Here is a 115,343-nt window from a genome sequence, read left to right as displayed (position 1 = left end):
AACTCCTACGGAAAGACAATCGCGGACCGGGACGAATTAGTGTGTATCAGTTGATGACACCAATCACAATTGCAATATTGCTTGTGATTGCTTTCCAGCCTTCGAGTACCCCGAGTGTGCCACGACAGATCGGCAGCGGTCTGGAAGTCCTCTGGCAGCCAGAAGTGATTCTAGGGTTGCAAGTGTTGTGGATTGGGATCTTTGTTTTTACCGGGCGAAGTCAGATGACGGGTTCCAAACTCGCATTACATGTTCATCATGAGCATGTCTAAGATGGAATGGTTTCATTGAGTATCGTTTGCGACAACTCGACTTCTCAAGAAACGCTAGTCGTCGGTTTGACAATGTTGCCTGGGCCATTGCTATCAAGTTTTTGGGCAATGCCCTGACTAATCGCGATGGCAGCGTGTCGATTTCCGATCAAGAATCGTTGGGCGGGACCATGACTTCCTTCGGCGAGTGCACCGGCGATGTAGATCCCGGGAGCACTCGACTCGAAATCTTTTGACAACCGTGGCATCCCGTTTTCACAGATCAAACGATCTCGCAATTTCTGCTCAAGGAACGGCAGTCTCTTGGCATCCAATCGGTACCCTGTGCAGCAAACAACAGCGTCGAAACACCGATCAAGTTTGGCACTATAGATGTCCGATTGTCGATCGATCCAATCTAGCGAATTGACATCTGCTTTGAATCGGTCCACGTCATCCGCGTATACACTTGGTTTTAGATCAGGTGTCATAGTAGATCCGACAAACACCTTCTTGGCGGCCCGGCGAAGGATTCGCGGAAAGTAGCAAGCCTTGTTAGAGGCTCGAAGCACAAACTGAAAGATTGGTCGTGGCAGATTGAGTGGGTCGAGATGGAAGATCGGCTCCGATCGATAGATCCACGTTGTCTCATTGTGCTTGCGGAGTTGCTCAACTGCTTCACCGGCCGATTGACCACTCCCCACGACACACACACGGGAGCTGTTTAGATCGGCGTATTTCTCGACTGACCAGGCATGAATCACTCGTGGCGAATTCAAGCGTCCTAACGCGGTTGGCAGCGTTGCAAAGGCTCCGATTCCTGTTGCGATCACAATGTTTCTTGCGGCGAATTCCTCATCAAGATTGGTTTTGATACGGAAATAATGCCCATCCGCCACGACATTGACCACTTGTGTGCGTTCAATGTTGAATGTCAACTGAGACTGAACCCAAGTCAGATAATCCCGGAACGCACTTACCGGAATTCGTCCTTGGTGCGATGCAATCGTAGCCAAGTCGGATGGCCGATCGGCGAGAAAACCTTGCAACGAGAATCGACCGTCGTGCGTGTAGATCTCGCTTGCTTGAAGGTCAGATCGTAAGAAAACATCCGACAGCGTTCGTTCTTGCCAGAGATGAAAAGGTTGGCCAAAGACTCGGAATGGAATGCCACGGCGTTGCAACTCGTTGGCAATCGCGAGACCGTAAGGCCCCGCACCGAGAACTGCGACTGGGACAATCTCATGTGGCAATATTGGTGCAGTCACGTCACTCGATCAATCAAATGGAGTATCGACCAATGATCGCAACTCGATATATCACCCTTCGAGTTGGCATCGCGAAAGAATTCTGAGTTCCTGCGACATGGTCATCTTAAAAAGAAATCCTTGCATCCAAGGTTTATGGGCACCATTTGAAGAATCCGTGAGCGAAGTATTCAATTTCGAAGATCTTGTCGTTTTTGTGACTCGCACTATGTTCTCACTTGAGGATCTAAAAAGCGACGCGTTGTGAAAGTTTGCTTAGTTACTATCAATCTCTCTCAAGTGGTGCTTTGCAAAGCCGGCACTACTCGTCATTCCTTTGCCGCCAATGCCAGTCACAATATGGATCCGCTCGTCAATGGTTTCTGTGTAGATCCCTTGTGGATGAGAAGTTTGGCTGTACACGCCATACCAAGCGTGATCAATTTCCCAGTTCGGCAGATCAAAAATCTTCTTACCGGCTGCGATGAAGTAAATATTGATATCGCCGCGAAGATCAAAGTCGATCTTCTCAGGTTCGTTTGCGGGTGCATACTCGTGGGAATCTCCGAGGATGATTCCGCCGTCCTCTTCCTGTTTGAATAGGATATGAACGCCCCACCTCTGATGAAATGTGTCTGGCTCCTCACGTGATTTGATTGCGGTCCACGACGGGCATTGGGAAAAACTTTCGTATCGACGAATCGACAGCCCCGTGAGGATATTCCCTGGCAACGTGACACCCGACTGCGGTTTCAGCTTGAGCATTTGCAGTTTGACTAGCTTGAGATCGCTCTGTTGAAATCGCTGTGGGTAGAGAAGTTGGAATTCGCTACCGCAACATAGAACAACATTTTCGGCTGTTAACACACGGTCATCGGTCGTTGTGACTTCGACCAAACCGTTGCGACTGGAATTCAGTTCTTTCACGCAAGTTTGGAAGTGAGCGGTGAAATTCGATTGCTCCGCAAGGTATTCATGCAATCGGTGAATCATTGCCCGAGGATTCACTGAGACTTCGTTCGAAAAGAACAACCCACCGCGACAATAGTCACTTCGAAGCCCAGGATAATGGGCAAGACACTGTTGAGGTGTCCAGAGTTCTGACGGATAGTTTGTGGATTGATTGATGTCTCTGAGTTCTTCGAGCAGCGTGAGTTCATCGTCATCGGAAGCAATATAGATGCTGCCTTGCTGCCGGACGGAGATGTCGAATTGAGATTGGATGGCCTGATAGATCTGCAAACTCTCACGACCATACTGTTGCCAATGCTGATCAAGACCGGATGGCACGACCTGCCCGAAATTTCGGACGGTCGCACCTTGTGGCCGCTGGTGCCGTTCCAGCAGGACAACTCGCTTTCCCCGCTCTAAACCATGATAGGCAAAAAACGTCCCGAGAACTCCTCCCCCAATGACGAGGAGTTCAGCATGATGACTCGTAGTAGACACCGGCGGCGGCCTTTCTGAACGATCGCAAAAACTCGATGTTCACGAACTGTAAGAAAGACCGCGAGTCATTGCGACCGAGACCGCCCGATGGTTTAGGCGAATCCGATGCGGTTGAGCCCGGCGGCATCATCCCAGAAGAACAGTTCGTCCGCGAAACCGGATCCGAACAGTTCATTGCGGAGTCGCACCACACGATCAAAATCCCCGTTGACCGCGCCCGGAGTGATGAAGTTGGAAACTACACTTGGCGAGTTTGTTGAGTTCAAGTCGGAGACGGCAATCCGATTCCGACCGGTCCGCGAGTTCCAGGCGAATACGTCATCCAGACCGTCGCCGTTGATGTCCGCTACAACAACCTGTTCAAAGTCGTTTCCGTTGAACGTCGTGTCGGTCACGAAGTTGGTGCGGAACGCTCCAAAGTTCGTCAAGCCGCCCGGAGTATCGATAGCGAAGGTAACAAGCCGATTCCCGCCAGTGGTCAAATTGAGGAACAACAATTGGTCCGGTTCGGCACCTGTGAACTGGCCGACTTGCACGTTTTGATAACTATTCCCATTCACTAACGTTGTATCGACCAGATTCGTTTGGAAAACGGAGCCATCGGTCTCGATCCCCGGTTGAATGGCGGCGAGGTGAACCAGACGGTTGCGTCCATTTGTGGGATTCCAGAAGAACAAATCGTCCGGCCCACCCCCGTCGAAATTCCCGCTGACGATGCTTGTAAAATCATTTCCGTTGATTGCATTCGCTGGGATGAAATTGGTTTCGATGGTCGTTGAGATCCCCTGGGCACCAGCCGTGTTGTGGATTAGTCGGTTGCGTCCGCTGCGTGGGTTCCAGAAGAAGAAATCGTCGCCACCGCCATCGTCGAAGTTGCCGACCAGGATTTCCGTGAAATCGTTCCCGTTGAGGAAACCGGGAGCAATCGGGTTGTTCTGCAATCGGCCGTCACCAAAGATAATCCGGTTGGCACCGGAGATCGGGTCCCAAAAGAACAGATCGTCAGCGTCGTCCGTTCTTCCCGGTACCCCGTCGAAGTTGCCACTGACCACCTCTTGATAGGTCCCGTTGATGGACCCGTTCGGAATGGATTCGCTCACGATTTCGGCTTGGCTGGCCCGAAGATCGTCATTGAGAATCGTGCCGGTTCCGTTGGTGCTGGTCACGTCTCGCCCACCAGCGGCGATATTCGAGAGAGCGAACTGGAAGTTTTCGTCGGCTTCGAATTCGAGGTCACCGTTGACTTCCACAATCACGGTTTGCGTTTGGCCGGAACTGCCGAGGAACGTCAGTTGCCCGCTTTGTGATACGAAATCGTCGGTGGTGGCAGTGCCAGCCACGGTTGCGAAATCGACCGTTAATTCGGAATCCACATCGCCATCGAGCGTTACGGTGAAGACCAGCAGACGGGTTCCTTGACTGCCTTCGAACGTCTCCACACTGTTGACCGAAATCGTCGCGGAATCGTCGTCGAGAATGGTGCCCCTCGCCTGACCATCATCCAACAGCACGCCAGCGGAACCCGGTTGAATGTTCGATAAATTGATGAAGAACTGTTCGTCGAGTTCGGCGACCGCATCGCTAGTGAGATTGATGGACAACACGACGGACGTTTCCCCGGCGGGAATCGTGACGGTGCCCGTTTGGCTTGTGAAATCACTGTTGTCGGCAGTATCGGCGATGGTTTCAAAGTCGACCGTCACATCTTGATCGACGGCATTGTCGAGCGAAACGGTGAAGGTGATCGGTCCGTTGCTCTCGGTTTGACTGGCGTCGTCGATGGACAACAACGCCGCTGGTCCGGCATCGATATCGCCGAGAATGGTGCCAGTCGCTCGGGAATCGTTGAGTGTGACGCCGCGTCCGCTGCTATTCACATTGCTGAGGTCCACGAAGAACTGCTCGTCGAATTCCCCGTTGTTGCCGTCCATCGTGAGGGTAACATCGACCATTGCGGACGTCGTGCCGGCGGGAATAATGAGCGTGCCGGTCCGCGATGAGTAATCCGTCAACCCGGCGGAGTCGACCACGGTGGCGAAGTCGACCGAGACATCCACATTCAACGGCCGATTAAGCGTTACCGGGAACGACAGCATGCCTGCGTCTTCCGAACCCGTTGCGTCGCCGATCGAGAGACTCGCAAAATCGTCGTTCCGAATCACGCCGGAAACTTGAGCCACTCCCAAGCCGACATTGCGACTACCCGCATTGAGATTGCCGAGATTGATCAAGAACTCTTCATCAAGTTCGACCACTTCATCGCCTAGCACATTGATGTTGAATGTGGCAGTCAAACTCCCTGATGGAATCACGACTTGACGATCAATCGCGGTGAAGTCGCTGGCGTCTGCTGAATCGGTAGCGGTAGCGACCGAGACAGACACGGCTTGGTCCACGGGATTATCAAGCGAGACGGTGAACGTCATCGGTCCGGAATTCTCGTCCTGCGAGACACCACTGATCGACAGCGTAGCCGCATCATCGTCGCGGATCGTGGCGAGTCCCTGCATGCCGTCGAGGTTCACTTGACGACCGGCGGTTTGCAGATTGCTCAGGTTGATGAAGAACTGCTCATCCAATTCCACGATGTTGTCTTCGGTGATCGGAACCACCAAGACGACGCTGGTGCTTCCCGCCGGAATGACCAAAGTTCCCGGTGCCAATGTGAAATCATTCGCCCCCGCCGAATCGGTTTGCGTGGCGTAGTCGACCGAAAGATCGACGTCCACCGGGGCATTCAGGGAAACGGTGAACACCAACTCGGCGGCATTCTCATCGACGGCTACATCGTTGATCGTCAGCGAACCGACATCGACGTTCGTCACGGTTCCAATTGCTTCGTCGTCGATAACAAACCCATTGCGATTCCCGGTGTCAATATCCCCCAATTTGATTTTGAAACTCTTCTGCAGGGTCACGACGTTGTCGCGTGGGACATCGACTTCGACCGTTGCCGAGGTGAATCCGGCGGGAATCGTGACCGTGCCCGCGACCATTCCATTCACCAGTTGCAATTGCGAGAACGCATTGAGTTCCGACAGCGAACCGCCAAATCCGGCACCCCCGCCGGAACCGCTTGTTTCGTCGGTTACCACAAAGTCCACCATCACATTCACATCGAATGGCTGCGTGAGGGAAACGGTGAACACCAACGGCTGATCACCTTCTGGTTGTGTCACGTCGCCAACCGACACCTCGCTGCTATCGTCGTTGATGATCAGCCCTGTGCCCCGGTTGCTCGTGATCGGCACTGCTTGACCGCCGGTCTGAGCGTTCGAGATTTGAACAAAGAACTGTTCGTCGAGTTCCACAACTGCGTCACTCGTGATCGGGACGTTGATGGTGGCCGTGGTAGCGCCGGCCGGAATCGTGACCGTTCCCGAGGAGGGCGTGAAGTCCGCGGCCCCGGCGGTATCGAATTCGGTATTGAAGTCGACAGCCACTTCCTGAGCCGAGGGTTGGTTGAGGGAGACAGTGAATGTCATCGAACCATTGTCTTCGGCACGGGCGGTGTTGCCGATCGAAACGGAAACGGTACCGTCGTCGTTGAAGATCGTGCCCACGCCTTGACCATCAGCAATCGTGACATCACGACCACTCGCTTGCACATTGGAGAGCTGCACGAAGAATTGTTCATTAGCTTCGATGATGACATCAGCGGTGATATCGACAGAAATCGTGGTCGATATTTGACCCGCAGGAATGGTGACGGTGTCGGTTGCGGCGGTGTAGTCGAGCGAGTCTGCGGTATCGGCTAAAGTGCTAAAGTCAATGTTGACGTCGACATCGACCGCTTGGTCCAACGAAACTGTGAAGACCGCTGGGCCGTTGTCTTCCGAACGAGTGACGTCGTTAATCGAAACCGTCGCACTGATGACTTGATCGTCATTTTCGATCGTCCCGGTGGCTACGCTCGGAGATCCCAACGAATACCCTGTCCCGGATTGCAACAGTAGCTGCACGGTTTCATCGGGCTCGAAAGAAATGTCCGTCGTGGGTGTGATGACCACGGTCGCGATCGAACTTCCCGCACCGAAGTTCACACTCCCACTGCCTGCATTGAAACTCGCGCCGCCAACTTGTGTGTAGTCGGTATTGAAGACCGCATTCCCACTGACGGCGAAATCCACCGTCAACGCAGAGTTCAACGCACCGATGCGGGTGAACGTGTAGATCAGATCCTGCGAACCGTCCTCGAGAACCGATGCTGGTGAAACCGATACACTGATTTCGGAGTCGTCGTTTGTGATTGTCCCGACGACCATCGCGGGAGTGCCGACCGTGTACCCGGCTCCATTGAGAACGGAAATTTGCAAAGTTTCATCGGGCTCGAGAAGGTTGTCGTCAATCGGTGTGACTGTGAGAACGGCAGTGCTACTACCGCCGGCAAATGTGATTTGCCCACTGCCACCGTTGAAGACATCCGCGCCGCTCGGTGCAAAATCAACACCTGCCGTTGCGGTGCCGGTGTAGTTGAAATCGACCGTCAACGGAGCATCAACAACGCCGACGCGGGTGAAGGTGTAGACCAGATTCGTTCCGCCGTTCTCGGCAACAGCGGTGGGCGAAACATTGACAGTGACTCGTGTATCGTCATCGAGAATCGTCGCGGTCGCCGTGGAAGGCGTGCCAATGTCGTATCCGGGAGCAGACGTGATGCTCAACTGAACGGTTTCGTCCGCTTCGATAGAGGTATCGGCAATGGGATTAATCGTCACGGTGACGGACGAATCGCCATCGGGAATGGTCACCGTACCAGAGTTGGTGTTGAAGGTGTCGGCTCCGGTTTGTGTGTAGTCGCTATTGAAGACCGCATCACCCAGCACACTGAATGCGATCGTCAACGCGCCGGTGGTGTCGCCCGCACGGGTGAAGGTGTAGGTCAGGTTGCCAGGTCCGTCTTCCGCAACTTCCGATGGCGAAACCGCGACACTCACCGTTGGCTCAACGTTCGTGATGGTCCCGGTTGCGGTGTTCGGTGAACCAATGACGTAGCCGGCTCCGGCGAGTAACGTGAATGCGACGGTTTCATCGGGCTCACTCTCGGAGTCGGCCAACGGATCGACAAGCACCGTGGCCTGACTGACCCCAACACCGAACGTCACGGTTCCCATCGAACCGTTGAAACTCGTTGCGTTCAACAAAGAATAATCCGCCCCGGAACTCGCCGTCGATCCGTTCGTACTGAAACCGACGGTCAACGCGGAATCCGTGGAACCGCTGCGTGTGAACGTGTAGACCAAATTGCCGGGCGCATCCTCCGCAATGCTGTTCGGCGAAACCGAAATCGTCACCTGATTTTCGTCTTCGAGAATCGTTCCCGTCGCTTGGTCATTGAAACCGACTTTATATTCATCGGCAGCGAACACAACGATCCGCACCGTTCGGCTGCCTTCGAAAAGACCATCGTCAATTGGATCGGCCGTCAGAACCGCGGTGTCGCTTCCAGCTGCAAATGTGACGGTACCGCTCGTGTTGCCATCGAAGGTGGTCGCACCGTTCAAAATGTAATCGACACCCGGAACGGCGGTACCCAGGGCATCGAAATCCACGTCCAGAGCTTGGTCGATCGACCCGCTGCGAGTAAATGTGAACACCAGATTCGTAGAACCGTCTTCGTCCACAACCGCTGGCGACACACCCACCGAAATGCTTTGCGGCGTGGCGTTCAAAAAGGGTTCATACACCACAACCGGCCGGTTACTCGCATCGGCGTTATGAAAAATCTGATCTTCAATTTGGGACGCGATCGTCGTGCCCCACCAGTTGTCTGTGAAGTCGAGCGGACCGCTACCCGTATTCGCAACGGCTTCCACAGTGGCAGTCCCGGCGGAGAAATCGTTGCAATGGATGGACGCAGTCGTGGTGCCATGAATCGAAATCGGACGAACAAACCGATTGAACGACAACGAACCCGCCGCACCGCCATTGAAAAAGATTCCCACGGCGAACGTCACCCCATTGGCATTCAAACCGGCTCCGGAACTGTCGTTCGAGACAATAAAGTTTCGACTTGTGTCCCGTTGATTCACCTGGTTGCCCGAGGCAATCGTCAGCGTCGCCGAGTTGCTCACAAACACGCTATTAAACAATTGATAGGACACAACATTCGGAATCACCGGCCACATGGTGTCGACATCGACCGTTGCGCCTTGCACGATTAACGTTGTGCCATTGGCAAACGTGTTCCCTGATAGATTCGGGATGAACTCGGGATGCGCCGACGGAGCCGTCTGGAAGTCATTCCCACTGACCGTTAGCTCGGATGTGCTATCACCTTCGAAGGAGTAGACGCCCAAAATGTTGTTGTTCGTCAGCGAACCCGTTGCCGACGCTCGCAGCAAAGCCCCTGCACCCAGCATGACACCGTCTGCAACGAGACCCGCTCCGGAGCCATCGTTCGAGACAATGAAATTCCGGTTTGTGTCTCGTTGATTCACCTGGTTGCCCGAGGCAATCGTCAGCGTCGACGAGTTGCTCACGAACACGCTATCGAACAAGCTGTAAGCCACGACATTGGGAATCACCGGCCAAGTGGTGTCGACATCGACCGTCGCACCTTGCACGGATAGCGTTGTGCCGTTGGCAAACGTATTCCCCGGCATGTTTGGGATGAACTCGGGATGAACCGACGGGGCCGTCTGGAAATCATTCCCACTAACCGTGAGCAGTGAAGAATTGTCGCCCTCGAAAGAGTAAAACCCCACGATTGTGTTGTTCGTCAGCGAACCCGTTGCCGACAATCGCAGCAAAGCCCCCGCTCCCAACGTCACACCATCCGCAACAAGACCCGCACCGGAACTATCGTTTGAAACAATGAAATTCCGGTTTGAGTCCCGTTGAGTCACCTGGTTGCCGGACGCAATCGTCAGCGTTGCCGAATTACTCACGAACACGCTATCGAACAAGTGGTAAGCCACAACATTCGGAATCACGGGCCAAGTGATATCCGTATCGACCGTCCCACCTTGCACCGTCAACGTCGTCCCGCTGGCGAATGTATTCCCCGTAATCAAGGGGATGAATTCCGGATGAACCGACGGAGCCGTCTGGAAGTCGTTTCCACTGACTGTGAGCCCGGATGTGCTACCATCTTCAAAGGAGTAGACCGCCACGATCGTGTTGTTCGTCAGCGAACCCGTTGCCGACGCTCTCAGTAAAGCCCCCGCTCCTAACGTTACATTGTCCGCAACAAGACCCGCACCGGAACTATCGTTTGAAACAATGAAATTCCGGTTTGAGTCCCGTTGAGTCACCTGGTTGCCGGATGCAATCGTCAGCGTCGACGAGTTGCTCACGAACACGCTATCGAACAAGTGATAAGCCACAACGTTCGGAATCACCGGCCAGGTGGTGTCCGTATCGACCGTTCCGCCTTGCACCGTCAACGTCGTCCCACTGGCGAATGTATTCCCCGCAATCAAGGGAACGAACTCCGGATGAACCGACACGACGCCTTGGAAATCATTGTTACTAACATTCAACCCGGTGGTGCTATCACCTTCGAATTGAAAGTCACCAATGATGGTGTTCGAAGTCAAAACTCCCGTCGCGGACGGTTCAAAGAACGCATCGGCGGTGAACGTGACGCCATTGGCGTTCAACCCGGCTCCGGAACCATCGTTCGAGATGAAGAATTCTTGCGAGGTATTCGCCTGATCGACTCGATTCCCCGTCGCAACTGTCAACTCCGCTCCCCCGCTCACCAAGACATCGCCCGCAAGCGAATACGCCACCACATTCGTGAGAAGCGGCCAAGTGGTGTCGACATTGACGGTTCCACCGCTGACGTTGACGGTCGTTCCCGCGTCAAAGGTATTGCCAGCCAAGACCGGAATCGCTTCCGGATGCACAGTCGGATCCGCTTGAAATGTATTTCCGGTGAGATTCGTGGTGCTCGGGTTATCGTCTTGGACGATCAGATCCGCTTGAAACGTGTTGTTGGCGAGCGCATTCGGCTGAATCAAACCGGCATCGCTCCTTAAGACCACATCGGCCGTGAAAGTCACACCATCGGCATCGATACGCCCCCCGGCGCTACCACTGCCGATAAACAACTCGTTGCTCGCTGAGCTTGCGGAAACGGTGACGCCATTGGCAATCGTTAGCGTCGCGCCATCTTGAACAATGACATCACCCGTCAGTCGATACCCCATCGGATCATTCCAAACGGTATCCACATCGATGATGCCAGACACGTCGACGGTCAACAGTGTGCGGTCTTCCAACGCCTCCACTAACCGGATGTCGGCCTTCTCGTTCGCATGAAACACGCTCTCCCGACGACGGCGATGCCGTGAGTTAACGAGTTTCCGTCCATGTGATCGCCAACGCAGTGGATTCAACCAATTCTGAATGACCATTGACTCTCCACCTTTGAATCATCGAAAGATTAAGACCGTCCAGCCAGCATCTGAGCAATACTCCGAAAAGATCCCCGTGTGGATAGACGCCTATCGCCACGGATATCCAAGTCGAGCGCAACTCGGAGAATGGGCTAGGAAAGAAAAGGGAACCCGTTCAAACTAAGCAGCCTGCGAAGCCCTTGCAAGGTGTCAAAATGCATGCTCAAGAAATCTTCAAACACCAGACACCGTGGGATCAAGCAGTATAAGCCACCACACAGTATCTCTACCTACCTAACCGCGTATTGATTACTAGAAACCCTGCTCAGCCTGCTTGCAGTATCAGTATTCTCACTAACAGAGAAATGATTCAGGAGCAAAAACCAAGGAGAGGTGCGTTGCAGACCTGTTCTTCTGCAAGAACTCCACACCAGATTGGATCTAGTTTTTCGATCGAGGTTCTTCGGGAAGCTTCCATTCGCGTGGCGGCCATTGTTTTGGCAACGGCAATGATGTTTCCGTCTTCGGGCCGACGAAATCAGTGAACCTTGCCAGTTCGGTTCGAAGAAGCCTAGACACCGCAAGCGGTGGATCAGTCACCGGGGAGATCTCCGTCGGATCATTGAGCAGATCATAGAACTGACCAGCTTTCAGTTTCCATCGATTTGAGACGGCCGTATCATCTCCCAGCAGAATCACACGCTCCGCCACGCTTCTGTCATCCGTCAGCATTGGCAAGAGATTGATACCATCAAGATTCGTTGGCAACTCTTGACCTGCAGCCGCGAGAAGTGTGGGTAACAAGTCCACATAACTTGCAACAGTTTTGACTGTCCGTCCGCCTGCAATTTTCCGTGGCCAACGGATCATGGCAACCACGCGAACACCGCCTTCCCAAGTGGTAAACTTGTTCCCTCGTAACGGTTGATTATCCCCACCATGCTTGGGGTCGGCACCGTTATCACTATGAAAGATAACGATTGTATTCTGTGCGAACTCTTTCCGATTCAACGCTTCAAGGATGTCACCAACATTCCGATCAAGAGCAGATACCATCGCAGAGAACGTTTGTCGGATGGTGTTTCCTCGGCCTCGCATGCCATAGCTCGGTGCGTTCTCCCGACGAGCCAAACGACGCACGGTATTCGGTGCCAAGTCAGCCGTCGGCACGAAACCATAGTCATTCAAATCCGCTCGTTTCGCTTGAAGTGGCGAGTGCGGAGCATTAAAGGCTACAAACATATAGAACGGTGAACTCTTAGATTGGTTATCAATAAACTCCACGGCAGCTCGGCCAATCAAGTCGGTTAAATATCCTTTTTCCATACGACTTTCATAGTTCGTATGCCAATCGAGTTCTCCATGCCGATGTCGACTAAAGTAGTCAATTGCACCGTTATAGTGCCCAACAAAATGCGTGAATCCATGTTTGAGCGGATGGAATCGAGTTGAGCTGAGACCAAGATGCCATTTGCCGAACAGTCCACGATTTTGATATCCGCCTTGTTGAAGTAACTCCGGCGTGGTTTGCTCGGCTGGTGGTAAACCGTGACGTTTGTCAGGGGAAACAACGCCGCCCCAAATCCCGAAACGAAATGGATATCGACCAGTCAACACCCCCGCCCGTGTCGGAGAGCAAATCGGTGTCACATAGAATCGTTCCAGCACAACCGATTCTTTGGCCAACTCATCGATCACAGGCGTACTGATTTTGCGATTATGAAAACCAACATCGTTCCACCCCAAATCGTCGACGATGATATGCACAATATTAGGTGGTTCAGATGCCAGCAATGCGACTCCATTGAGCAGAACAAAATATAGAGGAAGTAGCCGGCAACAATTCATTGTTAGTCACCTTCATATGGGAGACGTTGATTGGCTTTCAATAACTAGCGCTGAAACTTAGTTGTCTGACTTCCCACCCGGCGTGATTTTCAGGTAACTAACTTTCCCCTCGAATGTATTCGGCGACTCATAGTTTCCAGCGGCAGATAAATCATCGCGGCCAATACTCACGCCATCTTTCGGTTGAACCGGAATTAGCCCTGGTGAATCCATTTCTTGAAGATGGTTACCATCGATTGAAAGCGACATTCGATCGGCCGTTAGCCTCGCCTCAAAGTTGAAACTCTTGGGCACTGGCTCTTTGAACTTGAGTCGAGTGACGGCCCCATTGACCCGAACATCAAAGATAAGTCGCCGATTCAACAGATGGACGGCATATCCCTGTTCACGTCCTCCTTGCGCCACAATAACGCCATCCTTATGAGCACCCTGAACTTTCGCGGAGATCGTGACAGGACGATTCGCGATCTTAGGCGGTTCCTGATCTGCACGACTTACGTTTCGATTGACCGGTTTAGCGTATGTTGCGAGGATCTTCGCTAGCTTTTGAACGACCTCTGGCTCTTCGCTAGCGTGATTGCGAGTTTCATGCGGGTCGGTTTGGTAGTCGTAGAGTTCATACTCAACAGACTCGTCAGCACCGTCCCAGTCCCGCCATTCGACGAGACGGTAGCGTTTTGTTCGGATCGCGCGTCCGAGTTTTTGTTTTGGATAGGCATGGTAGGCATGGGTGCGAACTCTCTTCATGGGATCATTCAAGACCGGAACTAGGCTCACACCGTCAATTGATTGCGGCACCCTTTTTGGTTTCGGGAGACCGGCTAGTTCTGCAAGTGTCGGAAAGATATCTACACTTTCCGCTAACTGACCAGTCGTAGTCCCTCGTTTCGTAACACCAGGAGCAGCAATGAGAATCGGAATCCGATTGGCTTGTTCATAGTTCGTATGCTTTGTCCAAATACCGAGGTCACCCAAGTGAAAACCATGATCACCCCAAAGGACAATAATTGTATCTTCAGTGAGTTCTAAACGTTGCAGTTCATCCAATACCTTGCCAATCTGCGTATCGACAAAACTCGTGCTAGCATAGTATCCATGAATGAGTGTTCGTTTGAGTTCCTCACTGAAGACCGCATTGCGATCGGTTGGGACCGGTTTATAGTTCGTGATCTCACCGCCCCGCTTCCCGGCAACTTTCGGTGCATCCTGTGGAAGTTCCTCATGTTGAGGTAACGGCAACATGGCCGGATCATAGAGGTCCCAATATTTCTTGGGCACACTAAACGGGAGGTGTGGCCGAGCGAAGCCTGCGGCGATGAAGAACGGAGTATCGTCGTTGTCGCGTCGTCGCTTTGCAGATTGAAGTCGCTTGATCGTCTCCATTGCGACTCGACCATCGGCATATTCGATATCCGAAACATCCGGTGACTCGTAGGCTGCCCCGCGTGGCAGAGATCGAATCTGTCCGAGTTTCTGATTGGTAAAATAGGCCTCTTCACGAGTTAGTTTTCCGCCTTCCGTACTAGCCGGATCGACGTACTCAATCACCTTTTCTTTGAAGTGCGGGGCATGAAAGGACTCTGGGTCACCATTGTTCCCATGTCCAATGTGAAAAACTTTGCCGAGCGACTCAGTTCGATACCCGCCATGCTTGGCAAAGAACTGTGGCATCGTGACGGCGTTCGGAATCGTCTCTCGCAGTTGACTTCCCAAACCGTACAAGCCGGTTGATGTCGAATGCGAACCCAACATCAAGGTAAAACGCGACGGTGCACAGACGGCTTGATTGCAGTATGCGTTTTCAAAACGCATCCCCCACGATGCTAGTCGATCGATGTTCGGGGTTTTTGCGATCGGATCGCCATAGCATCCGAGTGTCGGCTTCAAGTCATCGACAAGAATAAGAAGAACATTTGGATGTTCCGCCTGTACGATGCCTGTGGCAACTTGTATTGACCAAACCGAGAGAATGAAGAATTGTTTCATGAGCGACGACTCTAGATATGATCGGTGTGTCGAACGACAGTTCTCACCAACCGATCATACCCAGACGGCTCAGGGATTTCATCAAGCCCCAAGTGGGCTCTTGAGCGTCTGCTGCTTAGGGATCAAATTTGAGAAATTGTAATCACTCTGCAAGTTGGGAACGTTCGAGGATAAACCGGGCGAAGTCTTCTTGTTTTTGCTTGTCCCGTCCGAAGGTCCCATGTGTTCCAGGGTACTCTTTGTAGATGATGTCACTTGCCGGTTGCTTGGCGTATTTGATCATCATCGCGACAAAGAGTCGGTTTTCTTCCTGCCGTCCGGGGTAGTCGTCATCACCGCATTGAATAAAGATAGGGAACGGCGTTTTTCGGACATGGTAGAGCGGGGCGAATTCGTCCGATAGCCCCGTGCTTGCGGAGACGCCTCGCTCCTTTCGCACGGTGAAGTGGGTAATCATGTGACCGCTAATTGGTAGTAGTCCAGCAATCCGATCGATGTCGATTCCCCGCTTATCGAGCCAACTCTTATCCATGGTGATCATCGCCGCCAGGTAACTCCCGGCCGACATTCCCCCGATAAAAATGCGGTCCGGATCGCCGCCGTACTTCTCGATATTTTTGAACGTCCAGGCGACGGCGTCCGCAGCGTCGTTTAGATAGTCCGGACATTGCGCTTTTGGGCTTAGTCGGTAAGACGGTGCGACGAGACACACCCCTTGGGACGTCAAATCCGGACCGCCACGACTGCCACCGACGATGCCACCACCGTGAAAGTAGATCAGCACTGGAAACTTCTGCTGATTCGTTGGCACATGGATGTCGAGTTGGCAGCGTTCCTTTTGATATTCCGTGCCGTTTTCAGGACCATAATAGATCCCTTCATGAACGGTCTTGTCCTCCGCGGACACAGGAATGGAACACAGCGTGACAATCACAATCGCCATGCAACCAAGTGCAGAAGAATGCATCGGTACTCCTGTTTGAAGCGTAATGCGGGATCGATGCGGTTGGCGATCCCCGGCGGGGCTACACGTCGAGGTCTTTGACTTCCAAGGCGTGTTTCTCGATGAATTCGCGTCGCGGTTCGACATGGTCGCCCATCAGCACGCGGAAAATTTCATCGGCCGCAGCGGCGTCTTCCATTGTAACTTGCAACAGGAGTCGGCTTTCAACATCCATACTGGTTTCCCACAATTCTTCGGGGTCCATTTCACCGAGCCCCTTAAACCGTGTAAGAGAAAGCCCTTTTTCCCCCAGCTTGCGGATTTCCGTGATGAGTTCCCGCAAGCTCGTTAGCAGGACTTCGCCATTCTCGCCGTGCTGAATAATCCATGGAAACACGGATTCGCCGGCACGGTTCACGCCGGACAGGAAGTTCTCCGCTTTAATCCCATACTCTTTGAGTTTCTTCAGCGTCTGATTGATCTGCCGAACTTCGTGCATGTCGACGACTTGCAATGCCAACTCGACTTCGACTTCCGCATCCTCGGGTTTGGCTTCGGCCGATTCGTCTGCGTCGGTTGGAGCTTGATCTTCGTCGTCCGCAACACGCAATTCCTTGCCCCGCTCTTTCTCTTGGTACTCAAGGAACTCTTCCAATTGTTCCTTGTGAAAGAAGTACCGCTGCTCACCGGCGAAGAACAGGCGATACCTTGGCAACAGACCTTCGGGAGACAGATGATTTTGCACGATGAATCGCAGTTCGATTCCGCGACGCTCCAGCAATTCGAACGGCTCTTCCAAGTCGTTGACCAAGCCAACAACTTTCTCGAAATGGTCACCTTCAAAGATCGTGCCGTCGGATTCGTATTTTAGCCGACTATCACGAGTTCCCAACTCGATGAGTTCGCTCATCATCTGCTCGTGCGTTTGCACATAGCGAGGATGTTCGCCCTTCTTCGGGTTTTTGCGTTGCACGCGGTACAACGGCGGTTGGGCAATGTAAATGCAACCATTGCGAACAAGTTCTCGCATGTGCCGGAACATGAACGTCAATAGCAGCGTGCGGATGTGGCTGCCGTCCACGTCGGCGTCGGTCATCAGAATGATTTTGCCGTACCGACGTTTTTCGACGTCTTCCAACTCCGCACCGGGAGGCACACCAATCGCCTTGAACATGGCCGCAACTTCGGCATTGCCGAGAATTTTGACGATCTGGGCTTTTTCGACGTTCAAGATCTTCCCGCGTAACGGAAGAATCGCCTGCGTGGTGGAATCGCGACCGGTATCCGCCGAACCACCGGCCGACTGACCTTCCACCAGGTACAGTTCAGACACATCGAGATCATGATTGCGACAGTCGCGGAGTTTTTCGGGAAGCCCACCGGTCGTCGTGCCCTTCTCCGCCCGGACCATCTCGCGGGCTTTTTTGGCGGCTTCGCGGGCTTCGGCGGCACGTTCGCCTTTGGTGCAAATCGACTTCGCGACTTGCGGGTGTTCTTCAAAGTATTTTGACAGCTTCTCGCCCACAAGCGAGGCCACAATCCCTTCGACATCGCTATTAGCGAGCTTCACTTTCGTTTGCGATTCGAAACTCGGCTCCGGCACACGCACGGTTACAACAGCCGTCAATCCCTCGCGGAAATCCTCACCGCTGGGGGAGACATCTTTGAACAAGTTGTTCTGTTTGGCGTAGTTGTTGATGGTCCGTGTGATCGCCGCCCGGAACCCGGAGAGGTGCGTACCACCTTCGCGGTTGTAGATGTTGTTCGCGAACGCCCGCACGTTTTCGGTAAAGGTATCGTTATGCTGGATCGCAACATGCACAAAGACTTTGCCGTTCGTGCCCTCGCCTTCGCCTTGGATATCAATCACATCGTTGTAATCGGGAGTGGACGCGCGGTTGAGGTACTTCACGAACTCAACGAGACCATTTTCGTAATGGAACTCGTCGGATTGTTCCGTACGTTCATCGCGGATGTGGATTCGCACGCCCGGCGAAAGAAACGCCAGTTCCTGCAATCGTCGATGCAACGTTTCATAGCTGAAAACGGTGTCGCTGAAGATGTCGGCATCGGGTTTGAAGGTAAGTTTCGTTCCTGTTTGATCGGTCTTGCCGAGTTTCTTGAGTGGATCGGTCAGCACCCCGCAAGCAAAGGACATCGTCCAGACTTGCCCTTCGCGACGCACTTCGGCTTCGAGCCATTCACTCACCGCGTTGACGGCCGTAATCCCGACACCGTGCAGACCGCCGGTGCCCATTTTGTAGCCGCTTTCCCGGCCGAACTTACCACCGGCGTGGATTTCGGTCAGCACGACTTCCAACGCCGATCGTCCGCCCATTCCCGCCATTGGTCCCACGGGAATTCCACGACCGTCGTCGGACACACTCACACTGTTGTCGCTGTGAATCACAACATTGATCGTCGTCGCATAGCCGTTGACGGCTTCGTCGATACTGTTATCGACGACCTCAAAAACCAAGTGATGCAACCCGTTCGTGCCGGCATCGCCAATGTACATCGCCGGCCGCGTGCGGATCCCCTCAATCCCTTTCAGAGCTTTGATTTGCTCGGCACCATAGTCGTCGAGGGACTTATCCTCCGGCAACATCTTCTTGATGTCCTCCGGATTCACATCCTCGTTGTCGTCTTCCAAAGCATCCGAATCCATTGGTTCACTCACGGCATATTCCTATGAACTTCGTCGAGTGCGTCGTCACGCACCTTCGAAAATGGTATTGGGCTCACGATGCGTGCCAACGCATCCAGCGATTCTTTTACGATGTCTTTGTGCTCAGCTTGAACTTCAAACTCTTGATTTTCAGGTCCGCGTGTTTGCTCGTGAGTTCGGCTAACAGATTCATCTGATGGAACGACACGAGTTCGCCGAGCATTGCGGAGTTGCTAACGGAAACGTGAAGCACACCGCGTTTGACTTCGATTGGTTTCGTGAATTCGGCGATGTGCTCCCCGGCGACTTCCCGCCAAATTTCATTAAGTTGAGTCTTCCCACGAACACGGGCAAACCCTCGGGCAGCGATCAATTCCGAAAGTGCTTTGGCAAGCGGTTGCGGTTCACGACGTGGACTCGACATCTACCCCTCCCGGGTCTTCGTTCAGTCTCGTGACAACGGCATAATGACGTAGGTGTATTCGTCGTCGGTCCGCAAGACAGCGGGGCTTTCAGGGTCGATCAGGTCCCACTTCACTTGTTTTTCCTGCTCCAACACACGCAGGAACTCGGCGACGAATCGCGGATCGAACTTGATGGTCAGTTCGTCTTCCTCGTACGAGATGGGAAGTTCGATCGTCGAGGTTCCGATCTCCGCGGCGGAACTGTTAAGCGTTAGCGTGCCGTCTTTAAAAGTGAAATCAACACCGCGACTGTCTTCATTCGTCACGATTTGAGCTTGCCGAACCGCCGAGTAGAACGGGCCGGTCACGAGTTCCACTGAGTGCTCGGGACTGCTGGGAATGACGTCGGCGTATTTCGGAAAACGTCCATCCACCAGACGGCTGTAGATCGTCGAGTTGCCGCACTTGATCAGCACATCGTTGGCATGAACGGCCAACTGAACTTCGGTTCCTTCCTCGATGCTCTTTTCGATCAAGCTCATCGCGGCCCGAGGAACCACCGGGGCGTTGTTTTCGGGATCGTCGGCCCCGTTCGATTTGCACGGAACTTTCACCAACGCCAATCGCCGACTGTCAGTCGCAACAAGAGCCATGCTGTCGGTGCCCAACTCGAGCAACACGCCCCCCAGGGCATACCGAGTGCTCTCGACATCGGTGGCGAAGATCGTTCGGCGAATCGCTTCCTTGAAGACATTCCCATCGACCACATGGAACTTCTCTTCCGCAAACTCAGCCACCGTGGGAAACTCGGCGGGGTCTTCGGCGGACAGACGAAATTCACTGTGCCCGGAACGAATCCAAACCTTGTCGTCTTCGATTTCGAAGTCCACGCTCTCGTCGTGCAACTCCCGCAGGATCGACAACACCCGAGCCGTCGGCAACAGTGTCTCCCCGGCGGATTGCGTCTCAACGCCAGAAATCTGATACCGAATTCCCACTTCCTGGTCGGTTCCAATCAACGTCGCCACACCGTCGGCAACATGGAGTTTGACATTCTTGAGAATCTCACGAGGCGTCCGCGAAGGAACAACCGTGTTGACGATCGTAAATGCCGTCATCAAGGACGGACGATGGAAGTGCAGTTTCATGGATTCGGAGCCGGTCTGGCTTGGTTGCCGACAAGTGGGGCCAAGTGATTCAAATCGGAAATTTTCGAATGGGAATTATACCGCATTTCACTGAAAAAACATAGAATGCACTACCATTCTCCCAGGAGATTCGGGTTCATGCCCCGGTCAACAAGCACAATCAACATTCTTCTCCTCTCTTCAAAAAGTATTTCATAGAAGTCTTATTATTAGGGACGTCATTTTTTGTGGATTCACGAAGGAATTATTTCCGTTACTGCCGAAATGACAAGATGTTACGATGATGGTTTCGTGAGATTTTCGTGCGGATAAGTTGTTGGTTTGGCGTTGGTGCGTGGTGGAGGAGGTGTCGACAGTTTCCACGTTTCCCACAACGCGGGCAGTCGCTCGTTAATTCTCAAACACACTCATCCACGAATGAACCGGTTTTCAACAAGTTAGACACACTCCTCGTCGGTGAAATTTCGCGATGAAACTCTGGTTGTTCAGTGATTGGCACAGTGATCGTGACGCCGCCGAACGGCTGGCCGCATGTGCTGATAACTTCGATGTGATCATCGGGGCGGGCGATTTCTGCAATGCTCATCGTGGGTTGGAACGGTGTTTGGCTCCGCTGAAATCGACCGCCACGCCGTTGGTTCTTGTGGCGGGGAATAACGAGACGACAGAGGAACTTCAAACCGTCTGCGAAGGTTGGCCGCAGACGTTCGTACTGCACGGATCAAGCGTTACCATTGCCAAACAGACGTTCTTCGGGTTGGGCGGCGGTGTGCCGGTGACTCCGTTCGGGAGTTGGAGTTACGACTTGACCGAAGATCAAGCCCATGAATACCTTGCGTCGTGTCCTGAAGGTGCGGTCTTGATCAGTCATTCCCCGCCGTTCGGGGTGCTCGATGTGTCTTCCCGACGCCAACACTTGGGAAGTCAAGCGGTGCGGGAGTGCATTGAACGGACCGTGCCGCGATTGGTTGTCTGTGGCCACATTCACGCCAGCGGCGGCCAAACCGAGGTTCTGGGCTCCACTCCCGTCGTCAACGCCGGATCCGCGGGGATGGAGTGGACGTTATAGATTCCGGTTCTTTCGGCTTTGACGATACGTATCACGAACGCTGCGAACTCAGCCGATCACCGGGTTGGATTTGGTGACCGTTCAGGAACGCCGCCGCTGGCATCGCTCGTTTGCCTTCCGGTTTGACTTCCAAGATGTCCAGCACACCGTCACCAGTTTGCACTAAAAAACGTCCTCGATCGCATTTCAGCACCGTTCCGGGGGCTTCATGGGACCGTTCCACATTCATCGCCTGCCGCGCTTGCATGACGATTAGCCGCAATGGCTTCTTGTTCGGCTGATTGAGGAACGTGAACGGATTCGGCCACGGCTGCATCGCTCGGAGATGGTTTGCGACCGCTGCCGCCGGTTTCTCCCACGGAATCGCCGCATGTTCCTTACGGAGTTTCGGGGCCTTCGTGACGCCGGTGGAATCCTGGGGCTGCCCAATGACTTCCTCACGGGCAAACATGCCCAACACCCGTGATGTCAACGGCACCGCCAGTGCTGCCAACCGTTCTTGCACCGCTCCATACTTCTCTCGGGAACCAATCTTGATGGCGTCGACCCCCAGAATTGGACCGGCATCAAGTTTCGGTTCGATCTGGAAAATCGTCACGCCGGTCGATGTCTCACCATTCAATATCGCATACTGAATCGGAGCCGCTCCGCGATACTTCGGCAGTAACGATGCGTGGAGATTGATTGCCCCAAACTTCGGCGTCTGAAGGAGTTCCGCTGAAAGAATCTGCCCGTACGCCGCCACAACGCACAGATCAGCGTTCAGATTTCGCAGATCCGCGAGTGATTCCGGCGTGTTCACGTTATCCGGCTGAAACACCGGTGTGCCATGGGCTTCGGCGGCTTCCCGCATGGGGTGCGGATGGTTATGGTGCCCACGTCCCTTGCGATCCGGTTGCGTGAACAACCCCACCACTTCGTGCGGCGAATCGTACAAACTCAAAAACGTCGGCAGAGCAAACGTGCCCGTGCCCATCATCACAAGACGAAGTGGATTGTAGAAAGCGGTGTCTCCTGGCATTCGATTAGAAATTCAACTTTGAATTTGGAACTACGGAACAATCTCGGTTCATTCTTCACGCCACTCATGGCCAATGAACTCGCAATCACATCCCATTTGTTGTGTGTTACATTTCGGGCATTGTTCGTAGTCGCAGGCGTGAAAGTGCAACTTGCCTTTGATAGTTCGACAATGCCGACACGGCCCAGCTTCCGCGATTCGCGGATTGAGAAAGTTTTCTTCGCCAAACGGAATCCGCCGATATTGTCCTTCCGCGTCTCGATAATGTGTCTCCAGCTGGGTTTCCGTCAAGGCATCTGCCCAGTCCCGACGGATCATTTGCCCAAACAGCGGAACCAATTCCATATCGGACACTCAGACTCCAATGACGGTTAAGCTGTTTGTGCCATCCCTTTTAGCTCGGCTTCGAGTTCCTCGTCCGACTTGAGTTCCCCGTCTGCTTGCCGACGTCGAAAGACGGTTTCGAATTCGGTCAGGAACTGCTCTGCTTCGGCTAAACTCTGCTCAGGAATGCGATCGATGAACAGCACACCGTCAAGGTGATCGTTTTCGTGTTGGATCACGCGGGCGGTCAAATCGTCGACTTCCCACTCGAATTCCTGGCCGGTCAAATCGTAGGCAACCACTTTGATCTTCGCGGCTCGTTTCACGGGTCCGTAGACATCCGGCAAGCTGAGGCAGCCTTCTTCACCCTCTTCGCTGCCTTTTTTGCTGATGATCTCCGGGTTGATGAAAACTTGCTCAAACTCTTTCTGCTTGGGATCGCCGGACGGGTTGATCACAAAGAACCGAAACGGCAACCCGACCTGATTAGCAGCCAGACCAATCCCCTTGGCGGCATACATCAGTTCGAACATTTCCGCGATCTTGGCCTTCAAGTCGGCATCGATTCGTGTAATCGGTAGCGACTTGAACCGCAAAACGGGGTGGGGATAGTGAACAATTTCCATGATCGCGTTTCAGCTTGGCGGAACCTAATAATTGAAGCACCTCAGTATAGGAATGTCCGCTAGAGGCGTCGAGTGCTTCGCCACCGCTCCAAACCAGAAAACGTTAAGAATCGGTCCGCATTCCGCCCGAGTTGACCCGCTGAGAGGATCAATTCTTGACTCTTTCCAATCAAGAGCGGACAATCAAAGGTGTTCAGTTATGTTTATTGGACAAAGTTGACGTCAAAACACCGTGATGCCGTATCCGAGAGTTATATGGAAGCCAAGCTGATTCCAGTTCTTGGTGGCAAGCCCATCAGTATCAATAGCGATCTGGTTCTCGTCGGTCGTAAACACGGCCTCTGCGACCTCATTCTGGAGAAAGCCAGCGTTTCTAAGCTGCACTGCTTAATCGTGAAAACCGACGGGTTACTGTTCGTCCGTGATCTTGGCAGCACCAATGGAACGAAAGTTAACGGGCAACGAGTCACCCGAGGGGCGTTGTTACCAGGGGACGAACTCGCCTTCGCGAGTGTGAAGTATCGTGTGCACTTGGGTCCGGGCCAACCGCCGTCTGAGGATGATTCGGTCGAGCGATTCCACACCGAACCGATCGTCGACATCGGAGACTCCGACAATGATAGTGTTGCCGGTGAAGCGGAATTCCCCTCAGCGGTCGTGCGAGGCTGGAATGACTCCGACGACGTTCCCCCGGCACTCTCCAATTCCGATAGCCAAAGCGACGTACGGTTACTCTCCGATGACGGCATCGACTGATTCAGCACACATCAATTCGTTGGCCCTCGAACGCTCCTTGATTCGTCCAGGAGCGTTTTTCGTTGCGCTGGCTGAAATGCCTCGTACTCAGAATCCATAATATTGGATAATTGTTCTTGTAAAATGGAGATTGGTGGTCTAGTATCTTGGAAATTGAATCCACAATGAAGGAATCGAGTCATGAAGGCGTTGGTCAAGAAGGAGTCTCGCGAAGGTTTGTGGCTGGACGACGTGCCCGAGCCCACCGTTGGGATCAACGATGTGAAAATTCGCGTCGACCGCACCGGGATTTGTGGCACGGATTTGCACATCTACAATTGGGATGCGTGGGCGGCCAAAACGATTCCAGTGCCGATGGTGGTCGGGCATGAGTTCGTCGGCGAGGTTGTGGAAGTTGGCTCGAACGTGACCGACTTTCATCCGGGTGAAATTGTCAGCGGTGAAGGTCATATCGTTTGTGGTCGCTGTCGGAACTGTCTAGCCGGGCGTCGGCATCTCTGCAAAGACACGCAAGGTCTCGGAGTGAATCGGCCGGGCGCGTTCGCGGAATATGTCGTGTTACCAATGTCGAACGTTTGGCATCATCGTCCAAGCGTGAACAAGGATATCGCCTCGATCTTCGACCCGTTCGGCAATGCGGTTCACACGGCTCTGCAATTTGATGTCCTCGGCGAAGATGTGTTGATCACCGGAGCCGGCCCAATCGGTTGCATGGCCGCCGCGGTTGCCAAGCACGCGGGTGCTCGATTTGTGGTTGTCACGGACATTAATCCCTGGCGGTTGGAGTTGGCGCAGAAACTCGGTGCGACTCGGGTCGTCAATGTGAAAGAGGAAAAACTAGCCGACGTGCAAAAAGAACTCGATATGCACGAAGGTTTTGATGTCGGTCTCGAAATGAGTGGCAACCCAAGTGCGTTTCGTGACATGCTGCACAATATGTGTCATGGCGGCAAAATCGCGATGCTCGGCATCCCGGAGAAAGAGATCGCGATCGACTGGAACCTAGTCGTCTTCAATATGCTTAACATCCAAGGTATCTACGGTCGTGAGATGTATGAAACGTGGTATAAGATGACCGTGATGCTTGAAAGCGGTCTAGATATTAGCCCCGTCATCACCCACCGCTTCCATTACACCGAATTCGAAAAAGGTTTCGAAGCCATGAAAAGCGGTGAAAGCGGCAAAGTCTTACTACACTGGAAGGACTAGTATTCATAACTCGTAGATTTGTAGGCTGGGTTAGCGTAGCGTAACCCAGCATCCTCTAAAATGTTGAGAGTTTAGAGATGCTGGGGCTAGCCCCAGCCTACTTGGACTAGCAATGAGTACGCCAAATGCGAAAGAGATTTTACATTTCGATAGGCGTCGTCTTGCTAGTCGCATTATCTAGTGTTGGAGAACGCTGGGAGTTCTCGCCAGAAGTGTTAGAACTGCGTACGCGAACTGAAACGAGAATATTCAACATTCCGGTATACTATTCCGCATGGACAACACAACCTCTGCCAATAGCGCAATTTCTCAAGGACGACGACTTTTGGCAAGTTGAAGAAACAGAAAACCCGAAATGGATTCCGGCTCTACATCGACGACATTGGTGGGCCGGCGACGGGACCGAAGAGTGGTTTAAGGCTCTGATCAGTCATCACGATGATTGGATTGCTTGGACCGAAGCGAATCCAGAACTAGCGAAGACGTTTTGGGTCTGGTTGCAGCAGGTATTGAAACATCGCCCGATCGACGGTCAGCTTGGAATAATTTTGTATGATGTCGTCAACGGTCGGGTTGACGAATCGAGAATCAATGAATTAATCATGGTGCCTGCAAACGCCTGGGCCGAATTCATTTCAGATTGGAAATGAGCAAGACTTGTAGGCTGGGTAAGCACAGCGTAACCCAGCAATTTCTACGATGTTGAGTCTCTAGAAGATGCTGGGACTTGTCCCAGCTTACATTATGAGTTGAGGTATTCGATGTACGGGCAATTTCAAGAGCATCTAGCGAGTCAACTTCAAGACATTGAATCGGCCGGGTTGTGGAAAGGTGAACGAATTATTACGTCACCGCAGGATGCCCATATTCAGACGACGAATCGGGCTGATGTCCTCAATCTTTGTGCGAATAACTATCTTGGTTTAGCTGAGCATCCCGAAGTGATTCAAGCGGCTCGGGAGGCGTTGGATCAATACGGTTATGGGATGGCGAGCGTGCGGTTTATCTGTGGTACGCAGTCGATTCACAAAGACTTCGAAGCCAAGCTAACACAGTTTCTGAGTACCGAAGATACCATTCTCTATCCTAGTTGTTTTGATGCCAACGGTGGGCTATTCGAAACACTGCTAGGACCGGAAGATGCGATTCTTTCAGACGCATTGAATCATGCGAGTATTATTGATGGAATTCGACTATGTAAAGCTCAACGCTATCGCTATGCCAATAGTGATATGCAAGACTTAGAAACAAAACTCAAAGAATCGCAAGATGCAAGGTTTCGTCTGATTGCAACTGATGGCGTGTTTAGTATGGATGGCTACATTGCCAATCTGCCTGCCATCTGTGAACTAGCGGACAAATACAATGCGCTGGTGATGATCGATGATTGTCATTCCGCTGGTTTCCTCGGTTCGACTGGGCGTGGCACGCATGAGTATCACGATTGCATTGGTCGGATTGATATAATCACTGGAACACTCGGTAAAGCGCTCGGTGGTGCGAGCGGGGGTTATACATCCGGGCGGAAAGAGATTGTTGAACTTCTCCGACAACGATCACGACCTTACCTCTTTAGTAACACGGTGGCTCCACCGATTGTCGGAGGGGCGATCAAGGCGCTCGATCTGCTGATGAGTTCCACCGAACTTCGCGACAAGCTCGAAGACAACACTCGCTACTTTCGGGAAGCAATTCAACAAGCCGGTTTAGATGTGCTGCCCGGTGAACACCCGATTGTGCCGGTGATGCTTGGTGATGCTGCTCTCGCAAGTCGGATGGCGGATCGGTTACTCGAACGCGGTGTCTATGTCATTGGGTTTAGTTACCCCGTTGTTCCGCAAGGTCAGGCTCGTATCCGCACGCAAGTCTCCGCGGCGCATTCTCGCGACGATTTACAGTTCGCCGTCGAACAGTTCCGAGCGGTGAAAGAAGAACTCGGGGTGTAATTTCCGCGGTGTGATTCTGCTTGGCATTCGGTGCATTGAAGGTGATGTTTACAGCTCGCGGTTTCGTGATTTTAACTTCTGACGAGCCAACCGAGTGATGTAAACCGTGACCGCAATGGTTGCGATCAAACCCACGCCGAGCAGAATCCATTGACCGACCGGTTTCTCCTCTCCGGCGACAGCGGAGTCGGCGATGTGGCCAATGTAGACGTATAAGAATGTCCCCGGCAGCATGGCGATCCAACTGGTCAGCACGCAGGGCCAGAATTTGATGTTGGTGAGTCCGTACAGATAGTTCTGCACATTGAACGGGATGGCCGGTGAGAGCCGGAGCATCGCCACGACTTTCCATCCGGCCTCGGAGATGGCTTCGTCGACGGCTTGGAATGTGGGATACGTTTCTGCCAGTTGTTCGACTTTCGCGCGAGCCAAGTAACGGGCGATCAGCAACGCACAGGCGGCTCCGATCGTCGAACCGATCGAAACCACAGCCAAACCCAGACCCAAACCGAAAATCGCACCGGCGACGAGCGTCAAAATGGAACCGGGTAGGAAACAGATTGTCGCGACAATATACAGACCGACGAACACCACCGGCCCCCAGAATCCCAGGTCGTCCAGCCAGGTTTGCAGAGTGTTTCGGAGTTCATCGGTGGGAAGCAGTCGAAGAAGTAACAATCCACCAACAATCAACACCGCGATCGCAACTCTTTTGACAGTCACAACTTCTGAACGAAACCAATTCATGGGAACTTTCGGGAGCCAGGGAGAATGATTCCAAGGATTCTCGCATAATTTCGCCGGCGTGTCTGTGGGGTATCGGACATAACTACCCCCTGGTCGCGTCTTGCCACGATCGAAGGAATCTGGGAAACTTCCATCGGACTGGTTTTAAATAGAAGAACATTTTTCTCGATTTTGTTGGGACGTTGAATGGATTCGATGTCGAATTCACGGTTCATCCGTATCTTCGTAATCGCACTTGTGGGTTTGGGTTCCGGCTTGCTATCGGCTCCGGTGGCGGTGGCCCAAATTCGGTCGGTGGACGAACTTTTTCCGCAGTCTCCGCCTCCGTTGAACTGGGGATTATTCCAGATTCAGCCGCCGGATCCGGAATCGATTAAACCGTCGCAGATTACGCCACGGGTGATTGATCAAACTCCGATGGCACCGCCAAAGACGGCGGAAAACCCGGCTCCAGTGGATGCACAGCCACAGCCGCAACCGTCTCCGCAACCGGTGGTGACGCCAGCGAATCCGAATCCACCTGAAGCGAACACCACGGAGTCGGCCCAACCAATGCCGGCAACTCCTGCGGGTGAAACCACGGAGACAAAACCGCAGGGAGCGACGCTGACCAACGACAAACCGACCATCGCATCCGTGGAAGCCGCGATCGCAAAGGTCAAAGGAGACAAGCTCGATGAAGCGGTTCAAAAGGAGATTGTCAGTCTGTATGAGCAAGCCCTCGCAGATTTGAAAGAAGCCGAGGGACAAATTGCCAAAGGGGAAAACTTTACCAAGAGCATTGAGGAAACTCCGGCTTTGGTGAAGGATCTGAAGCAGCAGAAAGAAGCGGTGGCGAACGAACAAATCGTCATCGAGACTGCCGGGAAAGGTCTCACAGAACTCCGGCAGGAGCTGCTTGAACGCGAACAGAAGTTGGTCGACCAAAAAGCCAAGCTGGAAGAGTTGATCTCGGCGCTCAAGAAGGCGGCGGCCCAGGAACAGTTGGCGAAAGAACGCAAAGACACCCAAGAACGACTAACGCAACTCGAAGAGCAACTGAAAAAAATACCGAACGGAGCCGACGCCACCCCTAGCAACACCGCAGAGCGTGTTCGCTTGCAAGCCAAGAAACAATTGCTGCAAGCGACGTTGGGTCGTATCGACAAGGAAGGTCCTTGGTTGCAGTCGCAAACGGAAGTGTTGCCGTTGAAACGCGACATCGCTGCGCGTCGGCTCATGCAGCTTGAGGAGGAGATCAAGCGACGCCGAGCCGAAGTGGAACAGGCGTTAGCCAAGGAAGTGAAAACCCAGTCCAAGCAAGCCGAAAGTCTTACGAAGGCTGCGGTTGCGTACGCCGAATACCCGACAATCACACGACTAAGCGAACGCATCGAAACGCTTGCAAGTTTACGGTCGCAAGCAGCCGAACGTGTTCCGGAGATCGTCGCGGAATTGGAGAAAACGGAAATTCTGCTCGAAGACGTCCGTCGTGATCACGACGCAAGTCGAGAACGAGTCAAGATTTCCGGTCGTAATAACAACGTTGGTCAACTGCTGCGGTTGCGGCGGAATAGTCTGCCGGACGTTCGGAAACTCTACATCCAGATCTTTGAGCGACAAGATGAGATTCAAGAAGTGCAGGTCGAACAGAGCATCAATATCGACCGAGCCAACGAACTTGCCGTCATTGATAAAGCTTGCACTCTGTTTTACGAGAATCCGGAATGTAGTATCCCTTTAGACAAGCGTGATGATCTGCGACCGCTGCTCGAAAAACTCCTCAACACAGAGAAGCAGAACCTTGAAGATCTGAATGTTGAGTATGGGATTTATCAAGATAAGTTGTTGGATCTGGATGACTCTCAGAAACGCCTCGTCGAAGAGACTCAGGATTATCTGCGGTTCATCTCGGAAAACATTCTGTGGATTCGCAGTACCAACGAACTGTGGAATCAGGAACCGGCCAACTACGAAAGCGCTATCCGATATCTCACGAATCCCAGCCGCTGGGAGAACGTGCTGATCTACTGGAAAGACGATATCGTCCAAAACCCATTCTTGTGGGGCGTGGCGTTAATTGCGTTCGTCCTGTTACTGATGCGTGGACGACGCATGCGGAGACAAGTTCACGCATTAGGCGATGCGGCACAGAAGAAGTCGTGCAACAAGTTCCGCCCGACAGCGGAAACGCTTGGCTTGACGATTCTCATTGCAGGCATGTGGCCGGCCACTTGGTACTTCATCGGTTGGCGATTGTCGGGTCACTTGGAATCGCCGCTGTTCGTAACGTCGGTTGCATCTGGCTTCATGGCGATGGGCCTAACGTTTTTCCCATTGGAATTGTTTCGCCAGATCTGCCGAAACCGAGGACTGGCCCAAGCTCATTTCGATTGGCCAAAGGATGTGCTGGGGTGTCTTCGGGGCGGTTTGAAATGGATGATCTTCATCGGCTTGCCGTTCACGTTTATCTCGGCAACGCTGGCGGCGGCCTCATTCGTTCGCAGCGACGAACATGAGTCGTTGGGGCGGTTGTGTCTCGTGGCGGCATTGATCATCTCGAGTGTGTTTGTGTTTCGGGTGTTGCGACCCGGTTCGCCGACGATGCGAGACTTCCTCAAGAATCACAGCGGAACGTGGATTGAACGCACCAAATACGTGTGGTCCTACGGTGCGTTAGCGGTGTGCATCACGTTCGCTGTCTTGGCGGTGATGGGATACCAATACACGTCGACGCAGTTGGTTTCCCGTTTGTATGGCACGCTGTGGATTGTGTTTGCCTTCGTGACGGCGAACGCAATCGCCGAACGCTGGTTGCTGGTGACACGTCGCCGCGTGGCGATGGAGCAATACCGTCGTCGTCGTGAAGCTGCTCAGTCGGATTCGCTTCCGATTGGCCAACCCGATGTCATCATTGACGATCCACAGATGGCGTTGTCCGAGATGAACTTGCAAACTCGGCAACTGCTCCGAAGTTTCATCACGATGGGTGTTGCTTTGGGAATGTGGTTCACTTGGGCGGATGTTCTGCCGGCACTCTCGGTGCTGAAGAAAGTTGAAGTCCCATTTCTGACGATTGATCGCGTTGTGTCCCCTACGGAAGACAGCAACGGCGCGTCGCCAGGACCAACCACACCCGTCGACACGGCGACCGCCTCGGACACTGAGACCGCAGTCGCCGCGAAAACCGTGGCGGTTCCCATTACATTGGCCGACCTGACCCTCGCATTGTTGATTGTGATCGTCTCAATCGCGGCGGTTCGGAACTTACCCGGTTTGCTCGAATTAATGGTGCTTCAACGCCTGCCGATCGACAACGCCGCCCGCTACGCCATCACCACGCTCAGTCGCTACGCACTGACCTTCATAGGAATCTCAGCCGCGTTCTACGCCATCGGGTTTCGATGGGAACATGTGCAATGGTTGGCCGCTGCCTTGATGCTTGGGCTCGGCTTTGGATTGCAGGAAATCTTTGCGAACTTCTTCTCCGGTTTGATCGTGCTGCTCGAACGTCCGGTGCGTGTGGGTGACATTGTGACTGTCAACGGCACCGATGGGATCGTCAGCCGGATTCGGATGCGAGCGACGACAATTACTAACTGGGAACGCAAAGAGATGATCATTCCTAATAAGGATTTGATCACCGGAACCGTGCTTAACTGGACTCTGTCCGATCAAGTGCAACGGGTCTTCATTTCCGTCGGCATCGCCTATGGTTCCGACACGAAAAAAGCGACTCAGTTATTGTACGAAGTGATGCAGAATCATCCCGCGGTGATGAATGATCCGGCTCCTAACGTGACCTTCAACGGTTTCGGTGATAGCGCACTGACGTTTGAAGTGCGATGCTACCTTCCACGTGCCGACCTCAAATTGCCGACGACTCACGAACTGCATACACAGATCGATGAAGCCTTCCGTGCCGCGAACATTGAAATCTCGTTCCCGCAACGCGACTTGCACATTCGCAGCGTCGACGCACACGCATTGTTCAACCCCATGCCAACACAGCACGCCGCCGAAGAAAGCACTGACCAGGACGAGCACCAAATACGAAGCGCCTAATCGGCTTTAGACTGCATTGTGGTTTAGACGTGCTCTAAAGGACCGATGGCAGCAACGCTAGACTCTTTTAGCGGGTAGGCGTCTAGCAAGTTGCGCATATCTGTTGTTGTTAGGTCTTGCACGGTTCTAAGATCATCTTCGACGGAATGATAAGTCTGACGGTAAAGCCAATTCTCACCGAGTGCCGCCCGACGACCGCGAGGGCGTTCGCTTCCAAGAACCACTCTTGAGGCGACTTTGTTCTTTGCCTGTTGCAGCTCGGTCTCTGTGACGCCGTTCGTGTTGATGTCATCATAGATCTTCGCAATACGATCGCGGTTGGCTTTGACTTCACTTGGATCGCAACTGAGATACGTCATCCAAGCTCCACTGCCATCGTAATCATAGTAGCCAAGTTGACACGTCTCCGCGTGTCCTGGGTCGACAATGTCCCAGAACATTCGGCTGCTCACACCATCACCAACCACAACCGACAATAACTGGGCTGCAAAACATAGTTGATGCGCTGCGGCCGGTGCGGGAGCCATCGAGAGTACATACTCGGTAAGGCTATTCTCACGAGTGAGCACTAACTCCCCGCCGCTCGGCTGTGCTTCAACCGTGTTGCGATTCAGTGAACCACTCGGCCAACTTGCACAGTTTTGTTCGGCAAGTTTCAGAACCTCATCCCAACTCGTGTTCCCGGCAACGGCTAGTGTGATGTTGCCGGCTTGATAGTGATCGGCAAAGTACTGACGCATCTGTTCGACAGTCAGTGCGGTAATGCTCTCCGCCGTGCCAAGAATACTTTGTGAGAGCGGATGTCCTTTGAAGTGGTACTCCATTAGGTTGTCATAAACCACCCAACTTGGCTGGTCTTGATACATGAAGATTTCTTCCAGGATGACTTGCTTCTCGATATCGAAATCCTCTTTTCGGAGAGAAGGCGTCATGACGGCGGATAGGAGTTCAAAAGTTTGCGGCAAGTACTCAGGCAGTACAGCGGCGTGGAATGTCGTGACTTCCTCGCTCGTCGAAGCATTGTAGTCGGCTCCGATTTCATCAAACATTCGATTGATATCATCCGCGGTAAACTGTTCGTTTCCTTTGAATGCCATATGTTCAAGGAAATGACTCACACCGGATACTTCGGGCGTTTCGTCTCGTGCTCCGGTCCGCACATAGAACCCGAGCGAAACGCTATAGACGTTCGGGTTCAGTTCCGCGATCACCGTCAATCCGTTTGGTAGCGTCGCCTGATGAAATTGCATTGTATTTCCTTATGGATATTTCAATCGCAAACTTAAACGAGTAGTCGCGATTGACTATTAGTGAACCATATAGTCCCCGAGCGTTCCAAGCAGGAAGCCGGCAACGGCTCCTAGTGGTGGCGCCCAGTGATTCGTGAGCTTGGCTTCTGGTGCGATATCTTGAAAGATGAGGTATAGAATCCCACCAGCCGCAAATGACATCACGTAGGCGACAATATCTGGATAATCGACTAGCACAAGATAACCCACTCCCGCTGAGAGTGGTCCCAACCAAACAAGCGCGAATAGGATTAGCAACGCTTTCCTAGCACGCATCACCGATTCTAATTCCCGATAGGCATTAAACCCTTCAGGGACGTTCTGAAGTGCGATCAACATTGCTAACAGCGGTCCTGAAGAATCACCTCGTGCGAACGCTGCACCCAAGGCGATGGCTTCCGGGAGAAAGTCTGAGAGCATGGCAACGACTTGCGCTCCCGTTCCGCCTTGGTTTTGCAATCGACGATCGAGTTCCATAAACGCGGCCGCACCACCACCAAAAGCCAGCCCAAATTGCCAGGCTGCAAGTTGTTCCGTTGCCTCGGGAACGAGGACCAATGCAATGGCTGCTAGCAATGCTCCACCGCCAAAGGCTGTGACCGCGTGGAGAATGACACCGTCGAATCGTTTTGATGGCAACGACGAATACCGAGCCAACACTCCGCCCACGAGCATCGAAAGACCGGCGACAAAACTATAGATGAGAACAAGCGTCATCAGTAAGGAGTATCCGCGTTGCCGTGAAACAAGTGGAAGACTAGGAGGATAAAGTGTCCGGAACTTCGAGAGCAGTCGGTCCAAGTGTGAGGATGGTAAAACTTTTGGCGGGGTGGCGTTCGAGGTAGTCTTGGATCGAGTCGATCGTCAGGGCGTCGATCGCATCTTTGATTTCTTGCAACGGTACCACGCGACCTCGGATATGCCAGTTACTTGCAATCGACCAACTCCGTTGACGTGTCGATTCTTGTTGCATCACCAGCGAACTTTTCGACATGGCTTTACACCGATCGAGTTCGTTTTGTGTGACGCCGTCGGCTAGGCGTTGAATTTCCGCGAGTGTGACATCAAGTGTTTCCTGAGCCCGTTCGCTTGATGTCCCTGCGTAACAGGTCACGCGACCGGCATGTTTCAAACCGCCATAACTGGCAGAGATTGAATAACACAATCCCCGTTTCTCACGGACTTCCGTGAACAGTCGAGAACTCATCCCCTGCCCTAACACTGCCGCCGCGGCCCAGGCGGTGTAGTAATCAGGATCAGGCAGTGAAACGGCGTCATATGCCAATGCGATATGTGTTTGTTCCGACTCGTGAGTGATGTGGTCGATCGCCGGTCCGCTAGGACGTGTGGCCAATTCGGGGTCGGACTGTATGCCCCAACTGCCGAAGAGTTCCCCGATGCAATTTTTGATCGGCTCAAATTCCACGTTACCGGCGATTCCCAGGATCGCACCGTTCGGACGCATGAACCGTTTATAGAACTCGCGGACACCGTCGGCGGTCACGCTCGGCAATTCTTCGAGTGTTCCATCGGAGGGACGGCCCCAAGGGTGTTCGTAACATCGCCGTCGCAATTCGGGGATGATTTTCTGACGCGGATCGTCTTCGTTGGCACGCAACGATTGTTCAATTCCGGCTTTTGCGGGAAGAAACTCTTCGTCGGGCAGATGCGGTCGCAGGAGGATGTCGGCATAGAGTTTCAACGCTTCCGGCAAGTTCGCTGCCAGGGTCGCACCGGAGCACGTCAGGAAACTCACTCCCGGACTTTCACTCCCTTGTACACCGAGATTATCGAGAGCCGCCAACAATTCCCGACTGTTCAAATCCCCCGCACCACGTGAAATCCAATCGGACAACACGGCGACAGTTCCATTTTGGCCATCCGGTTCGTATACACACCCAGCGGGCACAAGGAACGAAAACGCCGCCGATTGCACGCTTCGCATCGGTTCGACGAGTAGCGTCAAACCGTTCTCGAAGGTGTGGGTATGAATCGTCTGCTCCTGCATGCCGTTGCTCCTGCGGGTCCGTCGTACCGTTTGCCGAACAGGCGATTTTAGGCGACGAATGGCGTGCGGTCTATGCAGCGGGGGCGCGGATTCATTTCGGCTTGATTTCCCAGGCGGCTTCGGTCACGGTGAGACACACGTTCCGTAGTTCAACCTTGGGAAACAATCGTGTCCAAGCCCTTTGTTACACTGAAGCCCAGCGAACAAGCCATCCTGAATGCGGCCGCGACAATTTATGCAGGGTATGTCGCTGGTGGGAAAGTGCCCGATGGTGCGGAGAAGGATTGGCTTCGTCGATCACTCAAAGAGGCCATCGCGTTGGCACAGTTGACTGATGAATCAGTCATGGCCGACGGAGAATTTGACTAACGCAGTCGTCGCTTGATCATCGTGGGTCAGTCACGTGGCGGCCAAGCACAACGGTTTTTCGCACTCTCAGCGGACACCGAAGACGGTAGTTCGGACTACGAAAAGGCCTCGCTTGTGGATCAGGCGGCTTGTCGGTGCGTGGATTCCGTCGCGTCGGTCGATGGTAGCACGCTTTCGACCGATTCCCCAGCGAGAATGCGATCGGCATAGCCTTGCAAGGTTTCCATCCGAGTTTCGACGGTCTTGACGTATTCGTCGATCTCGGCTCGAGAGAGATTCGCCGGTACCGAAACAGCCGGGCCACCGAGTGCCAAAATTGTTGTAAACGGTTTGGGCAGAAGCATATCGGTCCAATTCCCTTGGATTCGCCAACCGCGTTTGCAGGCGTAACAGCAGGGAATGATCTTTCGTCCCGAATGCGATGCGAGAAACACGATCCCCGGTTTCAACTTCTGTCGCGGACCACGTGGACCGTCTGGAGTGATGGCGACATGACGGTCTTGAGCAATTTCGAGCATCTGCCGCATCGCCGCCGCGCCGCCACGGCGGGTCGAACCACGAACCGGCAGAATGTGTTGGAGCTTCATCGTCTCCGCGACAAACGAGCCGTCTTGGTGTTTGCTGACCAAACCCGACATCCGTTGCGGTTTGCCCGTGAACAGCGTCATCACGATTTGATCGTGCCAAATGCTGTAGAGGTAAAGACTTCCGTCAGAATTGCCGTAAGCACTGATGTCTTGATCATCACCGACCACCACCAATTGTTTGCGACACGTCCAAAACAACGTTCGGCCGACGATCGCAATCGCGAGGGCAATGAGTTTCGTGAGAAAACGACTGCGAATTTTCATCGCGGCAGCTCCGGCAAGGAATTCATACGGAAGACGTTGGGACTCTAAATCATCCAGCGATTTCCGCAAATGCCAGTTTTCTTCGGTTCCGTATGGGTGAAACCTGCGGGGATTACTCTCGCCAGCCGTCGAGATCGATCAATTCCCGCATCTGCTGATGAAACGTTGGTCGATCATCCAGGGATCGAATGAGCATCGATGGGGCCAAATGACGTTCGATGACCCACCATTGACGACGTTTTCGGAGCCGATCGGCATTGTGCTGGGCAAGAAAAAACGCACCGGGATTGCTCATCAGCAATTCCGGCAGTTCACGGGTGGATTCGGGGTTGTCGGTCGCGAGATGTCGTGGTTTCAAGACCGGCACGCGGACGAGTTGTGTGTCTGGGGACCGCATTCGCAGGATCGGCAACAGCACCGCCAACGGTGACCAGAAGACGCTGCCGATCATCCAGAAAATCGAATTGGAAGTATCGGCGGGGACGGTGCGGTCGATGAACTCCACCGCATGGGGTGCGAAGAAAAGACCATTCTCGGTGAGATAGAGTGTTCCCAAGTCCGGCAAGATTGGCCGTCGCACCCGCACTTCACCCAATGGTCGACGAATTCCCCCGATGACGCTTTGCAACTCCTCGGGGGTGGGATCTTCGGTGAGCGTATCCAACCCGGATCGGCATTCCGGGCAGCGTTCGAGTTGCGGTCGCACCCAAGTGTAACAATGATGACAGAGGAAAAACGACATCAGCCGTAAACTGCTCCATCCGTGACAAGAACGATCGAAAACGCTTCGCGATCATTGGCCCCATTGAAAACGATGACCAACTTTGACCCCACCATTATAGTCGTTCACCCCAAGGAACGCCCGAGTAAATGCACCGTCGCTCCGCTGCGGAACCAGGATGGCTTCATCTTTTGGAAGTATCCCAGACGCCCGGATACTTCGCTCGAAAACTACGTGCGACTGGGAATCGGCGGACCGGAACTGAGTACCGACGACGCCGACCGGGGATTGCTCGTGCTCGATGCAACCTGGCGATACGCCGCTCAAATGGAGCAACAATACGAAGATTTGCCCGTGCGAAGTTTGCCACCATGGAAAACGGCTTACCCACGGACCTCGAAAGTCTTCGACGATCCCGACACCGGCTTGGCGACGATCGAAGCCATTTTCGCCGCCTACATCGCGTTGGGACGTGACACCACCGGACTGCTCGATTCCTATTATTGGGCGGACCAATTTCTTTCTCTGAACGCGGACCGACTTAATGACTGACGACCCGACCCGCGAACCGTCTTTCGGCGAAATTCGTCCCGACGACGAGCACAATCGCCGTCTCAAATCCCATGTGCATCCACCGGATTGGACGAACCCTACGCCGAACGGCCGCTACAATTTGGTCGTCATTGGTGCCGGGACCGCCGGGCTCGTGACGGCAATGGCATCCGCCGGGTTGGGGGCGAAAGTCGCGCTCGTGGAGCGTCATCTCATGGGCGGCGATTGTCTGAACGTGGGGTGCGTACCATCGAAAGCGGTTCTCGCGGCGGCTCGGGTCGCTGCTACGGTCCGTGACGGAAACCGGTTTGGCATGCAGGGCATCGACGACGTTCAAATCGACTTTCCCGCAGTCATGGAACGTCTGCGTCGGCTGCGAGCGGACATCGCCCATGTGGACTCGGCCAAACGATTTCAAGATGCTGGTGTCGATGTGTACCTTGGCGACGGCCAGTTCCAAGGCGACGGGAAACTCGAAGTGGCTGGTACGACACTTTCATTCAAGAAGGCCGTAATCGCGACCGGAGCACGCGCCGTCATTCCGGAGATTCCCGGATTACAAGACGCGGGTTGTCTGACAAACGAAACGGTGTTCAGTCTGACTGAACTGCCACGGCGATTGGCAATCATCGGTGGCGGTCCGATCGGTTGCGAAATGGCCCAGGCGTTTGCCCGACTCGGTAGCGACGTCACACTTCTAGAGAAGTCGTCCCGCATACTTCGCAAAGACGAAGCCGACGCCGCCCAAATTATCCAAGACGCCCTCAAAAAAGACGGAGTCAGCATTCGATTCGAAACCGAGGTTTCTCGTATTGAGACAGTGTCCGACGGCAAACAACTAGAGCTCAAAACCGCAACCAGTTCCGATTCAATCGTCGTTGACGAGATTCTCATCGGAGCCGGTCGGCAACCTAATGTCGAGGAGCTGAACTTGGAATCGGTGGGAGTCGAATACGATGACCGTCATGGGGTGAAAGTGGATGACCGTCTGCAAACATCGAACCGCAACGTCTTTGCCGCCGGAGATGTGTGTTCAAAGTTCAAGTTCACGCACGCCGCCGACTTTATGGCTCGAACGGTGGTGCGGAATGCTTTGTTTTGGGGCCGTTCAAAAGTGAGCGATCTGACGATTCCGTGGTGTACCTACACGAGCCCCGAACTCGCCCATGTCGGTCTCACACCCGAAGACGCGGAATCTCAAAACATCGAAATTGATACGTACACTCAAGAACTCGCCGAAGTTGACCGTGCGATTCTGGACGGCGAGACGAATGGCTTCGTTCGCGTGCATACCAAAGCTGGTAGCGACCGAATTCTTGGAGCGACAATCGTTGCCGAACACGCGGGAGACTTCATTGGCGAAATCGTGACAGCGATGCAAGGCGGGATCGGACTTGGCAAACTTGCGAATGCAATTCACCCCTACCCTACGCAAGCGGAAGCGATCCGCAAACTTGGCGATCAATACAATCGCAGCCGACTCACGCCGTTCGTGAAATCAATCTTTCGACGATTACTCGCGTGGCAACGCTAGATCGTTTCGATTCTGATTGGTGTTTAGACTTGATCTTGTTCTGTCGACGGGTTTGGAACTGGCCCATTAGTCTTGAGAAACCAACGTGTGATCAAGTAGGTCGCTAGGCCACAGCCGGATCCGAGAATCAGTGAGCCTGCTAGCATCGGACGGCCAATTTCGACAAACAATGTCACCAGTGCTTGCCACCATTGTTCAAAGCCTTCGTACTTCAAGACATTGGCTAGCATCTCACGGGTGAGGTTGCCTTTGAAGAATAGGGTTCCGATTTTGTAGTCGGTCCAATAGATCGGTAGGATGGTCAATGGATTGGAAACATAGACCATCAGCAAGGCGGCTGGTTTGTTGAAGTAAAAGAGCCGCCCGGTAAGCAGTGCTAGTGTTAGGACAATAACGATCTGCAAGCCGACGGTTGGCGTCATTGCGATGAACACGCCAATGGCCATTCCCAATGCTTTCGCATGTGGGGTGTCGTTCAACGAGAGGACACGCAGGACCCACTTGCGGGGATGACGCCAGATCGCAATGGGTTTTGCGGACAATTCGTCCATAACGCTCCGTTATTGAGTTAGGACTGAAGTGTCGGCGAAGTAAAGGTAGATCGCTAGTACAACAAGGATTAATCCTGCCGCAGCAGGTTTCGCGAATTTCCATGGAGTGAGATCAACATCACCGCTCGCTTGTTGTTCCCAAGGCGTGTCTCGTGGTGCTAGTGCTTGAATCAATAGCATCAAACCGATCAAACCGACGAACACGATGCCGAGGAAATGAAAGTTATTCAATCCTTGCATTGCTTCGGCGACGGGCGGAACAAAGTATTTTGCAGAGATAATACCCACACCAAGAATGAGTGCGATATTGGCGGCCAGAGCTGGTGTGCGTTTCGTAAAAAATCCGACGACAACCACCGCGAAGATCGGAATGAAGTACAAGGCATTCATGTCTTGCAAGTATCCGAAGATGCTTTTCTGATTCGCTAGTAGCGGCGCCACACACATTGAAGTGATGGCAATGATCCAGCCAAATCGTTTCCCCGAACGGATGACTTGTTCATCGGTTGCATCTTTATGGATTAGGTCTCGATAGACGCCTAAGCTAAACAACGTCGCGGTGCTGTTGAGAGCTGAGTTGAATGAACTCAAAATTGCCCCCATCAACGCGGCGGCGAAGAAACCCACAAGTCCGTTTGGCAGGACCCGCTGCACCATCTTTCCATAGGCTTGGTCTTTGTGCCGAGGACTGACGTATTGTGTTGTGTCGAGATTTTCGAGGTATTGATAGCCAGCTTCACCGTCGGAGACAATCACGACTTCTGGCGGGATAACCTTCGAAACTTGGAAGGTTTGATCATTGTGGGTGAATGTCTCACCAACTTGCTGATCGACTTCATCCCAACTTTCCAGGTTCAAAGCGTTAAGGGCATCGCCATCATGGATCAGAACGGGGTTTGATGGGGCGTCTTCAGACGCAAGACTAGCGACGATCGTGCCTTGATTTCCAGAGATATCTACGACAGGTCGATAGTCGTCGTCGACAGGCGCACGTCCGTAAATGTGGAACGCGATGATGCCAGGAAGGACTAAGATTAACGGGGCTAGCACTTTGAATAGTCCGGCTAGCAAGACGCCTTTTTGACCTTCACCGAGGTTTGTAGCTCCGAAGGTTCGTTGAATGATTTGTTGGTTAGTGCACCAGTAGAACAAGTTGATGATCAACACACCGGTGAACAAAGTCGAAAACGGTACCGACTGATCCGGGCTGCCAAGTGAATTGAACTTCTTTGGGTTCGCTTCGCGAAGTTCTGTAATCGCCGCTCCGATGCCATCGGAGTTAACGGCTTGCAAACTCAGATACGCGATGAGAAATCCACCGATCAACAACCCAAAACCGTTGAGTGTATCCGAGACGGCCACAGTCCGCAGACCACCAAAAATCGCATAGAGAGAACCAATAATACCAATCATCCAAACGACGATCCAAAGCAACGTCGTACGCGATTCCATACCTAGTAGATTGGGTAGATCGAGAATATCAATCAAACCAGTCGCGCCGGTATAGAGTATGATTGGCAGCAGAATCACTGCATAGGCGACAATAAAGATGAGAGTCGTGATTGTTCGTGTGGTGTCGTTGTAGCGTTCCTCAAGAAACTGAGGCACAGTGGCGATGCCGCTTTTGAGGTAGCGTGGCAGGAATATCAAAGCCATTACGACTAGCGAGCAAGCCGCGATCACTTCCCAAGCCATCACGCTGAGACCATCCGCGTAGGCGGCACCGTTGAGGCCGACCAGTTGTTCCGTCGAGAGGTTCGTCAATAAGAGCGAACCGGCGATGAATCCTCCGGTGAGTGATCGTCCACCGAGGAAATAACCAGCGGATGTGGTATGCACGTCGTTCCGCGTCAGCCACCAAGTGCCGATTGCGACGAGTACAGTGAAGAGTAGAAAGGATGCGAGCGTGAAAAACATAGTCGATCCGGCGCAAGATAGGATAGCATTGGAACGGAATCGTCAGAGTGTAACGACTCTTGGCCGGAATTGTCGACTGTTTCAAGCAGCAACGCCGGCCTCGCATTACGCCAGGCCGGCGATGTTTTTGCTCGATCGTAGGGTGTCAGATTGTTAGCGGCCGGCTGGGATCACTTGACCGGACTCTCCTTCGCCGTTGGCCCATTGAACGTCATCGGGACCGGGGGGCACGTTGACGGGGCTGTCAAATGCGACATAGTTGGGAACCGGTTGGTGAGCCGGTCGTGTGTTCAAACCGTCTTTGACTTCGTTCAAGACCGAACCTGACTGATAGGGCCCAACCCCCAAGAAATACCAGTTGCTGTCGTTCGACTGAGCGAGCGATGTTCCGCCGCCGCCAAGAGCCTGTCGAGTTTTCGCGTCGTAGGCGACCAAACCAATTTTAGCGAGGCCGGTCTGCTCTTGTTTGCTCATCAGCTTGATTTCGGGAATGCTGATCGGCAGTGGACCGGGGACTGCAAGTTCGGGAGTTCCGAAGAATGTTTCCGAGGTGTTCGTGCCCACGCCACCGCTTCGGGCTTCCACGATGATATCGGCATCATCGGCACTGCCGACCAACCGGCCGCCGCCACGCAAAATGCGATGCCGAACGGAGCCGACGACGTAACTTTTGTCGACGCAATCGAGGTACTTGTCATCAAAGAACACTGCGCTGCCAGTGAACGCTGTGAAGTCGACTTTATCGAGCGATTGATCGATCGAGTTCGAAATCAGCAGTTGTTCTTTGGCAGTCCGGGCAGTGTTGGTGGTTTTCGCAGTTGCACATCCGACCGCGAGGCTGGCGAGACATGCGAGCGATAGTAATCGTATCGGCATTGTTCCCCTCCTTGAGAACAGTTTCGGGATGAATGAAATGATGAATTTGCGTCGAACCGTCAAGGTGAGTTCGGTGAAGTTGGGTAGATTACAAGATGTGTTTCGATATTTCGGACTACGCAATCTTTCAGCTCATCGGCCGAAATTCGCTCGAACTGAAATCAAAATTGAATGGTCTTGTGAGATTTTTGGAATTCGTCTAAAGTCCCGCCCCCTTGATGAGTCTGTCGACTCAAAACACTGTCTGTGTGTCATCTCTGTTCTGTCGAAACGGTTCTCCCCTTTTCCTTAACCGTGGACACTCCAACTCTCGAGGTTCCCATGAAACGTTTCTTCGCAACTTTCGCTGCTGTGGCCCTTTTGACGATGGGCACGGGGTGCTGTCACCATTTGACGCGGCCGTGCGGACCGTGTGCCTCCGCTCCGTATGGTGCGGCACCTGGTTATGCCACTGCGATGGCTCAGCCGGTTTCGGTCGCTTCGGCGGCGCCGATGAGTTATGCCGCAGCTCCAGCAACCGGCTGTGATTGCAACGTCCCGGCTGTTGCTCCGTATTGATCCCTAATCGATCGACAATTTGAAATTCGATCGCGACAGCTGGTCGGCCAGGACGGTCGTTTCCGGTTGTTGTTCGAGCAGGATGATGTTTTCTCCGGGTTACCAACGCTTGCGTTCGCAAGAGCGGGCCGTCAGAGTAACGCCTTACCGGTCGTCACGTGATGACATTGGGCCGAGTTGCTCTGGTTAGCAATTTCGGTCGGCAAGTTTGCCGTCATGCGGACGATTCGTGAACGGAACTCTCACCCGAGGAAAACGGAATGCCATCCCGAATCTCGCCGCTCGTGCTTGCGATTTTGCTCGTATTCACCGTTGCAGGCTGCGCGAAGAAAACCGAAGAACAGACGACCGACACGACCTCTTCGTCGTCGGACACCGACTCATTGACCTCGTCGGAGGACGAACAGTCCGAACTCACCGACGAGCAAAAAGCCATTCAGAAGTTGTTCTTACAGGCCCAGAAAGATACCAAAGAGGGCCGGTACGAAGACGCATTGGCTCAGATTGAAAAAGCTCGGGAATCTGCTCCCGATGATGAAGACGTGAAATTGGCGGCTGCGGTTTCCATTCATCACATTGCTCAGAATCTCAGCGAAGCCAAGAGTGAGTTGGCCAACAAACTCGTGTTGCAGGCCTACGACATTGCGAAAACGCTGGACCGAGAGAACGGCCCGAACCGTCAGATCAAGCAGGAATTGCTGGTCCGGTTGATGTTTGAGAAGGCCATCATCACCGCCGAAAATGGGAAGGCGGACGAATCATTCGATTTGTTGATGGAATTGCAGGACATGGGTTTTCAGCAATTCGCGATGGTCGAACAGATTGATTCTTTTGCACCGGTCCGGGAATTGCCAGAGTACGCGGAGTTCGCGAAATCGCTTGGCCTTCGTGGGTTTCCGTTCGATTTCGCGTTGCCATCGGCAATGGATGACAGCACGATTTCACTGAAGCAGTTCCGCGGCAAAGTCGTGATTGTCGATATCTGGGGCACTTGGTGCGGGCCGTGCAAAATGGAAGTTCCCCACTTCGTGAAACTTCAAGAAGAATACGGCGACCAAGGTCTGCAAATTGTCGGCATCAACTACGAAGATCTCCAAGATCAAATTCCCGACGCCAAAGAGCGGGAAATTATTCAGCGATTTGCCGACGACTATTTGATCAATTATCCGCTCGTGTTAGGTGACGAGGAAACCCAGGCGAAGGTTCCGGACTTCAACGGCTTCCCAACTACGTTGTTCATTGACCGTGAGGGCGAAGTGGAGTTGAAACTCGTCGGTGCGGCACCGTATTCGGCGTTGGAGTCGATCGTCAAGAAAATGCTTGACGATGGCAAATCCACCACCGAGCCGAAAACCTCGAAACCCGCGACCAAATCCGACGGTCCCGCAGTCGCGGAAGACGCCAAGTCCTAGACGGTTGAACGGTGACAATATTCTGGTCTTTGGTGACTGGTTAAGTCGTCAAGCGTTCTTGATAGAGTCGCTCGATGTCTTCAACCGTCACCGTGATTTCTCGGATGAAACCCGTGTGTGAACGTTCGTAGAGAATGTTCGATGCATCTTGCGGATTGCGATGAACAGCCTCGGTGAGCCACCGCCGATCTTCCGGGGCCAACTCGCCGATGTCGTCCGCCCATCTCGTGCGGGTTTCCATCACCAGGGATTCCAACCGGGGATCGTATTTCTTCAAGTTCGCCATGATCGTGTGTGCTTCCAGGGATTAAGGTCCGCCATCGACATCATGAGCGGTTCATGATATCGGACCGCTCCAAAATTCCCAGCGTAACCGAATGGCAAGACACTGATGCGGCGTGTTGTCTCCTGGCGTCCAGCGGCATACACTCACTGCGAGTGATGGGCTTTTTATACGGAAAAGGATCACGTGTCATGATTTGTCGCGGTTTGTTGTTGCTGGCGGTTTGTGGTTTGGGATTCGGTTGTGCGGACGGCGTGCCAGCGGAAATCTCCGAACCGGAGACGCAATCCTTCACCGAACCGGAAGCCGCTCCGCTCGAAACGCCGATGGGCGATTGGTCGTGGTGGCGCGGACCGAACCGCAACGGGAAAGCGGCGGATGGGCAAACCCTTCCCACGAGTTGGAGCACATCCAAAAATGTGGTGTGGAAAACGAACGTGCCGGGACGCGGCCACTCTTCCCCTACAGTGACTGGTTCGCTCGTCGTATTGGCGACCGCGGACGAATCTGCTCAAACGCAATCGGTGATTGCCTTCGATCGGAAAACCGGCAAGCAAAAATGGATCACGGAAGTCAGCCAAGGCGGATTTCCCAAAACCCACCGCAAAAACACACATGCTTCAACCACCGTCGCCAGCGATGGGGAGCGTTTGTTCGCGACGTTCCACCATCACGACCAACTCACGCTGTATGCGTTGGATTTCGAGGGAAACAAAGTGTGGAAGCGTGACGTTGGGCCGTACGCTCCGCGACGTTACGAGTATGGTTACGCTCCGTCACCATTGTTGTTCGGTTCGTTGATCGTCGTTTCCGCCGACTACGAAAAAGGCGGCTACATCACGGCGTTCGATCGGAAAACCGGCGAACCGGTTTGGAAGACCGAACGACCAGAAATGCTCAGTTTCTCTTCGCCGGTGATCGCAGATGTAGGCGGCAAAGAACAGATTTTCCTCAGCGGTTGTGAGATGGTTGCGTCGTACGATCCAAAAACCGGCCAGCAGAATTGGGCGGTTCCCGGCACGACGATGGCCACCTGCGGCACCGTGGTGTGGGACGGAGACGCCATCATCGCCAGCGGCGGCTACCCTAAATCAGAGACGATCTGCGTCAAAGCCGACGGCTCGAAAAAAGTTCTTTGGACGAATCGCCAGAAGTGCTATGAACAATCCCTGATGGCCCACGAAGGCCACGTCTACGCACTCACGGACAAAGGCATTGCGTATTGTTGGCGGGTGTCGGATGGTGAGGAACTTTGGCGCGAACGTCTCTCGGGGCCCGTTTCCGCGTCTCCGGTTTTGGTTGGCGATACGATTTACCAAGCCAACGAAAAGGGCGAGATGTTCATCTTCAAAGCGAACCCCGAACGGTACGAGGAAGTAGCCCGCGTGAGGCTCGGCGACGAATCTTTCGCCTCCCCCGCCGTCTGCGACAACCGGATGTACCTCCGCGTCGCTCACGACCAAGGCGGTCGCCGCCAGGAAGTTCTTTACTGCATCGGACAGTAACACCCCAATCAGCCTGCCGATGACAATGGCTTTACCGGAACTCGCCGTACAGGATCCTCGTTCGGGATCTCCGGATGCGGTGCGGACATCTTCGATCCGTTGACAACCAGAAGACTCGCCAGTCGGCCAACATGACGGCCATTCGTTGTGTTGTCCGCTCCGCTGGTTTTGCGTTTCTCTTTCTGTGGTCTATCGCAGAGAAAGAGGAACGCCATGCCGGACGAATTGCGGTTTACGGAGTGGTTCAATGCCTTTGAAGCGGTGTTGTGGATGGGGATTGCCGGAGTGATTCTTTGGCGGGGGGCGGAATTGACGTCACTGCCCCGCCGAACTCGGTGGGTGGGGGCGTCGTCGTTTTTCTGTTCGGGGTTTCGGACGTCATCGAGTTCTTCACCGGTGCCTGGTGGAAACCGCCTGCGCTCATCGTGTTCAAAGCCGTGTGCGTCACTGGCATCGTGTTCTGTGGGATGCAGTTACGAGGGCCGAAGTCCGCTGGCGAGTCGGATGACATGGAAAGTGGACATGCCGCGGAAGAAAGCTAGATTCACACTTCTGGATGGCTTCCAAGTTCTCCACTGGGCATGCGTGCTGATGTATCTGTTCGTAGTCGTCGTGGGGGTCATCGAAATGTGGACCGGTTGTGTCGAGTGCAGTCCCGCCTTGGTTAAACACGGTTTCAAGTTGGCGATGTCACCTCTGCTCGTCGCATTGGGATTCGGTTCATTTGTGGCGATCGGACTGTTATGCAACTTTTTGGATCGAATGGTACGGTCAATTCGACAGTGGTTCCAAAATCGTTGACACCTTCCGCTTTCCAGCGGGGTATACTCCGGGACGGCTGAGGAACTTTCTTTTTGGGCGTCGGAAAGACAACAAGCTCCGCGGCTTGGGGTTCATTGTGAGTGTGGACGATACCGTTCTGGTCGAGCGTTGCCTTCAAGGAAACGAGGAGGGATTGCGCTCATTGGTTCAGCGGTATCAGGGGGCCGTCTTTGGATTGTGTTTTCGGATGCTCGGACATCGCGAAGATGCGGAAGATGTCGCACAGGATGTGTTTGTGCGGATGTATCGAAGTTTACACCGCTGGGATGCGGCCAGGCCGTTTCGTCCGTGGCTGTTGACCATTGCGGCGAACCGTTGCCGAACGGCTTTGGAGAAACGTTCTCGCAGGCCAAGACCAACGGAAATTGTGGATCACATCCCGGAAGAATCGTCACCGCAGATGGAACTCGCCGAGGAACTACAACAGGCACTCAGCTTGTTACGTGAGGAATACCGGGAATGCGTGATTCTGTTTCATCACCAAGAACTGAGTTTGACCGAAGTGGCGGAGATCATGGGAAGTCCGCCGGGGACTGTGAAAACGTGGTTGCATCGGGCTCGCAAGGAGTTAGCCGACCATTTGCAACGACGGGGAGTGGCACCGCATGCCTGTCATGAATTGCCCTGAATTTCATTCCGCGTTGGATTGTCTCGTCGAGCAGCACACGCCGCTCGATCAGTTGACTGATGCGTTGTGTCAACACGCCGACGAATGTGCCGACTGCCGGAAATACTGGCAGATGCAAGTCATGCTGAACGGTGCGATTCACGAATGGCAAGCCGACACGCCCGAGGTCGATCTGACGGACTTGGTGCTTTCCAAAGTGGCGGAGGAAGCTGACTGGCAATCGCAATCGGCCGCCGTTGCAGCACCAGCGAGACCGCAGCGGAACGCTCGTCTGTTGTGGCCGATGGTAGCGTGTTTGTGCGTGGTGTGTGTGGGGATCGGTTGGATGCTCGCGAATTCGCACGAAACCGATTCGCTCCAAACGCCTCGGATCGTCGAGGAAACCGTGCCCTCGCCGACGGAAACCGAATCACCCGCAACGCAGCTCAAACCCCAACAGACAGAAACATCTCGACAAGAACTGGTCGCGGTGGTGGATGATGCGGGTTCGGCGTATCAGGCGTTGGTCAACGATACGACAGAAACGCTGGGCGACTTTAAACTGCTCGTCACCGCCTGGGTGCCCTCTTCATCGGCCGGTTCGGAAGCGACGGCGGTCGAGTTACCACCAGACGCGGCGGAGTCATCGTGGCTGGACGAGTTGCAAGATTTCGAGGGCGTGAAACAGGGGTTGGTGCCGGTCGGTCGGGATATCCGGAGACCGTGGGAATTCCTGCGAGATGCGTTGCCCTCCACGTCGAATCTCCTTTGATGACGTTCCTCTTTCGAGGCTGAAACCGATGATCCGTTCTTTGCACAATCGCATCGCTTCGTTCGCTCTGGGATTTGGTCTAATCGCTTCCGCGTTGGTCCACACCGCGTGGGCAGCGGAAGCGGACTTGCTGCGGTTGGTGCGTCCTGATGTCGGGTTGTGCATGACGGCTTCCGGTTGGCAGCCCAGCGTGAAGAAACCGAGTGTCTGGTTGGAACGGGTGAAGCAGTCGCCTTTGTATCAGGGTTGGCGATCGAGTCGGGACTATCAAAAGTTCCGCCGTTCGATCACGGCATTGGAAGGACGACTCGGACAACCGGCGTGGGGGTTCTTCAAAGATATGACTGCCGGTGGCGTTGCGGTGGCGGTGTATCCGCGACCGGAATCCGAACCGGTCAGTATTCTGCTTTTGCAAGCGAGCGATTCAGAGACGTTGAAAACCGCCGTCGATCTGTGGAACGAAATGGAACACGCGGTTCTCGAAACCGATCAGGTCGGCGATCTATCTTACGTTCAGCGAACAACATCGAAATCCGCGGATCAACAGGTCGTTCAGTATTACGCGCATCACGGGCGATTGTTCGTGCTAACGGACGACGAAACCACGTTGCGAACCACACTGCAAGCTAGTGCGAACGAGGGAGACGACAATCTCACTACGGCTGCTTGGTTCCAAACCGCGCAGGCGGCGTTGCCGGAAGATTGCCGAGTCAAAGCGTATTTTAATCCGCGTGCTTGGGATTCCGCCGTCCAATTGCCGGAGCATCCCAAGTTCGGTGAACGGCAGATTTTCAAACTCTGGCAACAGTGTGAATCCATCGCCCTTGGTCTGCGAGTTCAACGGGGTTTGTCGCTGGAAGGTGTGGCGTCGTTCTCGTCCGCATTGGCCGCGAAGTCGACCGACAACAACGAATCCGCATTCCGAGAACATCTGCCGGCGGACGCCTGGTTTGTTTACACGGGCAAAGTTGATCTGGCCGGTGGTGCTCGTTTTCTGCGATTGGAATTGCCCGAGAAAGATCGGCGGGAGTTCGATAATCTTCGGCAGATCGGTCGGGGATTTTTCTTAGGACACGATGTGCTCGACAACGTGCTACCGGCGTTGGGACCGCATTTCGGATGCTACATCACGCCGCGAGCCGATATGGAGGACGATGTTCCCCCGATCCACGGTGTTTTCGCGTTGGAATTTGAGCCGCAGGCGGATGCGAACGACAATGCCGTGCCCGTGCGAATGGCGATCGACCGAGGACTGCAAACCGGTTGGGGAGTCTTGGCGGCTCTCGTCGATACATCGGCCCGGCTGCGAATCGAAGATGAAATCAGTTGGATTGATTCCCTCGGTCCCTGGCAACCCGCGTTTTCCGTCACCGAGGATTTTCTCATCTTCGCGACCGATCCCGAATCTATTCAAAAATTCATCGCCGCGAAATCGCAAACCGATCCGCCGCAAGCTGTCGTCAAACTGCCTACGGGTCCATTGCCGGATCAGCACGTGCTCGTGAACCTGCACGGTGTGCGGTCGTTCTTGGCGGACCATGAAAACGTCTTCGTGCGACGCATCGCCGCGAATTCCCCATTGTCGGTCGAAGAAGTTGAACGCCGATTGCGTCGTGCAATCATGGCGTCCGAAGTTTTTGACTCGCTCTTCCTGACCATCGACCTCAAATCGGATCACGTCCGCATGACGGTCGGCGGCGCGGTGGATACCAAGTAAACGTGTTTCCCGACATTCTCAATTTCAACGCATGCCCGCGTCACGACCGGATTTTTTGTCGTGTTTGCGGCTGGCGAGAAGTGCGAAGCGTTCGTTGACTTCGAATTGGTTGGCGAAGACGGGATCGCTGAGGTAATCCGGTCGGCGACACCGTTGACAGCCGTGACTTTGCATGAAGACGAAGCCGTCTTTCGGATCGAGTTTCTGCAATTCTTCCGGATCGCGATTGAGGACCTCGCTCCATTCACGAGCCATCAAGTGGTTTGCCACACCGAAGGTCTGCAACACCGCAGAGTTGTTGATCACGGTTTGCCAATCGTCCGGGTACAAACTGCGAAGTTGACTGAGGTCTTGCCAGAACGACCAAATCTGCAACCCGTAGCCCCGCAGCAGTGTGATTGCCTGCTTCAACGCGGGGAGCGAACCAAGTTGGGCACACTCGTCGAGTAGGAACAACGTGCGTTGCTGTGGAATTTGCCGCCGACTGATGACAGCAGTGAGCAGTGTGCTCACCCACAACCGCAACAACGCCCGGTGACTATCGAGTTTTTCCGGCGGAATCACAATGTAAATGCTGATCGGTTTGCCATCGACGACATCTTGCAGATCGAAACTACTCGTGCCCAGCGTTTCGGACACTTCGTTGCTACCGAGAACCTTCACGTAAGTCGAAGCCGTCGATCGGACCGATGGCCGAGTCCGTTCCGACGGATGAGCCAAATACGCGACCATTTCGTCGCGGGCCATTTTGTTGGTGACTTCTTCTTTGTCGAGCATCACGGCGATGGCGTAGTCCATGTCGTCGTGATAGATGTAACTGCGGAGCTTGTTGAGCGTGCGTTCTTCCTTGGGAACGGCGGTGGCGATGTGGGCGATCAAACCGGCCATCAGTGCCGACGCGGAATCGCTCCAAAACGGATCGTCACGGAAGTGGTGCCCGACGCTCAGCAGACTGGCGAGCATTTCGGCATCGCAATCGAGGATGGACTTATCCAGATCGAAAATGTCCATCGGATTGAGCTGGTCACTTTTTTCCGTCACGATGTGAAACGGATCGAGCACCACCACACGTTGGCCAAGTTCGCGTCGTCGTCGGGCGGTGACTTGGTAGTTCTCGCCTTTGGGATCGACGGTAATCGTGGGGCCTTTGTAGTTCAGCAAGTTCGGAATGATCACCCCGCGACCCTTGCCCGCACCGGTGGGCGCAACGGTCATCAGGTGACTGTCGCCATCATAGAGAAAAGGGCGACTGGCGGACCGACGCATTCGTTTGGCCTGAGGAGCAAATCCGAAAGGCGACTGAACAGCATCTTCGGCATCCCAGCCGAGCAATAGTTCCGACTCATGCCCTTGGAGAGCGTGACTCTCCGTAGGCGTTCTGTCCGTCGTCATGCCATGATCTCCGAGGGAACCGTAGTTCGATCCCGAAAAAGTAGGGGGGCGTTCCATCCGCACCTTAATCGTACAAACCCAACAAGCGGGGGAAAGTCTCAAAAGGGGGCGATTCCGGATTCTGTGCAAGTTCATCCGATTCGCAAATCTGTAACGATCGAGCCGAATGAACCGGCAGAAACCGGTTTGAACCGCCACCAGTCGGTCTCCGGGTGTTCTCTCGGTGTCGTTTTGAACATTTTTGGAGAAGTTGGTGAACCGGGCTCGGTCGGTTTGCGTATCTGTGGATGCGAAGGAAGCGAGAGAAACATCTCCCAATTCTTTCCACACCGCGAGCCTTTGAAGAGATTTTTGTGTCGGATTGGAACAACGGATTTTCCATAACCTTATTGGTTGTCCATTGTTCGATCAGACATCGGTGACGCCAGACGCGACACCTCCCACACCACGGACGGCTATTTCATCGCAGGAGAAAGTCAAAAACCATGTTTTTCGACCAAGAAATGTGGGCCATTCTCGCAGTTTCCGCATTCATCGGAGCCGTCTTCTACGTGGGAGCCGCCATCCAAGTCGGCCTGATGCGTTCCCAAGAATCCGATTCCCCATGCGATACGCTGTCGTAGGCTGAGTTGGATCGGTGGACGTCTGCCGAAAACAAATACGGCATGCTGACCTCAATGTGCGAACATCGAATGCCACTGGCAATGAGTTGCCAGTGGCATTCGTGCACTGATTAACCGATCAATATCGATACGCGTGGTTGTCAAGTGGACGAATCCAAACGTTACGAAAGCGAACGGAATTGCCATGGTCTTGAAGAAACAACGGCCCTGTTGTCGTCGCTTTTTGCTTTTTCCAAATGGCTTTCAAATAGTCCGTGGTGCCCGAACGGTAAGGATGATAGACGCTGCGTGGCTCGCCAAAGCGAACCGCGTCTTGAACCTTCTGTCCGTTCAGCCAAGCAGTAATGGTTCCCTTTTCTGTGATTCTTCCATCTGAATCACGGCGAGGCGCGCGGTATCGGATATCGTAGACTTGCCAGACTCCGCGACCTCGTGCGGCATTGACCAACGGTTTGCTGAATCCATAGAGCGCTCCCAAGTCAGCGTCACCAAGGTTTTTCTTGTCCGCCGAATGGATGATCTGCATTTCGTAGTTGCCGTGGATGTACAGACCGCTGTTTCCAGTTCCTGTTGCCGGAAGCAAGAATTCGGCGTGAATATCCGCATCCCGAAAGTGCCACTTTGATACGATATGATTTGCTTTCTGGCCTCCAGAGCTTTCAAGTGTTCCGTCAACCAACGGCCAATTAATCGGCTTGCCAAGTTTACTGACAAACTCGACGGTATTTCCGCCATCAAATAACACTATCGCACCGGCGGGTGGCTTGACCGGCAACTGAGTCTGATCTGGTTTGAATTCCATTTCCTTTGATGGCTCGTCAGCAGTTGCTGTTTCGATGGCAAGGAATCCAATCGACGCAAAAGTAATCAACGACAGTGGTAGAATCGATTTCATGGGTGGCCAGCTTGTGAGGTTGGGTTTCCAACAGAAATGAACAGGCTCAGTAAGAGCGAGTTGATGTCGGTAGTCCTGCACGTTTCTTAATTGCTCATGACACGTCCTGGGGCAGTAGTAGCCACCAAGGAATTATGTTTCGATTCCGTGCGTTGACAATTACGTCGAAGGGTTGGTCAAGCAGGTCGTCTTCGACGACGGTCACGTTCATCGGAGATTGGCTGAAAGTGTATGTGGATGCGTTGACCGGTATGGGTGCCGCTCAGTCAATTTCGATTGCAGTGAGGCAGGATCCCGCTTTGTTGACGGATAACGACCAAGCTAACCTGAATTGGCCCGACAGGAAAGCGTGAAATTTGGAAAACGGCTCAACGGGCCAATTTCAGGTTGAGGGTACTGTATACACCCGGCATGGGCGTGATTTTATGGACCGGCTGGGTGGCACTGGCGAAAGTTGTTTCTCGGGGTGCCACTGGCTTTGCCAGTGCTATTGGGGGTCACGTGAGGCTTGTTGAAGAACCGATGCGGCGATGTCGATTCGGACAAACGCCGCCACGGTTGAGCGGTTTACTTCCGTATTGGGATGCATCGGATGGAAACCACCGAAAACCCCGTTTTCAGCTTCCAAACCCACCAGTTGCCAACTTGCCGACTCTTTCCTCACCGAAAAATCACGGCAAATGCATTTGATTCGACCAACTACAATCCGCCGACAGCAACGGCGATTGGTCATCATGATGCCCGGCTCAACTCGTTGCATCGACAACATCAATCGCGATTGACACGCTGACGAGGGCACATTCTTACGAGACCACCAGCGACCATCTCAGACTTTTCCACCGGAATCCGACCGTTTGCCCGTCCCGCGAACATTTGACCGCGAGACTAAGCCACAGACTCTCGAAATGCGTTGTCCGCAGGCTTCTGGACCGAGACCAGTCGACCATCCGCACCCGGCACTTTGCGGGATCTGTGATCGGGGCATAACGCCTTATGCAAGGTGGCAAACTGCCTGTGATTGATTTGGAACCACTACTTTCGAGTTTCATTCGGAGAACGGTTAGAATCACCGGGCCGAATGTTGGCCGGAACAACCGATAGCCTAATAGAAGAACAGGACAGCGTACACGGCTCCGGTGCATTCATTTGTTATCCCGCCTTTCGTAAGTTGAGCCGACTATACCAAATCCGGATTTGGATACGTCCGTCGGTCTGGCCAGTTGGGGAAGTCGGGTTTGCGCGGGAACAGATCAATGATGTCGGGTACTAGTCGGATTCCGTCATCGGTGAGTCTGCAAGCAGTGTACGTTGGATAAGCGGGCGTCTCGAGATTGCCGCCGCCTTCGATGAGATGCGGTTGTACGCGGAGCAAATCAATCAAGTTTTGGTATCGGGAATCGATTTGTGGGTGTAACTCACCATCGTCGTCGTAGAGGCCGCCGACATACCCTCGATTTGAGAAGCGGTATTGGCATTCATCCGACGTGATGTCACCGGTATAGAATAGGGACAAAGTGAGAACTTGATCCGAGCTTGATGTCCAGCGGTCTTGGTCGCGAGTGTTGCCGCGAAAGAATGCAGCCAGAAGCAGAGATTTGTCAATGCACGACAGATTCATTTTGGCGACGCATCATGGGAGTCGAGCGGGATAACGTCCCGCATCACCGGGCGGCCGCCAGCGACGAGGATTTCAGAGTACGCACCCGACGGCCGCTCCGGTGCATGTGATTGTGTACGCCCGGCATGGGCGTGATTTTATGGGGTGCAAGTCCCCTGTACGAGACTGGGAGTCTTAAGGCGGTCAGTATACCAAATGATCGCTCCGATCGACAAAGTACGAGGTGAGGGCAACTGCGGAAGGGCGACCGACCGTGGGGAGGAAGCCTGCGAATGCGTGCGTAAGGACCGGTCTGATTTCGCCGCCGATCCCATTCTCACCAAAGCTGCGAGGCTACGAACAGAAACGTCATACAAGGCCGGTGCGGGTACGGGCGACGGTCAATGTCGCGGCGAAGTCCCTCCACAAGTTCAAGCAACGTATCCGCGCGATCACCGGCCGCAGCCGGGGCATCTCCATGGAACGCCGCCTGAGCGAACTGCGAAGTTACGTTCGTGGTTGGATGGGCTACTTCGGTCTGGCGTCGCAGTTGAAGCTGTTCGACAAGCTCGATCAGTGGATACGACGTCGAATCCGGATGTGCTACTGGAAGCAGTGGCGTCGGCCCAAGCGTCGACGCGAAATGCTCATTCGGCTCGGCGTTCCCAGGCGTCAGGCGATCCGCCATGCACGCAGCCGCCGGAGCTACTGGCACATGTCCAAGACAATTGCCAGCGGCGTCGGGCTGACCAATGCGTGGCTGGCCGAACAAGGACTGCTCAGCCTGAAGACCCTGTGGGCCAAGCTTGCTCAACTTCGTTGAACCACCGGATGCGGACCCGCACGTCCGGTGGTGTGGGGAGGGTCACCGGCAACGGTGGCCCTTACCCGATTATACCACTTTGCTACATTGCGTCTTCATCAACCCACTGATCGTAGTCGAGGAATTCATTGAGGAAAGATTCGAAGTCATCTGAGAGTTTGCGCACGGATGGTGGCCGTGATTCATGCGCGTAATACATGACAGGGTAATCGCCGGTTTGCAATCGGCTGGCGACATCGAAAAGCACTTGATCGCCATCCGCTTCCATGAAGAACTCAGCGAAGCACAGCATTCCGTTGCTTGGCGGTGGCCATACTCCACCGCTTTTCATTTGGACCATTTGTTGCTGTTGTGGATTCAGTTCATCGTATGGCTGGAAGTCGTGAATGAACGGATGTTGGAATCCGAACTGGATTGCGCCGCCGAATAGCCAGAATTCGCGGGCGCATTTCAGCAATGCTTTGTAGCTTTCGGGCAGTTCCAGTCCGAGTGACGATTCGAGTTCGACAAGGTCTGAGTCGCTTGCGCCAGGTTCAACGTTTTCTATGTCGGCATCCGGGCAAGTTCGCAGGTTCTCTGCGAACGTTGGAAAGCGGTCTTGTAGTGCGTTGAGGAATTCTTCGGACATCGCTGTTCCGAGTTGTGGCATAACGTAAAAGGCTCAGTTGTCGGCCGCCCGCGGAAGTGGGCTACCAACCGACCACAGCATTCTACTCGCGGGCGTCGCCGGTCAACTGCAGCCGGTGGTTAGATGCCCTCCCACTTGCTTGGGACAGTGTTCTTGGCGTAGCAAGACCTGAGGTAATCCAAGAAGGGACTACTAATTCCGCGATGTTCCGCGCGGAATAGCAAGTCGATGTCATCGGCAATGTAGGAGACAATGTCATGCTGACGCGTCGAGTTGGAGAATTGGATGAAGATCGCCTTGGCTTCGGGGTGGCGCTCATTGCCGCCGACGAGTTCGTTGACTCGACACCATTCACTGTCGAAAGATCCCGCGTCTCGTGTATCCAAAATCGCGTTCAAGTCTTCCTCTGACTGGGAAGACAAAGCGACAGCGAGTTCTTCGGTGTTCAGTTGCATCTAACGTCAACAATCACCGGGTTGCCGCCAGCGACTTTGATTTCAGGTTCGGCCCGGACGGCAACTCTGGTGCATTGTATTGTGATCCCACACTTTGGGACGTAGGAGTGAAATCAGTCGGGAACGACGACATTTCCGCACCCTTTACAACGACATTCTTCTTTCCCCCGCCACACACGATTTGTACCACATCGATCACAACGTATGTCAGGATCGAATTGTCCGGTGCACGCCGAGCATTTGCGTACGTAGCGTGTCATTCGTTTGTTGCGCTCAAGCCAGGACAAACAGATTGGGCAGTAGCCGGATCGCTTGCGCTTTGTGAGTTTGTTGGATCTGTTTCCAGTCCGAGAGTCGTCCGAATCGTCGATGCTGGCCGTCCGACGGATTCGTCGATTCGACTGTTGCTTCTGAAACTTGGTTGGACGTTCACCGTGTTCTTGGTTCTTGTGCTTGTTTGTGATGAGGTTGGCCATCGCAATTCAAGTCGAGCACGTTTGTGGGATAACTTCTTTTTCTCTCAACAATCCATCTTGAGAATACTCGCGACCGTCATGACAGTCAAACTCCGGTGTGGAAAGGCGATGCATCGAATCCGTTGCGTGAATTGACCGAGCAATTCTTACGCGGCAAAATGCTCGGATGAAACTCCTCGAACGGTATCGGGCGGCTTGTGAAGTCCGCCGCTTGGCCAAACGAACGATTCAGACCGACTGCCGCTGGGTCGAGGAGTATCTGCGGTTCCATCACGATCGCACGGGGCACTGGATCCATCCCCAAGAGATGGAGGAGAAGGAGGTTGAGGCGTTTCTCACGCATCTGGCAGTCAATCGACGGCTGGCAGAAAGTACGCAGAACCAGGCTCTAGGCGCCATTCTGTTCATGTACCGGAATGTGTTGAAGCAACCGCTGGGTCCGCTTGACGCCGTTCGGGCCAACCGACTTCGAGTGTTCCCAAAGACTGTTTTCGATACCTGCAATTTTCTCCGCTGGTATCCTGCTCGGGTCGCACGTGATGACCAACGGGAAGGGCGCGGGCTTCGCGATCGCCGTGCCCATGGCTTTGCTCTGGGACGTACGACCGAAAACGTACTGAAAATACTATACAAAATTATGCTCATCTTATTTCGAGCTGTCGATGAGATGAGCGATGCCGTGTCAATGGGAATAACTAATTCAATTGCAAGAATCGCAACAACCGCTACAGATTGCCAATTCGGTTGACCGATATAACCGGCAGGGTCTTGTGCCCTATTTGTGGCGCGGGATGTATCGGGTAGTGGATGCGGGCGGTTTTTGGGCCGTCGGGTTCTGCTGCCAAGTTGCGCGAACTCTGTCGATGTGCGCGAGCAAAGCAAGGATGGACTCATGCGGAGACAGCGCTGGACGGCTCTTCTGCTTTTTGCGGGACTGACAATCGGGGTCGGTCGCGTCGGTTGGGGACAGGGTTTCGCTCCCGGAGCCATTGCTTCCGGGGAACAACGGAGCCTAAACCCTTTGGTACCGGCCGATTCGGAGATGCAATCGTTTTACAATCCGGATATGACCGGACCTCAAGGTGCGGGGCCAACTTTCCAGATGGCTCCCGGATCAATGCCGCATCCCGGTGGGTATTGCCCACCACCCGGACCATACGGTGCCGGTGGACCAGGCCCGATGGGACCGATTCCCTCCAACAGCCCGATTATGGCGGGTCAGGGAGGCGGACCGGGACCCGGACCAGACAGTAACCCTTGGCCGAAGAACTCCTTCTTCGATTTTGATTTTCAACAACACATCAACAAAGATGGGTTGTGGTTCTTCGAACAGAAGGGTTGGGGTCGGGACTACTTCGGCAACGCCGAGGTGTTCTTCGCCCGTGTTCGGCAGCCGAGCGATGCGATCGTCGGGAGTATTCCCGTCGCGTTGCAACAGCCATTCTTCGACCAAGGTGGTGCCCGGTTCCCGGTCATCTCGTCGAACGCAATGTTCAATTACGTTCAACAAACGGTGACAGCGAACGATACCAACCCTGGTGAGGAAATTCGGGCCGACACGATCTTGGTCAACGAACGTCGTGCCGGTCATGTGCCGATCGATCAGACAGACGAAGAATGTCCGGATGAATACCCTTACGAACTTGGCGGCAAATTCCGCTGGGGTTGGGTGGAGCCGGCCGGTCATGGGTTCGATGTCGGTGGTTACTTCATCTCGCAGTCGAACTGGTCGTTCTCGCGGGGGTTTGATCCGAATCCGCCGTTCAATGGCGAGGATTTGGTGATTACAGCCGCCCTTGCACTCAACGACGGAACCGATGACGGCGTGCTGGTGCCTTATGACCGCTTCTTCGGAATTCAATTTGAATCCCAGTCGGCGAGTATCAACACGGCGTTCCGTATGACGCCGCTGTACAAGAACGATTGGATGAACATTAAACCGCTGGTCGGGCTACGGTATCTCTGGATTGGTGAAGCCTTCCAGATCGAAGGTCGTGACAGTGGTGGATCGGCTACGTTCGACGGTAGTGGTCCGGTTCAGGTTGACACTTATACGCAAGTGGTCAACCCCTACGAAACGCAATTGCGATCGGAAATCACCAGCCATCTGTTCGCTCCGGAAGCTGGTGTGAGTTTCGACATCGGTGGTGATAACTTCAAGATTCTCGGTCGCACAACACTTGGTTTGGCGGCGAACTTCGAGGAACTGAAGCTGTCCGGTTTCGGTGTGGGTGACGGGTTCAACGATCCCAATTTCATCCAGAACCGAGTGGTCAGCGAAGAACGTGATCACGTTCGACTCTCGCCAACCGCAAGTGCCGAAGTGATTCTCGAAATGAACATTGTGCCCTTTATTCCGCTGCTCAACCGAGTCTCGATTCTCCGCGAGGCGAAGATTCAAGGCGGCTACAATGTGCTCGCAGCTTACCAAATCCACCGGCCACAGAAGTCGATCGAGTACAACGGTCAACCACTCACTCCGACGATTCGTGAGAACGACCGCGATCGCTGGTACCTTAGCGGTTACACCTTGGGGATTCACTGGGACTTCTAAACCGAACAACAGTCCTACGTGATCCGGTGAAAGCAGACGGGACGCCCCAAGACTCGAAGCCCAAAGCATGAGACTGAATGAAAACCCGTCAGATTACCTGACGGGTTTTTTTGTTAGACAGGTCAAACTCGGTGAGCGGTCTTTTCGGAACCCCATTTACTCAGTATAGTTCCCGACCGCAAACGATTTCGACAAGGAGGTCGAACCATGCGAATCGCATTTTATGAAGACGAGCGAGTCAAGGATTTGGCTCCACTGACGCTCACAAGACCCGCGTACGAATTGTTGTGTGGGCGGTTCAGTGTTCGCGAACGTTGGCAAGACCATCTGTCGACCAGTTCGGAAAAGCCGGAGTGGTTAGGGTTTGTTCGACCCGAGTTAGCGGCCGTTTGCCGGGAACGAAACCCGGAGGTCGTCGTCAATGATTTTGTGGGCCTGCAATACGAATCGACGTTGCTGATCAACGGGCGATGGATCGATTCCCCCGCCGACGCATTGCAGTTGACCAACAACGAAGTCGGCATGGTCAACGGGACCATCGTGGCTCTGCGGATTGATCCGGAAGAGGCAATTCTCCTCACCGAGGAAAACTTCCTCGATGCGATCACCGATCTCGCCGAAACCCGTCAGCCGCGGGAACTCACTGGATGCGTCGCCGGTCGCCCTTGGGATTTGGTCAGCCATAACAGCGATCAACTGAATGCCGACTTCACCGGTATTGATTTCGATAGCGGACGCGGCACGTTGGGGCAACAAGTCGCGATTATGGGATCACGCGAGATGGTGTTCGTCCATCGCACGGCTGAGGTGCATCCGTTTGTGGTGCTCGATGCCCGCAGCGGACCGATTTCGATCGATGCCGACGCCGTCGTGCAACCGTTCACACGCATTGAAGGTCCCTGCCACATCGGCCGTGGTTCGCAAATCTTCCGCGCTCATATCAAAGAAGGTAGCAGCATCGGCCCGGTCTGCCGTGTTGGTGGGGAAGTCGAAGCCAGCATTCTTCACAGCTATGTCAACAAGTACCACGATGGGTTCTTGGGGCACAGCTATGTTTGCCCTTGGGTGAACTTGGGAGCGTTATCGACCAACAGCGACTTGAAGAACGACTATTCCAACGTCAACGTTCCGATGCCGGACGGGCTGATCGATACCGAAGATTACAAGGTGGGTTGTTACATCGGCGACCATACGAAAGCGGCGATCGGGAGTTTGTTCAACACGGGATCGTGCATCGGTGTGATGTGCATGATTCTTCCCGGTGGCGAACTGTTGCCGAAGCATGTGCCCTCGTTCGCGCGAATTTGGCATGGGGATCTGTGCGCGGGTTGGGAGATCAACCGTTCGCTTGAGACGGCTCGGATTGCAATGCAACGACGGGGTCAGGAATTGACCGCCGCGGAAGAACAGTTGCTCCGCCGGATCGAACGCCAAACCTTTGCCGAGCGGGAACACGCTTTACATCGTTGGGAAGCCAAACAGGCGGGTATTCCTGCCTAGTTCCAATGGCTTCGTTTATTCGACTTTCCGAATCCGTTTCTCTATGATGTCCGAGACACTCACCACGAAGCGTCTTGCCAGATCGAGGCCTGCGGCAAGCCGATTTCACCGTGTGGCCGACTCCGATAAAGTCGGCGTCGCGACCAACAATCGAGAAGACGACACGGTGAGACTTCGACGCGAGACCAACCACTCGCTGGGGTGTAAGTCCCGATAACGGAGCGGGTTATGTCGATCAATATTCACAATCAACGCCTTGACAAGGCAACTAGGGAGATTGCTGTGAACCATGTTCTTTTCGGAGCGCCCCGAATCATCATTGGCAGCAGCCTGGCGCTTTGGATGTGCCTCGGATCAATCGCTTTCGGCCAATGGAGCACCGGTCCTGCTCCCGAGGTCTACTTGATTCATCAGGGAGCGGCGGAAGTGCTCAGCGATTTGAAGGTCGTGATGGACCTCACCGCACCCGAAGAGCAAAAGCAGTACAAGAAACTGCTCGATCACTTGGAACTCACGCTGCCCGGCGTCGATCGTGACCGACCGCTGCGGACGGACCTACTGCTCAATCCAAAGCCGTACCGCATGCGAACTTGGATTCCGGTCTCCAACGAGCGAACCTTTTGGCGTAACAACCTCATGCCCAACGGCATCGGGCAACAAGCGCAGGTGATTCCGGGTCTCATCTACAAACTGAGCGGCAACGTTTATCCCTATTTTCTTTGGCTCGAACATGGGTATGGACAATTCGTTGAAGTCCATCAGGAAGATGGGGATCAAGTCGTCACCGATTTCGTTGCGATCAAACCCGCCGGCCAAGGTGGTCCTGGCGATCCGATGAACGCGTTGGCCGCAAAAGGGTATGAGTTCGGTCTCGAAGGAACCAACAAACCTGGCCACATCGAAGACCGTGAGAAACTCTTCTTCGGACCCGATGGTCATAAAGAATCGATTCTGGCGACCCACCGCAAGCTTAAGACCGAAGAGCAGGATCTCTACGATCTCAATCACTTGGCGTTTTCGGTGCAACTCGACGAAGTTGGCCGAATCTTCACCCAAGGCCAGCATCTGGTCGTGAACGGACTTCTCGACGAGGACCGCAAACAAGGGATCATGGATGCCAAGTTGGTCGCCCTGCCCGGCACACCATTGCAAGCCTCCATGGAGAGCATGGGGAGCAAGACAACTCGGTTCGCAACCATTCCCCGGTCTGCCGAGCCTGTGCTCAGTTTGCGGATGAATCTGTTTCTCGACGAAATGCGACAACGTGGCTACTTGGCGATTCTCGATCAACTCCGCAAGGTCGCCATTAACGGAATCAATACCAAGTCGCAGCGAACTGCCGCCCAGAAAACGGCATTGGTCACAGCAGCCAACCAAATGTACGGACTCGCGCAGAAAACACTCTCCGCCGGTTCCGCGATTGGCATGATCGAAATGCAACCCGATGGCCAATACCACACCGCCGTCGCCGCCATGCAAGTGGCTAACGGCCAAGATGCCATGGAAATCTTGAAAACCCTGCAAGGAGCCGGCAGCGATCTGGAAGTGAAATTCGATGTCGCCAAGTTTGGAGACGTATCGGTTCATTCCTATGACCTCGATTCCTCAGTCCGGGAAACTTACAAAGCTCTGGTTGGCACCAACACGATTTATGTCGGCATCGAAGCCAACGCCGTTTGGCTCGCCGGTGGACCGAACGCGTTGAAAGCACTCGAAACCGCCATCGGCCAAGCACAACCGACTCAGGGAACCGAAGAGTTCTTGTCCATTGCCGGTCGATTCGGGCCCTGGTTCGCGGCTCGTCAGAAAGTGCAAGGTGACAAACTCGTCGAGCCGTTCCGAACGCAACATCGTTTGGCTGTCGAAGCCGCTCAACCGGGCGACGATCGGTTTAATCTGTCTCTGAAGCGAGATGGTCAGGACCTTCTCGCCAAGGTGAATCTGGATTCCGGCGTACTTCGCTGGCTAGGCAAATCGCTCGCACACATGGCGAAAGAACAGATTCCTGAAAAGTAAGCAGCGACTCATCGCCAATCAATCACCGGTTGATTCCACATCGACCGCCTGGTGATTCCCTGACAGTTCTTAGACCACCGTGATTGTTGCGAAGTCAACAATCACGGTTTCTTTTTAGAGTGACTCGATCAAGCTTTGTACGATAGACGACACTCTATAGAATCAAACAATCGGATTTCCATTCGATCCTTAGGAGATCAGGATATGGTGTTGATTCGCAAGTTGTTCATCAAAAACGACTTGTGATATATGTCGAGCGGTCGATTCCACCTTTAACCGCAAACTTGAAGAAAAATTTTTGGCTGTCAAAACTCCTGGCACCGGGATTGCGACACGTTCTGTTGTTCGGAACAAGTCCCTCTAACCAGGAGTATCACTATGCTGAAACTGATTTCAAGTTTGACCTTGGCTGCTCTCGTCGCAGCCCCAATGAGTACACAGGCCGAAGAAACAAAAGAAACCAAAAGAGCAAAACGAAGCGCGTCTCGAATTAGCTCGAACACGGTTATTGGCTCGAACGTCAACGACGCCAGCGGCGAAGCAATCGCTGATGTCAACACGATCATCCTCGACCGAGAAGGCAATGTGCATTACCTCGTCGTCGGTGTCGGTGGTCTTGCCGGTGTCGGTGAAACCGAGGTTGCTGTTCCTTGCAAAGCTGTCAAAGCTCGATGCATGATGGAAGACGACGAAAAGGTCTGCAAACTGACCTTGCCGATGTCTGCTGAGCAATTGGAACGAGCACCGGAACTCGAAGGCGACCAATACGCCGAACTGACAGACAAGAATTGGCGTGAACGAAACGCAAAGTTCTTCAACTCCGACGCCACTGAACTGACCAAAAACAACATGTTGTTGGTTAGCCAACTGACGAACCTCGACGTGACCGGATCGAACAACGAAGAGATCGGCGTCTTGGATGCTCTGATTCTGAACCAAGAATCCCGCAAAGCTGAGTTCGCCATCATCGGATATGGTGGAACTTTGGGTGTTGCGAAAAGCTACACCGCTGTGCCTTTCAAAGCATTGAAGATCGTGCGAACCACCGAAGGTGAGTTGCAAGCTTCGCTCAATGCAACTGAGAAGACATTGCAAGCAGCTCCAAAAGTCACGCCATCGAACTACGCCGAATTGGATCGCGAAGTCAATCGCAATTCAATCCATGAAGCTTTTGGCGACGCTGACGAATAATCCTGTCGCTGCACGCGATTGATAATCTGAACGAAGAAAACGGCTCATGGGACAACCATGGGCTGTTTTTTTATGCGCACTCCTCAAGAGTGAATCGCGTCATGATCTCACAACCGCCCTGACATTCCCCTGAACCGTTTCTTTTTGGGAAGTGTCTCGCCAGAATGGACAGATGTTTTCATGCAGTCGTGTTGAGTTTATGGGGCGAGTTCGAAAACCGATCTTCACTCTGTGAGAACCCAACGCCAATCGCGACAGAAAAACAAGACGGGATCTCGCTGTAAAGAGGGGGCGGTCATGGGGTTTGCGTCCATTGTGGACACGATGCTGGAAGAAGGTCGCGTGGGCGTGACCGGTCCCGATCTTCCCGATGATGTCACCGATGCCGCCGCGGTTATCGAGAACTTTGAGGCCCGGTATCGGCTCAACTTGCCCGGCGAACCGCCGCAGTTGTCGATGGCCGTCGCGTTGTGGGCGGTGACACGATTCTATCAAGCCTGTCAGTACCTGATGTTTCGCGAGATTGATGCCAACACGGTCACGCAAGGTCTTGCTATCCCCTGCCCGACCGCGGAGACGGCTTCGGTTCACTATTCCGTCGATCTGTTTTTCCGTTTTCTACCCGATCTCGACACCCGGGTGCGTGCTGCCAATGCGGCGGATGTCCTCGCGGAATCGCTTCAAAACTTGGCGAACCGTTGGCCGCTTTCGTCGGTCGGAATGAAGAAGGTTTCGCCGACGCATCTCGACGAAGTTTTCACGCATCCCAGTTTGCGGCTGATGTATCGGGATCGTGTGTTGTCCCAACAGGATTGGTCACGACTCGATCATGAACCAACTCGCGTGCTTGTGAACGAAGCCATCGGCGGACACCCAGAATTGGCTCCCGAGGCCGTCTCTGCAATTGCCGACCGATTCAAGGAATCTCCCCCCGAATGACGACCGAACTCACCGACGAGAACCGCGAACAAATTCGCCGGTTCAACGAAGATGTTTTGCAATCGCTGAAGCAATCGTTCGTTGGCAAAGACGAAGTGATCGACTTGCTCGGTCTCTGTCTGATCGGCGGCGAAAATCTTTTCATTCTCGGCCCACCAGGGACCGCGAAAAGTGCGTTGGTGCAAGCTCTCGCCCGTCGGATTGATGGCCGTGTTTTCGATTACTTGCTCACGCGGTTTACCGAGCCAAACGAATTGTTCGGGCCGTTCGATATCCGCAAACTTCGTGATGGCGAACTCGTCACCAACACCGAAGGTATGCTGCCCGAAGCGGCCTTCGTCTTTCTCGATGAACTGCTCAACGCCAACAGCGCGATCTTGAACAGTTTGTTGATGGTCCTCAACGAACGGGTCTTCCGTCGTGGTCGGGAAACCCGAAAACTTCCAACGCTGATGGTCGTCGGTGCGAGCAACGGACTGCCGGAAGACGATGCCCTCGGTGCGTTGTTCGACCGGTTTCTGCTTCGCGTTCACTGTGACAACGTCTCGCAAGAGCAACTCAACGACGTACTTTCCGCCGGTTGGCAGTTAGATGCCAAAGCCCCCGCCAATACGTCGGCCGCGATGACGGTTGATGAAATTCTCGGTTTGCAATCGCTGATTCATCATGTGGATTTTTCGGAGGTTCGGCCGGCGTATTTGGAGTTGGTGCATCGGTTGCGTCATGCGGGGATTGCGATTTCGGATCGGCGTGCGGTCAAGCTCCAACGTTTGCAGGCGGCGAGTGCCCTGCTCTGCGGTCGGTTGACGGTTTCGCCATCCGACCTGTGGATCCTTCGGCACATTTGGGACACGGAGGAACAGCAAGACGTCATCAGCACGATCGTGCAGGAAACACTCGACCGCACCGATTTCGATGAGCAAACGCACGCCCGTGCTCAGCAATCCGACACGCCCAATGTCGAATCCTTGGCGACGGATCTCGATCGGCTGGAGAGTCGCATTCAGGGGAACGGGCTCGACGACACCAGCCGCGTGTATGTGCAGGACCAACTCGGTGTGCTTCGCGGGCGGATTCAATGGATTCCCGATGAGCAACCGCGAACATTTCTCGAACAGCGATTGGAGCAACTTTGGAAACGACTGGAACTGTCGGAGTGACGAAACCCAATCGGTTTGCCATTCGTTTGCCGCTTGAGGATCGAGGGCAATTGGGACCGGTGCGGACGTTATCGGGATTGACGGTTTGTGTCGTCGATGAGTGGTTGTGGCTGCGTTTGGACTCGACAGAAATGCCGGTGTCGCTGCGAAGTTTGCGACGTGGTGAAGTCTTCTCCGTACTCGATGACGGCGGACTCGTGCCATGGGGGCGGCAAGTGCCGGATGGTTATCTTCCAGACGGACCTTGGCAGCCGCTCGCGACACATTGGGACATCGAATGGCCGATCGCCGCCATACCAGCCGCGATTCCGAACCGAGTTGTTCCGCAGTTGGTTCGCAGTGAAACCGTTCGCGAACCTAACGTCCTGCAAACGCATCTGACCGCTTGGATGGCGTACGCCCTCACCGCACCGCAAATCCGTCTGGACCGTTGGCACTTCGTGGTGTCTCGGGAGGATACCGATGAAAATGGTCCCCTCGTGCTCGTTCGCGGAACACCGTTGCCACCGATTCCCGGCACGCAGTTCGTCGAAGAAGATGGCATTGCGGTTCCTTGTGGGTGGCATTGGTCGCCGGCGGTCGATACCGATGTGCTCATGCAAGCCTTCGGAGTTGCACCACCGGATTTCATTCTGTGGACTCCAGACGGACGCTTTGAACACATTGCCGCCGAGGACTTCGTGCGAGCCACGCGGTCGGCGGTGCGTCGCTCCGTTTCCGAGTCACCGACAATTCCCAAAGACGAACGCCCAGCATGAACACCGACGTGGAAGCGATCCGCAATTACCTTCGTCCGGCTTCCGATTCGTTCTGGAAGTGGACCGAAGACGGCGAGGCGATCGTCTGGAAAGATGACCGCACGATCGCGTTTCGTCAGGAAGTCGTAGCCGTGTTATCGCGATTGCGGTCGAACGAGTTGCCACCATTCGCCTCGATTGTGATGTTGCTCGCCGCATGTCGGAATTCGTGGCCGAAGACGGAGGAACAACTTGCAGTGTTGCAGGGCACCACATGGGATTGGCTTCATGAGTACCCCGACAAACTTGGCAGTATCCACGACCTACCGCCTTCACTTCGTAACCACACATCGGTCAAAGCCGAACTGGCCGCGATGCTCTTTGAATCCATCCCGGCGGCGGCATTGGCATCCTTTCAGAACGCGACATCGGTGGCGCAGACCCTGAAGAACGGATTCGCGGCTGATCTGTTGACGGATGAAGATCGGGCGCCCGGACCGAACCACAAGTCCATCACGGGATTGGAAGCGTTGGTTCACGGGCTCGAGACTGTTCACGTTGATGCGGATGCTCTCCGTCTGCGGATGGAAACGAGTTTGGAACAGGACGTACTCCCCGTGGAGTCCGGTTCACCGCCCGCCAAGTCCATTCGGGAGTTGTTGGAGGAACTTCGCAATGACGAGGAACTGGCTGGGATGGTGCGGTTGGCTCGGAATTTATTGGCCGTCGTGTCGTTGCCGCGACCGCTGGCCGACCGCGATGAAATGCCGATTGGGGGTGTGTCGGACATCAGCAATCGCGGCACACTCGATCGGTTGCTGATCAGCGAGCTGGCGCAAGATGACGACACGCTCATGATGCGGGTCGCCATGCGGGAGGCGTTGTATCTGCGTCGGGAAACACCACCGCGAAACCCGCCGCGAAGTCGTCGGATCATCGTGGATGCCGGGATTCGGTTGTGGGGTGTGCCGCGAGTGTTTGCGACGTCGGTGGCGTTGTCACTTTTGGCGATGAGCGATCCCGAAGGTCATGTGAACGTGTTCCGTCCCGACGGTGACAAACTTCGTCCCGTGGACTTCACTACCCGTGACGGATTGATGGAACATCTCCACGCCCTGTGCCCGGAAATCCATCCCGGATCGGCGTTACGTTCCCTGTCCGAACCCGATGAACCGGACACCGATACCATTCTGATTACCGCCGAGGATGTCGCCAGCGATCCGGAATTTCAACAAGCGCTGTCATCGCTGCCGGTTCCGATTCCGTTTCTGATGACGATTTCCCGCGACGGGCGATTCCAAATCTTCGAACGCACGCCGTTTGGTACCAAACGGATTCGGGAAGCAACGCTTTCTCTCGACGAACTCCTTGCCCCAACCGAAAAGCCACGGTTGCCGTTGGTGGACGAGAAACTCAAACGCTCCGAGGACCTACCCGCGATTTGGAAGGTCACACCGTTTCCGTTGCGATTGTCGCATCACATTCGACCGGAAAACACTTGGCGGGTGCGGAATTATGGAGTGTTGTCGATCACCAATGATCGGCGGCTCGTGCGCTGGGATCGACCGTTGTTGGGCGGTCGGCAACTCGCCGACAATCTGCCATCACGCCGATTGCACTGGTGCCGCCTCTTCGCCGAAAACGGTGTCACGCAATGCGTGATTGGTGACCCCGGCCAATCAAAACTTTGGCTTGTGACCATTGACCTCGATACCGATCTCGTCGCCGTCACAGTGTTGCTGACCACTCAAACCGCGGTTCGCGGCGTCTGCGAGTACACCGGCGTGTTGTTCGTCATCTACGGGAACTCGGTGAGCGCGCATTCATTGGTCGATGCCCGGTCGCTCACCAAGGTGGAGTTACCAAGTCCGCTTCGTTGGCTCAATGGGCGATATTTCATCGGGCGAAAATCGTATTTCGCCGTGTTCTATGACGGCGACCAAATTTGGTTTGAAACAATACTCGACTTCAAGGATTTGCCACCAACTCCCGAGGCGCACCTTGTCAGGATCTTCGATGTGGAAGGGGAATCCGGACCCTTCGGCTTGATGTTGAAACCGGCAATTTTTCGAATCGCGGACCGACACCGGTTTCCACTTTCAAAGCCATTGAAACCCGTACGTGAGGTCAAACGAATTTCGCACGATGGTCGACGGCTCCTTGTGAACACGGGAACCTCGCGGCATCGCGGTGATGCAAAACTGTGGATTGTCAACACGCGAAATCAGGAAGTCTCACGGTGCGGGTCCGATCCGGGTTTTTCGCTAGATCCGGACATCCGCCAAGTCGTTCGGCAACGCGATGTTCGCAAGAAGTTTCACGCGATCGGCTTACTGACGGAACAAAGGAAATCGGAAAACGGACTGTTCATGCTATTCGGATCGAGCGGGCCGATGGTACTTGGATTCTTGAGGAAGGAAACGACGAAGTTGATCATCCGCAAGTATCACGGACTCACTGTACCCGACGGACGAGATGCGTTCTTCAGGCCGCATGACACACCGCAAGATGTTCGCATTCGGCTGAAATTCGCAAGTTTTTCGGATGGAAGCCAAGTCTTTTTGGATTCGCGGGGGTTGCTGCACCTGCGGAGTAGCGACCGAAGCATTCCGGAAGCGACCATCGTGCTGACCGATTTCGAACTCGCCGGTTGGTCGAGCGATGGCCGCATGTGGGGGCCACGGTATTACCTGGGCCACCATTCGGCGACCGATCCGGAAATCATCGTCAAAGAAATTCTTCGTCCTTTCGTGAAACGGATTGTTGGATGAACGAAACATTGCAACTTCGCTTCACACCGCAATCACAGCGTGAGGCGTCTGCCTGGTTTGTACCGGGGGCTGATGCGTCGGCTTGGCTGGCGGAGATGGTTGCTTGGGGTGTGCCCTCATCGGCGATCCGGGTCCGCATCGTGCCCCGCTCACGAACGGATCGCACACCGATTGGGGTGTTAGCGAGTGTGCTGTCTTCGACTTTGCCCCGAGTTTCGTTTCGGTGTCATGCGTATGGTGAGATCGCGGGGAAGTTGTATGTGCCGGTCGAAGCGGAACTCCTTCCTCAAATGACGGATGCGGAGTTGCAAGGTCATTGGCCAAGTGACACGGAATTCGTGTGGCATCCGCAAGCCGGTTTGGTCGCGTTCGATCCGGGCGATCGTCTCACGCTAGCCGACCTGTTGCAACCACCATCGGAAACGAATGCCGATTGGTCGGGAGCCGATCCAGGCGTGTCGTACAGTTCCCGATTGAACACCGTTGAAGTCGTGCGGCCGCTCGATGTGGGATCCTTCATGCAGGAGTCGCGGGGTGACATTGGGACGCAATCGAAATCGCTCGATCAACTTCCACCGAGCGACAATGAACGATCGGCGGGTATGGTGCAGCGGACCTCGAATTATCTGATGCGACCGCTGGCATCGTTCGCCAAATGGATTGCCGACCAAATTCCCGCGACCGCCGGTCAGGCGACGATGTGGAATTGGTTGGAAGCATGGGCGTCTCACGTGCTTTCACCGGAATGGCAAGACAAACGCCAGAAGGAACTTTCCCGGTTGATGCAGATGTTGCAGTCCGATCCGGATCAGGGGTTACGGTACGCGTTGCCGATCGGTGGAGATGCACCGCGGGGTGTCGCTCCACCGTCCCGACGATTAGGGGAACGGAATGTGGACTTTCGGCTGTCCGGTGGCGGCGGACCTGGGGATGTGTGGGATGTGTCCGCCACGATGCAGCAGCAGTTGATGGCTCGTTATCGGGAGTTGGCCGACCGAGAAATCCGACAGGGACGGCATCGGCGGGCGGCATACATTTACGCGGAACTTCTCGGCAATTGGGCGTTGGCGGCCGCCACACTTCGGTCTGGCGGATACTTTCGCGAAGCCGCCGTGGTGTACGAAGAACGCCTCGGAAACTCCGTCGACGCCGCCGCGTGTTACGAAGAAGGCGGACATTGGAACGAGGCCATCGCAATCTACAAACGCCTCGGAAACATGGAAGCCGTCGGCAGGATTTACCGCCGACTCGAACAACACGATGCCGCGGACCATGCATACATAGAAGCGGCTTCGTTCTATCATCAAAACCACGATTATCTCCGGAGTGCGAAACTTTTTGAGACCGAACTCGGTGATCCGGACATGGCCCTCTATGTCCTTCAGGATGGTTGGCTATCGTCGGTTCAGGCTCGCGAATGTTTGAAAGAAACGTTTTGTTTGCTGGGACGAACCGGGAACCATGCGAATGCGGCCAAGTGGATCAAGGAACTTCAAGAGCAAGTCATGCCGACGGAACCAACGGTGTGGCTAGCAACCGTTCTGTCGGACGCCGCCAATAACTATCCTCAGGAAACAATTCGGGAACTAGCAGCGAATGCGACGAGGTCGGTGGTTTCTCGCAAGTTGATGGGTTCTCGATCTAACCATTTCTTGCCGGATCGACGGCTGTTGCAAGCGATTGAAAAGTTGGTTCCGTCGGATCGGTTGCTCAGTCGCGATTGCCATCGGTATTTGCAGATTCAAGAAACTCAGCAATCGACGAAACGGCGTATCACCAAGCCGAATAGCCGAGTTGTGCGAACTCGCTGGAAGGAATTCTTGCCAGGGGTTGATTGGATCGATGCCCAAGCCACCAACCACGGGTTCTACGCACTCGGTCGGCAAGCGGGCCGCATCGGCACGTCGTACACGGGTTGGGAGGTTCTCGATTCGCGACCGTATCGGCAAAATTGGAATCGACAACATTGGAATCGACAAAATTGGAATCGACAAAATTGGAATCGACAAAATTGGAATCGACAAAATTGGAATCGACAAAATTGGAATCGACAAAATTGGACCGACATCGCGAAAGACCCCAATCGGCCGATTTTGTTGGCCGTCGCGCGGAATGAAAAATCGAATGTCTGGTTGCACGTGATCGGCTTTGATGGTGGACGGCCACTGGGATCTCGGGTCTACGATCGAGCGGTTCCGAGTGCTCCCCCTTGGGCCACCGCGACGACGATTGCCATCGCCCAGACCGCACATGGGGAATCGGTGAGTCTGTCGGAGACGGATTTCGGGTACGAGTTGGTCCGGTTTTCACCGGATGGCACGCCCATCAAATCGCATTCGATTCCTGTCGTCGAAATGACACCGGTGCCCGACTTGGACGATTGGGAGGATTTGCATCCAGCCGGCATTCCCCGGCATGCGCGGAAAGAGGCGGCATTTTTTGGGATGGGTGATTTCGTTTTGCAAACCTCGCCCAACGGCGGAATCATTTGGCATCGATTTGAGGAAATGGTGACTTCGCTCAGCGGATCGACACCCAATTCCCGTTTGCGTTTGGCGGTGAGTCTGGCCAACGGCGGCATGGTGATGTGGCCAGACATCACACGCAGACAAGTTTTCGGCGAAACACTGAGAGCGCCGCAGACGACGTTCACGTTGTCGGGTCATTTGGTGGCGGCTGATGAATCTCGAATCGAGGTCTACACCACCAACCGAAGCCAACTCAAACGGATCGCCATCCTGGACAGCCTCGCCCATCCCGTTGCGGTGATGCCGGTCAGAACGAACGAATTCGCGATTCTCGACCGCCAATCGAATCTGTCGCTGTACGAAATCAATCAGTGATGACGAAAAGAAACCAGCCGACCGGCAAGACTGTCGATCGGCTGGCTGTTCTCTGACTTCGATGCCGTGCGGTTTCGATCACTCGGTGGCGAGTCGTTCTTTCAGAACCTTGAACAAGTCCGCCGCCGATCGTGGTTGGAAGTCTCCGATTCGCGGCAGACTCTTGTCGAGATCGACTTCGACGACCGGCCGGTCTTCGTTTTCCCCCGGAACCATGACACCTGCATCGCGTCCCTTGCGGAGATCGAGCAAGAAGACCTTGTCGAACTGGGCAAGCAGTTCCTGGGTTTTGTCGAGATCGGTGACGGTTTTGTACCAACCGGGGACCGCGTCGATTTTATAACGGTTGTTCTTGGCTTCTTCGGTGAGCGGCAGCGGATTGAGCTCGTTGTAGATAATGCCAGCCGCCCAGACGAGTTGGCGGGTCGCATCGTAATCGAGTTGCTCGTCGGCTCCCTTCTCGGCGATTTCCTTCAAAGCCATTTTGGCATCGGCCGGTGTCGGCGGATTCTTTTCCATCGCTTTGGCTTGCTGGAACAACCAATTGGAAAGGTTTCTCGCCGCCACATCAATTTGGCTGGCTTCACCGAATGGCTGTCGATCGACCGCTTCATCGACGGCTTTCCGCAATCGTTCGTACTCGTCGAGATCGGCCCCAGAGAGTTTCAACGCGATATCGGAGAGAGCGGTCGGCCATTCATGGAGTCGCGGACGTCCCGGCGTGCGGACCGGTGGGCGTGTCAACCGCCAACCACGTTCCTGTAAATCGTGATGGCAAGCGTAGCAAGCGAAGTTCGCAAGTTCCGGCCATTCCGGTTTCGGCACGGCACACTCGGCCTCTTTGTTGGCCAAGTCCGCATTGAGTTTCATGTACTCCGCCAAGCTCGCGACCGAACCAATCAACACATCCTGGGTTTGGTTGAGTTCGGGCGAGATGAATTCGCCTTTGTCACCAGCCTTTTCTTCAAACTCCGTTCGAATCATTTCTGATTTTTCTTCGAACTCACGCCAGTGCCGCGGCTCTTGGTGGATGAATGTTGATGTTTCAAAACCCGGAAGTGGTGGATGACCAGCGGCGTACATCTCGTGAGTGACGACTTTGCCTTCGGCAACATTCCCAAGATGACAAGACAGGCAAATCCGGGTCTTGGAAACCGGCGATCGGACATCCCAATAGCTATAATCTTTCTCTTTCTCGGCGGCGGGTTTAAATCGCCACTCTTCGGCATCGACGTGGATACCGGCCCAACCCTCGTGGGTTCCACCGATGACGGTCCCAGCCGGCCCGTGGCAGCTTTCGCAGTTGACGCCGAATGTGACGCGATCGTCGTCCATCATACTGTCAGCAACAAGCCATTCGTGACCCAGAATTTTCTGATCGGCAGCTTGTCGTTCGTCCGATTTTTTCGCGGCCAGCATCTGCTCGGCTGGCATCCCGACGTGACACGTTAGGCAACGGACGTCGCGGTGAATTTGTGAATTGCCATCGGAATCCACGACGCCCAAGATCTTCGCCATCTGTTTGGAGCGTTCGTTAAGCAGCACGGTGTAGGCTTGCGTATGCTTGTCGTTGGCCCCCCAGATGATTAACTCGTCTCCTCGAATCCAGCCGTCATTTCGTAGTCCCCGAAGTCGCGTTTGCAAGAATGATGGCAAATTCGCTGAGGTTGTCGGACGAACATCCCCTTGTTCGCTGTTATGACACTGAGCGCATCGTCCGCGGATGATGCCGATGAACTCATGCGGATTCTCGGTACGCCAATCACTGACAACCGCTGCCGATTCTGTGGTCGCTGGTCCACTCAGTGTGGGTTGAGCGCTGACGGGGGACGTCCAACTGACCGCAAGGCAGACCGCTGCGGAGGCAGCGACTAGATAATTTCGGAATCGTTTCTGAAGCATAGTCTTCTCACTTGATGCGGAACCAAATGCGGCGTTAGTCGGCGATTGCTTGCGATAGCTCTTTGAGTTGCTGGAGGATCACATCGACGCGATCCTGTGTTCGTTGTTCAAAGGTTCGAGGGCTGTCGTACGGATTGGGAAATTTCAGTTGTTCTCGGATGGTGCGGAATCGCTTGAAGTTGTCGTGGTCGGCGGGAATCGGTCGGGCGATGCGACCGTTGGCGTCCATCATGCCTTGGTAAGCCGCCACCGCAGCCAAATACACTTGTGAAGCCGCGTCCCAACTGTTGTCAGCGATGGTCTGGCCTTCATTGGTGGAGGCTTTCAACAGCTGATCGATCATCTCGGTGGACATCGGCTGGGAATTGATTTGATGACCGAGTTCCGCAAGGGAACGCCGAATCGGAGCGGATAGTTTCAACACGTCTTCCCGATTCGGTGACGGTTTCCCCATTTCCGCCCGCAGTTGTTCAAACGCGCCAGATTCCGCGAACAAGTCGCTGGCGTTCGTGCCATGGGTGACGAGTGGCAACGCGGCGAATTGCCAAGTTCCGTATGGGAAATGTCCTGGTTTGAGATCGTAACCGCGATCCTTTTGCCGCCATGCGGACGGTTGCAAGTCGTGATGGCAGGCGTAGCAACCGTACTCCGTGAATTCCGGCCAAACACCATTTTTGTCGGCAGCTCGGGTTTCCAAAAGCTCCAGCGATTTTTCCGCTGCCGCGACTTGGCCGAGTGCCCACAACTTCGCGAAGTACGCTGAGTGAACGTTTTCCGCCGAGGTATTCGGATTGCTGACCGCGTGCCGACGACGATCGTCATTCGGATTCCAGTGCGGAGGCAACACCGAACTGAACGCCGCCATTTCGAAGTTCAAACGTGGATGTCCGCCCGCCATGATATCGTGATTGACTTCCCGATCCGCCGCACCGACGTGGCATTCGGCACACATTTTCGAGCGGGTGTAAAGGTCGTCGGTATTCACGAAACCGAGCGACGATTTTTGCTCGGGTGAGAGAAACTTCCAGTCCCACCGTTTGTGAGGATCGAGCCATTTCTCGGCGGCACCGTGACAACCTTCGCAGCTCACACCATCACGCAGCGAAAACTTGTGTCCCGCCGCGAGTTGCGAGCGATCGGACGCGGCTGCATGGCAATCGAGGCAAATCTTCGCTTCCCAAGCCGGCACACCTTCGAGGTCGGCGTACCGTTTGGATCGAGCAAGATACTCCATGATGCGGGCCGAAGTTTCATTCCGCAGCACCGCGTAGGCATTGGCGTGCGGATCTTTCTGCACCCAAATGCTGTGTTCGCTGCCGACCGTTTCCTTCAGGGCATCGCCACCGTGACAGTTCGCCGCCGAACAGCCGGACGCCCCGATGTACTTGAACTCCGTCTTGTGGGCATCGGCATGCCAATCGGGAAGCACATCAGGTTGGGGGGCTTGGACGGGAGCGTCGGCCACGAGCGTGGCTAGTTGAATCGGAGCATCGGGTTCAACCCCATATCCGCGACTGACTGCCAAAGCCAGACCGACTGCCGCCAGCGGTAACAAGGCAAGTTGCCATCTGATTATCAATCGGTTCATGGGGAGTCTCCGTCGGTCCTTATGCGCAGCGATGCACCAATCTTTAATCTTATTTCGTGTCCGTTTGCATCGTTGCGTTGGTCTTCTTTGCGGGATCGGCGGTCAAATCGAAAGTTAGCTGGCCGTTGAAGTCCTCTTTTCCGTGATCGTGATAAGTATGGCATTCGACACAATTGGAGCGGGCACCCACAAGTCGTTTCCCTGAATCGATTTGGACGGAGGTGTTCCGTCCGACGTGGCACTTCGCACACGAAGCTTTCGCGGGCATCAGAACATCGCCGGTGCTGTGGCTCTTCCACACGGGCTCGCCACTGATCAGATCCGCATGACACTCCGTGCAACTCAGCATTCGATGGTTGTTGTGTTGGAAGCGACTGTGGGCATACCAACGCTCCGGAATGTTCGGCGAAACGATTTCGGGCGTGGTTTCACCTTGGTCGGACGTGGTTTTGACATCGTGACAGAACGCACACGCTCCGTTTTCTTTAAAGAGCACCTTCTGGCCCTTCATGCGGGCAATTTCGTTCTCGACAAAATCTTGCGGATAGAATTCGCGTTCATCCAGACGGATTTGCTCCCGAACCGCCTCCGCGAGTTTCGTGTTGAGCGTGACCGGAAAATCTTCCCCGGGAAAACCCTGCCGAAGATCGGCCAGCGGATCGAACTTCGTGTCTTTGGGCTCGGCTCCGCGATTCGACACCCGCAGCGAATACAGGTCCGCCAAGAACCCTCGCACGATCTCCGGCGACTCGTGCGGCACTGTGACTGCAAATTCTTCTTCGATTTCGTCGTCGGACGACTTCTTGATGACCTTCTCCGCGTCGAACGTGAGCGGATGACACTGGGCACAATGCTGTTCGTAAACGATCGGCTTCATGTAACGGCCGGCTTCGTCCGCTTGATGGCAGTCTGCACAAGACTGCGGATACGCCAGCAGTTCTCCGGCGTTCTCACCCTTGCGGCGTTTGATGGCCTCGCCTTCGTCTCCGGTCAGGGGTTCGCCGTTCTCGTTGAACATACCCTTGAGATGGGCTTGGTGATTGAAGCGAATGCGGGCGGTGTCCTGCCAACGGGCTGGTTCACCATCTCGGCTGAAAAAGTCGACGACCCGATGGGCATGGTGGATCGGTTCTCCATCGGCGTCACGGGCCGGTTCGACGGCCTTGTCCATCGCGATCAGTTGTTCGATCCGAAACGCGGGGTGTCCGTCGGGCTTGCTGAAGTCGGTGATCATTTCCGAGAAATGCGGTGGGCCGTCGGTCGTGTGCACCACCAGATCGGTGTGACAGCGGGTGCAGTGGCTATCTGCAATCGAGGCCAACGAGATGTCCCCTTCGTGCTCCCGATGACACGTGGCACAGGACAGTTCGTTTGTCCCGTCACCGTGCATTGGATGCTGGTTGGAATGGTGGACCGTACCGGTATGACAAATTTCACAGTTAGCGTTGCTGACGGAGTGAATTTCGTCGTTCAGTCCCAACAAACGTCGCAGTGGTGCCCACGTGCCTTCCGTATGATTGGCGGAAACCAAATTCGATCCGGTCAGCAGATCGTTCGACAAGCTATGGCATTTCGCGCAGTCGTTCTCGAACATGGCGTGAGCCGTCGAAACGTCACCGCCTTGGTAGATGGCTGTTTCGCCTTTGGCGGTGGTGTAGCCGAGCCAAGCCAGCGAAACCAACACCGCTGCCAACGCAGACCACCAGGCCGCTCGTTTGATTGGGTTAGGGCGTTTGTGGAACTCAATCTCGACCCGTCCGGAGAGTTCGCGGCTCGATCGATGGGCACTCATTGCTGGGAGTCAATTCCTAAAAGTCGGACTGTCGGAGCGGCATGGAAACCGTGGAAAACCGTTAGAACGGCGGCACAACTCGCAACGCCACGATGATGTGAACAATGACCAGGACAAACAACGCCATCGAAATGGGGATGTGCAAAATCAGCCAAGTGTGCATCGACTTGTGGATTCGCGACAGCGTGCGAAACTGACGCCGTTCGGTCGCGAAGCCTTCCAACTCACCCAGCACACCGTGCAATTCGCCGGGAAGTTCCGCCCGCAGTTGATTGAACATGCGAGACGTGCTTTGCTCGGTTTGAAACTCCGGAAACCGTCGGGAACGCATCCGGAAATCCAAGAACGGCCGCAACCGAGACAAGTAGAATTTCTTGAGATGCTCGGAACGGACGATCGGACCTTTTTGTTTGGGTGGGGCGACGAATCCGCGAATCTGAATCGACTGTCCGGCCGCTGCATTCGCAGTTGCGGCGGCGGGTTTCTTGGCTGTCGGCTTTGGTTTGGCGGCGGCTCCGCCTTTGGCTTTGACGGCCGCTCGCATTTGCTCGATCTTCGACATCGCCTTTTTCACTGGCGGCGGTGCGTTTTCCCCGGTGGCTTTGGCAGCTTGCTGCCGGACGATCTCAAGAGGGGACAACCGTTTCTTCGACTTCGTCGGTGCCGGTTTTTCCGGTTCGTCATTGGTAGGAATCGGTGATTCGTCCAAATCCCAAGACAGCGATTCGCGTCGCTTGCTGGCGGCGGATCGGCGTTCCTCTTCGATTCTGGCAATCTCAGTGGTTTGGTTTGACTCGAAGACTCCGACCACGCCCGCGGTCATCAAGACTTCTTCTTCCTCGGGTTCTTTTTCGACAGGCTCTTTGAGGATGAATTTCTTCTGACACATCGGGCAGCGGGCTTTTCGCCCCAACAGGGACCGATTCGGGATCAGAAGTTGATAATCGCATTCCGGGTTTCGGCAAGGAACATGCAGCGATTCGTCAGCAGCTTCTTCCTCTTCGGCGTCAAACGACTCACCCTGCGCCGCCAGACGGGCAAGATTTCCCATCTCCTCGGCGGTGAAGTTGAGCGTCGCCATCTGCCCAGGGTCCGCCGTGGACATTCTTGGAGCCGGTGTCGAATCGTTGTCTCTGTTCTTCGCAGCTGCCTGTTCGCGTGCCAGCTCGAGCGGTGATTTCTTTTTGGCGGGAGCTTCGTCCGCTTCGGTCTTCTTCTTGATCTGTTCTCGGGCGAGTTCAAGCGGTGACTTTTTCTTCGTCGGGGCGTCTCCGCCTTCAGCTTTCTTTTGAGCCTGTTCTCGCGCAAGTTCCAGTGGCGACTTTTTCTTCGCCGGTGCTTCTTCGCCTTCGGTTTTCTTCTTGGCTTGCTCACGTGCGAGTTCGAGCGGTGATTTCTTTTTGGCCGGTGCGTCTCCGCCTTCGGCTTTCTTTTGGGCTTGTTCTCGGGCAAGTTCGAGTGGCGATTTTTTCTTGGCCGGGGCATCGCCTCCGGCTTTCGCGGCTGCTTGTTCTCGTGCTAATTCGAGCGGTGATTTTTTCTTGGCGGGCTTGTCTGTATCGCCAGACTTCTTGGCCGCTTGCTGCCGAGCCGCTTCCAGGGGTGAGACTTTCTTCTTCGGACTCGCATCTGCCCCGCCACCAGCGGCGGCCTTTTTCGCTTTCATTTGTTCCAGCGGACTCGGGCCTTTTTTTCCGGCTGGTTTGGCTTTGGCGGGTGGTTTGAAGTCGAGACCCTCGTAGATCTCCGCCATCATTTTGGGGAAGTTATCTTCCTTGTTGATCCATCCATTCTGTTTCGATGTCTTCCCAAGATCGACGAACAACCCTCGCCAATTCTGATCGACTTGATCCGGCCAATTCGGAAGTTCGTCTTTGGAGGCTTCCGCTCCGAATTTGGCGAGTTTTTCGAACTCTGGGTAGAAGTCGTCTTCACGGACATCGAGTTTGCCGCACAACTTCGCAACCGCTTGGTCGGCCAGGAACTGCATCCGTCGACACTGATACGGAAGCTGTGCGGTGAATGTTTCGTAGGGCACGCGACTGGTGAGCAAACGCGGGAGGAAGTGTTGCAAGGCGACGCCGACAAAGCCGCTGACGACCACGATGCCGAAGGTGATCCACAGAATGTTTTCGAGCAGTCCGCCCCAACCGAAACCGGCGTGAAACAGAATGAGCGGGAAACTCAGCGTACCGAGCCACAAATGCCCTTTGAGCCAGAACTTCGCACTGCCCAACCGCCAATGCGGAACGCGTTTTCGACCGGCAAGCAAACCGGCGAAGACCATCATCAATGTACCGATGATGCCGTAAATCAGACCGGCGACACTCCCGCCGTGGGCACCGTTGGGACTGGACGACGCATAGATGACGTACGTCACCGTGGCGACGAGAAGAATTCCCGCCGAAATGTACGCCCAACCGCGATGGTCCTTCCACTGAATCAACATTCAATTGTCCTCAAGATCATGCCCGGCTATCGGTGGCCGGCTTCATGAAGAACGTTTGCGCATGGACTCGAATTGCGGCATCGTGCGGACACGCATACACGCACGACGGTTTCTGACCGGGTACGTTGCTGCACAGATCACACACAACCGCCTGTTCGCCGACGGATTTAAACGTTGTTTCCTCGCCCAGAATGGCCTTCTGTTCCGCCGAAAGTTGGATCGGATTGCGGAGTTCGTTCATTTGAATCGAACCATAGGGGCATTGCTCGGCACACATTCGGCAACCAATGCACCAATCCCGAATCACAATCTCGCCGTTTGAGCCTCGGTTAATCGAACCAACGGGGCAACCGATCATGCACACCGGATCGAGACACTTCCGACAGGTGATCGGCACCAAGTAGTTTTCGTATCGTGGGCCGTCCAAATACAGCCGCGTGCGACCGTCGTCATGAGCCGACACGCATGCTTCCACACAGGCATTACAGCGGGTGCATTTTTCCAGGTCGATCAGCATGAGCTTTTGACCCTGCACCAAACCGAGTTGGTCAAACTCACGACTTTGCGGGATGGTTCCCGCTTCGTCGAAATCACCAACGGTTGCTTGAGCGCTCTGTTCCCGGCGGATGATCTCTTCTTGAATCCGCTCGTGCATCACGGGAGATTCATTGCGGATTTGTTCGATCAGGTCCCGGCGAATGCGAATGAGTTCCACCCGTGACGGAATCGCTCCCATTCGACCATCGGGAATGCGTTGTTGATAACCGCTGTCGGGGTGGTCATACGCAATGCACGTGGCTCCGCAAGGTTGATTCCGGAAGACCGCCATCTCGCCGAAGAAATCGCCCCGCCCGAGGTAGGCCAATGTTCGTCGCGGACCGGCGGATTCCAACCGCATCGGCACGCCTTTGGGGAAGATGTGTTCCAAGAACGCCCGGTGAAAGGTGCGATATTCCAACTCCGACCACTTCTTTGTGTCGCGAGGATACTCAGCGATCGTGGTTTCGAGTGCCGGCCCGTGAACAACTTCGAGAACTTCCTTCCGCGTTTTTCCGAGCTTCGTGTAGATCTTCGAGTTGCGGACAAGATCGTTGAGTGTTTTGCGGGCTTCCGCTTGTTGTTCGGTTGTCAGCGATTTCGCTTGAATCGCCTTTTGAATCTCTGGCGAAAACTTCTTGAATACCGCTTCACGCAAATCGACGACATCGCTGGATTTCTCCGCCAATTCGTCGGCGAGGCTTTTCCAATGATCGGAGGTAAACTCATCTGGTTGGAACGCGTACCAGGCGTTCTTGATGACCTTCACCAAACCGCTACGGATGATGTAAAACGAATCGGAATCGGCCCGCTCTTCGAGGATGGTAGCTCCGGATTCGTATTCGACCAGTTCGATGCCTTCTTTGAGCCGAGCGAATTGCTCGTCGGTCATTTCATCGAAAATGGACAACCGCCGCACGTGGGTTTCCAGCACGCGTTTGCGATAGCTGTCATCCATGCGTTTCTTGTAGGCTGGGTCTTTGTGGAGCATGTCCAGCACATTGCGGAGCATCTCCAGCATGTAGCAGTCGCGGTCGGCGACCACCGTTGCGGACCGGGGAGCCCGGTTCATGCAACTCATTTCGCCCATCAACTCGCCTTCGTGGAGCGGCCCCCGAAGGGTTTGCGAGTTGATGTCTGTTGGTGCGTCGATCGGAATGAACTTCGGAATCGACTGCCGCAACCGACTCCCGCCACCTTTCAAAGCCGCCTTGAGTCGATGAAGCAAACCGCGTTTGGGTTGGTCTGGCTCGAAGTTGACCAACAGGTGAGCCGTTGCGGTCTGACGCTGTGGACCATCCTCGTTCTCGACCGGTGGCAGTTCTTCCAGGCGACTTTTGAGCAATGTGATCTCGTCGACGATTTCCTGTCGTCGGCGTTCCAACTCGCGTGGGGTCATCCGGAGAAAATACGGATGCAATTCGAGTTCCGTGCCCTGCTCCGCCTGGGCGCGGATGGTGGTGTCGATCGACTCCAGTTGTTTCTCACGCAGCGCGATGACGTCTTCGGTGGTCAGAATGTAGTATGCAGTCGCCCCAGCTTGCCCTTGTTCACAGATGATGCGTCCCTGCGGGCAGAACCGAAGCGCGGTTGTGCTGGGGAAGCGACGAAAATCGGGGCCGCCCTTTTTCATCGCCGTGAATAGCGAGAGTGTATTGAGTTCGTCCGCCGTCAGCAGTTCGTCGCCGTCTTGCAGCGGCTCGGTTACTTCCTGCAACGCCGCCGGTAACATGCTCTGCTGAGCCACGATAGAAACTCCGTTCTAGGGCGTTCGTTTGAATGTCAAATTGGGCCGATTGAGTTGCATCGACGGCTCACAGATCGTGTCCGTCTTTGATGTTAAGAGCGACCGTCAGTGTACCCGACCCATCAAAAGTCGCAAGAGTCAAACCAACTTTGTCCACTGTTTCCGCAAGGTCTCAATTCGTTTGCGGTTGGCGCCGAGATCGGAATGCCCCAGTCGTGAGGCGGAGCGAACTTGAATGACGCCCGCCGCTTCGTCGATCAAAAATTCCACATCGTCCACGAAACGGAGCAGTCGGGTTGTGAATTCGACCCGGATGTAGCGATCGGTGCGTTCGATGATTTCGGCATCGCTGCGGTCTTCCAGCACACGTACGAGCTGGGCAAGCGATTCGTCCACCGAACCCAACAGCGGCAGCGGGTCGATGTGGTGTTGCTTGTCCTCCGGCGTGGCGTAAGAACACACACAGTTCGGCGAAGACGGACACGGTTTGAGGCGTCCGTCGTGCACGCCGAGTTCAGGACGTTTCCCGGTGAATAAGCCCATCGTCGAATATACTCCCTGCGAGAACGAAACCGCAGGAAGTTGTAGCATTCGTCGTGTGCCATTGGCAACAAGCTGTCGCTCAGCACAGCTCACAGAGCCGTGGCACACTTTCGACGGTATTTTGACGCGGCGGCGGTTACTCGGTGGCGGTGATTTGTTCGGGGTTGTCGAGCAATTCTTGCGGGAACTCCTCGGGCCAATCTCCTTGAAGAATTGCATTCCGCATGCGGACGGAAGATTTCGTGCGGTTTCGGTAGATGCCGAATTGCAGGTCGCCGGTGAAATCCAAACCGCGTTGATAGATGGTTTCGTTGTTCAGCGAGAGCGTGATGCGATCGTTCTTTCGTTCAAGGCGGACCGTGTTCCAGTCATCTTCTTTCAATGGCAGCGGACGCGGGCCTCGACGGTTGAACGGTTCGAGCAAGGCGTTGTCTTCGGCGAGGCCGGTCCATTCGTACGGTCCGGCGGTTAACCAGTGAACGCGAACACCACGCGGTTCCAAAAGAAACGCCATCCGACCCAACACAGGGTGAGCTTCGAACTGGTCGGCTTGATAGAAGAATTCGTACGTCACGGATTCGCCATCCAACAACGGACGGTGGTAACGAATCACGCTTTGCGATCCGAGTGAGCCCGCGTCTTCGGTTTGAGTCGCTTCGAGAACGCCGCCGGTCATCCGCCAATCGGCTGGTGGTTCTTCAACGTCTTCCGACGGAGCAAAGTGCGGTTGCGATTCCTCATAGAATGACGTTTGCCAACCGCGAAGCGTGTCCCCTTGCAGCATCTCCACCTGACGTGGGATCTCGGGTTTTCCCCGAAAACGGAAGTTGCGAAAGACCGGTCGTTTGTTCGCGAAACTTCTCAGCCCTAACCACGGACTCGCCTCAGTCGCGACGGAGTCCGTCCATACGGGATGCAAGTTCGCGAGGAATTGCGGACCGGATTGCGATCGCCGAATTGTCACGCGGTTGAATGTCGGTGTGGATTCATGTCGGGTGAAATGGTTGGGCTGTCGCGTTAGTTGCCACTGGTCGGCATTCCAGACGTTCAAAATGTTCTCTCGTCCAATCGCCTCGAATTGCAAACCGCCATACACCAGACCGCCATCGGTGCCAATATCGCCGCCCTCTTGCGTTTCACAGGTGAACTCAAATCGACCGGTCAGCGGATACTTGAAGAACAGCACATCGCTACCGGTTCCGGCGAGGTGCATGATGTGTTCCTCATGGGTCAACCAAACGCTCGGTGCACCACCGAACGCGTTTGTGACTGCCGTTGCCCCGGAAACCGGCACCCAGTATTTGAGCCGATTCTGAAAGAGAACTTCCGGTTCGGACACACCACGGTGATGCTGCACCGCGACCGCATGTGCCAACCGATGAAATGGTCGGGAATCTGTTGCGTTCGGTGAAAACGCGAGCGGTTTGAGTGAACGCTCGGCGAACTCATGAAGCTCGTCGTGCTGAAGTGCCGCGAGTGCGATGGCCACCTGCGTCGATACGGTTTCGGACTGAAGAAGTTGCTCCCATTGCGTTTTCAATGGCTCGGCATTTACCCGATTGTCCGCGAGCTTCGCCAGCAACGCCATCGGTTTCGCACCGGGAATGTTTTCGTCGGCGAGTTCATCGAGCGTTAATTGCAGACGGCTGAGTTGCCCAAGTTCGTCCGCCGTTCTCGCGAGCATCCACCCTGTGCAAAACAGACCTGGTAGACCATTCATCTGTGGGACGGCGAATGTTTCGTCGCGGGCCCGTTCGCCGATCTCACGGGCAAAATCTTTCGGCGGTGCCGATTGCGGAACGGTAAGCGTGACTAATCGCACGCTGTTCCGTGATTCGGTCGGCAACGTCCATTTCAGGAGGACATCGTAACGCTCTTGCTCGTCGAGTTGCGCAAGTTCGCGGGCTAATCCCCCCAACACCGCGGGCAAGACCGAGACACCATCGAGAGTGGCAACATCCGACGAATCGACCAGTTCACCAAACGCGTCCAACGCCGGTTCGATGTCGTCTTGTCGAAGCTGCGTGAGAATAGCCTGCGATTGCGTCCGCACGACGGCTTGAGCATCGTCGGATTCCTGTGCGGGCAACCGTTGAGAATTCACAAAACCGACGGCAAAGACCAGACCGGTCAGCAGCAAAAATACGGGTGACTTCATCGACTCGGCTTTCCAATTCTACGGGGATTCAATTCGCGTTCACCGTGGACACAAAAGACTGCCAGAGGGTCTAGCGGAAAAGATCACGCAACGTGTCGAACAGGGATTTCCTCGGCGGCGGTTTGATCGGCTGTGGTCTGATGGGCATGTTTGGTTGCGGTGGCAACGGACGCGGAGTTTCATCGAGGGCCACAATTTTCTCCGCCCGAAAATCAATCGACTTCAACAGCACGACCGTTTCCAATCCTTCCCCACGCGTATGGACCATATAACGAATGTGGAACGGTGGAATCGGGCCGTCGGTGACCTTTCTCTCACCAACATACACATCGGTGTCGAAGCGTTTGGACTTCGCGAGCACCACGAGTCGCGTACCGTACCGGCAAATTCGCAGACCGGTGATATCCTTCAGCGGGATGAGACCGTGCAACGAATAATTTCGCTTGGCGTTGACGTCCTCGCCTAATTCGCCAAGTTGGAATCGAACCGATTCCCCTCCTTGAGCGTTCTCGAAGAGGGCGTTGATTTGGTCGGAGTTATCCGTGGGCAGTTCGATTTGGAGATAAACAGCGCTGAGGTCCGTGTTTTTGTGTTTCGGGATTTTGCGGACCTCGAAATTCGCGGACAGATCGAAGTCACCTTCGATTTGCGTGTCTGTTTGGAACCCGGTCGCCAACCAACTTCGTCCACCAACCGCGGAAATGCGCCAACCGTTGTCCTGCGGATTCCATGTCGGCGTTTGCGACCGCACCGCGAAGTTGGTCGTTGGTGGGGATTTCGTAAAGTCATGCGAGAACTCGTCCGGCAATTTCTCACGTTGTTTGTCGAGTTGAGTGACGTCTGTCGAAATCGTTTCGAGGGCATCGCCGGTGATGTTCTCCGCCTGGATCGACAACGACTTCCAAACCACATGCACGTGTCCCTTGTCAAGAATCTGGGCGACCAAGCGGATCTCTCTCACATCAGCCCGATCGTTCAGGGCTTCGATCTTGCCTCGGAAATCGAAAAACGGGGAATCGCCCTCGGCGGTGAAGTAAGTCAATGTGTTGCCTGTGCGGGTCAATCGAAGTTTCCCGGCGTGTTCCTCCATGGGCGTATTCGAAAAATGATTCCGTCGCTTCGCCTTCGGGGAATTTTGCACGACGATGCATTGGCATTGATGACGAGTGTTCCCATCCGCGTCGTGGATCTGCCGACGGGTGACGGAATGTTCGTCGTTCTCGGGGGTGTCGAAATACACGATCAAATAGAGCGTGGAATTTCCGCCGGGGGTTGTGGTGGCTTGGAAGTCTTCGAACTCCGCGACGATGTTAAAATCTCCCTTGAGCTTCAGTTTCGGACTGATTGACGTTCCGCGATATCCTTTCTCAGACGATTGCACCGCCACCAAACCGCGATCGGTCACCTCCGTATCGCGGATGCCATGCCCGCGGTAGGTTTGGAACTTCGAGTACCACCAGGGGTTGTTGGCGAAGTTGATTTGAAACGTATCCGTGAGGTGTTCGGTTTTGCCATCGAATGGGTCGTATTCCTCGATCGCCATTTCCTGCTCGGAAAGTTCAGGCAGTTTTCGAGGCCAGTCGCCACGATGCACCGCATTGCGGACGATCACTTGGGAACGATCGATAAACTGAAAGTAGCCGAACGTGCGGGAGTTCGTCGCGGCTAATTGATGACGATAGATTGGTTCGTCGTTCAAAGTGAGGGTGAGCGTGTCGCCTTGAAGTTCGACCCGCATTCGATTCCACTCCGCCGGTTTTAACGGCAAGTTCCCACCGATTTGGTTGGCGGGTTCGACCGACACATTCGCGGGATCAAGTTCGGTCCGCTCGTATCGTCCATTTGTCACGCGATGGAGTTTCACGCCCTCCGGTTCCAACAGAAACGCCAGTTGGCCGATCGCCGGGTGCGTCTGATATTGACCGGGCGTGTAATAGAACTCGTAGTCGATCACGCCATCCTCACACATCGGACGTTGATACTGAAGCAGGCGTTCGACGTGATGATCGGGCAAGGCGGTCATGTCGGATTTCAACATGCCATCTTGTTGAATCCAACCACCTGATTCCTGACCAACCGGCACATCGAAGTACGACGACCAACTACTCAGGTCCGAACCGGTCAGAAGGGGAATTCGGTCCGGGATCGTGGGGTTGCCGATGATTCGCAAGTTCCGAATACAGCCGTCTCGTCGGTTGTCGCTACGAATCGCGATCCAAGGCGAGATCTCGTAGTTGGTGACTTCGCGATGAACTTCCAGACCGTTCACATACGTCGTGACCGTGTTGCCCTCGACTGCAACTCGCATCCGGAACCAATTGCGGGCCTTGGTGAGCTTTCGTGAGAGCTTCCGATTGCTGAACCGCACGCGGTAATTTCCGATTTCATATTCATCCATCTTATAGGACGGAAACACCCAACGTCTGCCGACCAGAAGATGCGTATCTTGCCAGTCGAAAACTTGGGCCTCCCAATGGATTTCAAACGTCCCTTGCAGCGGAATTGCGTAGTACAGGAAGTCGTGTTGATAACTCACCAGGTTCTCGGCATGACCGTGATGCACGTCCCACACCGCCGGTGGTCGGCCTTCCGCATTGACGCGGGCGGACATTCGGCTGGCCGGTATCCAATGACCCAGGGAGTGAACTTTCGGCTGCTCGTCTTCGGGCAAAGTTTCCACGATGGTTCGGCGTGTCATTCCAATCAGCCGATTCCACTGTTGCTGCTTGACCGACAATGCGTAGTTCGTGCGTGTCCAGGAAAAATACCGATAGACGGCATGAGCAACATCGTTCCGATGAAGACCGTGACGCACACAATGCTCGTAGACCAACCATTCCGCATCGCTCGGGCCGTCATTCAGATTGACGGGAGTGACCTTGATGAATTGATTCAGAGAATCCGCGAAAGCGGTGGTGTTGCCACGATACCACTCCGCAAGCATCACGACCGCCAGTTGGGAAATACGATGTTCGGAACCGTCATCAATCGGGATGGCACGAACTTGCTTGATGACTGCATCAAGTTTTCCGAGTTCGCGGGCCGTCTCCAGCCAATCGAACACCGGCGACACCAATTGCCCGCCCGTGACAACCCGCTTGCCCGATACCTCCGACGATTCGAGGTCGGAAGGATTTGGCGGCGGATTGGTCGGTGTGAACCCGATTTGCAATCGCCACGTGTCGTGGGTGTCGCCGGGAAGAATCCAATTCGTGAGAAACTCGAACCGCTCCTCTGCCGTCAACTTTGCAACTCGCTGGTGCACCGTCCACGCGGATTCCGGTGTGTGTTGATCCGCGAAAATCTCGCTGATGGCCGATGCGTCACTGGCCGTCAACGAATCGAGAACGATTGCCTGACCCAACACGCCCGCACACAGAAAAAAAATCCATCGCCGTTTAGGGTTCATCACGGACCTCTAGCGTGGGTTCGTTGTCGTTTGTCGCGATTGTCAACGTCTTCCAAGTGACGTCGGTCGCCCATTTCGATGTGTTTGCGTAGGCATAGGCGGCGGCAGTTCCCGAGGAGAAATCGTCTCGGCGAATTTTCAATGCCGCCTGCACATGCCAATCTTCGGAATCCGCTTCAGAGTACAGGAAGTACAACGTTCCACGGTCGATGACGAATCGCAAGTGATCAGGCGACTCGACGGGCACCGATCGAATCGGCAAATAAACCGGCTTCCCAACGAGATTTCGAGACACAGCCCGCGAAATCAACCAAACCCGGCCGTTCCCCTTCGTGCGGAACATCCAGGTGATTTTGTACGGATGGCCTTGGATCTCATCGAACGGGCCTACGTCATCCGGCGAAAAGTTTGCGACAGGTAGATAGAGTTCCAAACCGACTTCGGTTCGATTTTCGGGTTGGGGGCCGGTTTCGATGTCGTGAATATCCAAAGCCAAATCCACATCGACCGTTCCCCGTGGCAGGGCAATCGTTTTGTATGGGAGGTCACCAGGTCGGAATCCGGTGGCTTCGACTTGCCAACGGTCTCCGTCCGCGGTGGTCGTGGTCATCACGGATAGTCCTGGAATGGTGACCTGATTACTGGCTTGGGCCAATGACGTGAAATCGATGACTCGAACCGTGGCGTCGTTCCGTTGCTGGTTGAGTCGATCCGCGATGGCACGTTGGTTCTCGATCGGTCCGCCGTAAATTCGGTCGGCTCGGATGGTCAGTTCATTCCAAGTTGCGTCTGTTTTCACCTGCGGCTTGTCCGCTTGCAGCAGGAACTTCAGCCCCCGCACACGAACGGGAGCGGTCGGGAACTCGACTTGATCGATGATGCGAAAGTTCGGCGAATCACCCTCGGCATACAGCGAGTACAGTTGGTCTCCGCGTCGGGCGAGTCGCAATTGACCGGATGAGCAAAACTCGTCGGCCCGATCGGTCTGATAGTGCAGTCGTCCGTCGGCTTTTCTTTCGATTCGGGCACATGCGACTTTGTGGCCGTCCCAATCGAGACGTCGGTAAACTGTGGCGGATGTCTCGCTGGCCGTGTCGGTGATGACTTTCAACGCCAATCCGCTGCGGAACGATTTCTCACCGGCGGGCTGGATCGACGAAAAATCCTCGAACCGAATGCTCACGTCAAAGTCGCCGGCGAATTCCACGCAAGCGAGCAACTCTTTGAAACCATCGCTGCCGGTACGTGACGTGGCGATTCCCGTCTCAGTTTGTTTGATCGCGGTGGAGTCGCCGTTGCTATCGAACCAATCGGCCGGAATGCCATTCTTGAAATCATGCCGCCAGACATCGGGCAGTTCCTCGGCGGAGCGATCCAGTTCCACCAGTACCGGATCGGCGAGTTCTTGTTCTGGCAGTGTCTTGGGCCAATCGCCTCGCCACACCACATTCTTGACAAGCGCCTCCGTCAAATCCGCGTAATGGAACAAACCGAACACCCGTTGATTCGTGGCTTCCAAGGGGCGTTCGAAGATGAACTCTCCGTTTAAGGTCAACCGCACCGTCCGGCCTTCGATCGAAAGTTGCAACCGATTCCAAGCGTCTTCGTGAAGTGGCAACTCGTTCGGTCCGCGTTGGAATTCGGGATTGAAGTCGGCGTTGAATGGATCGAGTCCGGTCGTTTCGTGACGGCCATCGGTGATCCAATGCGTGTGAACGCCGTCCGGTTTCAACAGAAACGCTAACCGCCCCAAAGCCGGATACACACCGACGAGGTCTTTCTGATAGAAAAATTCGTATTCGATCGTGCCGTCTTCGATCATCGGGCGGTGGTAACGCAGCCACTTTTCCATGCCTTCGCCACGAACATCGAAACGAGGATACCCCTGCACAACGACCGTTCCGGTCTCATCCGTCTTCGCCGACCAAAACCCTTGGTTCGCACCGAAGCCGCGTTCGTAATACGGCACCCAACCTGGCATTTCGGCTTCGGCGGTGAGAAGGATTTGGTCGGGAATCGTTGGCGTTCCGGTAATGCGAAGGTCTTTCATCACGGGATGCGAACGCCGCCAGGAACGAAACGTGAACCAAGGATTATGTTCGACCGGCAGAATTTCCTCGTGAACCAGCCGACCGTTGAAAAACGCCTGCAAGTGCCGATCGTCGATCACGGCTCGGAACCGTCCCCAACGACCGCTCGCCATTTTGGGCGTGATCTTCGTGACTTCATAGTCCTTGCGGTAATTCCCGTGTTTGAGCCGCGAATTGTGGAAATACATCTCCAACCGCCGACCCGCCACGACAAACCCACCGTGGCTCCGCGAGCCGGTCGTGTAATCGCATTCGATTTGATAGTTCCCTCGCAGCGGGATTCGGTACGTCAAGTAATCCGACTCGTGCCCGGAAATCTTGTGCAATTCGTGTCCGCGTTGTTGCCAACACGCGGTCGGTCTGCCATGTCCGCGGGTCGATGAATCGAGGTAGGAGTCGACTGTCCAATTCGGCAGCGGCGAAGCCGTTTTGTTGTGTCGCAGACCACCGTAATGTCCGGTCAGGGATCGGAAGTGATCATTCATCACATCCAAACCGAATTGGGGCGAATATTCGAAGAGCTTGACGAATTCGTTCATCGCCCATTCCCCGACCATCAGCCGGGTTTCCGAGTTCGCTAACCCCTGCTGCAAGATGAGCACTTCCGGCCAACGGTCGGCACCGCGTTCGTCGGGCACCATCGCGGCGTAGGGAATGAAGGCATCGAACGCCGCGGTGACAGCCGGAATATCGTTTCCAGCCAGAGCCGTCAAAAAGAGCAACGCCAAGCGATCGCGGTGTTCATCAGCGGTTTCGGCGGATCGTGATTTGATCGCGTTTTCGAGTTCCGTTAACCGATCCAACTCGCGAGCGGTTTCGATTAGATCCAACACCGGCGAAACGATGACACCGCCATGATCGTTGCGGATCGGCTCGTCTGCGGACGCCGGTTTCCACAAGCTCTTGCGGGCTCGATGCGGATAGGTTTGTATTTCGTCGGCCGGGTGCGTGGTCAGGAATCGACCGATAACACGGAAAGCGTGCGGACGTTCCGGTGGCAGAACGGAATTCTTGAGGTATTCAAACCGCTCCTGCGGCGAGCGACCCGCGGCTTCGACTTGCGTCTGCTGCACGTTGGAGGCCAACACGTCTTCACCGAACAACGTGTGAAGGGCATTTGTGTCCGCGCGTGTCGCATTTTCCGGTTCGTCCGCAAACGCCAGCGGAGTGATGCACAGCCCGAGCCCCAAGCCAATAGAACGCAGAATTCGAAGCATGAAATCTCAACTCCCGCGATGTGTGGGACATTCGAAATCGAAAAGCTTGCGAGGCTTCAACGATTCCCTTGGACTGGAACAACGGGGCTCTCCAACCGATCGGCGGCGATCGTTGCGGACTTCAACAGCACAACGGTTTCGCGATCCGCTCCTCCGGTGTGGACGATGGTGCGGAGATTACCCAGTTTCACCGGATGCGGAGGAACTTCAAGCAACCCCAACAACACCGGCTGACTTTCGACGGTTTCTTGGAAGAGGAAATACGCAATCATACCGCGGCGGACGATTCGCAATTGATGCACCTGCTCGAATGGGACGCTGGCGAGTTCTTGGTACTCGTGTTCGTTGCCTTTGGGATGTCGAACTTGAAGTTCGCCCGCTTTGTATCCCGTACTGGAGATCGCGAATTTCGATTGAATGAGCGTTGCTTCGGGATCGGACAGCACAACTTCCAAATACGCCGTGCATTCACCACCCGGTCGGGCCGCTTCGATCTTTTGCACATCCAGTTCGACGGTGTAGTCGAAGTCTCCGGACACGACGAACGGCAGACTCAAACCCGAGCCACGCCAACTTGCGAAACCGGGTTGCGTGATCGTCAAACCGTCGTCACCGACTTCATACCGTCCCGGCGAACCCCAACGCGGAATCCGGCGGACAGTTTCAGCATCGCTTAGGTCGAGTGTGTGTTTGTCTTGCAAAGTTTTCCGGTGCTCGTCGAGTTCCTGGATGCTTGGCACCGAATGCAACGCCGCTCCGGTTAGTTCCTCGGCTCGCACCGTTAACGACTTCCAAACCACCTGAGCTTGCCCGGGTTTCGTGGTCTCCAAGATCAAGCGAAAATCGGATGGGCGTGTGGATGCGGTCGGTACGGTTTCGGTGTACAACAGACGATAATTTTCGGAGTTCTCTGCCGCGAACAGATAGTGCATGCGATCCCCGATGCGAACGAACCGAAGTTTGCCGGCGTTGGTTGCGTCACTAGTTTTCTTGGGGAATGCGTATTGGCGTTCGCCGTTTCTAAGATAGAAGTAAGCCGCTTGAATGATTTGCTGGCCGAGTTCTTTCTTCTCGAACCGTGAAAACTTGCGATAGAACCGGCATTCGCTGAGGTCCTCGAACCCAACGAACAACTGAATGTTGCCGTCGCCACCTTCGGTAATGGACGCATCGAACCCCTCGAACTCCGCGACGATGTCGAAATCACCGCTCAATTGCAGATGCGGGATAATCTCGTACCGCACGTACGAGTTAAGTCCGGGGCGAACGAGTTGAAGTCCGTCGTCGAGCTGCATCGAGTTTTTCTGCCAACCTTCGCCCTTCATCAAGAATCGTTCAACCGGCAGACCATTTGCAAAATCGTGTCGAAAGGTCTTCGGCAGATCGAGTTTGGCGAGAAGTTTTTCAACGTGATCGTTAGCCAATTGCTGTTCAGTAGGTGCGGGAATTTCTTGGGGCCAATCGCCTCGCCAACGAATGTTCCGCACGCGGGCTTCGGTTTGGTCGGCGTAGTGGAACAGCCCGAATTTTCGTCGGTTGGATTCGCTCAACGTGTGTTTGAAAATCGGTGTTCCATTGAGTCGAATGGAAACCACTTGGCCGACGGTTGTGAACTCTAACCGGTTCCACGCTCTGGGTTTCAATGGCAGTGTACCGCTCACATTTTCGATGCTGTTGACCAACGTGGCGTTTGCCGGATCGAGACCGGTGCGGTCGTAGGGCCAATCACCGATCGTATGCAGCGACACGCCTTCGGGATGAATCAGGAAGGCCGTCCGATCAAGTGCCGGATGGATGGCGAACCGATCGGCTTCGTAGAAAAACTCATACGAAATCGTGCCGTCCTCGATCATCGGCCGATGATACCGCAGCAAACTCTCTTGAAAGGAACCCCGGTTCTCGGGATCACAATCGCCTTGCAGAATCTTACCGTTGGCGGTGGCGTCACCGAATTTGCTCGCATCGACCAACCGCCAATCGCTGTCACTTTGGCCAATGGATTCATCGTAATACGATAGCCAGCCGAGCAGTCGATCATCGCTGAGGAGTTCGATTTCCTCGGGAATGACGGGATCGCCGAGAATTCGCAAATTCTTGACCCAACCATGGGTGTACCAATACCCCATGATCGTTACCCAAGGATTACTCTGGGAAACGTCGGCTCGAAACACTTCACGACCGTTGACTTCCGTGATTCGCTCGCCGTTTCGCACGACCAAGCGGACCCGCATCGGTTCGCTGATTTCGTCGAGACGCGGCTTGAGAGTCATGCTGGGGCGATCGTCATCGAAATGCCCATTGAGAATGCTGGTGTGATCGTACCCCGGTCCCGCCCAGGTTCCGCCGTATCCGAGTCGAGTATCGCGGTAGTTGAACGCGCTGATGTCGGCTTCCACGACGAAGTCGCCGAGCAAGGGCGTGCGGTAGCAGAGGTAATCGCGGTCATGTCCGCCGACGTGGGCGACCAAACCGGGACGACGAATCCAATTCGCATGCGGAAACCCTTTGGCAACATTCCCGGCGATGGCACGAGACACGGGAATCCAGGCATCGAGCGGGTTCTCGCCCGGTGGATTCGCCGCCGCGATCGTTGTTTCATCCTGCAGATCCCACTGAAGCAGGTACTTCATCGCATAAACTTGCCGATGCCAACGCTCACTGCGGGGACCTTGTCCATTTCGAGCTTGCTCGTAAACCTGGAATACCAAGTCAGCAATGTTCTGACGCAATTCCGGCATTCGCGCGGCGGACCATAGCACTACGGTTTCCGGACCGCGTTCGGCATGCATCACGGGAGTGGTGGAAACTTCGTTGTAGAACGTGACCAACAAATCCCGCGTTCGTTCAAACTCCTGTCGGGCGATGGCGATCAGAATTTCTACGGTCAGGGCTTCTTTCACCTGAGACGGATCAGCTTTCCGACGCGTGGCGACCAACGCTTCCAGTTCATCCAACCGATTCAGCACCTGCGCACATGCGACGAGTTCCCGGACCGGGGCGATCAACTGCCGATCGAGCCGCAAATGGAGAGATTCTTCCGGAGTCACGACGGTGGGCCCGGTTTCCGGCTGATCGGTGGGGGCGAAGTCGATCTGCACGCGAATTACCGACCGCTCAGGTGGGAAGACGGCATCTCGCAGCAGCGGATACCGCTCGACTGGCGACATCTTCGCCGTTCGTCGTTGAAGCTCCCAACTGTTGTCAAGATTCTCGTCGCCGAAAAGCTCCGCCCGAACCGCCAAATCGCTCCGGTCCGCCGCCAAGCCCGTGTTTGCGAACAGAATCCCTCCCCACACCACGATGGAGACCGTCAGCCGAAGTTGGTAGAAAATAGTGTGGTCGACTTTTGTTCGCATAGCAATGATCATGTTCCTGAATTTCCCCACTCATTGACGCACGGAAGCGGTGTTTTCATGTGAACAATTTTCAAAAATGTGGAAATTGGTTCATTTGCGGTCGGGTTTCAGAATATTCAAACATTTTAAATCATTAATTATCAACGGTTTATGTTCGATGTTGGCAGGTTGTTACAAAAAAGTTGCGGAATGGAATGCGTGTTCCGTGTTACCCCTGCGACTTGATTTACGCCAGCCAACCTGAACAGAAACGAGGCCGGTTTTGAACGATACCGAATTCGTCGCAGCGCTCCGTCGACGCGATCCGGCGGCAATCCATCATCTGACGGAAACCTACGTACCCACTGTCTGGCGATTCGTCTTTTTCCGGGTGCACGGGGATCGTCACCTCGCGGAAGATATTGTCAGTGAGTCCGTGCTCGCAATCATGAGGGCTGCCGCCAAGGGGACGGAAATTCACAGTCCGTCGGCTTGGTTGCGGACGGTGGCGACGAACAAGGTGAACGATCACTTTCGGGCTGCCGCTCGCGTTCAACATTTGATCGAGGAAGCTCGCCAAACTGGAACGCATGTGGAGGAAGACGATGCCGTTGCTCAGGAAGTTTTGGTCGAGAAACGTATGGAAGTCCGCCGGGCCATGGACGACCTGCCCGAGCAGCATCGGTTGGCGATGGAGTGGAAATACATCGAAAAGCTCAGTGTCCGCGAGATCGCACAGCGATTGGACGTGACGGAAAAAGCCGCCGAGTCCATTTTGTTTCGGGCTCGTCGTGAACTTCGGGCCAAATTGAAACCCCAAGACGAAGACGACGAAACCAGTCGTCTCCGATCCCGCGACGGACATAGTTCGTCGGACCGAACCCAGGTGTCGGGGCAAGAGCAAACCGAGTCCATGAAAGAAGTGACGTAGGTCACGTGCCAACACGCCGCCTCATTGCCACCGATGCTCGAAGAACGACCTGTTGAAAGAAGAATCTGAACCGCGTGTCGGAAGACACCGACAAACAAGCCGGGTCAAAACTAACACTACTCATTCTTTTCACAGTCAGACGGTCATGTCATACGACCCCTCAAAATTCGATGCCGCCGAATTGGCTGATCCGGAATTGGAACAGTTGCTGGGCGATTCGTACTCGGCTCCGCCGGTTCCGCAGAGTTTGCTCAAACGGATTGATCAAACCGTGAAAGCCGAGTGGGGCGAGTCTCCACGATTGGTGGATAGCCGGATGAGTCAACTGCGGGAGCGATTCGCATCGCGTCGCACGTGGTTGCGAATCGCACCGCTGGCGACGGCGGCGGCAATCGTGGTGGTGGTCGGTCTGCTCACGCTCAGCGGTTCCACGCCATCGGCCTGGGCGAAAATGTTGGAAGCCCTTGCCGACAGAGGAGTTGTGGAAATCGAAACCGCCGAGGGTCTGCGGTGGCTGTCGCTGTCCGACCGGGAACTCGGTGAACGCACCCCGCAAGCCACACAGGTTTGGGACGTGCAAAATCAAGTCCGTTTGTACCGACAACGTGGCACAGGCCAGATTCAGCGGGCCCGTTTGGAGAGCGAACTCACCACCGAGGAATTGGCCGTCAGCTTCTTCCTGGGAGATATCGACTCGAATGCGTCGGGACGGCAGATCGTCAGCGAGCGTTGCGAAGAAGTGAACGACGTTCTGGTTTTGCACGTGGAATTCGATTCGCCGCACGACACCAATTCGGAACTGCGGTTGGAACTCGATTCCGATACGTATCTGCCAACCCGCTACCAAGTGAGTGCCGCACGGTCCGCGGGTCCTTCTTCCCGTGTGACATACTCGTCGCAACCGGTTGCTGATATTCGAGATCGGGAATTTCCTCGCGAGTTGCCGGTGGTTGATGTCGATCAGGTTCGACCGGTGGCTGTTGCCCAGAATGACGCTGCTATCCTCGTCGGCACGAATCCGAATAGCGGGATCAAAAAAACGGAGACGACGAAGGCGAGTCCATCGATACCGTCGAATTCCGTTCCGGACGTGTTGGCTTCCATCGACTGGAGCCAAACCGACCCCGCAAAATGGGACGCGGTTCCGTCACGAACGGAGTCGACCGAACACGTCGTGACTCGTGTGAACACCCAAATGGTGAAACTTTGGGATGCTCAAAATGTTCAGCCGGTCGCGTCGGCCACCGATGAGGAAATGTTGCGGCGGGTGTATCTTGATCTCGTCGGACGCACGCCCAGTGTGCACGAAGTCCGAGCGTACCTGAAGGACACCTCGTTAAACCGTTATGAACAACTTGTCGATCGGCTGCTTGCCAGCCCCGATCACGCCTCGCACATGGCGGCGGTTTGGCGTACGTTCCTTATTCCCGAGGGCGTCGATCTGACCGCGTTCGGGGGTGTGCAAGCCTTTGACAAATGGCTCGCTGACCGGTTCGCCAGCGGTGATTCCTATGATCAAATCGTGCGGGACTTGTTGCTCGCGGAAGGTCGGTTGTCGAAATCCGGACCGCTGTTGTTCTATTCGGCGGTGAAACTCAATCCGGAAGAGCTCGCCTCCCGCACCGCCCGCGTATTCCTGGGTATGCGGTTGGAATGTGCCCAATGTCACGACCATCCGTTCGAACCGTGGTCGCAGGAAGACTTCTGGGGATTCGCCGCGTTCTTTGCGCAAATCTCGCGACCGAACGCCGAGTTGGAAACCGTTTCCAGCGTGATGCGGGTCGCCGATGTCGATCATGGCGAAGTTCAACTGCCGATCTTCGAAACCGTGATCCCGCCGAAGTTCCTCGACAACGAACCGATGGCGACCGGCGACGACAAACAAGTTCCGCCGCGACGGAAACAACTCGCCGACTGGTTGACCAGCCCTGACAATCCGTACTTCGCCCGAGCCACCGCCAACCGCGTGTGGGGGCATTTGTTCGGCAAAGGGATTGTCGATCCGATGGACGATTTCGGCACGCAACACCCGCCGAAATCGAGGGAGTTACTCGATCTGTTGGCCGGTCACTTTGTGGGCTCTGGCTTCGATCTGCGGGAACTGTTCCGCGTGATGGTCCTCTCGAAACCGTATCGTCTCTCAAGTGGTGCCGACGATGTCAGCGAAGACCGTCTTGAATGGTTCGCCCAGATGAACGTCAAGATGCTGACCGCCGAGCAAGTCTACGACTGCATCAGCGTCGCGACGCTTTTGGAGTCGGCACCGACGCAGAACCCGTACGAATTCAACGTCCTGCGGTTCGGCAACACCGAACGCGAACGATTCCTCGAACAGTTCCGCACACCGGCGGGGCGTTCAACGGAATATCAAGCCGGCATTCCGCAAGCTCTCACGCTGATGAACGGCACACTCATCGAAGGAGCGACCAGTCTGGCTCGCAGCGGATTGCTCGCCAGTTTGGATGCCCCATTTTTTACCAACAAACAACGCGTGGAAGTGCTCTATCTCGCGACTCTCTCTCGGCGACCTACGGAAACCGAGTGGAAGTTCCTCGAAGAGTACGTTCCGCAAGACGTCACCGGTCAGGAACTCAAAGACGGTTTGGCAGACATCCTCTGGGTGCTGCTCAACAGTGCCGAGTTCACCATGAACCACTGAGTTTTGGATGAAGCCTGAGTTCCGATCAACCACCGACAACCGACCCCGAACAAGGGACGAAAACCATGAATCGACGCAACTTTCTGTCATCGCTCGCTGTGGGGATGGGCGGCTTGAGTGCCAGCGGTTGGTTTCCGGCATTGGCGAATGAACTCGCCTCCAACAAGAGTCGCAAACGACATTGCATTTTGTTGTGGATGAGCGGTGGACCGACGCAGACCGACACCTTCGACATGAAACCCAATCATGAGAACGGTGGCGAGTTTTCGGAGATTCAAACATCCGCCCCAGGTCTGCGGTTTAGCGAACATCTGCCCAAGTTGGCGAAATTCGGTGACGAACTGGCCGTCATGCGGGGCCTGAGCACCAAAGAAGGCGACCACGGTCGCGGCACTTATCTCATGCGAACCGGTCACGTTCCGATGGGACCGATGTCGTACCCGAGTATTGGGTCGTCACTCGCCATGCATCTGGGCAAGGACAACGCCACCCTGCCGAATTACGTGAGTGTCGGTAGTTATCGAGCGTTCAATCAGGATGCGTTCGGACCGGGTTTTCTTGGTCCGAAATACGGACCGCTCTTCGTGGGTGCTTCGGACATTCCGACCGTCGCCGCTGCCAACAATGGCGGTGGTAGACGCAACAACAACGAACCGCCCCCGTTCCCGGAACTCAAGGTGCAATCGTTGGACCGTCCTCGCGACATCAGCGAAACCCGCATGACCAAACGGCTCGAACTGTGGAAAAACCTGCAAGCCGACTTCCTCGCAAAGCACCGGGCGGGCGCACCGAAATCGCACAACATGGTGTATCGAGGAGCGGTTCAACTCATGAACAGCGAGGACGCCGAAGCGTTCGACCTGTCTAAAGAACCCGATGAACTCCGCTCTGCCTACGGTCGCACCGTGTTCGGGCAAGGCTGTTTGCTTGCCCGGCGATTGATCGAACGCGGCGTGGCTTTCGTCGAAGTTTCGTTGGGCACGACGAGTGGCGGAATCGGTTGGGACACGCACATCAACAACTTTAACGCTGTCGAACGGCTTTCGACGGATCTTGATGCGGGTTGGTCTACGCTCATGGAAGACTTGAAACAACGGGGGCTGCTCGAATCGACAACGATTCTATGGATGGGCGAATTCGGCCGCACGCCGCAGATCAACGGCACGGTCGGTCGCGATCACTTCCCGAATGCGTGGTCGGCGGTGCTGGCGGGTGGTGGCATCGCGGGCGGACAAGCTTACGGAAAAACCAGCGAGGACGGCACCGAAGTCATCGAAGGTAAAACGACCGCTCCTGATTTGCTCAGCACTTTGTGTCACGCCCTCGGAGTCGGCGACGCCTCCAGCATGGCTCCCAGTGGACGACCGATTCCCTTGACCGATGGTTTTCCCATCGAGGCGGTGTTGGCATGAAATTGGCCCCAGTCTTGCAGCCGCTCGCGTTCGGATTATTCCTGACATCTATGGCACCCGCTGATACGCCCCCTGTGTCTGTGCCGGTGAAAGTCCGTTATACCCTCGCGTCGGATTCGTCCGATGAAATGCCGGGGATGCAGCAACCACCGTTGCGTCTGATCAACGGGCCCACCATGCCCGACGGACGACTGCCGCAATATCAACTCGATCACCGTCACAAAGAGATTCCCACTCGCGAAGAGATCAACAATCCCAAATTGCGATTTCTGCTCACGTTGCCCGAACAACCATTGCTGATCGAAGCGATTGTCACCATCGACGGCGAGCCGTTCGGCATGGCACGGGAACGGCGAATTGAACAAATGCTGATCGACGCCACACGTCCGGAACCTCAACCCGACGAACCGCAACCGAAGCCACCCGCCGTCGCTCAAAAACCGGCCGTCGACGGAGAATTGCAAGAGAAGTACGTGAGCCCGCCCACGGTTCCCGAGTACACACTCGCTGAGACCGCCACGGAAATTCTGCGGCGGTACATCCAGGCGATCGGTTCGGAAATCAGTCGAGACGAAGTGCATTGGTTGTTAATTAACCGGATCGATGGGCCGATCGTGCTGGAACTCAACGCGAACTTTCAACGGTTCCGTGCCGGCAAACGACCGGTGTATGACATTCTCGATCGCGACCGTGACGGCATCATCTCGGCGAAAGAACTTGCTGAGTGTGTCAAGAGTTTCGAGGAGTGCGACCTCAACCGCGATCAAATTGTGACGTACCTGGAACTCGACGAAGTCGCCTCCGATCCGCGGTTGCGAAAAGAGCTGCCGAAGTATGGGGTCGAATTGATTCAACTCACTGGAGAGGAACTCGATCCGCATGTGCTTCAGCAACTCAAAGCTCGTTACGGAATGAATGGGTCAACGGTTTCTGCAATGGACGCGAATCTTCTGATCGAATTGGCGTTCAACACGAGCACGCCGAATGATTCGACGCTCACGTTGAAATCGACGTCAGTCACAGGCAATGAGCAACCGAGTTCCCGGCCGCAAGTCGAAACCAACGGCACGACACTCGCCGTCAATACGTCGCGGGCTCGACTGGAATTCTCCGCGTTACAACTCAGTGCGAGCGATCAAATTTCGATCGGTGTGGTGCAGGACGGCTATCCCATTCTGCCCACCATCGACCCCAACCACGACGGACGGTTCACCATTCGGGAACTTCGCGAGTTGCGAAACCGTCTCCAAACTTTTGACCGAGACAATGACGGACAGATCACGGCTGGAGAAACGCAAACAACGATCCGTGTTTGTTTCGGTTTAGGACCGGGCGTTCATCAAGAGCTCGCCGATATTCGGTCCGTGACCATCGCCGACCCCGCTCCAACAACGACCGGGCCGGAATGGTTCCGCCGGATGGACCGCAACAAAGACGGCGACCTCACTCGCGGCGAATTCCCGGGAACCGACGAACAATTTGCGAATCTGGATACCGACGCCGACAATCTCATCAGCGCGGACGAAGCCAACAAATTTGAAGAAGCCCAGAATCCAAGTCCACCGGCCAAGGCGGAATCGAAATGATCACGGTCAGTTGGCCCTAGTATGATCCGCGTGAATCTCATGAATCGATTTGAAGCAGATCCTGTTATGAATGTTGAAGCTCAGAAGAACGGTCACGTCCCGACGAAACCGGCAACGGAAGTCAACGTTGGGGAAACCGTCGATAAAATCCACGAACAATTCCTGGCACTTCGCGAACAACTCGGCGGCGTGATCGTTGGGCAGCACGAAGTCTCGGAGCAGTTGCTGATCGCCCTGCTCTGTCGCGGGCATTGCATTTTGCAAGGGATGCCGGGGTTGGCGAAGACCACGTTGATTTCCACATTGGCTTCGCTGATCGATTTGTCATTCCGCCGCGTACAATTCACGCCCGACCTGATGCCCGGCGATATCACCGGCACCGAAGTCCTCGAAGAAGACCACACCACCGGCAAACGGATTTTCCGATTCGTCGAAGGTCCGTTGTTTGGCAACGTGATTCTCGCCGACGAAATCAACCGCACGCCGCCAAAGACGCAAAGTGCCCTGCTCGAAGCGATGCAGGAACAGCAACTCACCGTCTGCGGGAAGACGTACGAACTCCCGAGCCCGTTCTTCGTACTCGCCACGCAAAACCCCGTCGAGACTGAGGGCACATATCCGCTGCCGGAAGCTCAACTCGACCGGTTCTTACTCAAGATCCACGTCCAATACCCGAGTCGTGCCGAAGAACTGGAAATTGCCCGTCGGCAAACCACCGACTACCGCTTTGAAACCAAAACCGTATTGCATGCCGACGACATTCAGCGGATGCAATCGCTCGTGCGGAATGTTGTCGTCGCTGATCATGTTTACGAGGCGGCTCTCGATCTCGTGCGGGGCACCCGACCTGATGAAGACGCCCTACCGGATGAACTCCGTAGCATGGTCCAATGGGGGGCCGGTCCACGAGCGACAATCGCCTTGTTGATGGCCGCCAAAGCACGAGCCTTGATCAACCGCCGCTGTCACGCGACCACCGCCGACTTGGTCGCGGTCGCCCATCCGGTGTTGCGACATCGCATCATTCTCACCTTCAACGCCGAAGCCGCCGGTGTGGATGCAGATTCGGTGCTGACGAAAATTATCGAAGCCACGAAGTCGCTGAAGAAGTCACCCGAAAAAGCGAAGCCGTAGGGTGCGTTGCAACGCACCACAAGTTTTGAACCCGCAATGAACGGTGCGTCACGACGCACCCTACGAGATCTCGACCGAAAAATGTTCCGACTGTTCCGCTCGAAAAAATCACACGCGTCCGCTCCGACTGAACCACACCGCAGTGGCTATCAATTGCCGGCGGATTTGGTCGATCCGCGGGTGATGGATGAGATCGGGCATTTGGAATTGCTTTCGCGGACGGTCGTGGACGGTTTGTTGGCGGGGAAACATCGCTCGACGACCAAAGGCGGTTGCTGTGAGTTCGCCCAGCATCGGCAATACGCTCCCGGCGATGAAATCCGTCAGATCGATTGGCAAGTCTATGCCCGCAACGATCGTTACTTCATTCGGCAGTTCGAGGAAGAGACGAACCTGCACGGCATCCTCGCAATTGACACCAGCGGGTCGATGAAGTTTGGCCACTCGACGATTTCGAAGCTCGATTACGCCAAACAAGCCGCCGCGTGTGTCGCTCGGTTGTTGCTTCGACAACGCGACGCGGTCGGTGCGGTCGTGCTCAACGAATCGAAACCGTTGTTCGTGCCACCCAAACAGAACGCGGCTCATTTGCAAGCACTTCTATTAGCATTGCAAACCGCCCAACCGCAAGACGGCGGTAACCTCGGACATCAAATTCAGGCCAACATTCCGCGTTTCAAACGTCATGGACTATTCGTCCTGTTTTCCGATTGTTTCGGCGACCTGGACGACCTCGGAAAAGCTCTGCGAATTGTGCGGGCACGCGGGCATGATGTCGTCGTGATGCATGTGCTTGCACCCGAAGAAATTCACTTCAACTTCCGGCGGTTTTCGTCGTTTCAATCGTTGGAGGTGGCCGGTCAGAAGTTAAATCTTGATCCGGCCGCCGTCCGTGATGAATACGTGAAACGAGTGCGAATATTTCTGGAACGACTGGAAGAACTTGTCACCGGACTCGGCGGCGACTACATCCGCATGACAACCAATCACGACCTGGCCAGCACCCTCGGTTGGTTTCTCAGAAATCGAATGGCCCGTGCGTGAAATCCGCGTGCGTGAAAACCGGGAGACAGGCGACAGAAAACACGAATCCCGTAGGGTGCGTTGCAACGCACCACAAATGTCGAACCCGTGATAAATGGTGCGTCCCGACGCACCCGACAACCAACTAACCCCAACCCCCTGAAAAGCCCGTGAGTTTTCTCAGCATTGCCTTCCTCACAGCGTTGCCGTTGGCCTTGGCCCCGGTGCTGCTTCACTTGTTCGATCGGCGTCGCAACGTCGTGATCGAATGGGGAGCGATGCAATTCCTGCAGGAAGCCGTCACGCGGCGGACGAGTGCCCGCAAGCTGAAGCAATGGCTGTTGCTGCTCTTGCGAACGCTGGCGGTGTTGGCGTTGATCTTCGCACTCGCGCGTCCGCTTCTGCCCGGCAATTGGTTCACGGGAACCGATCGCGGTGAGACGATTTTCGTCGTGGATAATTCCCTCTCCATGATGCGTTTGGCGGGCGATGACGAAACTTTATTTGACCAAGCCATCGGGAAGGTGAAGGCCGAACTCGATGACTTGCCGCCAACCGAGTTCGTTCGCGTGCTACTTTCGTCGCCGTATCCGTCTTGGTCAACCACCGGCAGCTTGCGAGTCGATGCACAATCAAAGTCGCATATCATTGACGAACTGGACGAACTCCGCCCGACGCAAGGGCAAAGCGATTTGCTCGCGGCGTTGTTCGCGGCGACGCAGGCGGAAGTCCAACCGACGCAACAACGCCGCCGCATCGTGTTGCTCACCGATCATCAGGCGACCGATTGGAACCTTGGGGTCGAGGAAAGTTGGCAACGCTACCGAGACGTCCTCGCCTCCACGCCGATCCCGACGGAATTGGAATTCGTTAACCTGCGGGAATCGCAAACCGGCAAAAATGTCGCTGTCAACTCGTTGGCGGCAAACCGCACGACGGTGGGTGTCGATCGGCCATTCACGCTCACTGCGGAAATTCAAAACCATTCTGAAACCGGCATCTCACCGTCATTGGCGACGTGGACCATCGGCCAAGAATCCGTCTACGAAAGTCAGATTCCCGATCTTGATGCCAACGCGGTTCACACCGCCGAGTGGACGTATTCGTTCTCTGAACCAGGCGTCTATTCGATTTCCTGCGAACTCGACATTGAAGACGAACTCCCGCAAGACAACACCGCGACGTTGGTGATCGAAGTCGTACGGCAACTGCCGGTGTTGATCGTCGAGGGAGCCCCGGACCGGGCGGAATTACAGCGGGATGCGTTTTTCGTGGAGACGGCACTCGGCTGGATCGATGGCATGCCGGGATCGGCGAACACCGTGTACGCTCCGACGACGGTCGAACCGGAGCGGTTGGAACATCTCGACCTCGCCGCCTTTCATGCCGTCGTGGTGCCGAATCTGACGGAGTTGAGTGAAACCAGCACCGAACGGTTGGCCGAGTTCGTTCGGTCCGGCGGCGGTTTGTGGATCGCACTCGGGCCGCGAACCGATGTCGACGCCTTCAATCAACGCCTGTACGCCGACGGCAACGGCTTGGCTCCACTTCGATTAGATCAGATCGTCGACTCACTGGATGCCGAAGAATCGACCGATCGCACGAAGATCAACCCGTTCATGAAGGGCCACCCGGCGACGGCGTCGTTGTCGGATACGGATCAACTCGACCTCGCGGACGTGGCCGTCGCCCGGCGGTTTCGCTTCGAATCCGCTCCGCCCGGCGAGGACATTTCGATGCTGCTCGGTTTGACGAACGGCGAGCCGCTCGCCGTCGAGAATTATTTTGGTCGTGGCCGCGTGGTCGTGCAGACGATTCCGCTGCGATTGCAATGGAGCGACTTGGCCCGTTCGCAGTCGTTTGTGGTGATCGTGCACGATTGGCTCGATTATCTGACACAGCCACTATCCACGCGACACAACCTCACGCCAGGTGAGCAACTTGCGATTCGATTGCTGGACAGTGACGTGAAAACCGCCACGCTTGAAACGCCGCACGGGAACGAAATTGAACTCTCGGCGGAGTCGTCCGATGGCGGGGCCGTTTTCCGTACTAGCCGAACGGCGTTGCCGGGGAGTTACCGGTTGGACACGGGTTCCGAGAACGGAGCGATTCCGTTTCACGTCCGTCGCGATCCCCAAGAATCGAATTTGGCAGCCCTCACCGGCGAGCAATTGCAATCGGTGCAGTCGCTGACGGACATTGAACCAAAAGCGACCGAAGCCGGGGAAATCATCGAAGTCGGCACCGAACCGTTGTGGCCGTTCTTGCTGATGGGTTTGATCGGGATCATTGCCATGGAGTTGTTGCTCTCCGGCATGATCTCCCGCGAACGCTTTGGCAGCGACCCCATCGCCGAAACGACCGAACCGGAGAACCAGAACTTCGGATTTCCTCCGCCTGTCGACCACGGAGCAACCGCAATGGGTGGCATGCCCATGGCTCCGCGTGGGCATGGAGATTTCGAACGCCAAACCATACCCACCCAAAGCGGTGGGCATGCCACACGTGTGTAAGACTTTGGACAAAGACATACTTCGACATCAATCAAAAGCATGAACCCCACGACCACGAACATCTCGGAACAACTCACCCTCGACGGGCCAATTTCGCTGACGGCGGCGGTCCTGGTCGGTTTGGGGGCGTTGTTGGTGTTCGCATGGGCGTTGTGGCGGGAACGGAAAATCCTCGGGCCGAAACAAACAGTGTTCTTCTGGTGCTTGCGAGTGGCAGCCGTCGCGACGGTGTTGTGGATGCTGCTCGCACCGGCTCAACGTCGCGTGGAGACCTCTCGCACTCGACGGGCGATCGCGTTGGTGCACGACACCACCGGCAGCATGCGAACCGTCGATCCGGTCGGGACTGCCGACGAATTGCGATGGGCGATCAGCGTGAGCGATTCCGAATCGACGCCCATCCAATCCGGTGACAAAGCCGTCGTTGCGATGGGTTTGGCTCGCCGGCACTTGAACGCTGCTCTCGATGCGTTGAAACACTACCAACCCGAAGCGGTTTTTATGAAAGAGATGACTACCACCGGGCGAGCGATCAACCGGGTGCGTTCTCATCTCGAACGGCTTAGCAAAGCATCACTGAGTTCGGCGACGAAGACATCAATCGATCGGCAACTCACGGCACTCGATGACGCGGAGTTTCAGTCGTTTCAATCGGTCGTCAATGCGTTGGAGAAAGGTCGCACGCCGACGGAAAAAGGGTGGCGGGAAAGTCTGCCGGATTTGGAATACCGCATCGCCGGGGCGGTCCGTTCGTTGCGGGAACTCGCTCGGCAAGTCGCGGTCGATGTGCAATCCCAACCCGATGAAAAAACGAAACCGCAGTTGGCGAAACTCTCCCGACGATCTCGTGGCGAGCGAGTGCAAAATCGGATTCAACATCTGCACACATCGACTTTGAAAGCTCTCGAAGACACCGCCGATGTTCGGTTTGCGGAATTCGCTCAATCGGTGAATTGGTCGACCACGCCGCCCAAACCCCCTGCTGCCGAATCCGAAGAAGAAGAACCCGACCCGACGCTGGGAACCGACTTGGCGATGGCGCTCGAACAGGTGCAACGACGCGGCCAAGAGCAACCGCTCGCGGCGACGTTCTTGTTCACCGACGCGGCTCAAAATCAATCGAACGAAGGCAGTCCGCAGGAAGTCGCCCGGCGGTTGGATAATACGCCGGTGTATGTCGTGCCGATCGGCAACACGCGGTATGTGCGGGATGTCATTTTGCAATCGGTTTCCGCTCCGGCGGTGGCGATGCGGAATGATGATGTCGTTATCGAAGCCAATCTCGAAGCCCATGATTGTGCGGGCGAGGTTTGCCACATCGAGTTGTTGCAAGACGGCATGGTCATCGACTTCCGCGACGTGATTTTCGATTCCGATTTCGCCACGCGAAGTGTGCGATTCGAACAGCATGTGCCGGAAATCGGTCGGCAGGTTTTCCAGATCGCAGTCGCGCCGCTCGATCGCGAATCGACGGATCAGAACAATTACGATGAAGTTGAAGTCAACGTGACCCGCAGCGACATCAAAGTCCTACTGACCGATGACATGCCGCGTTGGGAGTATCGTTACCTCACACAGTTGTTCCGTCGGGATGCGAAAGTCGAATGCGATGAGTTGCTGTTCCGTCCGCGAATGATCGCCACCGGTCGGCGAAAAGCGACTCGCACGTTGCCGACGACCGTCGATGAGTGGGACCAATACGATGTGGTGTTGCTCGGCGATTTACCACCGGAACGCTTCTCGACGGTCGCTCAACAATCGCTGCAAGAATACTTGCACGACCGCGGTGGGACGTTGGTGTTGATTGCTGGTCGGAACGCGATGCCGCAGGCGTATGTCGATCATCCGCTGGAAGAGATTCTCCCGGTCCGACCGGTCAACTCAGCGGGTGATGCCGCGACTCGGTTTGCCTTCCGGGTGACCGAAGACGGTTTGAGTCACGATGCTTTGATGATCGGCGAAACCGAAGCGGCGACTCGGACGGCTTGGGATTTTGTGAATCGGTATTCGCCGTTGCATGAGGTGTCCGCATGGCGACATCCGTTGCCTTCGGCGGAAACCCTGATCGCTGCCGTTCCACGGGATCAACCTGAGGCCAACCAAGACGCCGCCAGCAGTGCGTTTCTGTGTTGGCAGCCGATTGGTCGTGGGCGGATCGTGTACCTCGCGGGTCCCGAGACGTATCGGCTGCGATTGCTTCGCGGCGACAGTTTGCACTACCGGTTCTGGGGGCAGTTGCTGCGGTGGGCAATCGCGGCGGACTTGTCGACCGGTACGCAGTTCGTCCGCATCCGCACGAACAAATCACGGTATCAAACACGTGATGAAATTCTCGCCACCGTGGAACTCAGTGACGCCGACGGCAAACCGATCATGGCGGAGAACTTGGAGATTCAAATCACCTCCGGCGACAATCTTCGCACGGTCGCGTTGAAATCGCAGCCGACGGTGCCGGGGCAATTCCAGGCCGAGATTCGTTCGCTACCGCCGGGTGTGTACCGACTCGAACCAGTCGGGGCGAAGATCGACGAGTTACAACAAGACAGCTTAGAACCTGCCGTCGCTAGTATCACCGTGCAAGCGAATTTGCCGCGTGAGATGGTCGACACCCGGTGCGACTTGGCCCTTGCCGGGCAAATTGCCGACCTCTCCGGGGGGCAAGTTCTGTCACCGACGACGGTCGAGGAAGTGCTCGCCCTGACGGACTTGGAGCCGATCGTCACCGAAACCATCCAGCGGAAACCGCTGTGGTTAGAATGGAAATACTTGTGGATCGTCTTCGGCTGCTTGCAAACCGAGTGGATTGTCCGCAAGTGGAAAGGACTATCGTGATGGCAGACGTTAGTCGAGGGTCCGGAGACAATAGACATGGGCCTCGTGCCACGGCTCGACGAGCCGTGCTGAGCAACTCGTCTTTGGAAGAATCGGTTCGGAGAGCTATTGGACCCGATCCATGCACTTCAAACGAATTGCAAAGTTCGTTCGGCCTTTGGCTCTCGAATCTCCGCTCGCAGCCCTCTGTCCGAATCAACGAGGATGACACATGATTCAGCCACACAACAATGCCGTGCCGTCCGTCATTCGTCGCAAGCTGCGTTCGATTCGTTTGCGTCAAACCGGACTGATTCTCCTGCGAGGCTTCGCGATCGCGGTCGCCGTGTTTGTCGCGGCGATGGTCTTGTCGATGACAATTGATTGGGTCTTCACGCTGTTCAGTCCTCTCGTACGGATCGCGTTGACTGGTTTGGCGATCGTGTTGGCAGTCACGGTGTTTTTCGTCAGCGTTGTTCCGCCACTCCGTCGCACGTTCAGTCGCACGCAACCCGCCGCCGATGCCGATGCCGCCATCCCGCAACTCGAAGAACGCTGGACGACGGTGGCGTCGTTCGCCGACTCCGGTGAGAAACCCGGTTCGCAGATGTCACAAGCGATGCTCGAACAGGTCAACAGCGAAGCCGTCGCGATGCAGCGGTTGGTTCGGCCGTCGATCGTCGTCCGACCGGCTTCCTTGAAACGACCGTTGGCATTCTTGGGAGGAGTGTTGTTGTTGCTGGCAGGGTTTTTGGTGATCGATTTGCCACGAACGACCGTGCTTGTGAAACGGTTCCTCTCACCGACGGCCCCCATCACCGCGACGCAACTCATTAGTGAATCGGGCGATCTGACGATTCCCCGCGGTGAAATGTTCGACATCGTCGCCACGGCGACCGGAATCGTGCGGGAGTCCGTCACGTTGGCGATCAAACATGAATCGGGCGTGGTCGATGTGCTCGATGTTCCCGTCGACGAGGAAGACGCGAAACGCTTTGTGCATGCAATGCGGGCCGACGATTCGCTGCGGTATCAAGTCACGTCCGGCGATGCCCGCACGCATTGGCATCGGGTTACGGTCATCGATCATCCCACGTTGGAGGAAGTGCAATTCCAGGTGACGCCGCCATCGTACATCGATCAACCGCCGATCGAGAAATCTCTGATTCCCAGCCGGTTGCGGGTTCCACAGGGCAGCTTGCTTGAAGTGGCGATGAAACCGACGACGGAGTTGAAGTCGCTCACCATCGACTTGGACATCCCCCGTCTCGAAGGGGAACCAGAACGCAAGACGGTGCGATTGCGACCTGACACCAACGGTTGGTACCGCTTCCGCACGCAGTTGCTCAGTGATGTGTCGTTCCGCCCGACGCTGCGGAATGTTTTCGGTTTGCAGAACGAGGACAAACGGGTCTGCCATATTGAAGTCATCGAGGACCGGGCCCCTGTCGCACGCATCACCAATTCCGACGAGGAAATGGCGGTGGCCGAGGATGAGGAAATCGAGATCAATTTCGAAGCCCACGACGATCATGGCATCAAGACCGCCGAGTTGGTCATCTACGATGAAACCGACACCGAAGAGGGTGAAGAGCCGAGAATTCTCGAAGTTCGCGAAATTCCGTTGGGTGATCAGCAGGATGAAAAACACGTGATGGGCAGCACCAAGCTGGACCTCAAAGAATTGAATCTGCCCGAAGACGCGAAGATCAGCTACTCCATCCGCGTGACCGACAACCGGGATGTGGAAATCGATCCCGACAGGATGTTGGCCGACTCCGACGCGGAACCGAACGAAGAATCCTCGGACATGGAAACAGATTCCTCCGAGAACACCGACCAGATGGCTGCGAAATCGGAAAACGATCATCGCGAATCGGCGGCGGCCAAAGCGGACATGGAAACTGCACGCTCCGACACAGGAAAGAATGACACAGGTGCCGACTCCAATCCCACCGAAGATTCGGAAACGGAGTCGAAACCAGCACTCGCGCAGTCCGACACAACCACTGAAGAGATGGACGCCAAGTCGAAGGCGTCCGAGGTTGACGACGGCGAGAAAGTTGCTGCGACGGAATCGAATGACGCGAAGACCGGCGACACCGAACCAACCGAAAGTGAATCTGCGGGGAACACCTCACCGAATGACGCCACTCAAGAAACAACCGAACTTGCATCCGCTGAGGACGCGAAGCCTCAGACCAACACGGACATGACCAAAGGCGATGCAGATTCTCAGAGCGCCACCATGAAAACGGCCGACGCCACCGATGACGAAAAGAACGTCGAGAAAACCGAGGCTCCTCAGTCAGAATCGGATGACGATCAAAACAACAAAACAAAAACCGAAGTCGCCGCAGAAGGAACGAACACAGATACCGCTAAACCAGCCAATGCCCAACCGACGGGGGATGACTCCGAACGTGTGGCAAAGTCCGATACGCCTCAACCAATGCCCGGTGAAAACACGGAGACGGCGAACACCGAAAACGCCTCAGACAACGACCCGCCAGAGTCCACCAAACCAATAGAGTCTTCGAAGGTGGCCAAGTCTCAGGATTCCGATGAGAAACCAAACGACGACAATCCCCAAGAGGAAGATGAAAACAACACCGTCGCCAATACGGATGCGAAGTCACCGAAGACTGGCGACGGTCCGCAAGTGGCTACGGATGCGAAGACTGCCGATTCCGAATCGAAGGACGCGAAGCCCAACCAAAACCAGAACGTCGCACAAGCGAACGCGAGTGGAAATCAAAAGCCGAAGAAACCGCAGGAGCCGTCGGAATCTGGTCCGCCGATCCCTGTGCCGGTCAAGATGACCGCTCAGCAATCGGAGAGTGGGCAGAATGCGGAGACCAACAAACGGAAGCTCAAAATCACGAAACGGCTCGCGAGTGTGGCGAAGTCGGACGCGGAGAGAAAGAAAGAACAGCGGGCCGGTATTCGGCAGAAGGTGGTGGCGATTGATGTCATGCTGGCCGAGGTGGAAACGCGACTCAATCAGATTTTGAACCGTGAAATTCCCGACTCGCAACATCGCCAAGCTTTCGAGGAAACCGATGATCGGTTGGGCGAAGTAGAAACTTTCGTCGCTGAACTGCGTCAAGAAACCGCCGAGGGCGAGTTCGCGTTCATTGGATTGCAGATGGTGGACATCACGCGGACCTATGTCACCCCGGCTCGCGACCGTGTGTTCCAGGCGATCCGCGATGTCGCCGGTGCGGAAGCTCACACGAAAGTGGCGAGCGGGCACATCACCCGTGCACGCGAGTTACTAGCTGCATTGTTGGCTCGTTATGACAAAGTCGCCCAAGAGAAGAAGCTCGCCGAGTCCATCGAGGAAACCGTCGAGATTTACGAAGTCTACGTCGAGAAAATGCAAAAGCTGATGCGTGAGCGTCGGCAGAACAAGAATCCGCTGGGGCGTGCGATGGCGGTGATCGAAGTCGATCAAGATTACCTTGATCGGCTTGCGGAAGTCGTCACGCTTCGGCGGGAAATGATGCGAGAGTTCGGGCGAATGCTCTCGGACGATCCGCGGTTGCTCGCTCGGTACATGGACTTGCTCAAACGTCGCAACAAGTCGCTTCGGGATCAACTTTCCGACTTGGCCGAGCGACAAGAGGAAGTTGCCTATGAACTGGCTGGGTGGCAGTCTGTGGATGAGGCGGGACGGGCGGATGTGTGGACCATTGTGATCGAAATGCGATTGCTGGCCGCCGAGGAATTGTCGAAGGAATCCGCGAGTCTCGCCGAGCGAATTCGCAAGCAACTCCCGCTCACTTTGGAGCCGTCGCATCCGGTAGCCGCCCGCGTGCTGAGTGAGACCGACCGGATGGCGGAGTTGGCCCAAGAGGTTGCATTCGATGCGGAATTGTTCTTCACAGCCAAGCCGGAGGATGCCAAAGTTCAAACCGCGCTCCACAGGACTCGGCAACTGTCGGCGATTTTCAGTGACTTGGATGCCGCCCTTGATCGAATGATTGTCGAGAACGAAGACGACGAGGATATTGAAACTTATGTCAATGCTCGATTGCGAGAAAGTCGCAGTGTGGCCGACCAAGCCGAACGCTGGGAGCAAATTGCGACGGCCATTCAGAGCCGCCGATATTTTGGCTTGAACGAACTCGACCAATGGCAACTCAACACCGCGACCGAGTTGTTGCGTGTGGAGATGCTGGAATTCGAAGACGACTTGGAAGGCCAATTTCAACAACAAGCCAACAGCGACGTTCCCGGCGAAATCGTTGATATGATTCGTCAACTTCACCGTCTGATGGAAACGATTACGTTCAATCAGTCCGCTGCCACGTTTGCGTTGAAAAAAGATCGTGGCGAGTTCGCGGAGACGCAACAGGCCGAAGCCGTTCGCAACTTCGCGTTGGCAGAGGATTTGTTCGACAAAATTCGACGGGCCGTCATCGCGGAACTCGATCAGTACGATGTTGACGATCCGAACATTGCCAACCTTCGTGATCCGACGTTGGATCAATTCCTGGCGAACTTGGAACGTGAGCCGAACATTCAAGCTCAGTTGGGGATTCCGCGTCGACCGACGAATCTGCGGGTGCGGGCGGACAACCTATTTACTAATCAAACCAACACTCTGCTGAGCTCCGCAATGGCCGCCGAAGACCGCGCGTCTCAAGCCATGAAGATGGCAGAAAAAGACGGCAAGGATGATCAAAAAAAGAAAACCGTCAACGAAATGACGTCCGAAGAAAAAGAGCAAATGGAGAAAGCCAAGGAAATGCAGGAGCAGTTGGCGAAGTCGTTGACGTCGATCGAAGAGAAACTCAAGGACCCGAAGACACCGCCCGCCGAACGACGAAAACTCGAACAGATGCAGCGGAATCTCAAGCGAGTTCAGAAGCAACTCGATGAGGAAGCCACCTCCGCCGAGGAATGGGAGCGCATCGTCGAGCGAGACCAAGCCGCCGAAATGCTCAAAGCACTTGCCAAAGGTGAACGCATTCCCGATGAGCAATGGAACCGGTTGATGTCCACACTTGAAGATGGACTTTGGCAAGTCCGGGGCACGCAACCGCCCGAAGAATATCGCAAGGCGATCGAGCAATACCAAGACCGCTTGCGTGAGTTGATGTCGACTGTTCCGGCGGGGGAGTGAATAGCTCATGAAAATAAGTGTTTCACAAACGACGGTGTGCCACGGCTCTGTGAGCCGTGCCGAGCAACGGTCCCGGCACGATGCAATGGGATGCCATGCCCAGGTCAGCATGGGCATGGATGACGGTCGGACTGCCAATGCTGATTCGGAGACACCGTTCATTTTTGAAGCAAACACTGGCAACGAGTTGCCAGTGGCACCCGAGCGATTGCTCCGGAAAGGCACGGCACACCGGCCTGGGCATGTCACCCGAATTCTTCCGATACTGCTAGGTATCTTGGTTGTGGGCGTTGGGAAACCGGCGTTCGCTCAGGATGAACTCCCCAAGAAACCGCTGATTGCGCGAACGACGAACTTGAGTGGTGCACTACCTCCAGGCGAGTGGACTCGTGTGGAAT

75 protein-coding genes and 1 pseudogene (2 of these 76 running past the window's edge) are annotated in these 115,343 nt (G+C 54.9%); 38 read left to right on the top strand and 38 right to left on the bottom strand.

Translation table 11 applies throughout. The features are described 5' to 3' along the window. Positions 1 to 272 carry the final stretch of a prolipoprotein diacylglyceryl transferase family protein gene (locus tag G6R38_RS23840; RefSeq protein ID WP_166831291.1) on the top strand. Its footprint begins 676 nt before the window's first position, so only the last 272 of its 948 coding nucleotides appear in the window; its start codon lies beyond the left edge, outside the window; it ends in the stop codon at positions 270 to 272. Between the two features lie 44 nt (positions 273 to 316). Here G6R38_RS23840 and G6R38_RS23835 read toward each other — a convergent pair whose 3' ends face one another. The 9 genes from G6R38_RS23835 to dnaN all read right to left on the bottom strand — a co-directional run bounded on the left by G6R38_RS23835 (position 317) and on the right by dnaN (position 20,289). Further along, positions 317 to 1,519 carry an NAD(P)-binding domain-containing protein gene (locus tag G6R38_RS23835; RefSeq protein ID WP_166831290.1) on the bottom strand — a complete coding sequence of 401 codons (1,203 nt, stop codon included), beginning with the start codon at positions 1,517 to 1,519 and terminating at the stop codon, positions 317 to 319. A gap of 255 nt (positions 1,520 to 1,774) precedes the next feature. Beyond that, positions 1,775 to 2,947, bottom strand: coding sequence for a TIGR03364 family FAD-dependent oxidoreductase (locus G6R38_RS23830; RefSeq protein WP_166831289.1), 1,173 nt, complete (start codon positions 2,945 to 2,947; stop codon positions 1,775 to 1,777). A 92-nt stretch (positions 2,948 to 3,039) separates the two neighbouring features. Further along, positions 3,040 to 11,310, bottom strand: a complete 8,271-nt coding sequence (locus tag G6R38_RS23825; protein ID WP_166831288.1) for a beta strand repeat-containing protein — start codon at positions 11,308 to 11,310, stop codon at positions 3,040 to 3,042. A gap of 423 nt (positions 11,311 to 11,733) precedes the next feature. Further along, positions 11,734 to 13,140 (bottom strand): arylsulfatase B, encoded by a 1,407-nt coding sequence (locus G6R38_RS23820; RefSeq protein WP_166831287.1) that lies wholly within the window; start codon positions 13,138 to 13,140, stop codon positions 11,734 to 11,736. 57 nt (positions 13,141 to 13,197) lie between these two features. Beyond that, the gene (locus G6R38_RS23815) at positions 13,198 to 15,126 is read right to left on the bottom strand and encodes a sulfatase (RefSeq protein ID WP_166831286.1); all 1,929 of its coding nucleotides are present in this window, start codon (positions 15,124 to 15,126) and stop codon (positions 13,198 to 13,200) included. A 142-nt stretch (positions 15,127 to 15,268) separates the two neighbouring features. Further along, positions 15,269 to 16,093 carry an alpha/beta hydrolase gene (locus G6R38_RS23810; protein ID WP_166831285.1) on the bottom strand — a complete coding sequence of 275 codons (825 nt, stop codon included), beginning with the start codon at positions 16,091 to 16,093 and terminating at the stop codon, positions 15,269 to 15,271. Between the two features lie 58 nt (positions 16,094 to 16,151). Beyond that, positions 16,152 to 18,749 (bottom strand): DNA gyrase subunit B, encoded by a 2,598-nt coding sequence (locus G6R38_RS23805; RefSeq protein WP_315852372.1) that lies wholly within the window; start codon positions 18,747 to 18,749, stop codon positions 16,152 to 16,154. A 94-nt stretch (positions 18,750 to 18,843) separates the two neighbouring features. Continuing rightward, positions 18,844 to 19,161: a DciA family protein gene (locus G6R38_RS23800; protein ID WP_166831284.1), complete on the bottom strand. Its 318-nt coding sequence runs from the start codon at positions 19,159 to 19,161 to the stop codon at positions 18,844 to 18,846. Between the two features lie 21 nt (positions 19,162 to 19,182). Next, entirely contained in the window at positions 19,183 to 20,289 is a 1,107-nt protein-coding gene (dnaN, locus tag G6R38_RS23795; protein ID WP_166831283.1) for a DNA polymerase III subunit beta, read from the bottom strand. Positions 20,290 to 20,758: 469 nt separating this feature from the next. Here dnaN and G6R38_RS23790 point away from each other — a divergent pair, with 469 nt between their 5' ends. Then, positions 20,759 to 21,358 carry a metallophosphoesterase family protein gene (locus G6R38_RS23790; protein ID WP_166831282.1) on the top strand — a complete coding sequence of 200 codons (600 nt, stop codon included), beginning with the start codon at positions 20,759 to 20,761 and terminating at the stop codon, positions 21,356 to 21,358. A gap of 31 nt (positions 21,359 to 21,389) precedes the next feature. Here the strand turns inward: G6R38_RS23790 and fmt are convergent, their stop codons facing one another. Genes fmt through def form a run of 3 tightly spaced genes read right to left on the bottom strand, consistent with a single transcriptional unit; the run spans position 21,390 to position 23,329 of the window. Beyond that, complete coding sequence (gene fmt / locus G6R38_RS23785; protein ID WP_166831281.1) at positions 21,390 to 22,379, bottom strand: methionyl-tRNA formyltransferase; 990 nt, start codon at positions 22,377 to 22,379, stop codon at positions 21,390 to 21,392. A gap of 48 nt (positions 22,380 to 22,427) precedes the next feature. Continuing rightward, on the bottom strand, positions 22,428 to 22,733 hold the full coding sequence (locus G6R38_RS23780; RefSeq protein WP_166831280.1) for a hypothetical protein: 306 nt from the start codon (positions 22,731 to 22,733) through the stop codon (positions 22,428 to 22,430). A 17-nt stretch (positions 22,734 to 22,750) separates the two neighbouring features. Then, positions 22,751 to 23,329, bottom strand: coding sequence for a peptide deformylase (def, locus tag G6R38_RS23775; RefSeq protein ID WP_206028705.1), 579 nt, complete (start codon positions 23,327 to 23,329; stop codon positions 22,751 to 22,753). Positions 23,330 to 23,584: 255 nt separating this feature from the next. Here def and G6R38_RS23770 point away from each other — a divergent pair, with 255 nt between their 5' ends. The 3 genes from G6R38_RS23770 (at position 23,585) to kbl (ending at position 27,240) form a co-directional block, all read left to right on the top strand. Beyond that, complete coding sequence (locus G6R38_RS23770) at positions 23,585 to 24,085, top strand: FHA domain-containing protein (RefSeq protein WP_166831279.1); 501 nt, start codon at positions 23,585 to 23,587, stop codon at positions 24,083 to 24,085. Between the two features lie 180 nt (positions 24,086 to 24,265). After that, positions 24,266 to 25,294 carry an L-threonine 3-dehydrogenase gene (tdh, locus tag G6R38_RS23765; protein ID WP_166831278.1) on the top strand — a complete coding sequence of 343 codons (1,029 nt, stop codon included), beginning with the start codon at positions 24,266 to 24,268 and terminating at the stop codon, positions 25,292 to 25,294. Positions 25,295 to 26,055: 761 nt separating this feature from the next. Next, positions 26,056 to 27,240, top strand: a complete 1,185-nt coding sequence (gene kbl, locus G6R38_RS23760; protein ID WP_166831277.1) for a glycine C-acetyltransferase — start codon at positions 26,056 to 26,058, stop codon at positions 27,238 to 27,240. Between the two features lie 48 nt (positions 27,241 to 27,288). On the opposite strand, the gene G6R38_RS23755 is transcribed toward kbl, so the two are convergent. After that, positions 27,289 to 27,987 (bottom strand): TVP38/TMEM64 family protein, encoded by a 699-nt coding sequence (locus tag G6R38_RS23755; protein WP_166831276.1) that lies wholly within the window; start codon positions 27,985 to 27,987, stop codon positions 27,289 to 27,291. A gap of 195 nt (positions 27,988 to 28,182) precedes the next feature. Here G6R38_RS23755 and G6R38_RS23750 point away from each other — a divergent pair, with 195 nt between their 5' ends. Further along, positions 28,183 to 32,031: a mechanosensitive ion channel domain-containing protein gene (locus G6R38_RS23750; RefSeq protein ID WP_166831275.1), complete on the top strand. Its 3,849-nt coding sequence runs from the start codon at positions 28,183 to 28,185 to the stop codon at positions 32,029 to 32,031. 23 nt (positions 32,032 to 32,054) lie between these two features. Here the strand turns inward: G6R38_RS23750 and G6R38_RS23745 are convergent, their stop codons facing one another. Genes G6R38_RS23745 through G6R38_RS23735 form a run of 3 tightly spaced genes read right to left on the bottom strand, consistent with a single transcriptional unit; the run spans position 32,055 to position 35,328 of the window. Further along, on the bottom strand, positions 32,055 to 33,281 hold the full coding sequence (locus G6R38_RS23745) for a M16 family metallopeptidase (RefSeq protein WP_166831274.1): 1,227 nt from the start codon (positions 33,279 to 33,281) through the stop codon (positions 32,055 to 32,057). Positions 33,282 to 33,338: 57 nt separating this feature from the next. Further along, positions 33,339 to 34,037, bottom strand: a complete 699-nt coding sequence (locus G6R38_RS23740) for a ZIP family metal transporter (RefSeq protein ID WP_166831273.1) — start codon at positions 34,035 to 34,037, stop codon at positions 33,339 to 33,341. A 40-nt stretch (positions 34,038 to 34,077) separates the two neighbouring features. Further along, positions 34,078 to 35,328, bottom strand: coding sequence for a M16 family metallopeptidase (locus tag G6R38_RS23735; protein WP_166831272.1), 1,251 nt, complete (start codon positions 35,326 to 35,328; stop codon positions 34,078 to 34,080). A 168-nt stretch (positions 35,329 to 35,496) separates the two neighbouring features. Here G6R38_RS23735 and G6R38_RS23730 point away from each other — a divergent pair, with 168 nt between their 5' ends. After that, positions 35,497 to 35,697: a hypothetical protein gene (locus G6R38_RS23730; protein WP_166831271.1), complete on the top strand. Its 201-nt coding sequence runs from the start codon at positions 35,497 to 35,499 to the stop codon at positions 35,695 to 35,697. Between the two features lie 119 nt (positions 35,698 to 35,816). Here the strand turns inward: G6R38_RS23730 and G6R38_RS23725 are convergent, their stop codons facing one another. Further along, positions 35,817 to 36,548 carry a lysophospholipid acyltransferase family protein gene (locus G6R38_RS23725; RefSeq protein ID WP_166831270.1) on the bottom strand — a complete coding sequence of 244 codons (732 nt, stop codon included), beginning with the start codon at positions 36,546 to 36,548 and terminating at the stop codon, positions 35,817 to 35,819. 112 nt (positions 36,549 to 36,660) lie between these two features. Continuing rightward, a complete protein-coding gene (locus G6R38_RS23720; RefSeq protein ID WP_166831269.1) occupies positions 36,661 to 37,290 on the bottom strand; it encodes a hypothetical protein in 630 nt (209 codons plus the stop codon). A gap of 72 nt (positions 37,291 to 37,362) precedes the next feature. Here G6R38_RS23720 and G6R38_RS23715 point away from each other — a divergent pair, with 72 nt between their 5' ends. Next, positions 37,363 to 37,821 (top strand): hypothetical protein, encoded by a 459-nt coding sequence (locus G6R38_RS23715; protein ID WP_166831268.1) that lies wholly within the window; start codon positions 37,363 to 37,365, stop codon positions 37,819 to 37,821. Then, complete coding sequence (locus tag G6R38_RS23710; protein WP_166831267.1) at positions 37,814 to 39,355, top strand: mercuric reductase; 1,542 nt, start codon at positions 37,814 to 37,816, stop codon at positions 39,353 to 39,355. Before G6R38_RS23715 ends, G6R38_RS23710 begins: the two co-directional genes overlap by 8 nt. Positions 39,356 to 39,378: 23 nt before the next feature. On the opposite strand, the gene G6R38_RS23705 is transcribed toward G6R38_RS23710, so the two are convergent. The 3 genes from G6R38_RS23705 to G6R38_RS23695 form a co-directional block, all read right to left on the bottom strand. Further along, positions 39,379 to 39,906: a DUF2062 domain-containing protein gene (locus G6R38_RS23705; RefSeq protein WP_166831266.1), complete on the bottom strand. Its 528-nt coding sequence runs from the start codon at positions 39,904 to 39,906 to the stop codon at positions 39,379 to 39,381. A gap of 9 nt (positions 39,907 to 39,915) precedes the next feature. Continuing rightward, positions 39,916 to 41,823, bottom strand: a complete 1,908-nt coding sequence (locus G6R38_RS23700; protein ID WP_166831265.1) for a solute:sodium symporter family transporter — start codon at positions 41,821 to 41,823, stop codon at positions 39,916 to 39,918. Positions 41,824 to 41,976: 153 nt separating this feature from the next. Next, positions 41,977 to 42,699, bottom strand: coding sequence for a DUF6655 family protein (locus G6R38_RS23695; protein ID WP_166831264.1), 723 nt, complete (start codon positions 42,697 to 42,699; stop codon positions 41,977 to 41,979). 321 nt (positions 42,700 to 43,020) lie between these two features. On the opposite strand from G6R38_RS23695, the gene G6R38_RS23690 reads away from it, so the two are divergent. Beyond that, a complete protein-coding gene (locus tag G6R38_RS23690; protein ID WP_166831263.1) occupies positions 43,021 to 43,257 on the top strand; it encodes a hypothetical protein in 237 nt (78 codons plus the stop codon). Positions 43,258 to 43,517: 260 nt separating this feature from the next. After that, the gene (locus G6R38_RS23685; protein WP_166831262.1) at positions 43,518 to 44,669 is read left to right on the top strand and encodes a TlpA family protein disulfide reductase; all 1,152 of its coding nucleotides are present in this window, start codon (positions 43,518 to 43,520) and stop codon (positions 44,667 to 44,669) included. 40 nt (positions 44,670 to 44,709) lie between these two features. Here G6R38_RS23685 and G6R38_RS23680 read toward each other — a convergent pair whose 3' ends face one another. After that, positions 44,710 to 44,955 carry a hypothetical protein gene (locus tag G6R38_RS23680; protein WP_166831261.1) on the bottom strand — a complete coding sequence of 82 codons (246 nt, stop codon included), beginning with the start codon at positions 44,953 to 44,955 and terminating at the stop codon, positions 44,710 to 44,712. 188 nt (positions 44,956 to 45,143) lie between these two features. Between G6R38_RS23680 and G6R38_RS23675 the strand changes: the two genes are divergently transcribed. The 5 genes from G6R38_RS23675 to G6R38_RS23655 all read left to right on the top strand — a co-directional run bounded on the left by G6R38_RS23675 (position 45,144) and on the right by G6R38_RS23655 (position 50,375). Continuing rightward, entirely contained in the window at positions 45,144 to 46,457 is a 1,314-nt protein-coding gene (locus G6R38_RS23675; RefSeq protein ID WP_240928358.1) for an outer membrane protein assembly factor BamB family protein, read from the top strand. Between the two features lie 266 nt (positions 46,458 to 46,723). Continuing rightward, positions 46,724 to 46,999 (top strand): hypothetical protein, encoded by a 276-nt coding sequence (locus G6R38_RS23670; protein ID WP_166831260.1) that lies wholly within the window; start codon positions 46,724 to 46,726, stop codon positions 46,997 to 46,999. Positions 47,000 to 47,412: 413 nt separating this feature from the next. Next, a complete protein-coding gene (locus G6R38_RS23665) occupies positions 47,413 to 47,907 on the top strand; it encodes an RNA polymerase sigma factor (protein WP_240928355.1) in 495 nt (164 codons plus the stop codon). Next, positions 47,885 to 48,658 (top strand): hypothetical protein, encoded by a 774-nt coding sequence (locus G6R38_RS23660; protein ID WP_166831259.1) that lies wholly within the window; start codon positions 47,885 to 47,887, stop codon positions 48,656 to 48,658. Before G6R38_RS23665 ends, G6R38_RS23660 begins: the two co-directional genes overlap by 23 nt. 28 nt (positions 48,659 to 48,686) lie before the next feature. Further along, positions 48,687 to 50,375, top strand: coding sequence for a DUF3352 domain-containing protein (locus G6R38_RS23655; protein WP_166831258.1), 1,689 nt, complete (start codon positions 48,687 to 48,689; stop codon positions 50,373 to 50,375). Positions 50,376 to 50,399: 24 nt separating this feature from the next. Here the strand turns inward: G6R38_RS23655 and G6R38_RS23650 are convergent, their stop codons facing one another. Further along, entirely contained in the window at positions 50,400 to 51,767 is a 1,368-nt protein-coding gene (locus G6R38_RS23650) for a type IV secretory system conjugative DNA transfer family protein (protein ID WP_166831257.1), read from the bottom strand. Positions 51,768 to 52,252: 485 nt separating this feature from the next. Between G6R38_RS23650 and G6R38_RS23645 the strand changes: the two genes are divergently transcribed. Beyond that, entirely contained in the window at positions 52,253 to 52,390 is a 138-nt protein-coding gene (locus tag G6R38_RS23645; RefSeq protein ID WP_166831256.1) for a hypothetical protein, read from the top strand. 118 nt (positions 52,391 to 52,508) lie between these two features. Here G6R38_RS23645 and G6R38_RS23640 read toward each other — a convergent pair whose 3' ends face one another. The 3 genes and pseudogenes from G6R38_RS23640 to G6R38_RS23630 form a co-directional block, all read right to left on the bottom strand. Further along, entirely contained in the window at positions 52,509 to 53,285 is a 777-nt protein-coding gene (locus G6R38_RS23640) for a 3-keto-disaccharide hydrolase (protein WP_166831255.1), read from the bottom strand. A gap of 97 nt (positions 53,286 to 53,382) precedes the next feature. After that, positions 53,383 to 53,496 (bottom strand): annotated as a pseudogene (locus tag G6R38_RS28510) (macro domain-containing protein); the annotation flags it as partial. Positions 53,497 to 54,462: 966 nt separating this feature from the next. Further along, a complete protein-coding gene (locus G6R38_RS23630; protein WP_166831254.1) occupies positions 54,463 to 54,903 on the bottom strand; it encodes a hypothetical protein in 441 nt (146 codons plus the stop codon). 253 nt (positions 54,904 to 55,156) lie between these two features. Between G6R38_RS23630 and G6R38_RS23625 the strand changes: the two genes are divergently transcribed. Further along, on the top strand, positions 55,157 to 55,705 hold the full coding sequence (locus G6R38_RS23625; RefSeq protein ID WP_166831253.1) for a group II intron maturase-specific domain-containing protein: 549 nt from the start codon (positions 55,157 to 55,159) through the stop codon (positions 55,703 to 55,705). 82 nt (positions 55,706 to 55,787) lie between these two features. Here the strand turns inward: G6R38_RS23625 and G6R38_RS23620 are convergent, their stop codons facing one another. Together G6R38_RS23620 and G6R38_RS23615 are read right to left on the bottom strand one after the other, a co-directional pair. Then, complete coding sequence (locus tag G6R38_RS23620) at positions 55,788 to 56,333, bottom strand: SMI1/KNR4 family protein (protein ID WP_166831252.1); 546 nt, start codon at positions 56,331 to 56,333, stop codon at positions 55,788 to 55,790. Between the two features lie 119 nt (positions 56,334 to 56,452). Beyond that, on the bottom strand, positions 56,453 to 56,788 hold the full coding sequence (locus G6R38_RS23615; protein ID WP_166831251.1) for a hypothetical protein: 336 nt from the start codon (positions 56,786 to 56,788) through the stop codon (positions 56,453 to 56,455). A gap of 642 nt (positions 56,789 to 57,430) precedes the next feature. On the opposite strand from G6R38_RS23615, the gene G6R38_RS23610 reads away from it, so the two are divergent. The 10 genes from G6R38_RS23610 (at position 57,431) to G6R38_RS23565 (ending at position 72,975) form a co-directional block, all read left to right on the top strand. Then, positions 57,431 to 58,012: a site-specific integrase gene (locus tag G6R38_RS23610; RefSeq protein WP_166831250.1), complete on the top strand. Its 582-nt coding sequence runs from the start codon at positions 57,431 to 57,433 to the stop codon at positions 58,010 to 58,012. Between the two features lie 144 nt (positions 58,013 to 58,156). Further along, positions 58,157 to 59,818 carry a hypothetical protein gene (locus tag G6R38_RS23605; protein ID WP_166831249.1) on the top strand — a complete coding sequence of 554 codons (1,662 nt, stop codon included), beginning with the start codon at positions 58,157 to 58,159 and terminating at the stop codon, positions 59,816 to 59,818. 207 nt (positions 59,819 to 60,025) lie between these two features. Then, a complete protein-coding gene (locus G6R38_RS23600; RefSeq protein ID WP_166831248.1) occupies positions 60,026 to 61,318 on the top strand; it encodes a putative sugar nucleotidyl transferase in 1,293 nt (430 codons plus the stop codon). A 282-nt stretch (positions 61,319 to 61,600) separates the two neighbouring features. Continuing rightward, entirely contained in the window at positions 61,601 to 63,334 is a 1,734-nt protein-coding gene (locus G6R38_RS23595; RefSeq protein WP_166831247.1) for a hypothetical protein, read from the top strand. Between the two features lie 378 nt (positions 63,335 to 63,712). Further along, positions 63,713 to 64,525, top strand: coding sequence for a PRC-barrel domain-containing protein (locus G6R38_RS23590; protein ID WP_166831246.1), 813 nt, complete (start codon positions 63,713 to 63,715; stop codon positions 64,523 to 64,525). Positions 64,526 to 64,822: 297 nt separating this feature from the next. Further along, entirely contained in the window at positions 64,823 to 65,464 is a 642-nt protein-coding gene (locus G6R38_RS23585) for a hypothetical protein (RefSeq protein ID WP_166831245.1), read from the top strand. Then, positions 65,461 to 66,624: an AAA family ATPase gene (locus G6R38_RS23580; protein WP_166831244.1), complete on the top strand. Its 1,164-nt coding sequence runs from the start codon at positions 65,461 to 65,463 to the stop codon at positions 66,622 to 66,624. The genes G6R38_RS23585 and G6R38_RS23580 overlap by 4 nt, the downstream gene beginning before the upstream one ends. Continuing rightward, positions 66,621 to 67,382, top strand: a complete 762-nt coding sequence (locus G6R38_RS23575; RefSeq protein WP_166831243.1) for a hypothetical protein — start codon at positions 66,621 to 66,623, stop codon at positions 67,380 to 67,382. The genes G6R38_RS23580 and G6R38_RS23575 overlap by 4 nt, the downstream gene beginning before the upstream one ends. After that, positions 67,379 to 70,132 (top strand): hypothetical protein, encoded by a 2,754-nt coding sequence (locus tag G6R38_RS23570; RefSeq protein ID WP_166831242.1) that lies wholly within the window; start codon positions 67,379 to 67,381, stop codon positions 70,130 to 70,132. The genes G6R38_RS23575 and G6R38_RS23570 overlap by 4 nt, the downstream gene beginning before the upstream one ends. Then, positions 70,129 to 72,975 carry a tetratricopeptide repeat protein gene (locus G6R38_RS23565; protein ID WP_166831241.1) on the top strand — a complete coding sequence of 949 codons (2,847 nt, stop codon included), beginning with the start codon at positions 70,129 to 70,131 and terminating at the stop codon, positions 72,973 to 72,975. The genes G6R38_RS23570 and G6R38_RS23565 overlap by 4 nt, the downstream gene beginning before the upstream one ends. A 78-nt stretch (positions 72,976 to 73,053) precedes the next feature. Here G6R38_RS23565 and G6R38_RS23560 read toward each other — a convergent pair whose 3' ends face one another. From G6R38_RS23560 to G6R38_RS23515, 10 genes are all read right to left on the bottom strand, one after another. Continuing rightward, the gene (locus tag G6R38_RS23560; RefSeq protein WP_166831240.1) at positions 73,054 to 74,877 is read right to left on the bottom strand and encodes a hypothetical protein; all 1,824 of its coding nucleotides are present in this window, start codon (positions 74,875 to 74,877) and stop codon (positions 73,054 to 73,056) included. A gap of 34 nt (positions 74,878 to 74,911) precedes the next feature. Beyond that, positions 74,912 to 76,465 (bottom strand): multiheme c-type cytochrome, encoded by a 1,554-nt coding sequence (locus G6R38_RS23555; RefSeq protein ID WP_166831239.1) that lies wholly within the window; start codon positions 76,463 to 76,465, stop codon positions 74,912 to 74,914. Between the two features lie 49 nt (positions 76,466 to 76,514). Beyond that, positions 76,515 to 78,257, bottom strand: coding sequence for a cytochrome c3 family protein (locus tag G6R38_RS23550; RefSeq protein ID WP_166831238.1), 1,743 nt, complete (start codon positions 78,255 to 78,257; stop codon positions 76,515 to 76,517). A gap of 61 nt (positions 78,258 to 78,318) precedes the next feature. Further along, a complete protein-coding gene (locus G6R38_RS23545; RefSeq protein ID WP_166831237.1) occupies positions 78,319 to 80,706 on the bottom strand; it encodes a hypothetical protein in 2,388 nt (795 codons plus the stop codon). Positions 80,707 to 80,722: 16 nt separating this feature from the next. After that, positions 80,723 to 82,990, bottom strand: coding sequence for a 4Fe-4S binding protein (locus tag G6R38_RS23540; protein ID WP_166831236.1), 2,268 nt, complete (start codon positions 82,988 to 82,990; stop codon positions 80,723 to 80,725). Positions 82,991 to 83,128: 138 nt separating this feature from the next. Further along, positions 83,129 to 83,533, bottom strand: coding sequence for a DUF1499 domain-containing protein (locus tag G6R38_RS23535; RefSeq protein WP_166831235.1), 405 nt, complete (start codon positions 83,531 to 83,533; stop codon positions 83,129 to 83,131). Positions 83,534 to 83,669: 136 nt separating this feature from the next. Continuing rightward, complete coding sequence (locus G6R38_RS23530; protein ID WP_166831234.1) at positions 83,670 to 85,691, bottom strand: DUF1583 domain-containing protein; 2,022 nt, start codon at positions 85,689 to 85,691, stop codon at positions 83,670 to 83,672. A 70-nt stretch (positions 85,692 to 85,761) separates the two neighbouring features. Continuing rightward, entirely contained in the window at positions 85,762 to 89,100 is a 3,339-nt protein-coding gene (locus G6R38_RS23525; RefSeq protein WP_166831233.1) for a DUF1583 domain-containing protein, read from the bottom strand. Then, the gene (locus G6R38_RS23520; RefSeq protein WP_166831232.1) at positions 89,090 to 92,407 is read right to left on the bottom strand and encodes a DUF1583 domain-containing protein; all 3,318 of its coding nucleotides are present in this window, start codon (positions 92,405 to 92,407) and stop codon (positions 89,090 to 89,092) included. Before G6R38_RS23520 ends, G6R38_RS23525 begins: the two co-directional genes overlap by 11 nt. A 56-nt stretch (positions 92,408 to 92,463) precedes the next feature. Continuing rightward, positions 92,464 to 95,763, bottom strand: coding sequence for a DUF1583 domain-containing protein (locus tag G6R38_RS23515; protein ID WP_166831231.1), 3,300 nt, complete (start codon positions 95,761 to 95,763; stop codon positions 92,464 to 92,466). 262 nt (positions 95,764 to 96,025) lie between these two features. Between G6R38_RS23515 and G6R38_RS23510 the strand changes: the two genes are divergently transcribed. From G6R38_RS23510 to G6R38_RS23465, 10 genes are all read left to right on the top strand, one after another. After that, complete coding sequence (locus tag G6R38_RS23510; protein ID WP_166831230.1) at positions 96,026 to 96,673, top strand: RNA polymerase sigma factor; 648 nt, start codon at positions 96,026 to 96,028, stop codon at positions 96,671 to 96,673. A gap of 145 nt (positions 96,674 to 96,818) precedes the next feature. Further along, entirely contained in the window at positions 96,819 to 99,332 is a 2,514-nt protein-coding gene (locus tag G6R38_RS27895; protein ID WP_206028703.1) for a DUF1549 and DUF1553 domain-containing protein, read from the top strand. Positions 99,333 to 99,397: 65 nt separating this feature from the next. Beyond that, the gene (locus tag G6R38_RS23500; RefSeq protein ID WP_166831229.1) at positions 99,398 to 100,744 is read left to right on the top strand and encodes a DUF1501 domain-containing protein; all 1,347 of its coding nucleotides are present in this window, start codon (positions 99,398 to 99,400) and stop codon (positions 100,742 to 100,744) included. Continuing rightward, entirely contained in the window at positions 100,741 to 102,330 is a 1,590-nt protein-coding gene (locus G6R38_RS23495; protein WP_166831228.1) for an EF-hand domain-containing protein, read from the top strand. The genes G6R38_RS23500 and G6R38_RS23495 overlap by 4 nt, the downstream gene beginning before the upstream one ends. A gap of 66 nt (positions 102,331 to 102,396) precedes the next feature. Further along, positions 102,397 to 103,464 (top strand): AAA family ATPase, encoded by a 1,068-nt coding sequence (locus G6R38_RS23490; protein WP_166831227.1) that lies wholly within the window; start codon positions 102,397 to 102,399, stop codon positions 103,462 to 103,464. A gap of 81 nt (positions 103,465 to 103,545) precedes the next feature. Then, positions 103,546 to 104,508, top strand: a complete 963-nt coding sequence (locus tag G6R38_RS23485; protein WP_166831226.1) for a DUF58 domain-containing protein — start codon at positions 103,546 to 103,548, stop codon at positions 104,506 to 104,508. A 149-nt stretch (positions 104,509 to 104,657) separates the two neighbouring features. Further along, positions 104,658 to 107,003 carry a BatA domain-containing protein gene (locus tag G6R38_RS23480; RefSeq protein ID WP_166831225.1) on the top strand — a complete coding sequence of 782 codons (2,346 nt, stop codon included), beginning with the start codon at positions 104,658 to 104,660 and terminating at the stop codon, positions 107,001 to 107,003. Positions 107,004 to 107,042: 39 nt separating this feature from the next. After that, the gene (locus G6R38_RS23475) at positions 107,043 to 109,835 is read left to right on the top strand and encodes a hypothetical protein (RefSeq protein ID WP_166831224.1); all 2,793 of its coding nucleotides are present in this window, start codon (positions 107,043 to 107,045) and stop codon (positions 109,833 to 109,835) included. A 211-nt stretch (positions 109,836 to 110,046) separates the two neighbouring features. Next, positions 110,047 to 114,945 carry a hypothetical protein gene (locus tag G6R38_RS23470; RefSeq protein WP_166831223.1) on the top strand — a complete coding sequence of 1,633 codons (4,899 nt, stop codon included), beginning with the start codon at positions 110,047 to 110,049 and terminating at the stop codon, positions 114,943 to 114,945. A 7-nt stretch (positions 114,946 to 114,952) separates the two neighbouring features. After that, positions 114,953 to 115,343, top strand: partial view of a prenyltransferase/squalene oxidase repeat-containing protein gene (locus G6R38_RS23465; RefSeq protein WP_206028702.1) — the 5' portion only. The gene runs 1,019 nt beyond the window's last position; 391 of the gene's 1,410 nt are visible here — the first part of the coding sequence; its start codon is at positions 114,953 to 114,955; its stop codon lies beyond the right edge, outside the window.

This window comes from Thalassoroseus pseudoceratinae (assembly GCF_011634775.1).
Taxonomy (GTDB): domain Bacteria; phylum Planctomycetota; class Planctomycetia; order Planctomycetales; family Planctomycetaceae; genus Thalassoroseus; species Thalassoroseus pseudoceratinae.
Note: the sequence above shows the minus strand (reverse complement) of the source record. Positions and strands in the feature narration are given on the sequence as shown.

Bases quoted from the DNA above. Each gene is read 5' to 3' on its own strand.
- G6R38_RS23710 (WP_166831267.1), top strand. From the start codon at position 37,814: ATGACTGACGACCCGACCCGCGAACCGTCTTTCGGCGAAATTCGTCCC.
- G6R38_RS23600 (WP_166831248.1), top strand. From the start codon at position 60,026: ATGCGAATCGCATTTTATGAAGACGAGCGAGTCAAGGATTTGGCTCCA.
- G6R38_RS23660 (WP_166831259.1), top strand. From the start codon at position 47,885: ATGCCTGTCATGAATTGCCCTGAATTTCATTCCGCGTTGGATTGTCTC.
- G6R38_RS23745 (WP_166831274.1), bottom strand. From the start codon at position 33,281: ATGCAATTTCATCAGGCGACGCTACCAAACGGATTGACGGTGATCGCG.
- G6R38_RS23560 (WP_166831240.1), bottom strand. From the start codon at position 74,877: ATGCTTCAGAAACGATTCCGAAATTATCTAGTCGCTGCCTCCGCAGCG.
- G6R38_RS23605 (WP_166831249.1), top strand. From the start codon at position 58,157: ATGCGGAGACAGCGCTGGACGGCTCTTCTGCTTTTTGCGGGACTGACA.
- fmt (WP_166831281.1), bottom strand. From the start codon at position 22,379: ATGCCAGGAGACACCGCTTTCTACAATCCACTTCGTCTTGTGATGATG.
- G6R38_RS23630 (WP_166831254.1), bottom strand. From the start codon at position 54,903: ATGAATCTGTCGTGCATTGACAAATCTCTGCTTCTGGCTGCATTCTTT.
- G6R38_RS23695 (WP_166831264.1), bottom strand. From the start codon at position 42,699: ATGCCGATACGATTACTATCGCTCGCATGTCTCGCCAGCCTCGCGGTC.
- G6R38_RS23615 (WP_166831251.1), bottom strand. From the start codon at position 56,788: ATGCAACTGAACACCGAAGAACTCGCTGTCGCTTTGTCTTCCCAGTCA.
- G6R38_RS23570 (WP_166831242.1), top strand. From the start codon at position 67,379: ATGAACACCGACGTGGAAGCGATCCGCAATTACCTTCGTCCGGCTTCC.
- kbl (WP_166831277.1), top strand. From the start codon at position 26,056: ATGTACGGGCAATTTCAAGAGCATCTAGCGAGTCAACTTCAAGACATT.
- G6R38_RS23655 (WP_166831258.1), top strand. From the start codon at position 48,687: ATGATCCGTTCTTTGCACAATCGCATCGCTTCGTTCGCTCTGGGATTT.
- G6R38_RS23715 (WP_166831268.1), top strand. From the start codon at position 37,363: ATGACCAACTTTGACCCCACCATTATAGTCGTTCACCCCAAGGAACGC.
- def (WP_206028705.1), bottom strand. From the start codon at position 23,329: ATGGAAATTGTTCACTATCCCCACCCCGTTTTGCGGTTCAAGTCGCTA.
- G6R38_RS23705 (WP_166831266.1), bottom strand. From the start codon at position 39,906: ATGGACGAATTGTCCGCAAAACCCATTGCGATCTGGCGTCATCCCCGC.
- G6R38_RS23740 (WP_166831273.1), bottom strand. From the start codon at position 34,037: ATGACGCTTGTTCTCATCTATAGTTTTGTCGCCGGTCTTTCGATGCTC.
- G6R38_RS23490 (WP_166831227.1), top strand. From the start codon at position 102,397: ATGAATGTTGAAGCTCAGAAGAACGGTCACGTCCCGACGAAACCGGCA.
- G6R38_RS23680 (WP_166831261.1), bottom strand. From the start codon at position 44,955: ATGGCGAACTTGAAGAAATACGATCCCCGGTTGGAATCCCTGGTGATG.
- G6R38_RS23530 (WP_166831234.1), bottom strand. From the start codon at position 85,691: ATGAAGTCACCCGTATTTTTGCTGCTGACCGGTCTGGTCTTTGCCGTC.
- G6R38_RS23690 (WP_166831263.1), top strand. From the start codon at position 43,021: ATGAAACGTTTCTTCGCAACTTTCGCTGCTGTGGCCCTTTTGACGATG.
- G6R38_RS23535 (WP_166831235.1), bottom strand. From the start codon at position 83,533: ATGGGCTTATTCACCGGGAAACGTCCTGAACTCGGCGTGCACGACGGA.
- G6R38_RS23640 (WP_166831255.1), bottom strand. From the start codon at position 53,285: ATGAAATCGATTCTACCACTGTCGTTGATTACTTTTGCGTCGATTGGA.
- G6R38_RS23685 (WP_166831262.1), top strand. From the start codon at position 43,518: ATGCCATCCCGAATCTCGCCGCTCGTGCTTGCGATTTTGCTCGTATTC.
- G6R38_RS23720 (WP_166831269.1), bottom strand. From the start codon at position 37,290: ATGTCGTTTTTCCTCTGTCATCATTGTTACACTTGGGTGCGACCGCAA.
- G6R38_RS23825 (WP_166831288.1), bottom strand. From the start codon at position 11,310: ATGGTCATTCAGAATTGGTTGAATCCACTGCGTTGGCGATCACATGGA.
- G6R38_RS23515 (WP_166831231.1), bottom strand. From the start codon at position 95,763: ATGCGAACAAAAGTCGACCACACTATTTTCTACCAACTTCGGCTGACG.
- G6R38_RS23550 (WP_166831238.1), bottom strand. From the start codon at position 78,257: ATGAGTGCCCATCGATCGAGCCGCGAACTCTCCGGACGGGTCGAGATT.
- G6R38_RS23725 (WP_166831270.1), bottom strand. From the start codon at position 36,548: ATGAAAATTCGCAGTCGTTTTCTCACGAAACTCATTGCCCTCGCGATT.
- G6R38_RS23750 (WP_166831275.1), top strand. From the start codon at position 28,183: ATGTCGAATTCACGGTTCATCCGTATCTTCGTAATCGCACTTGTGGGT.
- G6R38_RS23520 (WP_166831232.1), bottom strand. From the start codon at position 92,407: ATGCTTCGAATTCTGCGTTCTATTGGCTTGGGGCTCGGGCTGTGCATC.
- G6R38_RS23585 (WP_166831245.1), top strand. From the start codon at position 64,823: ATGGGGTTTGCGTCCATTGTGGACACGATGCTGGAAGAAGGTCGCGTG.
- G6R38_RS23475 (WP_166831224.1), top strand. From the start codon at position 107,043: ATGAACCCCACGACCACGAACATCTCGGAACAACTCACCCTCGACGGG.
- G6R38_RS23610 (WP_166831250.1), top strand. From the start codon at position 57,431: ATGAAACTCCTCGAACGGTATCGGGCGGCTTGTGAAGTCCGCCGCTTG.
- G6R38_RS23650 (WP_166831257.1), bottom strand. From the start codon at position 51,767: ATGACGACGGACAGAACGCCTACGGAGAGTCACGCTCTCCAAGGGCAT.
- G6R38_RS23525 (WP_166831233.1), bottom strand. From the start codon at position 89,100: ATGAACCCTAAACGGCGATGGATTTTTTTTCTGTGTGCGGGCGTGTTG.
- G6R38_RS23545 (WP_166831237.1), bottom strand. From the start codon at position 80,706: ATGTTGATTCAGTGGAAGGACCATCGCGGTTGGGCGTACATTTCGGCG.
- tdh (WP_166831278.1), top strand. From the start codon at position 24,266: ATGAAGGCGTTGGTCAAGAAGGAGTCTCGCGAAGGTTTGTGGCTGGAC.
- G6R38_RS23735 (WP_166831272.1), bottom strand. From the start codon at position 35,328: ATGCAGGAGCAGACGATTCATACCCACACCTTCGAGAACGGTTTGACG.
- G6R38_RS23500 (WP_166831229.1), top strand. From the start codon at position 99,398: ATGAATCGACGCAACTTTCTGTCATCGCTCGCTGTGGGGATGGGCGGC.
- G6R38_RS23565 (WP_166831241.1), top strand. From the start codon at position 70,129: ATGAACGAAACATTGCAACTTCGCTTCACACCGCAATCACAGCGTGAG.
- G6R38_RS23800 (WP_166831284.1), bottom strand. From the start codon at position 19,161: ATGTCGAGTCCACGTCGTGAACCGCAACCGCTTGCCAAAGCACTTTCG.
- G6R38_RS23495 (WP_166831228.1), top strand. From the start codon at position 100,741: ATGAAATTGGCCCCAGTCTTGCAGCCGCTCGCGTTCGGATTATTCCTG.
- G6R38_RS23485 (WP_166831226.1), top strand. From the start codon at position 103,546: ATGTTCCGACTGTTCCGCTCGAAAAAATCACACGCGTCCGCTCCGACT.
- G6R38_RS23755 (WP_166831276.1), bottom strand. From the start codon at position 27,987: ATGAATTGGTTTCGTTCAGAAGTTGTGACTGTCAAAAGAGTTGCGATC.
- G6R38_RS23620 (WP_166831252.1), bottom strand. From the start codon at position 56,333: ATGTCCGAAGAATTCCTCAACGCACTACAAGACCGCTTTCCAACGTTC.
- G6R38_RS23675 (WP_240928358.1), top strand. From the start codon at position 45,144: ATGATTTGTCGCGGTTTGTTGTTGCTGGCGGTTTGTGGTTTGGGATTC.
- G6R38_RS23580 (WP_166831244.1), top strand. From the start codon at position 65,461: ATGACGACCGAACTCACCGACGAGAACCGCGAACAAATTCGCCGGTTC.
- G6R38_RS23470 (WP_166831223.1), top strand. From the start codon at position 110,047: ATGATTCAGCCACACAACAATGCCGTGCCGTCCGTCATTCGTCGCAAG.
- G6R38_RS23815 (WP_166831286.1), bottom strand. From the start codon at position 15,126: ATGAAACAATTCTTCATTCTCTCGGTTTGGTCAATACAAGTTGCCACA.
- G6R38_RS23555 (WP_166831239.1), bottom strand. From the start codon at position 76,465: ATGAACCGATTGATAATCAGATGGCAACTTGCCTTGTTACCGCTGGCG.
- G6R38_RS23770 (WP_166831279.1), top strand. From the start codon at position 23,585: ATGGAAGCCAAGCTGATTCCAGTTCTTGGTGGCAAGCCCATCAGTATC.
- dnaN (WP_166831283.1), bottom strand. From the start codon at position 20,289: ATGAAACTGCACTTCCATCGTCCGTCCTTGATGACGGCATTTACGATC.
- G6R38_RS23645 (WP_166831256.1), top strand. From the start codon at position 52,253: ATGTTTTTCGACCAAGAAATGTGGGCCATTCTCGCAGTTTCCGCATTC.
- G6R38_RS23700 (WP_166831265.1), bottom strand. From the start codon at position 41,823: ATGTTTTTCACGCTCGCATCCTTTCTACTCTTCACTGTACTCGTCGCA.
- G6R38_RS23820 (WP_166831287.1), bottom strand. From the start codon at position 13,140: ATGAATTGTTGCCGGCTACTTCCTCTATATTTTGTTCTGCTCAATGGA.
- G6R38_RS23790 (WP_166831282.1), top strand. From the start codon at position 20,759: ATGAAACTCTGGTTGTTCAGTGATTGGCACAGTGATCGTGACGCCGCC.
- G6R38_RS23810 (WP_166831285.1), bottom strand. From the start codon at position 16,093: ATGCATTCTTCTGCACTTGGTTGCATGGCGATTGTGATTGTCACGCTG.
- G6R38_RS27895 (WP_206028703.1), top strand. From the start codon at position 96,819: ATGTCATACGACCCCTCAAAATTCGATGCCGCCGAATTGGCTGATCCG.
- G6R38_RS23590 (WP_166831246.1), top strand. From the start codon at position 63,713: ATGCTGAAACTGATTTCAAGTTTGACCTTGGCTGCTCTCGTCGCAGCC.